Origin of the sequence: Haemophilus sp. CCUG 66565, from assembly GCF_001679495.1 — a bacterium.
GTDB lineage: Bacteria > Pseudomonadota > Gammaproteobacteria > Enterobacterales > Pasteurellaceae > Haemophilus > Haemophilus haemolyticus_K.
Window position 1 is genome coordinate 56,938 of the sequence record NZ_LZOX01000017.1, and the last position, 115,343, is coordinate 172,280.

Genomic DNA, 115,343 nt, shown 5'->3' on the forward strand with positions numbered 1-115,343 from the left:
GATTTACCTTATCCTGAAGGGGTAGCGGCTGCTGAAATCTTAAAAGCGGGTAATCATGAAGATGGCGATAGCGGCGTGAAAGATATTGCTTACGGTGGTGTTTTAGCGGGATTAGTTGCATTTTTAACCAACGGTTTACGCGTGATGGCTGATGGTGCAAGCGCTTGGATTCAAACTGGTAAAGCGGCTTTCCAATTACCAATGGGCTTTTCACTTGCCTTGCTTGGTGCGGGTTATTTAATTGGTATCGTAGGCGGTATTGCGATGTTAATCGGTGTTATTTTGACTTGGGGTGTGGCTGTGCCATATTTCACGATGTCAGGTGATATCGCGGCTGACGCAAGCTTAATTGATGCTGCTATGGTGGTTTGGAAAACGAAAGTACGCTTTATTGGTGTGGGTACAATTGGTATCGCAGCGATTTGGACATTACTGATTTTAATGAAACCAATGATTGAAGGGATGGTACATTCTTTCCGTATGTTGAAAGGTGGACAGGCTGAATCTGAGCATCGCGTAGATATCGACCTTTCTCCAAAAACAATGATTTACATCTTAATCGCGACTGTTGTGTTAATTGTTATTTCATTACACCACTTTATCGCGGCTGCACCGATTTCACCGGAGCTTTCCATTTTATTAGTGGTAGTTTGTACTTTCTTAGCTGTATTTATCGGCTTCTTTGTAGCTGCAGCTTCTGGTTATATGGCAGGTTTAGTGGGTTCATCTTCAAGCCCAATTTCTGGTATCGGGATTATTTCTGTTATCGTGATTTCATTGGTATTGGTGTCAATCGGTAATGCATCTGGCTTATTTGAAACCGTAGATGGTCAGAAATTTTTAACCGCACTTACACTCTTTACTGCGTCAATTGTATTAACCACCGCAACAATTTCTAATGATAACTTGCAAGATTTAAAAACGGGTTTATTGGTGGATGCGACACCTTGGCGTCAACAGGTAGCATTAATTATCGGTTGCTTTGTCGGTGCGCTTGTTATCGCACCAGTATTAGAAATCTTATATCACGCGTATGGTTTCAGCGGTGCGTTGCCACGTCCAGATATGGATCCTTCACAGGCTCTATCTGCACCACAAGCAACATTAATGACCACTATTTCTCAAGGTATTTTTACCAATAAATTGGAATGGACTTATATCTTAACTGGTGTGGTTTTGGGGGCTGTGTTAATTACGATTGATGCATTCTTGAAAAAAGTCAGCAACAAAGTCTTTGGCTTGCCAGTTATTGCCGTGGGGATTGGTATTTACTTACCACCATCAATTAATATGCCTGTGATTGTTGGTGCATTCTTAGCGTGGATCATGACTCGCCATATTGCAAAACTTGGTAACAAAGAAGTGTCAGCTAAAGCAGAACGTTTCGGTACCCTTTTTTCTGCAGGTTTAATCGTAGGTGAAAGCTTAATGGGGGTGATTTTAGCATTCATTATTGCGGCTTCTGTTACTACCGGTGGTTCTGAAGCGCCATTATCCTTAAATCTTGAAAACTGGGATACTATTGGCGAGTGGTTAGGTTTAATCGTATTTATCGTGGGCATTGTGATTTTTGCATCTCGCGTATTACGTGCGAAAAAATCTGATTAATCCTTAAATTTATTTTAGAATAGGCTACCTTTGGGATAGCCTATTTTTTTATTATGAAATCTTATTTAAAAACACTTATTTTTTTTCCTCTAATTTTACAAGTAATCGTCACCGCACTTTTGATTTGGTTCGATGATGATTCAAGTGGCGTTATCGTTCCTTTTTCTAGCTATGCTCTCACAGCATTTCTTCTTGCCACCATTCCCGCATTTTTAACCGCACTTTTAGCTGTAAAATTCCGTTACACACGTTATAACATTGCTTCGATTGTATTAGTTTCCTCTATCATTTCATTTGTTTACTGCAATATGGCATCTTATTTTTATTTACTATTGCTCGGTGAACAAGAAACTTCCTTTTGGGGCTGGTTAACCGAAGGGGGATTATCCCTCGGGCTAATAAGCACATGCGGAATGGTGTTTTATGCTCTATTTGTGATGCCGTGGTTGCTGCCAAAAATAAGAGAATAATTTTATGCTCACGTTAAACGAACATTTACTTAACCAAGTATTGCTGATTGCTTATCAAGCGGGTAAGCATTTGCAACAGTTTTATCAAAAACAGGTTCATGTTGAATTGAAAGAAGACAACACGCCTGTGACGGAAGCGGATCTTTTTGTGAGCCAATTTTTAACAGAAAAATTGACCGCACTTTTTCCTAATGTCTCTGTTCTTTCGGAAGAAAATTGTCATATTTCCTTTGAAGAACGTAAAAATTGGAAAGAATATTGGTTGATCGATCCTCTTGATGGCACACAACAATTTATTAATCGTACCGATCAATTTTCTGTGTTGATAACCTTAGTTCGTAAAAATAAGCCAGTATTAAGCGTTATTCATGCACCAATTTTATCGACGACTTATTATGCAATGCGTGATTTTGGAGCATTTAAAAAACAAGTGGATCAGGTAAAAAAACTCACTAAAACCACGATTAATTTTGACCGCCCTTTACGAATTGCGGTAGGTGCAACCACTTCACAAGAAAAAGTGAGGTCGATTTTACCGAAGGATTTTCCTAGTGAATTTGTTGTGGTGGGTTCAAGTAGCTTAAAAAGCGGTTTAGTGGCTGAAGGTGCAGTAGATTGTTATGTTCGTTTAGGACAAACTGGTGAATGGGATACCGCTGGCGCTGAAGTCCTACTGGGTGAAACTCACGGTGCCATTTTTGACGCTCATTTTGAGCATTTAACCTATAACCAACGAGAAACCTTAATTAATCCGCATTTTGTAATGGTGGGCGATCAATCACTCGATTGGCGTTCTATCTTTCAATTTAATTGATTGGTTCGATTGGTTTTTTTCTCTAGAATACGGCATTATTTTCGACATTACTCGGAATCTTATAAGGAATAATTATGCAAACTGATAATAACTGTATCGTCATTTTTGGCGCGTCTGGTGACTTAACTCACCGTAAACTCATTCCAGCTCTTTATAATCTCTATAAAATTGGGCGTTTGAGTGAAAACTTTTCCGTTCTAGGTGTTGCACGTTCTGACTTGAATGATGAAACTTTCCGCGAAAAAATGCGTGAGGCGTTAATCCATAATGAAGAAACAACACCAGAAACCTTAGATGCTTTCTGCTCTCATCTTTATTACCAAGCTGTGAATACTTCGGATGCTCAAGATTACGGTAAACTTGTTCCACGCTTAGATGACCTTCATGATAAATATAAAACCTGTGGTAACACCCTTTACTATATGTCCACTCCGCCAAGTCTTTATGGCGTGATTCCTGAGTGTTTGGCTGCACATGGTTTAAATACGGAAGAATATGGCTGGAAGCGTATTATTGTTGAAAAACCTTTTGGTTACGATGAAAAAACAGCGCAAGCATTAGACGTACAAATCCACCGTTTCTTTGAAGAACACCAAATTTATCGTATCGACCATTATTTAGGTAAAGAAACAGTACAAAATTTGCTTGTATTACGTTTCTCAAATGGTTGGTTTGAACCGCTTTGGAACCGTAATTTCATTGATTATGTAGAAATTACTGGTGCAGAATCTATAGGCGTGGAAGAGCGCGGTGGCTATTATGATGGTTCTGGCGCAATGCGCGATATGTTCCAAAACCATTTATTGCAAGTATTAGCGATGGTGGCAATGGAGCCGCCAGCGATTATTAATGCGAACTCCATGCGTGATGAAGTAGCAAAAGTGATGCATAGTTTGCGTCCGTTAACTGCAGAAGATATGGAGCATAATCTCGTTTTGGGACAATACACCGCATCGGAAATCAACGGTAAAATGGCAAAAGGTTATTTGGAAGAAAAAGGTGTACCGGCAGATTCTCGCACTGAAACCTACATCGCATTGCGTTGTGAAATTGAAAACTGGCGTTGGGCTGGCGTGCCATTCTATGTTCGTACGGGTAAACGTTTACCTGCTCGTGTGACTGAAATTGTGATTCATTTTAAAACCACGCCACATCCTGTATTCAGCCAAAATGCACCAGAGAATAAATTGATTATTCGTATTCAACCTGATGAAGCGATTTCAATGCGTTTTGGTTTGAAAAAACCAGGTGCAGGTTTTGAAGCGAAAGAAGTATCAATGGATTTCCGTTATGCAGATTTAGCAGGCGCACAAGTATTAACCGCTTATGAACGCTTATTGTTGGATGCGATGAAAGGCGATGCAACCTTGTTTGCTCGTACTGATGCTGTGCATGCTGCATGGAAATTTGTGCAACCGATTTTAGATTATAAAGCCAATGGTGGTCGTATTCACGAATATGAATCTGGCACTTGGGGCCCTGTTGCAGCTGATAAATTAATCGCAAAACAAGGCAAGGTTTGGCGTAAACCGACAGGTTTAATGAAGAAAAAAGTTTAATTAATCTAATGTAGGGGGGCTTTAGCCCACCTCTCTTAATATCGAACATAATAAATTGTGGGCTAAAGCCCACCCTACGGAAAATCAATGAACACTATCATCTTCCCAACTGCGCAACACGCAGTCGATAAAATTGCCCAAGAATTTGTGATTTATAGCCAATTAAATCACCCCGTGCATATTTCTCTTTCTGGCGGTTCAACGCCTAAGCTGTTATTTAAAACTTTAGCCAAATCACCTTATGCTGAACAAATTAACTGGAAAAATCTGCATTTTTGGTGGGGGGATGATCGCATGGTTCCGCCATCTGATCCTGAAAGTAACTATGGCGAAGTACAAAAACTCTTATTCGATCACATTCAAATTCCAGCAGAAAATATCAATCGAATTCGTGGCGAAAATGAACCGCACTTTGAGTTAAAACGCTTCGAAGAAGAATTAAGTGCGGTCATTCCAAACGGTGTTTTTGATTGGATCATTTTAGGTATGGGGGCAGACGGTCATACTGCTTCTCTCTTCCCACATCAAACCAATTTTGATGATGAAAATCTAGTTGTCATTGCTAAGCACCCTGAAAGTGGTCAAATTCGCATTTCTAAAACCGCTAAACTCATTGAACAAGCCAAACGCATTACCTACTTAGTAACGGGCGAAAGCAAAGCGGAAATCCTCAAAGAAATTCAAACTAGACCCGCTGAAAACCTCCCTTATCCCGCTGCAAAAATTAAAGCAAAAAATGGGGTGACAGAATGGTATTTGGATAAAGCGGCCGCTAAATTGCTATAACAAGTTGAGTATCAAATATCACAGGCTTACAAAATGATAGACTACAAAGTGAATGAATCGATTTCAGTTAAACAATTTATTGAATTGCTAAATAAAACAACACTCGGGGTACGCCGTCCGTTAGAGGATGAAAAACGTGTCGCGACAATGTTGCACCATGCGGATTTATTAGTGACTGCTTGGGATGGTAAACAATTAGTGGGCGTAGCACGTTCTGTGACGGATTTTGCCTATTGCTGTTATTTATCTGACTTAGCGGTTGATGAACAATATCAAAAGCAAGGTATTGGATTGCAATTGATTGAACACACTAAGCAAGCCTTACATCCACAAGCCAAAATCGTGCTGTTATCTGCTCCACAAGCAGTGGATTATTATCCGCATATTGGATTTACGCAGCATATGAGTGCGTGGACGAAGAGTTAATTTATTAGCATTGTATGGATTAAAGTAAGATTAAAATATAGATACATCAGATGCGGAGTGACTTAATGTTGAATTTAGATAATAAAAAATTTGTTGCTGTTGAAAACACCGAAAATGGTGAAGTGAGTAGCCAAACAGAATTTCATTACCATCAACAAGGTAAAATGATTTGGGCTGAATATGGTGGCGGTGAAATTTTAAAAGGCTTTTTAATTGGGAAATGGATTGACGATACTCAAATTGAATTTACATATCAACATTTAAATCACTCTCTAGAAAATCGTTTGGGGCGTTGCTGTACAACATTTTCTTTAGAAGAAAGTAAACTCGTCGGCCATGAAAAATGGCAGTGGCTAGACACGTTAGAGCAAGGAAGCTCTTTGATTAGAGAAATTTAAAAGAAGTTTTGCTATAGAATATCTGAAACAAGGTATCATCTTGCAGTTAATTGAATACACTAAGCAAGCCTTACATCCACAAGCCAAAATCGTGCTTTTATCTGCTCCACAAGCAGTGGATTATTATCCATATATTGGATTTACTCAACATATGAGTGCGTGGACGAAGAGGTAAATACTTGGAAAGGTGGCTGCACTTTTGCGTAGAAAGAAGATGGATTACTGATAGCGCACGTTTCATAACGTATGCTTGTAGATAAAGGCACGCGTCAGGAGACACGCGCTATCATAGGGTTTTTAATTTAATAACATTTATTTTTTAGGGTAAAAATATGAAAAAAATATTAGTAACATTATTTGCATCTCTCATATTGACCGCATGTGTGACAGATAATAACAAGACTACTTCTTCACAGCCTGAAATTAATCAGATTAGTGATATTCCTGAAAGTATGAGAACGATCTCTAAAAAACAAGTTCCTGCTAATATAAAAGATGGTGAATTTACAGGAACTGCAAGTAATGGTCGAACTTTTAAAACAGTTGTAAAAAATGGGTATGTAGATAAATATTTTGATGTTTATCACCCTAATGGGAAATTGCACTCTCATACACCATTGGTAAAAGGACTAGCTCAAGGATGGTCTGAAGGTTATACGCAAGAAGGTAAGTTAAGAACAAAAATTTTTTATAAAAATGGACATCTAATTCGATTTCAAGTCTATGATGAAAAAGGTTCTTTGATTAAAGATATTAAAGAATAGAATTTATTTTGTAGAGTGCAACTTATTGCACCAACATATTCAAATCGGTACAACAACTTGTACCCTACAACAGGAGAAAACAATGTCAGTAAAAGGCGACATCGGTGTTATCGGCTTAGCCGTTATGGGGCAGAACCTCATTTTAAATATGAACGACCACGGGTTTAAAGTGGTGGCGTATAACCGAACCACATCCAAAGTGGATGAATTTTTACAAGGTGCGGCAAAAGGCACGAACATTATCGGTGCTTATTCTTTGGAAGATTTGGCCGCTAAATTAGAAAAACCACGCAAAGTGATGTTAATGGTGCGCGCGGGTGATGTGGTGGACCAATTCATTGAGGCATTACTGCCACATTTAGAAGAAGGCGATATCATCATTGATGGGGGTAACTCAAACTATCCTGATACCAACCGTCGTGTAAAAACATTAGCTGAAAAAGGCATTCGCTTTATCGGTTCGGGTGTTTCTGGCGGTGAAGAAGGTGCGCGTCATGGACCATCTATCATGCCAGGTGGTAACCACGAAGCATGGCCATATGTTAAACCAATCTTCCAAGCAATCTCAGCTAAAACAGAACAAGGCGAACCTTGCTGTGACTGGGTTGGCGGTGAAGGTGCAGGCCACTTCGTGAAAATGGTTCACAATGGTATCGAATATGGCGATATGCAATTAATCTGTGAAGCTTACCAATTCTTAAAAGAAGGTTTAGGCTTGAGCTATGGCGAAATGCAAGCTATCTTCGCAGAATGGAAAAAAACTGAACTTGATAGCTATTTAATCGATATCACCACCGATATTCTTGGTTATAAAGAGGCTGATGGTGAACCATTAGTTGAAAAAATCTTAGATACCGCAGGCCAAAAAGGGACAGGTAAATGGACGGGTATCAATGCATTAGATTTTGGTATTCCATTAACCTTAATCACTGAATCTGTCTTTGCTCGTTGTGTATCTTCATTTAAAGATCAACGTGTTGCCGCTAACCAATTATTCGGCAAAACAATTCAACCAGTTGAAGGCGATAAAAAAGTGTGGATTGAAGCGGTACGTAAAGCCTTATTGGCGTCTAAAATCATTTCTTACGCACAAGGCTTTATGCTGATTCGTGAAGCCTCTGAACAATTTAGCTGGAACATCAACTACGGTGCAACAGCATTATTATGGCGTGAAGGTTGTATTATCCGTAGCCGTTTCTTAGGTAACATTCGTGATGCATATGAAGCCAATCCAGATTTAATCTTCTTAGGTTCAGATAGTTACTTCAAAGGCATTTTAGAAAACGCATTAAGCGACTGGCGTAAAGTGGTGGCAAAATCTATCGAAGTGGGTATTCCAATGCCTTGTATGGCGTCTGCAATCACCTTCTTAGATGGTTATACTTCAGCACGTTTACCAGCAAACTTATTGCAAGCTCAACGTGACTATTTCGGTGCACACACTTACGAGCGTACTGATAAACCACGTGGTGAATTCTTCCACACCAACTGGACAGGTCGAGGTGGGAATACAGCCTCTACCACTTATGATGTGTAGTTAAAATATCGATAAAAATTACCGCACTTTGAGATATTAAAGTGCGGTATTTTTTTATCTCTTTTTTGTTTATTTTGAGATATTTAAAAAGGCGATAAAAATATTGAAATTCCATCGCTTTTTATTATTTATTAAGCTTTAACTGGTATATCAGCTAATACATTTACTAATACATTCCAGTAGGTTATGACAGTAGAAATCTGTACTTTCTCATCTGGTGAATGCGCATTACGGATAGTTGGTCCTAGAGAAATCATTTCGATATTAGGATAATGCTCTTTGAGTAATCCACATTCCAAACCCGCATGAATGACTTTAATATCAGGTTGTTTGCCTAACACTGCAGCATAATGTTTTTGGGTAAGATTTAATATGGAGGAATCATTGACTGGTTTCCAACCTGGATATGGTGCTGAAAATTCAGTTTTCGCACCCGCAAGGTTGGCAACAGAGGTTAATAATTCTGTTACATAATCTTTACCGCTTTCAATTAATGAACGTACTAAAATAGTTCCCTTCACACTGTGCTCTTCGGTCTTTAATACCCCAATGCTGAGTGAACTTTCGACAACATTTTTGATTACATCGCTATTACGAATGACGCCGTTAGGTAACGCGTTTAATAAATGAATGACTTTTTCTGTTGATTCTAAGGTAAAGATAGATTGTGGTTTTTCCGATGATTCTAAGAAAAGCTTAAGGTTAGGTTCAGCAATGAATAATTCTTCTTTTAATAAAATGTTTAGTTTTTCTACCTCACTTTCAAAAGCATGAGGTTCGCCATTGAAAACTAGAATCGCAACAGCTTCTCTAGGAATCGCGTTTCGAATTGAACCACCACGAATTTCTGCAAGCTGGAAAGGAGAAGTGTTTTGTGAAAGTTTCGCTAATACGCGAGCCATAACTTTGATTGCATTAGCTCGTCCAGTATGAATATCGCAACCTGAATGTCCACCACGCAAACCTTTCAATGTGAGTTGAATTGATTGCTCAAAAGTGTTGTTTTCCCATTGAATTGGTATTGATAAATTGGCATTAATTCCTCCGGCACAACCGATATAAATTTCTCCGATTTCTTCAGTGTCAGTATTGATAAGAATGTCCGATTGTAGCCAATTACGACGGAGGTGTAATGCACCGTCCATTCCTGTTTCTTCTGTCATGGTAAGAAGGACTTCAAGTGGTGGATGTGCGATATTATCGCTTTCAAGTACGGCTAATGTAGATGCTAAACCAATACCATTATCGGAACCAAGCGTTGTCCCTTTTGCTTTTACCCAATCGCCATCAATATAAGGACGAATCGGATCTTTGGTGAAATCATGCGGATTACCTTCATTAGCCTGAGGTACCATATCCAAGTGGGCTTGCAATACAACAGGTGTGCGATTCTCCATACCTACTGTTGCAGGTTTGCGAATTAATACATTACCCGCCTCGTCACGTTCTGCAAAAAAATGCTTTTCTTTTGCCCAGTTAACAATAAAGTTTGCAAGTGTATCTTCATGATGAGATGGATGTGGTATTGCACAAATTTGATCGAACCATTTCCATAGCAATTCGGGTTGAAGTGTTGTAATTTCAGACATAGTTTCTCCTTTTTATCGAAAAAATTTGAGGAAATAATAGCATAAAATGCTATTTCAGGTTATCCTTACGCAATTTTTATTTATTGACAAAATTTAGGGTATTAAAATGAGTGAAAAATATGTGGTGACTTGGGATATGTTCCAAATGCATGCTCGTAAATTATCAGAGCGTTTACTTCCAGCATCCCAATGGAAAGGTATTATTGCCGTGAGTCGCGGTGGTTTATTCCCTGCTGCAGTATTAGCTCGCGAGTTAAGCATTCGCCACGTAGAAACCGTTTGTATTGCAAGTTATCATGACCACAATAATCAAGGTGAATTGCAGGTTCTTCACGCTGCACAGGTACCAAATGGCGGGGAAGGTTTCATCATAGTTGATGATCTAGTTGATACAGGTAATACGGCACGTGCAATCCGTGAAATGTATCCAAATGCAAAATTTGTGACAGTATTTGCAAAACCAGCAGGGGCAGAACTAGTTGATGATTATGTGATTGATATTCCTCAAAATACTTGGATTGAACAGCCTTGGGATTTAGGATTAATGTTTGTCCCGCCTCTTGCAAGAAAATAAGTTTATTCTTTAGACTTGAATGCGAAATCTCTTTGATTTCGCATTTTTTTATCTCTTAATTTGCCTTTTGAGTTAATCCGTGTCATTTCGGAAACGGGATTATTTATGCTATTCTAAGCGCAATTTTAAAAGGAATCCTTATGTCTGAAATTAAACTTAATTACCATAAAACTCACTTTTTAACGAGTGCGCCGAATATTCGTTCCATTCCTGAAGATACGGGCATTGAAATTGCGTTTGCGGGGCGTTCAAACGCAGGAAAATCGACCGCACTTAATGCATTAACTAATCAAAAAAATTTGGCCCGTACCTCAAAAACGCCGGGTCGCACACAATTAATCAACTTATTTGAAGTGGAACCAAATTGTAAATTGGTGGATTTACCGGGCTATGGTTATGCAGCTGTGCCAGAGCAAATGAAAATCCAATGGCAAAAATCATTAGGTGAATATTTGCAAAAGCGCGAATGTTTGGCGGGATTGGTTGTGTTGATGGATATTCGCCATCCGCTTAAGGATCTTGACCAACAAATGATTGAATGGGCGGTTTCTGCAGATCTACCAGTACTTTTATTGCTTACTAAAGCCGATAAATTGAGCCAAAGCGCACGTAGTAAACAAGTAAAAATGGTGCGCGAAGCGATTCTTCCATTCCAAGGTGATATTCAAGTAGAAGCCTTTTCTGCACAAAATAAAATTGGTATTGATAAACTGGCAGCGAAATTAGATTTTTGGTTTTCGCCACTTTTTTCGGAATAAAATGTAAATTTTGCGATCTAGATCGCAAGAAAAGCACATGATGAATGATTTCATTATGTGCTTTTTTTATAGTGCAAAAACTATCTTTATTTTTACCGCACTTTAAGGATTATCATGTCCCTTGCTATTGTTTACAGTCGTGCCTCTATGGGAGTGCAAGCACCGCTTGTCACTATTGAGGTACATTTAAGCAACGGAAAACCAGGATTTACGCTTGTTGGTTTGCCCGAAAAAACGGTGAAAGAGGCACAAGATCGGGTGCGTAGCGCGTTGATGAATGCACAATTTAAATACCCAGCCAAGCGTATCACTGTGAATCTCGCCCCTGCGGATTTGCCGAAAGAAGGTGGTCGATTTGATTTGCCTATTGCCATCGGAATTTTAGCCGCCTCGGATCAGCTTGATGCGAGCCGCTTAAAGCAATTTGAATTTGTGGCTGAACTTGCGCTGACGGGGCAATTACGTGGTGTACATGGCGTGATCCCCGCTATTCTTGCAGCGCAAAAGTCAAAGCGAGAGTTAATCATCGCGAAGCAAAATGCCAATGAAGCTTCTCTCGTTTCTGATCAAAATACTTATTTTGCGCAAACGCTTTTAGACGTGGTGCAATTTCTCAACAGTCAGGAAAAATTACCCCTTGCCACTGAAATTGTGAAAGAAAGTGCGGTAAATTTTTCGGGTAAAAATACATTAGATTTAACGGATATTATTGGTCAACAGCATGCCAAACGAGCATTGACCATTGCCGCCGCTGGGCAGCATAACTTGCTCTTTCTTGGTCCTCCTGGCACAGGGAAAACCATGTTAGCTAGCCGATTGACAGGGCTTTTACCTGAAATGACTGATTTAGAAGCGATAGAAACGGCATCTGTAACTAGTTTAGTTCAAAATGAGCTAAATTTTCATAATTGGAAACAACGTCCTTTTCGCTCACCGCACCATAGTGCATCAATGCCTGCTTTAGTTGGAGGCGGGACGATCCCAAAACCTGGTGAAATATCCTTAGCAACAAATGGTGTGCTTTTTCTTGATGAGCTTCCAGAATTTGAGCGAAAGGTGTTAGATGCACTACGTCAGCCTTTGGAAAGCGGTGAGATTATTATTTCTCGTGCTAATGCCAAAATCCAATTTCCAGCTCGTTTTCAATTGGTGGCAGCGATGAATCCAAGTCCGACAGGCCATTATACAGGAACACATAACCGCACTTCACCCCAGCAAATTATGCGTTATTTGAATCGACTTTCAGGGCCATTTTTAGATCGTTTCGATTTGTCTATTGAAGTGCCTTTATTGCCACAAGGTAGCTTACAAAATACGGGCGATCGTGGCGAAACCAGCGCACAAGTACGAGAAAAAGTGTTAAAAGTGCGTGAGATTCAAATGGAAAGAGCAGGAAAAATTAACGCTTATTTGAATAGTAAAGAGATTGAGCGTGATTGTAAGTTAAGTGATAAAGATGCCTTTTTCCTTGAAAATGCGCTGAATAAACTGGGGCTTTCTGTACGGGCTTATCATCGTATTTTGAAAGTTTCTCGAACCATTGCTGATCTACAAGGAGAACAACAAATTTCTCAACCACACTTAGCGGAAGCTTTGGGATATCGAGCAATGGATCGTTTATTGCAGAAATTGTCGAATATGTAAAAACGCGTGGTGAGAATACCACGCGTGAAAGGATTAGTAAGTGCTTTGGGTATCTTGTGTACCGCTAATAATTGCAATGCTCGCACTTGCACCAATACGAGTCGCACCCGCTTTAATCATTGCAAGTGCAGTTTCTGTATCACGCACGCCGCCTGATGCTTTAACACCAATATTGCCAACCGTTTGTTTCATCAATGCAACATCTTCTACGGTCGCCCCACCTTTATTGAAGCCTGTTGATGTTTTAACAAAAGCCACACCGATTTCCTTACAAACTTCGCAGGCTTTCATTATTTCATCTTTAGTGAGCAAACAAGTTTCTAAAATCACTTTTAATGGTGTGCCATCACAAGCATTAAATACAGCTTGAATATCTTGTTTTACTGCATCCCATTTTTGCGATTTTATCCAACCTACATTAATCACCATATCAATCTCATTTGCACCCGCTTTTATGGATTCTTGTGTTTCAAATGCTTTGACAGAGGTTAAATTGGCACCTAAAGGGAAGCCAACTACAGTGCAAATTTTTACATTTGATCCTGCAAGTTTTTCTTTAGCGAGTGGAATATAACCAGAATTGATACATACAGAATAAAATCCGTGTTCAATCGCTTCATTACAGAGTGTCAAAATATCTTGTTCATTTTTTTCTGCAGTAAGTGCGGTGTGATCGATATATTGAGCAAGTTGATTCGGTGTCATTATTTTCCTCCTTTATTTATGTTTTACCTATTGTAGCAAAAATCCCTTGTTTTTGACTGTGCTTTTACGCTTGATTACAATCATCTCAATGCGATAAGGAATAAAGAAAATGAAGATTAAAAAACTACTTAAGAATGGCTTATCCCTCTTTTTAACTTTTATTGTGATGAGTAGCATACTGGATTTTGTTCGTCGTCCTGTGGTGCCAGAGGAAATAAATAAAATCACGTTACAAGATCTTCAAGGGAATACGTTCTCTCTTGAAAGTCTTGATCAAAATAAAGCGACGCTGCTTTATTTTTGGGGAACTTGGTGTGGTTATTGTCGCTATACTTCGCCGGCAATTAATTCTTTAGCAAAAGAAGGTTATCAAGTTGTATCGGTGGCGTTACGCTCAGGCAATAAGGCGGACGTAAATGATTATTTAAGTAAGCATGACTACCACTTCACCACGGTTAATGATCCTAAAGGGGAATTTGCGGAACGATGGCAAATTAATGTGACGCCTACAATTGTATTGTTGAGTAAAGGCAAAATGGATCTTGTTACGACGGGCTTAACGAGTTATTGGGGATTAAAAGTGCGGTTGTTTTTCACAGAGTTTTTTGGCTAAGCGGTAGAAAATCTATTACAATACGCAGACTTATTTCAAAGAGGACAGAATTATGATTATCGTAACAGGCGGCGCAGGTTTTATTGGCAGCAATATTGTCAAAGCATTAAATGATTTAGGGCGAAAAGATATTTTAGTGGTAGATAACTTAAAAGACGGCACGAAATTCGCAAATTTAGTTGATTTAGACATTGCAGATTATTGTGATAAAGAAGATTTCATTGCTTCTATTATCGCGGGCGACGAATTTGGTGATATTGATGCAGTATTCCACGAGGGGGCATGTTCTGCGACTACGGAATGGGATGGCAAATACATTATGCACAACAACTACGAATATTCTAAAGAGTTGTTGCATTATTGTCTTGACCGCGAAATTCCTTTCTTCTATGCCTCAAGCGCAGCAACTTATGGTGACACCAAAGTATTCCGTGAAGAACGTGAATTTGAAGGCCCTTTAAATGTGTATGGTTACTCTAAATTCTTGTTCGATCAATATGTGCGTAACATTTTGCCAGAAGCAAAATCGCCAGTATGTGGTTTCCGTTATTTCAATGTTTATGGGCCGCGTGAAAATCATAAAGGTTCTATGGCGAGCGTAGCATTCCACTTGAATAACCAAATCTTAAAAGGTGAAAATCCAAAATTATTTGCAGGCAGCGAACATTTCCGCCGTGATTTCGTTTATGTAGGCGATGTGGCTGCAGTGAATATTTGGTGTTGGCAAAATGGTATTTCAGGTATTTACAACCTTGGTACAGGAAATGCAGAAAGTTTCCGTGCAGTGGCTGATGCGGTAGTGAAATTCCACGGTAAAGGCGAGATTGAAACCATTCCATTCCCAGAGCATTTGAAATCTCGTTATCAAGAATATACTCAAGCAGATTTGACTAAACTTCGCTCAACAGGCTACGATAAACCATTCAAAACAGTCGCCGAAGGCGTGGCTGAATATATGGCATGGTTGAATAGAAAATAAACCGTAGGTTTGCCTACTTCCCATCAACAAAGTGCGGTTAAAAATCTCGGTATTTTTGACCGCACTTTTATCTGAAAGACAGAAAATGAATATTCTAATTATTGGCCCATCTTGGGTTGGCGATATGATGATGTCGCACAGTTTGTACCAGCAACTGAAAATTCAATATCCAAACTGCAATATTGATGTGATGGCACCGAATTGGTGTAAGCCTTTGCTTGCACGTATGCCAGAGGTGCGTAAGGCGATTGAAATGCCATTAGGGCACCGGGCCTTTGAATTGGGAACGCGTTATCGTTTAGGGAAATCTTTGCGTGAACAATATGATATGGCGATTATTTTGCCTAACTCATTGAAATCTGCGTTTGTTCCTTTCTTTGCAAAAATTGCTCATCGTCGGGGTTGGAAAGGTGAAAGCCGTTATATTTTATTGAATGATTTACGTGCTAATAAAAAAGATTATCCGATGATGGTGCAGCGTTATGTTGCATTGGCTTTTGAAAAAGATGCTGTACCAAAAGCCGATGATATTCCTGTCTTGAAACCCTATTTGACGGTTGAGCCAGCGCAACAAACTGAAACCTTAAAAAAATTTGAAAAACAAACCGCACTTTTAGTCGAGCGTCCAATTATTGGTTTTTGTCCTGGTGCAGAATTTGGCCCAGCAAAACGTTGGCCGCATTATCATTATGCAAAATTAGCAGAAATGTTAATTACACAAGGCTATGCAGTGGAGCTATTTGGTTCTGCTAAAGATGAACCTGGGGGCGAAGAAATTCGTCAAGCGCTGCCAGAAGAGTTGCGTGAGTTTTGTGTCAATTTAGCAGGAAAAACAAATTTAAATGAAGCAGTGGATTTAATTGCAAATTGTACGGCAGTCGTGACCAATGACAGTGGTTTGATGCATATTGCGGCAGCAGTAAATCGTCCATTGATTGCACTTTATGGCCCAACGAGTCCGCAATATACGCCGCCGCTTTCGGATAAAGCAACGATTATTCGTTTAATTGAAGGTGGATTGATTAAAGTCCGTAAAGGCGATAAAGAGGGCGGTTATCATCAAAGTTTGATTGATATTACGCCAGAAATGGCATTAGAAAAATTAGAGGCATTATTAGCAAAATGAACCCTCTACGCATACATTTACAATTAATTGGAATGGTGATTTTATGGGGCGCCTCTTGGCCTTGGGGACGAGTGGTTGCCCAAGCTATGCCGACATTTGTTGCTTCAAGCGCGCGCTTTTTTTTCGCCATTATTCCACTCATTATTTGGCTATATGCAGCGAATCGTTTCAAATATGCTAAACAACTGCGACCTAATCAATGGGTGGGGTTATTGTTAACGGCTTTGCTTGGGATCTTTGGTTATTCGACTTTCTTTATTTGGGGGTTGAAATATGTTCCAGCAGGGCAAGGAACAATGGTGGTCGCTTCTAACCCCGTCTTTACGATGTTTTTTGCTATTTTATTATTTAAAGAAAAATGGAATCGCTGGGTTGTATTAGGGATGATTATTGCGATTAGCGGTTCTTTGTTAGCTATGACAAAAGGGAATCCAACTAATCTCTTACAAAATTTTGGATTCGGTCAAATGTTATTGCTTTGTGCTTTAGTTTGCTGGGTTGCTTATACTTTATTGGCTCGTAAAGTATTAATCGGAATTGATTCTCTCACCGCTACCACGATTTCTTCTACTTTTGGTTTTTTCATGCTGACGTTGGCAACATTATGGACGGAAAGTGCGGAAGATTGGGCAACCGTATTTCAATTAAATGGATCGCAATGGTTTAGTTTACTTGGTCTTGCATTTGGCTCAACGGTATTGGCTTATGCATGGTATTTTGATGGTGTGAAACACTTAGGGGCGGGCAATGCCTCGGCCTATATTATTCTTGTGCCGATTTTAGGCATTTTATTTTCAGCCGTTTGGTTGAATGAACAGGTGGATTCCTCCTTAATTATTGGGGGAATTTTAGCCGTATCTGGGCTTGGGATTATGCACTGGGGAAGAAGATTAATTAAATGAAAGTATGCGTGATTAAGACGTCCTCTATGGGGGATGTTATCCACACTTTGCCGGCATTGACTGATGCACAGCGTGCTATCCCTAATCTCTCTATCGATTGGGTGGTGGAAGATAATTTTGCCGAAATTCCACGTTGGCATTCTGCAGTGAATCGCGTGATTCCTATTGCTTTGCGCCGTTGGCGTAAATCGCCTTTTTCCATTCAAACAAGAAATGAGTGGAAAAATTACCGCACTTTGTTGCAGGCTGAAAACTATGATGCTGTAATTGATGCACAAGGGCTCATTAAAAGTGCATTATTTGCAACTCGTTTCGCTCAAGGTGTGAAACATGGCTATGATCGCCAAAGTATCCGAGAGCCGTTAGCGTCTTTTTTCTACGATAAAAAATATGCCATTTCTTATCAACAGCATGCTGTGGAACGAATTCGTCAGCTTTTTGCTCAAAGTTTAGGTTATGAATTACCTCAAGTTCAGGGCGACTATGGTATTGCTCGCCATTTTCTTCATCAAACTTCAGAAAAAAACTATGTGGTATTTATTCATTCTACAACTCGGGCAGATAAGCATTGGGAAGAATCTGAGTGGCAAAAATTGGTTGAAAAAATTACCGCACTTTCTGATTACGAAATTCGCTTGCCTTGGGGAAGTGAACAGGAAAAAGCGCGAGCAGAGCGTTTGGCTCAAGCTCATTCTAATGTGATCGTGTTGCCTAAGTTAACTTTAACGGAGCTTGCAAAACAGCTTGCGAATGCAAAAGCCGTCGTGTCGGTGGATACAGGCTTGGCGCATTTAACTGCCGCCTTGGATAAGCCCAATATTACGCTTTATGGCGCAACGGATCCTAAATTGATTGGCTGTTATGGTAAAAATCAGCATTACTTATCGGCAAGTTCAATGAAAGAGATTTCAGCTGAACAAGTATTCTCACAATTGCTTACTTTTATTTCATAAAAAATGCTCGCACTTGGCGAGCATTTTTATCTTTTATATTTTCTTAGTCTAAGGCTTTACCTTTTAATTCAGGGATTAAGAAAATTGTCGCTAACATATCAATTACGTAGATAATCGCAAGTAGGGCGATGGCAGTTTGGAAGGAGTATGCGAGCACAACTGCGCCCACAACCACAGGTCCAAATCCCCCTACGGCACGACCAATATTGAAAAGTACGTTTTGTGCGGTTGCTCGAGCTTCTGTTGGGTAGGCTTCTGCCATCAATGCACCGTAACCGCCCATCATTCCGTTCACAAACATACCTAAAAATGCCCCAGCAAGAAGCATGATGTCAGGATCGGTAAGTTGTGAGTAAACCACGATACTTATCACCGCGCCTAATTGGAAAAGTAAGAAACTTGGTTTGCGTCCGATTCGGTCAGCAAGTTGTCCGAAAATCCAAATTCCAGCCATCATGCCACAGACGGTAACGGCTGTCCAAAGTCCAGATTTAGTTAAGCTGAATCCAAGTTGTTTTGATAAGAAATTAGGTAACCAAATCATAATACCGTAATAACCGAAGTTTTGTACGGAGGTGAGTACGACGATACCAAGGCTAATTTTGCTCGTGGCTTTGTCTTTAATCAGAAGCTGGAATGAATGTAATTTATCAGTAAAGCTGGATTGCGTTGAAAGTGCGGTTTGTTTTCGAGTGAAAATTTCAGGTTCGTGCAGATGAGAACGTAAGAACCAAGCGACAAATGCAGGGAAGATACCCACCAAGAACATTCCACGCCAGCCAATATGCGGGAGCAATAATGGTGTAAGTAATGCGGCACCTAACACACCAGCTTGCCAACCCAATGCAACATAAGATGCGGCTTTCGCTCGGTGGCGAGCAGGCCATGCTTCTGCTGCTAGAGCCATCCCAATTCCAAATTCACCGCCTAAGCCAATGCCAGCAATTGTGCGATAAATCAGTAAATCCCAATAACCTTGCGCAATCGCACATAAACCAGTAAACACCGCAAAAAGAAGAATGGTCCAAGTAAGTACGCGTACACGACCGTATTTATCACTTAATGCGCCAAATAAAATGCCGCCAAAAACTGCGCCAATAAGTGTCCATGTCACGAGAGAACCACTCTGGGCGGGCGTTAGATTTAAGTCTGCGGAAATTGCACTAAGCATGAAACCTAAAATGAGAAGATCGAAACCGTCCATTGCATAGCCGACGGCAGAGCCAATTAAGGCTTTCCAGCCATAACTGTTTATTTTGTTTGTCATGATGTATCCTTTTGTTACTCGCAGGTAACATTTAAAGTGAAAAGAGAGGTGATTAAAAAATCGGTGGCTAGTTTACTGCATTGATGAAAAAATTCAATGAACAGAATACGAAAAGAAGAATAAAAAATTGATTTTGAATAAGAGGGAAAACAAGGGAATAAAATTAGGATGGCGGTGAGAAAGGGATTCGAACCCTTGATGCAGTTTCCCACATACACGCTTTCCAGGCGTGCTCCTTCAACCACTCGGACATCTCACCGTAAAAGGTGCGCAAACTATAAAGATTTGCTCCAGTTTAGTCAAGTTTTTTGCGCTAGAACATAAAAAACTTTTAAAAGTTTCGCTAGAATAACCGCACTTTATTTATCGTTTGTAGTTTTTTTATGCATATTAAAGCGTTATTTTCTAAAAATGTTTTTTTAGCCGTAAAACCCTTTAGCGCGCTGAAAGATTCTTTCCGTTTAGGCTATTCGAAAAAATCGCTGATTCGCGACATTATTTCAGGGTTGACCGTGGGGGTGATTGCGATTCCGCTTTCCATGGCTTTGGCTATTGCGAGTGGTGTGCCGCCACAACATGGTCTTTATACGGCAATTATTGCGGGTATCGTTATTGCGCTGACAGGTGGTTCTCGCTTTAATATATCTGGGCCTACAGCAGCTTTTGTTGTGATTCTTTACCCTGTTACTCAACAATTTGGGCTAAGTGGTCTTTTGATGGCAACGTTGCTTTCGGGCCTCATTTTAGTGTTGATGGCGTTATTTCGCCTAGGGCGTTTAATTGAATATATTCCCTTGCCCGTCACCTTAGGTTTTACTTGTGGGATCGGCATTACTATTGGTACTTTGCAAATTAAGGATTTTTTGGGGCTTTCCATAGAAAAAATGCCGGCGCATTATCTCGCAAAAATCCAAACAATTTTTACCGCACTTCCTACGATAAATTGGGCGAATGCAGCGGTTGGAGTGGTAACACTATTAGTCCTGACTCAATGGTATAAATTGCGTTTGGCAGTGCCAGGGCACCTACCTGCTGTGATTATTGGTACAATTTTAGCTTTAGTATTACAGCATTTTGGTTTTGAGGTGGCGACGATTGGATCTGCATTCCAATATACTTTGTCTGATGGTTCCATTGGTCATGGGATTCCTAATGTATTGCCAGATTTTTCTCTGCCGTGGAATATTCCTGATGCGCAAGGTGAATTAATTTATTGGGATTTTAATAGCTTACAAGCGTTGTTACCTGCTGCTTTTTCAATGGCGGTATTGGGCGCAATCGAATCACTTCTTTGTGCCGTGATTTTAGATAATATGACAGATACTAAACATCACTCTAATAACGAGTTATTAGCACAAGGCTTGGGAAATATCATTTCTCCGTTTTTTGGCGGGATTACGGCAACAGCTGCGATTGCTCGTTCTGCTGCTAATGTGAAATCAGGGGCGGTATCGCCAATATCAAGTGTTGTGCACGCAATACTTGTTTTATTTGCTTTACTTTTGTTTTCGCAAGCCCTTTCTTATTTGCCTTTGTCATCTATGGCAGCATTGTTGTTAGTGGTGGCGTGGAATATGGCCAGTGTGCACGATATTATTCACCTTGCTCGCCGTTCAGGCAAAAATGAAATGGCGGTGTTGCTGACTTGTCTTATTTTGACCGTATTATTTGATATGGTGATTGCGATTAGTGTAGGAGTGTTGCTTGCAAGTCTCTTGTTTATTCGAACGATTGCTGAGATGACAAAAGCCATTGAACACAATGCGCCTGAAGATTTAGATGATGTTTTGGTTTACCGAATTAGCGGTCCGCTTTTCTTTGCTGCTGCGGATAAATTGTTTGCGGATTTGCATGATAGAACGGTTCATACCGATCACGAAATCAGACATATTGTGCTGCAATGTGATGCAGTGACAGTGCTTGATGCTGGTGGAATTCATGCGCTTACTCGATTTGTTCAACATATGTTGCCGCATCAACAACTTTACTTGTGCAATATGCAATTCCAACCGTTGAGAATGTTAGTTAAATCTAATTCTTCGCCAGATATTCAAAAAATTAATTTTGCGGCAGATTTAAACGAAACTTTCCATAAAATTCGTGACTTTGAAAAAACTACCCAATAATGAAAACTAAAGCGTGCTAGAATAGTGCGCTTTTTTATTACATCGTTCTAAACCATATCAAGGAATAATTATGCGTCCAAATAATCGAGAAAATAATCAACCCCGCCAAATTAAAATCACTCGTAACTATACCAAGCATGCTGAAGGTTCTGTGCTTGTTGAATTTGGTGATACCAAAGTGCTTTGCACTGCAACCGTGGAAGATGCTGTTCCGCGTTTCTTAAAGGGACAAGGGCAAGGCTGGGTCACGGCTGAATATGGAATGTTGCCACGTTCAACACAAAGTCGTATGCAACGTGAAGCGGCTAAAGGTAAACAAGGCGGACGCACAATGGAAATTCAACGCTTAATTGCCCGCTCTTTGCGCGCGATGGTGGATCTCAAAGCACTTGGTGAACGTACGATTACTTTAGATTGTGATGTTATTCAAGCGGATGGCGGCACACGTACTGCATCCATTACTGGTGCAGCAGTCGCATTATGTGATGCGATTAACGGTTTAATTGAGAATGGCACGTTAAAAACTAACCCAATTAAAGGTTTAGTTTCGGCAATTTCCGTAGGGATTGTTGATGGTCAAGCTGTTTGTGATTTGGAATACGTGGAAGATTCTGCAGCGGAAACTGATATGAATGTTGTGATGATGGAAGATGGTCGCATGATTGAGGTGCAAGGCACTGCAGAGGGTGAGCCATTTAGCCATGAAGAATTATTAACATTATTAGATTTAGCGAAACAAGGTTGTAATCAAATTTTCATCGCTCAACGCGAAGCGCTAGGCTTATAAACACAGTTTATAGGGGTTAAAAAATGGAACAATATAAACGCGATTTTATCGAATTTGCTTTAAGCCAAAATGTATTGAAATTCGGAGAGTTTACTTTGAAATCGGGTCGTAAAAGTCCGTATTTCTTCAATGCGGGTTTGTTTAATACGGGGGCAGATTTGGCGCGTTTAGGCGAGTTCTATGCTGCTGCAATTCAGGCAAGTGCGGTAGATTTTGATGTGGTTTTTGGCCCAGCTTACAAAGGTATTCCAATTGGCACTTCAGTTTCGGTGGCGTTATTTAATCGTTATAGTATTGATAAACCCGTGTGTTTTAATCGCAAAGAGGTTAAAGATCACGGAGAGGGCGGCAATTTAATTGGTAGCCCATTACAAGGAAAGATTTTGCTTGTGGATGACGTGATTACTGCGGGTACTGCGATCCGTGAATCTATGGAATTAATCAGTGCAAATAAGGCAGAGCTTGCGGCAGTATTGATCGCTCTAAACCGTAAGGAACGAGGAAAAGGCGAGCTTTCTGCAATTCAAGAAGTAGAACGTGATTATCAATGCCAAGTGCTATCAATTATTGATTTAGATGATTTGATGCAATTTATCGAACAAGATCCTCGATACAGTAGCCATTTGCCAGAAATGCGTGCTTATCGTGCTGAATTTGGCGTATAAAACTTGAGAAATAAATTTTTGTCATCATTATAAATAACATTATAAAAATAACCGCACTTTGACTTAACAGGGGAAAGAATGGGATTTATTGGAAAAATTATAGGCGTATTTTTAGGTTGGAAAGTTGGTGGATTTTTTGGTGCGATTGCTGGGCTCATTTTAGGTTCTATTGCAGATAAAAAATTGTATGAGCTTGGCTCGGTAAGTTCCAGTTTCTTTAAAAAGAAAACAACGCGTCAAGACTTGTTTATGCAAACCACCTTTGCGGTGTTAGGGCATTTAAGCAAATCGAAAGGGCGTGTAACAGAAGAAGATATTCAATTAGCTAATCAATTAATGATTCAGCTAAAACTGGATGATGCTGGGCGTAAATTAGCGCAAGATGCGTTTCGTCGCGGTAAAGAGTCTGATTTCCCAATTCGCCAGGTTATCCGTGAATTTCGCATTGGTTGTGGGCAACGTGCTGATTTATTGCGAATGTTCTTACAAGTGCAAGTTCAAGCGGCTTTTGCCGATTCAGAACTTCACGAAAATGAGAAAGAAGTGCTTTATGTAATCGCTGAGGAACTTGGTCTTTCTCGTATGCAATTTGAACAAATGATTGCAATGGAAATGGCTGCTCGAGCTTTTACTCAAGGTGGTTTTTATCAGCAATATCAACAAGGTGCATATCAAGGTGGCTACCAATATCAGCAACAAAATAGTGGTGGTTACCAACATGCTTCAGGCCCAACTTTAAATGATGCCTATAAAGTATTGGGCGTGACTGAGTCCGACGAGCAAAACACGGTTAAGCGTGCTTATCGTCGTTTAATGAATGAACACCATCCAGATAAACTTGTGGCGAAAGGTTTACCGCCAGAAATGATGGAAATGGCAAAAGAAAAAACTCAACAGATTCAAGCTGCTTACGATTTAATTTGTAAAGCAAAAGGCTGGAAATAGTGCGTGTAATTCTTGCGCCTATGCAAGGGGTTCTAGATCCCTTTGTGCGTCAACTTCTCACCGAAGTGAATGACTACGATTTATGTATAACAGAATTTGTTCGCGTAGTTGATCAACTTCTCCCTGAAAAAGTATTTTATCGTTTATGCCCTGAATTAAAAAATCAGGGCTTTACTTCTTCTGGCACGCCTGTGCGAGTGCAGTTGCTTGGGCACCATCCAGAATGCCTTGCTGAAAATGCTATTCGTGCGATAGAACTTGGTTCTCATGGCATTGATTTAAATTGTGGTTGCCCCTCTAAAACAGTCAATGGCAGCAATGGCGGTGCGGCATTATTGAAACAGCCTGAATTGATTTATCGTGCTACTCAGGCCTTGCGCAGAGCTGTGCCAAGTGAATTCCCCGTTAGTGTAAAAGTGCGGTTAGGCTGGGATGATATTTCACAAGCTTTTGAAATTGCAGATGCGGTAGAGCAAGGCGGCGCAACCGAAATTACAGTTCATGGACGTACAAAAGCTGATGGTTATCGCGCTGATCGAATTAATTGGAAAAAAATTAGCGAAGTCCGAGAGCGTTTATCCATTCCAGTTATTGCTAACGGAGAAATTTGGCATTGGCAAGATGGGCAAGATTGCTTATCTCAAACAGGTTGTCAGGATTTAATGGTGGGGCGAGGCGCATTAAATATTCCGAATTTAAGTCATGTTCTAAAATCAAATGCAGAAAAAATGCCTTGGTGCGAGATTCAAAAAATCTTGCAAAAATATGCTAATGTTGAGAATGAATATGACAGTGGCTTTTATCATGTGGCACGAATTAAACAATGGTTACGTTATTTGAATAAGGAATATGATGAGGCGAACCAAGTGTTTGATAAGATTAAGACTTGCCAAACTGCTGAAGATTTGAAATTACGTTTAAATGATAAATAAAAAACCTGCTAATTAGCAGGTTTTCTTTTTCTAAGTTATTTAAAAACTCACCGCACTTTTTAATTTTTTCAGTGCATTGGTTTCTAATTGACGAATACGTTCCGCAGAGACATTATATTTTGCCGCTAAGTCGTGTAATGTGGCTTTGTTATCATCTAACCAACGAGCTTTGATAATATCCTGACTACGCGCATCTAGACTTTGTAACGCTGCACCTAATTGCTCGGTTGCTTGGCTTTCAAAGTTTTCATTTTCCAGCTCTGCTGCGAAATTAGAACTTTTATCTTCCAAATAAAGGGCTGGAGAATAGATCTCTGTTTCTGCATCATCAGTGGGTAAATCAAAACCTACATCGGCACCGCTCATACGCGATTCCATTTCGATCACATCTTCTTTGGAAACACCTAGTTCGTTTGCTACGATATCAACTTCATTTTCATTAAACCAGCCTAAACGTTGTTTAGTTTTGCGTAGGTTAAAAAATAGTTTACGTTGCGCTTTAGTGGTTGCGACTTTTACGATACGCCAGTTACGAAGAACATATTCGTGGATCTCAGCTTTAATCCAATGCACAGCGAATGATACCAAACGTACACCAACTTCAGGGTTAAAACGTTTGACAGCTTTCATTAAGCCGATATTGCCTTCTTGGATTAAGTCAGCTTGTGGCAAACCATAGCCAGAATAGCCACGCGCAACATGGATCACGAAACGAAGATGCGACAAAATGAGTTTTTTCGCGGCATCTAAATCCTCGTGATAATACAAACGTTCTGCCAATTCCTTTTCTTCCTCTGCGGTCAGCATCGGATATTCATTTGCCGCACGAATATAACCTTCGATACTGCCTTGAGGAACTAACATCATTTGTGTTTCTTTATCCATCGTTTCCCTTCTTTATTTTGGCTTTTGCCAATCAATGTACTTAGTTATAGCACAATAAGCTATCTTATTGAACCAATTTGTTAATAAGACAGGTTTTATCAATCAAAAGTTCAATTATTCTAAATAATTCTGATTAATTAGCAAAGTGGAATGAGGGTTAAATTAAGATTTTCATCAATCACTTTAAATAGTAAATCAATGTTCGGATGCTTGCCTGGGTTCGCTTTTGCATCTTCGACGTGTTCTGCAAACCATTCAACGCCTTGTTGTGCGGAAGTGCGGTTTAATTTCCCGTTAAATTTTTCAGCCAACGCATTATAAAGACGAAGCGACCCTAATTTACCTGGTATGGCTGGAATGTTGTGGATAATAGTCTCACCATCCATCACATTTAAACCGGTTAAATGCTCGATTGTGGGTAAGGTTTCTAAAATTTCTTTAAAGCTCATTTTGCTTTTCCTTAACGGTGTTTTCAATATTATTACGACATATAGAGTCGGGTATAAAGCGTTTCATGCTGGATAGCCCGAATATCATTCGCCAGCGTTGCCGCACCAAGCCATTCTTCGTCGGGTTCAAGGCTTAATTCCACCGCCTGCACAAGAGAGCCTCGCAAGTCAAACAGAATATCTTGCCCATCCATTTGGCTGAGGGGAATTAGCTTTACGCCGTTAGTGATCGAGCCGACTGCTGCGTTGTAGTAGAACGCATAGAGTGTGTCGGCTTTGGTTAACCCCATCGCTTGGGCGACCATTGCAAATACTATCGGAAAATAGCCCTGCACGCGTTTTTCGACAATCGCTTGTTGGTAAGTGGTGAGTAGCGTATGTGTTTCGTAGCGAATAAAAATTTTCAGCAAGCGTACACCGAGTTTGAAACTCCCTTCGCGACTTTCTCGTGCTATTTTGGTGGCAGAAAGTTGCCAATCCAGCTCACACAAGCGGTCGAAATTACCCTCACACATTGCATCGAATGCATGGGAAAGATACGCACCGTCGTTGTAAATCCAGTTCTGCAACAGCTGGGTTTGCACATATTCTTCGAGGGTCGCTTTGTTTTTTACTATACCTTGCTGGACAAAGGTTTCCAAGCCGTTGGAGTGATTAAATCCACCAATCGGCAAGGTAGGATCGACCAAGTGCAACAACGCACCTAAATCCGTTAAAGAGCGGTTTAATGTTTGTGCCAATTTCCATCTCCGTGATGATGATAACCGTGATGATCGTGTGAATGGCTATGTGAATGCCGATGTCCTTGTGCTGAATTGGCTCGCAGGGATTGGCTTAAACGGCGTTCTGCTTTTTTCGGTTCAAATCCCGCCGCTAGTAACCATTCAAACATCGGTTTATCGTAAGGCAACGTGACTTCATCGCCATCTAAAAAAAGCGGCGAATGTTTGTTGCCGATTTCATAACACGCCCGTGCCATTTCAGGCAAGGTTTTCGGCGATAGTACAATTACTTCACTCGGTAAAATTTCAATCGCAATCACTAATTCATCGTTGATAAACACTACATCATCGTGTTTTAAACGTTGTCCCTCTTTGAGCAAACGAAACGCTACTTCACGCCCCGTATTCGTGGTTTTACGCAGAATATTCCGTTCACTTTCATACCACTGCAATGCCACGCGTTCAATGGTTTGATGTGTAATTTTGCCTTCAGCTTGGAGGCTAGTTAAATCGCCTAAAATGGTATCCATAATAGGCAAAATGGGGTTGAGGATTTTCATTTTTGTATTACTTATTTTCTTCGCTAATTAAGGCTACCAAATCTCCCCTTTCCCTCTTTGCTAAAGAGGGGGTTTTCTTTATAAATTTGCTATCACCTGACTAATTTATATTTGCCATATTAAAGTAGAACAATGATATAAAACCTCGCTAATTCCTTCCCCTCTTTGCTAAAGAGGGGATTTTCTTTATAAATTTGCTGTCATCTGACTAATTTATATTTGCCATATCAAAGTAGAACAATGATATAAAATCTCGCCCGTTCTTTCCCCTCTTTAGCAAAGAGGGGGAGGAGAGATTTGGCAGAAGAAAATACGGAGAAATTAGATTATTTAGACCAATTTCGTGATGCCACAAAAATGGTTATAAAGTCGGCATTGTCTCGCTTAAAACCTCATATTTTTCATTCATCTCTGCCGCCCAAGCGGTTAAATTTGGAAATTCTTTTGCAAGATCTAATCCAATTTTTTCTGCTCTAAACAAGAACCAATCAATGACTGCAACCGCCGTTAACGTACCAATGTTTAATTCCGTGCCAAACGGTTTTAAATCTTGCTCAAGTCTTGCAAAACTTTGAAGATTACGTTCGGTTAGTTGTTGATGGCGATCTGTCCACCATTCACTTTCAGGGCGAAGCATTTTTTCAGCCATCATTGGCACGGTGTTTTCCATAATGCCATCGGCTAAATTATGCAACGCTAACGCTGCCCAGCGTGGTTTGCCGCTTTCTGGAATGAGTTTAGGTTCTACCTTGCCTTTTTGATCAAGATATTCACAAATCAGCAAACTGCCATAAAGCCAATTACCACAATTACGTTCTAACGCTGGCACTCTGCCCAGAGGATTTGCCTGATTATGCGGAGAGCTTGCATCAAATGATGAACCAATTTTAATCAGTTCTGTTTTGTTTAAGAGTTGTTGATATTTCAATGTTACCAGCACTTTACGCACATACGGGCTGGTGGTGGAGTACCAAAGTTTCATTGTAAATTCTCCTTAAAATTTGACCGCTCTTTTCTGCTTAGAACATAAAATATCGTTGTCCCAATGGCACCGTATCCACTGGTTCGCAAGTAATGAGTTCGCCATCCACTCGCACTTCATAGCGTTCTGGATCTACCGTAATTTCAGGTGTCGCGTTATTGTGAACGAGATCTTTTTTACCCACGCTACGGCAGCCTTTCACGGCAATGGTTTCTTTGTTTAAACCAAATTTTGCACGAATATCTGCTTTTTCAGCGGCTTGTGAAACAAAGAATACCGCAGTTTGTGCTGTTGCTAAACCTTGTGCACCGTACATCGGACGATAGAATACAGGTTGCGGTGTTGGAATAGAGGCATTTGGATCGCCCATTTTGGCGTAGCTAATAAAACCTTTTTTAATTACCACTTCCGGTTTTACCCCAAAGAACATCGGTTTCCATAATACGATATCTGCAATTTTGCCCACTTCTAATGAACCAATATGATCCGCAATACCGTGTGCAATCGCTGGGTTGATAGTGTATTTTGCAATATAGCGTTTAATACGGAAGTTATCGTTTCCTTCATTGCCTAACTCACCACGTTGCATTTTCATTTTATCTGCAGTTTGCCATGTACGAATAACGACTTCGCCAATACGTCCCATTGCTTGAGAGTCAGAACTCATAATCGAGAAAACGCCTATATCATGCAAAATATCTTCTGCTGCAATAGTTTCAGGACGGATACGGCTATCGGCAAAAGCTACGTCTTCCGGCACGCGTTTATCTAAGTGATGGCAAACCATCAACATATCCAAATGTTCATCAATGGTGTTTTTTGTAAACGGACGAGTCGGGTTGGTTGAAGCGGGTAATACGTTTGGATACATCGCTGCTTTAATAATATCGGGCGCATGTCCGCCGCCCGCACCTTCCGTGTGGAAGGTGTGAATCACACGTCCATCAATCGCTTTCATGGTATCTTCTAAGAAGCCACTTTCATTTAGTGTGTCGGTGTGAATCGCTACTTGAATATCCATTTCATCTGCCACTTTTAATGCAGAATCAATTACTGCAGGCGTTGCGCCCCAGTCTTCGTGGATTTTTAAACCTAATGCACCCGCTTTAATTTGTTCGCGTAGCGGATCTAGGGTTGAACAGTTACCTTTACCAAAAAAGCCTACGTTGACAGGCAAAGCTTCTGCCGCTTGGAACATACGCTCCATATACCAAGCGCCTGGCGTACAAGTGGTCGCGTGTGTGCCATCAGCTGGGCCTGTTCCTCCACCAATTAACGTGGTAACACCGCTTTCAATCGCATGTTGTGCTTGTTGCGGACAAATAAAGTGAATGTGGGTATCAATACCGCCAGCGGTTGCAATTAAATGTGCACCGTTATGCACTTCCGTGCTAGCACCGATAATCATGTTTGGCGTGACGTTATCCATAGTGTCAGGGTTACCAGCTTGTCCAATACCGACAATACGCCCATCGCGAATACCAATATCAGCTTTGATAATGCCTAATTTAGCATCAATGATCATCACATTGGTAATCACAAAATCCAATACATTCGGATTGTCGCGAGTTGCGGTGCCGCTTTGCGCCATGCCATCGCGCACACTTTTACCGCCACCAAATTTACACTCATCGCCTTTGGTCAATAAATCTTGTTCAATAGTTGCCCATAAATTGGTATCGCCTAAACGGACTTTATCGCCAACGGTTGGGCCGTAAGTTGCTACATATTGTGCTCTTGAAATTGTTAATGCCATTTTGCCCTACCTTATAATTTGCCATCAATTTGATTATGGAAGCCGTAAATAGTTTGCGATCCTCCAAAAGCCACTAACTCGACTGATTTCACTTCACCTGGTTCAAAACGTACTGCATTGCCAGATGGAACATTTAAGCGCATTCCACGCGCTAAAGTGCGGTCAAATTTAAGGGCATTATTGGTCTCAAAAAAATGGTAATGCGAGCCAACTTGAATTGGACGGTCGCCTGAATTGGTTACTTCGATTGTGACGGTTTTTCTGCCGACATTGGCAATAATATCGCCTTCAGCTAATTGGTATTCACCTGGGAGCATTTTATTTAAATCCTTCTACTTTTATCTAATCGGATTATGCACGGTAACAAGTTTTGTACCATCTGGGAAAGTCGCTTCAATCTGGACTTCATGAACCATTTCTGCCACACCTTCCATGACATCATCAACGGTTAAAAGTGTTGAGCCATATTGCATCACTTCCGCTACACTCATTCCGTCTCTTGCTGCCTCTTGTAAATGGCTCGCAATATAAGCAATGGTTTCTGGATAATTTAATTTAACGCCTCTCGCTTTACGTTTTGCTGCCAGTTCACCGGCCAAAAAGAGCATTAGCTTTTCTTGTTCTCTTGATGTTAAGTGCATATCTTCATTCCTTCATTTATTTATCGCACAAAGAGCGGCGAATTTTACGTAAAAAATCCAAATAGGAGAAACATTTTGTCAGAATTTTTTTATGAATAGCCCTTGAAAGCGAAAAAATGTTCCTTATATAAAAACCGCACTTACAAATTCTTAAGAAGGAAATTAATCATGAATATTCGTCCTTTACACGATCGTGTAATTATTAAACGTGAAGAAGTCGAAACCCGTTCAGCTGGCGGTATCGTATTAACCGGTTCAGCAGCGACCAAATCAACCCGTGCTAAAGTATTAGCGGTGGGTAAAGGTCGTATTTTAGAAAATGGCACCGTTCAACCATTAGATGTAAAAGTTGGCGATACCGTAATTTTCAACGACGGTTACGGCGTGAAAAGCGAAAAAATCGATGGTGAAGAAGTATTAATCATTTCTGAAAACGACATCTTAGCAATTGTAGAATAATTAGATAAGGGAAAAGAAAATGGCAGCAAAAGACGTAAAATTTGGTAATGACGCACGCGTAAAAATGCTTAAAGGCGTGAATGTATTAGCCGACGCAGTAAAAGTAACCCTTGGCCCGAAAGGTCGTAATGTAATTTTAGATAAATCATTTGGCGCACCAACTATCACTAAAGACGGTGTATCTGTTGCTCGTGAAATCGAATTAGAAGATAAATTCGAAAACATGGGTGCACAAATGGTGAAAGAAGTAGCATCTAAAGCAAATGACGCTGCAGGTGATGGTACAACCACGGCAACTGTACTTGCGCAAGCTATCGTAAATGAAGGCTTGAAAGCAGTAGCGGCAGGCATGAATCCAATGGATTTAAAACGTGGTATCGATAAAGCAGTAAGTGCGGTTGTTTCTGAGCTTAAAAATTTATCTAAACCTTGTGAAACAGCGAAAGAAATTGAACAAGTAGGTACCATTTCTGCAAACTCTGACAGCATTGTGGGTCAATTAATCTCACAAGCGATGGAAAAAGTGGGTAAAGAAGGCGTGATTACCGTTGAAGATGGTACAGGTCTTGAAGATGAATTAGATGTGGTTGAAGGGATGCAATTTGACCGTGGTTACCTTTCTCCATACTTCATCAACAAACCAGAAACTGCAACGGTTGAATTAGATAATCCATATCTTCTTCTTGTTGATAAAAAAATCTCTAATATCCGTGAATTACTTCCAGTGTTAGAAGGTGTTGCGAAAGCAGGTAAACCGTTATTAATCATCGCTGAAGATGTAGAAGGTGAAGCGCTTGCAACCTTAGTGGTGAACACTATGCGCGGTATCGTGAAAGTTGCAGCCGTGAAAGCGCCTGGTTTTGGTGATCGTCGTAAAGCGATGTTACAAGATATTGCGATCTTAACTGCGGGTACTGTGATTTCTGAAGAAATCGGTATGGAGCTTGAAAAAGCGACATTAGAAGATTTAGGTCAAGCAAAACGTGTTGTTATCAATAAAGATAACACAACCATTATTGATGGTATTGGTGATGAATCTCAAATCAAAGGTCGTGTGGCTCAAATTCGCCAACAAATTGAAGAATCAACTTCTGACTACGATAAAGAAAAACTTCAAGAACGCGTGGCTAAATTAGCTGGCGGAGTGGCAGTAATCAAAGTCGGCGCAGCAACTGAAGTTGAAATGAAAGAGAAAAAAGACCGTGTGGATGATGCATTACATGCAACTCGTGCAGCGGTTGAAGAAGGTATCGTTGCAGGTGGTGGTGTTGCATTAGTTCGCGCAGCAGCGAAAGTTGCAGCAAGTCTAAAAGGTGACAACGAAGAACAAAATGTGGGTATCAAACTTGCATTACGTGCGATGGAAGCACCTTTACGTCAAATCGTTACTAACGCAGGTGAAGAAGCATCTGTTGTGGCAAGTGCGGTTAAAAATGGCGAAGGAAACTTTGGTTATAACGCAGGTACAGAACAATACGGCGATATGATCGAAATGGGTATCTTAGATCCAACTAAAGTAACTCGTTCTGCATTGCAATTTGCGGCATCTGTAGCAGGCTTAATGATTACCACTGAATGTATGGTAACTGAGCTTCCAAAAGATGAAAAAGCTGACCTAGGCGCAGGCATGGGCGGTATGGGTGGCATGGGCGGAATGATGTAATTCGCTCATCATCAGATAAAAGTGCGGTCGTTTTTCCACAAGGAAAAGCGATCGCTTTTTTATTTACAAAGGTTTACACTAATTTCAAATTTACTCAGGAAATCTATTATGCTCATTTCTCATTCTGACCTTAACCAACAACTTAAATCTGCTGGAATCGGCTTTAATGCAACAGAACTACACGGTTTTTTAAGCGGTTTACTTTGTGGCGGATTAAAAGATCAAAGTTGGCTACCGCTCTTATATCAATTCAGCAATGATAATCACGCTTACCCAACAGCATTAGTTCAACCCGTTACAGAACTTTATGAACAAATTAGTCAAACCTTATCAGATGTTGAAGGATTTACCTTTGAACTTGGTTTAACCGAAGATGAAAATGTCTTTGCGCAAGCGGATAGCTTATCTGACTGGGCAAACCAATTCTTACTTGGTCTTGGCTTAGCTCAACCTGAATTAGCAAAAGAAAAAGGCGAGATTGGCGAAGCCGTAGATGATTTACAAGATATTTGCCAACTTGGTTATGATGAAGACGATAACGAAGAAGAACTAGTGGAAGCACTAGAAGAAATCATTGAATATGTTCGCACCATTGCTATGTTATTCTATTCTCATTTCAACGAAGGAGAAATTGAGAGCAAACCTGTATTACATTAAGGAGATCTCGAATGGAATTGGCTTATATGGCTGAATTGCCTAAAGAAGAATTTGAGGAACGTCGCACACGAGTATTCACTCAAATGCAACCTAATTCAGCATTATTGCTTTTTTCTGAAATCGAAAAACGCCGTAATAATGATTGTACCTATCCTTTCCGTCAAGATAGCTATTTTTGGTATTTAACGGGCTTTAATGAACCTAATGCAGCGTTGTTATTACTGAAAACAGAACAAGCAGAAAAAGCTATTATTTTTCTTCGTCCACGCGATCCGTTACTTGAAACGTGGAATGGTCGCCGATTAGGTGTTGAGCGAGCACCACAACAACTTAATGTAAATGAAGCCTATTCTATTGAAGAATTCGTTACCGTACTCCCCAAAATACTGAAAAATTTGACCGCACTTTACTATGTGCCAGAAATTCATACTTGGGGTGATAAATTAGTGACAGAAAGTGCGGTGAATTTTAACGAGATTTTAGATTGGCGACCAATGCTCAGCGAAATGCGCCTTATAAAATCGCCTAATGAAATCCGCTTAATGCAACAAGCAGGACAAATTACGGCACTTGGGCATATTAAAGCAATGCAAACGACACGTCCAAATCGCTTTGAATATGAAATTGAAAGCGATATTTTGCATGAATTTAATCGTCATTGCGCCAGATTTCCTTCTTACAATTCCATTGTTGCTGGGGGAAACAACGCCTGTATTTTGCACTACACAGAAAATGATCGCCCATTAAATGATGGGGATTTGGTGCTTATAGACGCCGGCTGTGAGTTTGCCATGTATGCAGGCGATATTACCCGCACTTTTCCTGTAAATGGAAAATTTAGCCAGCCTCAACGTGAAATTTACGAGTTAGTTTTAAAAGCACAAAAACGTGCGATTGAATTACTTGTACCAGGCAATTCCATTAAGCAAGCCAATGATGAAGTCATTCGTATTAAAACCCAAGGATTAGTGGATTTAGGTATCTTAAACGGTGATGTCGATACACTCATTGAACAACAAGCTTATCGCCAATTTTATATGCATGGATTAGGACACTGGCTAGGTTTAGATGTACATGATGTGGGTAGCTATGGTCAGGATAAACAGCGGATACTCGAAATCGGCATGGTGATTACCGTTGAACCTGGTATTTATATTTCAAAAGATGCTGATGTGCCAGAGCAATACAAAGGCATTGGCGTGCGTATTGAGGACAATTTACTCATGACTGAATATGGTAATAAAATCCTAACCGTAGCTGCCCCTAAAGAAATTGCAGACATTGAAAATTTAATGAATTTTGAATAAAAATGTTTAAATTGTGATCTAGTACACAGTTTTTTATTGCTCAAAATGTTAGCATTAGAACCAGTTAAAAAACCGAACCAATCAGTTAAGGAGTCGATTATGTACAAACACGTTTTAGTGGCAGTAGATCTTTCTGAAGAGAGTCCTGTTTTACTTAAAAAAGCGGTTGGGGTTGCAAAACGTCACGAAGCAAAACTTTCTATCATCCACGTTGATGTGAACTTCTCGGATCTTTACACTGGATTGATTGATGTGAATATGTCTTCAATGCAAGACAGAATTTCCACGGAAACACAAAAAGCCTTGTTAGATTTAGCTGAAAGTGCGGATTATCCAATTTCAGAAAAATTGAGTGGCAGTGGTGATTTAGGACAAGTTCTAAGTGATGCCATCGAACAATATGATGTAGATTTATTAGTGACGGGACATCACCAAGACTTTTGGAGTAAGTTAATGTCTTCAACACGTCAAGTGATGAATACGATTAAAATTGATATGTTGGTTGTTCCGCTTAGAGATGAATAATTAACAAGAAATTGTTTTTTGAATAATCTGAAATAACTTAAATTTTAACCGCACTTCTCAAATAGCGTCGTGGAGTGCGGTTTTATTTTTGGGTTTTGGCAAAAAGCCTTTTTATAAATTTCAAAAATATGCAAAAATAGAGCGATTTAGTTTTTATTTTTATTATGGGTAACAAGGATTCTTTTTAATGAAAACAACAGCAGAAATAAGACAATCATTCCTTGATTTTTTCCATAGCAAAGGTCACCAAGTAGTTGAGAGTAGCTCACTTGTGCCGGAAAATGATCCGACTTTGCTTTTCACGAACGCTGGGATGAACCAATTTAAGGATGTATTCCTTGGAATGGATAAACGCCCTTATTCTAGAGCCACCACAGCGCAACGTTGCGTACGTGCTGGTGGTAAACATAACGACTTAGAAAATGTTGGTTATACCGCGCGTCATCATACTTTCTTTGAAATGCTCGGTAACTTCAGTTTTGGTGATTACTTTAAACACGATGCGATTAATTTTGCTTGGGAATATTTAACTTCCCCACAATGGCTTGGTTTACCTAAAGAAAAACTATGGGTAACCGTGTATGAAACGGATGACGAAGCCTACAACATCTGGAATAAAGAGGTCGGTGTACCTGCTGAACGCATTATTCGCATTGGTGACAATAAAGGCGCACCTTACGCATCAGACAACTTCTGGGCAATGGGCGATACAGGTCCTTGTGGTCCTTGTACTGAAATTTTCTACGATCACGGTGATCATATTTGGGGCGGACCTCCAGGCTCACCAGAAGAAGATGGCGACCGTTATATCGAAATCTGGAACGTTGTGTTCATGCAATTCAACCGTTTAGCTGATGGCACAATGGAAAAATTACCACGCCCATCAGTTGACACAGGTATGGGCTTAGAGCGTATTTCTGCTGTATTGCAACATGTGAACTCAAACTACGAGATTGATATTTTCAAAACATTAATCGCAAAGACGGCTGAAGTTGTTGGCACAACAGATTTAAGTAATAAATCATTACGTGTTATTGCTGACCATATTCGTTCTTGTGCATATTTAATCGCAGATGGCGTTATTCCATCAAACGAAGGCCGTGGTTATGTCTTGCGTCGTATTATTCGCCGCGCAGTTCGTCACGGTCACTTATTAGGTGCCAAAGAAGCCTTTTTCTATAAACTCGTACCAACTCTAATTGAAGTAATGGCTGAAGCGGGCAAAGACGTAAAAGCAAAACAAGCAAATGTTGAAAAACTATTACGTTTAGAAGAAGAACAATTTGCTCGCACTCTAGAACGTGGTTTGAGCTTATTAGATGAAGCCCTTGCTCAAGTGAAAGATGGCATTCTTTCAGGTGAAGTTGCATTCAAACTTTATGACACCTATGGTTTCCCATTGGATTTAACGGCTGATGTATGTCGTGAGCGCAATATCACTATTGATGAACAAGCCTTTGACCGTGAAATGGAAGTGCAACGTACTCGTGCTCAAGCCGCAAGTCAGTTTGGTGTGGACTACAACAGCATTATTCGTGTAGATGGTGAAACCAAGTTTGAAGGCTATACTGAAGTCGAATCTCAAGCAAAAATCACCGCACTTTTCTATGATGGTAAATCAGTGGAAAGTATCGAAGCAGGTCAAAGTGCAGTCGTTATTCTAGAAAATACACCGTTTTACGCAGAATCAGGCGGTCAGATTGGCGATAGCGGATATTTAAACGCGCAAGGCGTGACCTTTAATGTTAAAGATACCCAAAAATATGGGCAAGTATTTGGACACATTGGAGAATTAACGCAAGGAAGTTTGAAAGTTGGGCAAACAGTGAATGCTATTGTGGATGCGGAACGTCGCCACAGTACATCACTTAATCACTCAGCAACACACTTATTGCACGCGGCTTTACGTCAAGTTTTAGGTCAACATGTTGTGCAAAAAGGATCACTTGTTTCAGATAAAGCCTTGCGTTTTGACTTTGCACAGCCAGAAGCAATTACAAAAGAACAATTAACTCAAATTGAAACACTAGTAAACCAAAAAATCCGTGCTAACTTCCCTGTTCAAACGGATATTATGGACATTGATTCAGCAAAAGCTAAAGGGGCAATGGCACTCTTTGGCGAGAAATATGGTGATAACGTTCGCGTATTGACCATGGGCGACTTCTCAATTGAGCTTTGTGGTGGTATTCACGCAAAACGCACTGGGGATATCGGTCTATTTAAAATTATTACTGAAAGTGCAGTGGCTGCAGGCGTTCGTCGTATTGAAGCTGTAACTGGTGAAAATGCGATTGAATGGTTACATAATCAACAACGCATTCTGCTCCAAAGCGCAGACTTATTCAAATCAGATGTAAATACCTTAGTAGAAAAAATCCAACAACTTCAAGACAAAGCGAAGAAAGTGGAAAAAGAATTGCAAGGTCTAAAAGAAAAAGCCGCAATGCAGGCGGGTTCTGATTTTGTGAAAAGTGCGGTGAAAATCAACGGTGTTTCTGTTATCGCACAACAATTAGATGGCATAGAAACAAAGTCATTACGTGTGATGGTCGATGATTTAAAAAATCAACTCGGCTCAGGCGTAATCGCATTCGCATCGATCTTAGATGAAAAAGTCAACCTTGTCGTTGGTGTAACAAACGATTTAACTACCAAAGTAAAAGCTGGAGAGCTCGTTAATTTAATGGCTCAACAGGTCGGGGGTAAAGGCGGTGGTCGTCCGGATATGGCAATGGCAGGAGGCTCCCAACCAGAAAATGTAGCACAAGCAGTTAAAGTGGCGCAGGACTGGTTAAACAAAAATCTGTAGTACAAGCCGGTTGGTGGGATGCCAACCTTCCTTGATTGATAGGGATATCTAATAAATGCAAACTAAGGAGATAAAAGATGTTAATCTTGACTCGTAAAGTTGGCGAAAGTGTACTTATTGGAAATGATATTTCTATCACGATTTTGAGTGTACGTGGAAACCAAGTTAAACTCGGTGTAGAAGCGCCTAAAGAAGTATCCGTTCACCGAGAAGAAATTTACCAACGAATTAAACAGATGAAAGATGAACAATTAGACGGTTCATCATAATCGTAAATAATGGATTTAATATTATGAAAGCAATTATTCCTGTAGCAGGGTTAGGGACCCGCATGTTACCTGCAACAAAAGCAATTCCAAAAGAAATGCTTACATTAGTTGATAAACCATTAATTCAGTATGTTGTAAATGAATGTGTTGCAGCTGGCATAAAAGAAATTGTACTTGTCACGCATTCATCAAAAAATGCTATCGAAAACCATTTTGATACCTCTTTTGAACTAGAAACGATGCTAGAAAAACGAGTTAAACGTCAACTTCTAGAAGAAGTGCGTTCTATCTGTCCAAAAGATGTAACGATTATGCACGTTCGCCAAGGTAATGCTAAGGGCTTAGGTCATGCTGTTCTTTGTGGTCGTCCAGTAGTTGGTAATGAGCCTTTTGCTGTAGTATTACCCGATGTATTATTGGCTGATTTTAGCGCAAATCAGAAAAAAGAAAATCTTTCTGCAATGATTAAACGTTTTAAAGAAACAGGAGCTAGTCAGATAATGGTTGCACCGGTACCACAAGAAAATGTGAGTAGCTATGGTGTTGCAGACTGTGGCGGTGTAGCTCTTAATGGTGGTGAAAGTGCAAAAATTAATAACATTGTTGAAAAACCAGCCGTTGAAGAGGCACCATCGAACCTTGCTGTAGTGGGTCGTTATGTATTCTCTGCTGAAATCTGGGATTTATTGGAAAAAACTCCGGTAGGTGTTGGTGATGAAATCCAATTGACCGATGCTATTGATATGCTCATTGAAAAAGAAACTGTCGAAGCATTCCATATGACAGGTGAAACATTCGACTGTGGTGATAAAATTGGCTATATGGAAGCTTTCGTAGAATACGGTATTCGTCATGAAAAATTAGGTAAAGAATTCAAAACCTTTATCAAAAATTTAGCAAAAACGCTATAAATAGCACTAATACAGATAAAATGGACAAAATGAAAGATTTTGTCCATTTTTGTTTTATTATTAATATAGAATGTTGATTTATGCATAAATATGCACAATAATAGAATAATTAATTAAAATAAAAAGGAAAGATTATGGCACTTTGGGGGGGGCGTTTTACGCAGGCAGCGGATAAACGTTTTAAAGATTTTAATGACTCGTTACGTTTTGATTATCGTTTGGTAGAACAGGATATTCAAGGCTCGATTGGTTGGTCCAAAGCCTTGGTGAAAGTCAATGTATTAACTATCGAAGAACAGCATCAACTTGAGCAAGCACTCAATGAATTACTTATTGAAGTGCGGTCAAATCCGCAAGCAATTTTACAAGATGATGCTGAAGATATTCATAGTTGGGTTGAAAGTAAGCTAATCGATAAAGTAGGCAACCTTGGTAAAAAATTACATACTGGCCGTAGCCGCAACGATCAAGTGGCAGTAGATATAAAACTATGGTGCAAACAACGTGTGGTTGAATTACAAGAATCAGTACGTAATTTGCAACGCCACTTAGTTCAAACCGCAGAAAACACACAACAAGCAGTAATGCCTGGCTATACCCATTTACAACGAGCTCAACCAATCACTTTTGCTCATTGGTGTATGGCATATGTGGAAATGTTCGACCGCGACTATTCACGTTTAACAGATGCGTATAATCGTATGAATACCTGTCCACTTGGTAGTGGTGCGCTGGCTGGTACGGCTTATGCCGTAGATCGTGATTCACTTGCGCACGATCTTGGTTTTGTTTTCGCAACTAGAAATAGCTTAGATAGCGTCTCTGATCGCGATCATATTGTAGAGTTGCTTTACATCGCATCCCTCAGTATGGCGCATCTTTCCCGCTTTGCTGAAGATATGATTATCTTTAATAGCGGAGAGGCAAATTTCGTCGAGCTATCTGATCGTGTGACTTCGGGATCATCATTAATGCCACAAAAGAAAAATCCTGATGCATGTGAGTTAATTCGGGGTAAAGTAGGCAGAGTGATTGGCTCATTAACAGGCATGCTAGTCACCTTAAAAGGCTTGCCACTTGCGTATAATAAAGATATGCAAGAAGACAAAGAAGGTATTTTTGATGCCTTAGATACTTGGCAAAACTGTGTGGATATGGCAACGTTCGTATTAGATGAATTGAAAGTAAATGTTGAACGTACTCGAGAAGCTGCGTTAAAAGGCTATTCAAACGCAACTGAATTAGCGGATTATTTAGTTTCTAAGGGTGTACCTTTCCGAGATTCTCATCATATTGTGGGTGAAACGGTTGTTTATGCGATTGATAAAGGGAAGGGATTAGAAGATCTCAGTATTCCTGAATTCCGCCAATTTAGTGAAGTAGTGGGAGATGATGTTTACGAGATTCTTTCGCTCCAATCTTGCTTAGACAAACGTTGTGCAAAAGGTGGGGTATCTCCATTGCGTGTTGCCGAAGCTATTGCAGAAGCGAAAATACGTTTAGCTTAATTATAACGTTAAAGTGCGGTCAGAAATTATTTTATATTTCTGACCGTTTTTGAGTGCCTATAAATATTAATTTTCTAATTTATTTTTTAAGATATTAAGTGCGCGTGCTCTATGTGAGATTCTTTTTTTCTCGATTGTATCCAGTTCACCGAACGTGCAATTTTTTTCTGGGCTGAAAAATAAACTATCGTAACCAAAACCATTTTTACCTTTTTCTTCAAACTCAATGAGACCATGGCATTCACCTTCAGCGATGATTGGTGACGGATCATTTGGGTGTTTTAGATAAACGATACAGCTCACAAATTTTGCTTGTCGATTTTCTTTTGTGACATGAGAGAGTTCGGTTAATAATTTTTTGCGATTCTTTTCATCGTTACTATCCTCTCCAGCGTATCGCGCAGAATATAACCCTGGAGCCCCATTGAGCGCATAAACAACTAAACCAGAATCATCTGCTATAGCGGGTAACCCCGATTTTTCTGACGCATAGCGTGCTTTTAATAGTGCATTTTCTACAAAGGTTAAGCCTGTTTCTTCGGGGCTATTAATGCCTAAATCGCTTTGTGCGATCACTTCAAATCCAAGATTAGCTAATACATCAGACATTTCCTTCACTTTACCTTGGTTACCTGTAGCAAGTACGATTTTTTGTTTCATGGCTTATCCTTTATTCTTGAGGTTGATTATAGGCTTCGATTAAATCTGCCCAATTTTGTTTTGTAAATTGAATCTTCATTCTTTTAATTTCTTTTGTAAAAGAGCGGTGTAATCGATTCAAGTTATCTGTTTTCCAACTATCTCCCGATCTTATAGTGCACTTATCGAAATCTAATAACCAACATTGTTTTCTATTTTTTATTTGTTGAACTAGAATGTTATGTACATTTAAATCTGTATGGCAAACCTGCTGATCATGTAATTGACGAATTAATTTTCCTATTTGAGTCCAGATTTCTTTTGGTAAAGGGGTTGCCTGTAATAGTAGGGATAAATCCTGAGCATTTTCAATTTTTTCTGTCAAAATATCCGCTTGATAGCAGATCCCAAATTTTCCCTTTTGAACTCGTGCAGCAATAGGTTTAGGAACCGGGAGCCCTGATTCATATAAGCGTTGTAGTAAATAAAATTCAGCAAAACTACGGGTCTTCTTGAGAGAGGAGAAATAATAACGATCTTTGTTGAATTTTCCCCATAATCCACCGCGATAATAATGTCTCAGTGCGCAGTTTACGCCTAGATAATCTTCTGTTTGTAGAAAATAAGTTGTGCCTCGGCCTTTTGCAGTCCCAATAATTCTTTTTTGAGTTTGCCAGAATTTAGGTTTAAAGAAGTTACTTTTATCGTTAAAAGTGCGGTCAAAACTGAAGATAAAATATTCATTACCCTGTTGGAATGAGTGCATATTAGTGGAATTGGATGATAGAAAATGTCCTTATTCTACTTTAAAATACATCCAAATTAAATGAGAAAGGATTGCAAATGTCACTTTTCACTCGTGCTCCCAAATCACTTTGTATTCTCCGCCTTTCTGCTGTAGGAGATGTTTGTCATGCCCTTGCTGTCATACAACATATTCAGGCTTATTATCCTCAAACCCAAATTACTTGGGTTGTAGGTAAAACAGAATTCGGTTTATTAGAGGGGATTCCTAATATTACTCTGATTCCTTATGATAAGAAAACCGGTTGGAAAGGTCTTTTCTCATTATGGAAAACGTTAAAGAATCAACACTTTGATGCCTTGTTAAATATGCAAACTGCATTTCGTGCTTCTATTATTTCCTTAGGAATTAAAGCTAAATATAAAATTGGGTTTGGTAAAAAACGATCACGAGAGGGACAATGGCTATTTGTTAATCGTCAAGTAAATGATCCTGATTCACCTCATGTCTTAGACGGTTTTATGGCTTTTGCAGAATATATTGGTGTGCCAAAAGCTAAATTAACCTGGAAACTTGAAATCTCTCCCCAGGAAAGTGAATATGCATATCAATTTATCGATCCTTCACGTAAAAATTTACTGATCTCTCCTTGCTCTAGTAAAGTAGAAAAAGATTGGCTCATTGAACGTTATGCTGAGGTTGCAAATCTTGCAAATAAACGTAATATTCATGTTATTTTTTGTAGTTCCCCCTCAAAGCGTGAATTAGAAATGGTTGAAAAAATCATAGCACTTTGTGACTTTAAACCAACTAATGCCTCAGGTAAAACTAACTTGAAGCAACTTGCTGCCTTAATTTCTCAAGTAGATTTAGTTTTATCGCCTGATTCTGGCCCAGCACATATTGCAACGGCTCAAAATACGCCTGTTATTGGTTTATATGCTTATCACAACCCATTACGTACGGGCCCTTATCATAATTTGTCTAATGTCGTCTCTGTTTATGAAGAGAATGCACAAAAAGAATTTGGAAAACCATCCTATCTATTACCTTGGGTAACAAAACTAAAAGGAAAAGATTTAATGGCTCAGATCCAAGTGGACTCTGTAATTAAAGAAATGAATAAGTTAGGGCTTTAAATTCAAGGATAAAAAAGCCCTTTCAAAAGCTGAAAGGGCAAAAATATTTGGAGTCATACTATGAGTTGTTGAATTAACAAATCAGGTATGTGGTGTATTATAATAATAAAATACAAAAATGCAACATTTTTTTAACAAATAATTTTTTATCATTTAATTATGTGGATTTCTTGTATTGCTATTGACTAAATTACGCATTAATAAGGCGTAGTCTAAGTTGATATCTTGTGGTACGTCTAAGAACACAAAATGCCCATCACCTAGTGCTGCATCAACTGCTTCATTTTTACGATTTAGCATTTTTTCAATTTTGAAATTGATATTCCCCTGAGGGGTCATCATTTCTACATCATCACCAAGTAGGAATTTGTTCTTCACAGCCACTTCAGCCATACCTTGTTCGTTACGTTTACCAGTAAATTCACCGACAAACTGTTGACGATCAGAAATAGAATAACCGTATTCGTAATTTTGGTATTCATCGTGCGTATGACGACGTAAGAAACCTTCGGTATAACCACGATGAGCAAGGGATTCCAAGGTATCCATTAAGCTTTCATCAAATGGTTTTCCTGCTGCCGCATCATCAATGGCTTTGCGGTAAACTTGTGCGGTTCTTGCGCAATAATAGAATGATTTAGTACGACCTTCGATTTTTAAAGAATGCACACCAAGTGCGGTCAATTTTTCCACGTGTTGTACGGCACGCAGATCTTTTGAGTTCATAAAGTAGGTGCCGTGCTCATCTTCAAAAGCGGTCATTTGCTCATCTGGCTTTTGTGATTCGGTGTAAAGGAAGACTTTATCCGTTACTGCACCTTCACCCAAGGTTGGTGCCACATTTTTCACTTCGATTTGTTGAGCAGGATCGATTTTAGGCACGATGTTGCCTACTTCATCCGTCGTGCCTTCTTCCATTTTGTATTCCCAACGGCAAGCATTGGTGCAAGTGCCTTGGTTTGGGTCGCGTTTGTTGATATAGCCAGAAAGCAAGCAGCGGCCAGAATACGCCATACATAACGCACCGTGTACGAAAATTTCGAGTTCGATATCGGGCACGTGTTGGCGAATTTCTGCTATCTCTTCAATGGATAATTCGCGCGATAAAATCACACGGGTTAACCCCATTTGTTTCCAGAATTTTACCGTTGCCCAGTTTACCGCATTCGCTTGTACAGAAAGGTGAATATCAATATCCGGGAAGTTTTCACGCACCAACATGATTAAGCCTGGGTCAGACATAATTAAGGCATCAGGGCCCATGTCGATCACAGGTTGTAAATCTTTGATAAAGGTTTTGAGTTTGGAGTTATGCGGTGCAATGTTCACCACTACATAGAATTTTTTGCCAAGTGCATGGGCTTCATCGATCCCGATTTTTAAATTGGCATGATTAAATTCATTGTTGCGTACACGTAAGCTATAACGTGGTTGGCCTGCATAAACAGCATCTGCCCCATAGGCAAAAGCATAGCGCATATTTTTGAGAGAGCCAGCAGGGGAAAGTAATTCTGGTTTGAATTGGGTTGTCATAATATTCTCTTTTGTCTGATTTCAGGTCAGGAATTTACACGAGGTAAATCATTAAAAGATAAAACTAGGGATTTTAGACATGTTAAGGAATATTCCGCACTTCTCGATATCAAAAAGTGCGGTTAATTTTAGCTTAGAATTTTATTTAACTCTTGGCTAACTTCTTCCACTTTTTGTGTACCATCTAAACGGAAATATTGAGTATTCCCCGCTTTCGCTTCGGCTTGGTAATAATCAATTAATGGGCTGGTTTGTTTATGATATACGGCTAAACGATCTAATACAGTTTCAGGTTTATCATCTGCACGAATAATTAAATCTTCACCTGTTACATCATCTTTACCTTCCACTTTTGGTGGGTTGTAAACGATGTGGTAAGAACGACCAGATGCTTGGTGTACACGGCGACCGCTCATACGTTCAACAATCACTTCGTCTGGTACATCAAATTCTAAAACAAAGTCAATTTTAACGCCTGAATCTTTCAATGCATCCGCTTGAGGAATGGTACGAGGGAAACCATCCAACAAGAAACCATTTGCGCAGTCAGGTTGTGCAATACGATCTTTTACAAGGGCAACGGTTAATTCATCCGGTACTAATTTACCTTCATCCATTAATGCTTTAGCTTGTTTTCCAAGTTCAGTCCCTGCTTTAATTGCAGCACGGAACATATCGCCAGTTGAAATTTGTGGGATACCAAATTTATTCATAATAAATTGTGCTTGAGTGCCTTTACCTGCGCCCGGTGCACCTAAAAGAATAATTTTCATAAAAATCTCCATTAATAAAAAACGTGATTAAGATACTGATAAAGCATAGTGCGGTCAAATTTTTTATAATTTTTACCGCACTTTTATAGTGAATTGGCCGTATTATTTTCTTGATTCCAAGGCGCTACCCAAAATAAACAAAGCATGCCAGGAATCGCTAAAAATAAACAAAACCAAAAATACTGATAATACCCCACGGCTCCCACAACATAACCAGAAAGCATACCTAACACTTTACTTGGCAAAGCTGAAAGGCTCGTAAAAAGTGCAAGCTGTGTTGCGGTATAAAGAGGATTACTCTCACGCGCCATAAAAGCCACAAAAGCTGCGGTGCCAAGTCCAACGCCGATATATTCGGCTGCAATCACAACACCCAGTTTCCATAACTCGGCAGATGTAATAACATCAAAATGTCCGAAAGCAGCCAACCAAATAAACCCACCGATTGTTACCATCTGTACCAACCCAAATAGCCACAATGCACGGTTAATACCCAGTTTTAGCATGATCACACCACCAGCAAGCCCAGATAAAATGCTTGACCAAAGTGCGGTACTTTTTACAACAATGGCTATATCCTCTTTGCTAAATCCCATATCATAAATAAATTTGGTTTGTAACGTTGTGGCAAAAGAATCCCCGAACTTATATAAAAACAAAAACAGTAAAAAACCGATAGCCTGAATAATGCCCTTACGCTGAAAAAATTCTTGTAATGGAATCCAAAATGCTTGATAGAAAGGCTGATTAGTTTGCTGCATGTCTATTTTGGGCTCTTTTGCTAAAAATAACGTCATGAAGATGCCTGCTAACATACAAAGTGCGGTCCATAAAAATACCGTTTCCCAAGGATAAATCGCCGCCAAATAGAGCGATAGTCCACCTGGAATTAATCCCGCAATTCGATAAGCATTAATATGAATAGTGTTTCCCAAACCTAATTCATGATCACTCAAAATTTCACGACGATACGCATCCAACACGATATCTTGTGTGGCTGAAAAAAAAGCGATAAGCAAAGCAATATTTGCCACCGTGCTCAGTTGTGTGAGCGGATCAAAAAGGCTAATTATGTAAAGTAAAATCAATAATACCACTTGTGAAAGCAGCATCCAGCTACGACGACGCCCTAAAAAACTCGGGAAATAACGATCCAATAATGGTGCCCACAAAAATTTCAATCCATAAGGCAACATCACACCGGTTACCGCACCAATAAGCTCAATTGAAAGATGTTTATCTGTCAGCCAAACAGGCAACATTTGCAATAACACAAATAATGGCAAACCAGAATTAAAACCTGTGAATACGCAAATCAACATTTTGCGCGTAAAAATTTGGGAAGAAAGGGAATTTGACATAAAGTGCGGTTAATTTTGGTTGTATTTTAGAAACTTCGCCTTTCAATTAGGATAAGTGTAAAACTTAGGGGGATTTTTAATCGCATCCCCCAATGTTTAGCGTTCTTCTTCCTAAAAAAGAAAAACAAATATTAGAGAATATTAATCTCGATACCCTTTTGGATTATTTTTCTGCCAGTTCCACGTATCTTGCATCATTTTTTCAAGACCACGTTCTGCCACCCAACCAAGTTCTTTTGCAGCTAAACTAGGATCAGAATAGCATGTCGCAATATCACCCGGGCGGCGTTCTACAAGTTTATATGCAATTGTAATGTCGTTGGCTTTTTCAAAGGCTTTTACCATATCTAATACGGAATAACCATGGCCTGTACCAAGGTTATAAATATGTAAACCTGCATCATTTTCATGACGTTGAAGCGCTTTTAAATGCCCTACTGCTAAATCCACTACATGAATATAATCACGCACGCCTGTTCCATCATGAGTGTCGTAATCACTACCAAATACAGAAAGTTGTGCTAATTTACCGATGGCAACTTGGCTAATATAAGGCAACAAATTATTTGGAATACCATTTGGATCTTCACCAATTAAACCACTTTCATGCGCCCCAACTGGATTAAAATAACGCAAGATAGTCATGCTAAATTTTGGTTCTGCTTTTACTGTATCGCGTAAAATCTGTTCAACCATATATTTAGATGTACCATAAGGATTAGTTGTACCGCCGACCTCACAATCTTCTGTAATTGGAATAATTTTTGGATCACCGTAAACCGTTGCAGATGAGCTAAATACGAAGTTCCAAACACCTGCTTTTTTCATTTCTTGAATTAATACAAGGGTGCCAGCGACATTGTTCATATAATATTCTGTCGGCTTTTGAACACTTTCCCCTACGGCTTTTAACCCTGCAAAATGAATAACAGAGTTAATCTCATTTTCTGCAAAGATTTTTTGTAACAAAGCACGATCTAAAATATCACCTTCATAAAACTTTGCTTCTTTGCCTGTAATTTGTTTTACACGCTCAAGGGATTTTGGCGATGAATTGCAAAGATTATCTAATACCACCACCTCTTTGCCAGCATTTAATAATTCTACAACTGTGTGAGAACCGATATAACCGGCGCCACCTGTCACTAAAATGGCCATAATGATTTCCTTATTAATTATTGAGACTAAAAAATTATATCACTATTTTGTGTGATAAGAACGATGTCTTGTATGTCCTTGCTGTGGTACTGCACGTTTTAACCGATATGGTTTCGGCAGTTCAAGCAAGGCTTCTGTTTCATATTGGCTCACTGGGATAGAATGGCCAATATATTCTTCAATAGCGGGTAAATTCATCGCATATTCTTCGCAAGCGAAACTAATAGAAACACCACTGTCCCCTGCTCGTCCAGTACGACCGATTCGGTGAACATAATCCTCTCGATCATCGGGTAAATCATAATTGAAAACATGAGTCACATCAGAAATATGCAAGCCACGAGCGGCCACATCTGTTGCCACTAAAATATCTAAATCACCATCAGTAAATTGTTTTAATAACGATAAACGTTTTTTCTGTGCTACATCGCCAGTCAATAAACCAACACGATGCCCATCAGCCGCCAAATAACCCCAAATTTCTTCACAACGATGTTTCGTATTCGCAAACACAATACAGCGCTCAGGCCATTCATCTTCCATTAAGGTTAAGAGAAGTGCCATTTTATCCTGATTAGATGGATAAAAAAGCTCTTCTTTAATTCGATGTCCTGTTTTTTGTTCTGGTTCAATTTCAATATATTCAGGATCATTCATATCTTCAAATGCTAATTCACGCACTTTATAAGAAAGCGTCGCTGAAAATAACATCGTTAAACGAGCTTGCGGAGCGGGGCATTTACGCAATAAATAACGAATATCACGGATAAATCCAAGATCGAACATTCGATCCGCTTCATCTAGCACAACAACTTGGATTTCATCTAAACAAATCACGCCTTGTTTCACATAATCAATGACTCGTCCCGTCGTGCCAATCAAAATATCTACGCCACGCTCAATCGCCTGTAGTTGTTTATCATAACCATCGCCACCATAGGCAAGTGCGGTCTTTAATCCACTTGCTTTTGCAAGAAATTCTGCGTCATTACTAATCTGCACTGCTAATTCTCGAGTAGGCGCTAAAATCAAAGCTCTTGGGTGAGGATATTCAAGATTAGGATCTTGCTGAGTTAAAAGATGGTGAAAAGTAGCCGTTAAAAAAGCCATTGTCTTGCCTGTACCAGTTTGAGCTTGTCCTGCGACATCTCGTCCATTTAAACTGATAGGCAAAGATAAAGCCTGAATTGGGGTACAAAAATCAAAGCCTTTTTTTGCCAAAGCATCTCGTACAATCGGATGTAGAGGAAGATCGGAGAATCGTTGTTGGCTTAAATAATCTTGTTGCATAAAAATCACATTTTAGAATAATAAAATTAGGTTTAGCATAGCATGCTTAGGGAAAATCCTCAAAAAAGGACCGCACTTATAAAAATTAACCGATAGGGTTTCCTATCGGTTAATCTCTATTTAATGCTCCATTCGTCACTCACATTTGGATCCATAGCAAAATCTGCAGTATCACTTGGAATCGCTTTTTCTTCAGCCGCCCATTCGCCAAGATCGATTAACTGGCAACGTTTGCTACAAAAAGGGCGAAAAGTACTTTCATTTGTCCAAGGCACCAATTTTTGGCAAATCGGACAAGGTACTTCAATAATTTCGTCAGACATTTTTATTTTACGCTTGTTGTAAATAAAACTGGTGCAATTCTAGCACCTTTTGCTGCAAGTGCGGTAAGTTTTGGGCCAGTTCAGCATCATTATTAATCACATCATCTGCCCATTTTAAACGCTCTTGTTGAGAAACTTGAGAATTCATAATTCGTTGAATTTGCTCAAAATTATTGTTATCTCGTTGAGCTGAACGAGCAAGTTGAGTTTGTGGACTCACATCCACCACCAAAATACGATCACAAAGTGCTGTCAATTTATTTTCTATTAATAAAGGGACGACAAATAATGTGTAAGGCGCAGTTTGTTCAGCTAATTGTTGTTTCATTCGTTCACGAATAGCGGGATGTAAAAGATTATTTAACCACAATTTATCTTCATCATGGTTAAACACTCGCTCTCGTAAAGCCGCACGATTAAGCTCGCCTTGTTCCGTTAAAATTTGAGCACCAAAATGCTCAACAATTTTAGACAATAAGGGGGAATCTTTCGCGACGACTTCTCTAGCAACCACATCCGCATCCACTAGAGGTACGCCAAGATCGGCAAATAAATTAGCAATCGTTGTTTTACCACTACCAATTCCACCAGTTAAGCCAACAATATAAGTCATATGATTTCCCATAAAAAATTTCCAATATTATACAAAATAACGCTAGTAAAAATCAGTTCTCCAAGCCAATAGTTAGTGAACCATAACAAATTAGTTTATCTAAATCACCATGCTTTTACATATTGAAAAATAAAAGAAAAATATAACCATGGAAAAACGATAACCCAAAGAAATGCACTAATAACAGCAATAAATTTAAAACTAAAATGCAGCGTTTTATGACGAAAATGTTTCATGGCCAAATGCATTCCCATAAAACCACCTAAAAGGCTTAGAAGAAAAAACGTTTTTTCAGGAATTCTCCACTCGTTACGCATGGCCCGAATTTTATCTCTCCACATAAAAAAATAAGCGGCGATATTGATCGCCGCTAACCATATAATCAACGAAAGAAAATAAATCATTTCGGATAAACTGGAAGACGTTTACAAATTGCTAAGATTTTTTCTTTAGTTTCAGCAATCACTTGTTCTTCATTTTCTTTGCCTAAAGCATCTAAAACATCACACATCCAGCCAGCTAATTCACGAACATCATTTTCATTGAAACCACGGCGAGTCACAGATGGTGTACCTACACGAATACCTGAAGTAACAAATGGTTTTTGCGGATCGTTTGGTACAGCATTTTTATTCACTGTAATATTTGCTTTGCCTAATGCCGCATCAGCTGCTTTACCTGTTAATCCTTGTTTAATGAAACTGACTAAGAATAAATGGTTTTCTGTGCCATTTGAAACCACGTCATAACCACGTTGTTTAAACACTTCTACCATTGCTTTCGCATTTTTAATCACGTTTGCTTGATATTCTTTATAAGCTGGCTCTAATGCTTCTTTGAAACATACCGCTTTCGCCGCAATAATGTGAACCAATGGGCCACCTTGGTTTGCAGGGAAAACAGAAGATTGTAAGCGTTTATAAATTTCTTCATCACCGCAAGAAGAAAGGATTAAACCACCACGCGGACCGCCCAATGTCTTATGGGTTGTTGTTGTCACAACATGTGCATGAGGCAATGGATTTGGATATAAACCCGCTGCAATTAATCCCGCTACATGCGCCATATCCACAAATAAATACGCACCAACTTCATCTGCGATTTCACGCATTTTCGCCCAATCCACAACTTGTGAATAAGCCGAGAAACCCGCAACGATAAGTTTTGGCTTACATTCTAATGCTTTTTGACGAACATCTTCATAATCAATTAAGCCATCCGCAGTGATTCCATAAAGCACAGAGTTATAAATCTTGCCAGAGAAACTTACTTTTGCACCGTGAGTTAAGTGCCCACCGTGAGCCAAATCCATACCTAAAATAGTATCGCCCGCATTAATCAATGCACCATACACAGCTGCGTTTGCTTGTGAGCCAGAGTGCGGTTGAACATTCACGTAATCTGCACCAAATAATTCTTTCGCACGGTCAATTGCTAGCTGTTCCACAATGTCTGCATACTCACAACCACCGTAATAACGTTTACCTGGATAGCCTTCAGCGTATTTATTAGTGAATTGTGAACCTTGAGCTTGCATTACGCGCGGGCTGGCATAGTTTTCAGAAGCGATTAATTCAATATGTTCTTCTTGACGACGATTCTCATCTTGAATGGCTTGCCATAAAACCGGATCGTAATCAGCGATGTTCATGCTCTTTTTAAACATTGTGTTTTCCTCTTTGTTTGAATTATTTGTGTATAGTTTATCTGTTTCCAAGTAAAAACTTAATCAAAAATTTCGATCATATTTTTCATTATTACAATGAAAAACATTCATTTATCTAAATCAGGCTTTTTTCTTTCACTAATGTCTCAATTAGTTTAACTTCTTTTGTTTTCTCGCCAGCACCAAGTTTACGGCATTGGCTGGTTTCTTTCGTATAAGTATTAAAATTGGTCATCCTTGTTGGGCTTTTCATTTTAATCTTCATATCCAAATGATTACCACAGCTATTACAAGGTGAAACAAATTCCTTATCTAATTCTTTAAATTCTGGAGATTGTTCAATAATTTTTGCGACTAGTGGTGAATGGGCGGTTTTAAATAGACGAACGGTAAAATCATAACTTACCATCACTTGCCTGCTATTTGGCTTTGGCTTGCAATAAATAGCGCATCCAACCTTCTTTTGTATCAATCTGAGAGATACCACGCATCAGCACGGTTTGATCCGCTCGATAAGTGACATAATCAAAATGCTCAACTGGCAAAGGCTCCTTGGCGGCTGGTTTCATATGACGCATCCAATCGCCTACCAACGCTTTTTTCTGTTCGGTTTGCTGATGTGCCGTTGCATATCCCGATAGCAATACGGCGACAAGACTACCCAATATTAATTTTCTCATGAGATATTTCTTTTACTGACAGTAGAGATAACATTCATCAATACAAAGTAGGGAAAATTTTTTTAATCCGGAATATGTAAAAGGCGGCAGTTACATAAATCATCACTCTCAAATTCGGATATTTCACCTGCAATCTTATTCGGAATGGGGAATAAACGCACAGTTAGCGGTTTATTTAAGCGAAATGCCATCGTTCCCGTATCACGCATAATAGCTGCGATGCTTTCAGCCTTAGCATTTCCCGCCACAGGAACCGTATCTAAACCGATACCACATACGGCGCTATAAGTTAGTAAAGCGCGAATATCAAAATAGTGTTTTTGTGTCCCTTCGGCTAAACCTAAATCTTCTGTCACCGCCAACATTAATCCAGAAAATCCAACCAATGGTACACGCTGGATTGATTTAAAGACTTTTGTCAGTAAAGCAGAAACCTCTACTGAACCAGCCGCACCAAAATAGGGCAATCCCATTAATTCATACACTTTTGTCATGGATGAACAATTTTTAGATGGTGCCGCCGAACTATCAATGCCTGCAAATTCAAATTCACCTGATAATTTGACCGCACTTAACATCTCTAATACTTGATCTACATGATATTGCAACGCTTGCGACATCGCTTGATAACAATCCGCATAAAATTGATTATGAGGTGATTTGGGTACAGATTTTAATACTTCGACTAATAAATCAGGCGTTTCTAAACCAATGACAAAACTATTTGGTAAATGACTTAGATGATAACCGGCGGGGAAATAAGGAATAAATGGCTTGCAGTTAAAATTCACAGTAAAATTAAAGTTACCTTCGCCACGTGGTGTGATATTTGCAATCCGTTGTACCGCATAAACAGATTGCTCAATAAGTTCATTATCTAACACGCCATTTTCATCTAATGGCACATTAACACAGGCATTACACAAGTCACCATAAGCTGCGATTAACTCTGGCAATAACGCTATTTCCTCTTTATTTCTCGCCGCGCCTATTGCAAATCGAAGACGAATTCCACTTTCATTAAATTTATTCAGTAACTCCGTTAAATACTGCAAATCTGCTTTTGCCGTCTGCAAATTGGTTAAATCCAAATATTCACCAAAGGGATTGGTAATCACTCGAATCGATTGCAAGGTATAACCTGCTTTCTGCACAGCTGGCAATAACAAATCCACATCACGTTTGACTGAATAAAGGGCGTCTTCCCATTGCGTTTTATTTTTATGTAACGTTAGAAAAAAACTTATGGTACGAAAACGACATAATTCTTTATTTTTATAATCCATTCGATCCCTTAACATTAAATGTAGTTATTTTTTCTGCTCACGAGCCACAGCGCGATAGCCGATATCACGGCGATAAAAACGACCGTTCCATTGAATTTGTTCAGCCAGTTTCAGCGCTTTCTGTTGTGCCTCAAATACGCTTTCTCCTAATGCCGTAGCACAAAGCACGCGGCCGCCGTTGGTGACTAACTTGCCCGCTTTCGCTTCTACGCCCGCCAAAAAAACTTTCTCATTTTCGACCGCACTTTGAGGCAAACCGCTGATTTCATCGCCTTTGCGATAATCGCCCGGATAGCCTTCTGCTGCCAATACGATACCTAAAGAAGCTTTCGGATTCCATTGGGATTTCACTTCGTCTAATTTGCCATCACAGGCTTTAAGACAAAGCTCCACCAAATCCGATTCCAAACGTAACATAATCGGTTGGGTTTCCGGATCACCAAAGCGGCAGTTAAATTCGATCACTTTCGGCTGGCCATTCGGCATGATCATCAAACCCGCATACAAGAAACCGGTGTAAATATTGCCCTCTGCCGCCATGCCGTTGACCGTTGGATAGATCACTTCACGCATCACGCGATTATGAATTTCAGGTGTCACCACAGGCGCAGGAGAATAAGCCCCCATGCCTCCGGTATTCAAACCGGTGTCTTTCTCACCCACACGTTTGTGGTCTTGACTGGTCGCCATAGGCTCGACATTTTTGCCGTCCACCATGACGATAAAACTCGCTTCTTCGCCATCTAAAAATTCTTCAATGACCACTCGACTGCCGGCTTCACCAAAGGCATTGCCGGAAAGCATATCACGCACTGCGTTTTCGGCTTCCTGCAACGTCATAGCCACAATCACGCCTTTGCCTGCCGCCAAGCCATCTGCTTTTACGACAATTGGCGCACCTTTTTCACGCAAGTAAGCCAATGCCGGTTCGACTTCAGTGAAGTTTTGATATTCTGCCGTTGGGATTTTATGACGCGCTAAGAAATCTTTGGTAAAAGCTTTTGAACCTTCTAATTGCGCCGCCGCTTGCGTTGGTCCGAAAATTTTTAAACCCGCTGCACGAAACGCATCCACCACGCCAATCACAAGTGGCGCTTCAGGCCCCACGATCGTTAAACCTACGTGGTTATCTTGGGCAAATTTAACCAATGCAGGAATATCCGTTGCGGCGATATTCACGTTTTCGACCTTTTGTTCTAACGCTGTCCCTGAATTGCCTGGTGCAACGAAAATTTTATTCGCTAATGGAGATTGCGCCACTTTCCAAGCGAGGGCATGTTCACGACCGCCGTTTCCGATGATGAGGATGTTCATAATGCTCCTTGTATCTTTTTGAATTTAATCCCCTCTTTAGCAAAGAGGGGTAAGGGAGATTTGGCAGAAGTTATTTCAACCTCATAGTACATTTAGCATCGTTTAAATCTCCCTCTCGCCCCCTCTTTACGAAAGAGGGAGGATAAGTAAGTCGCTCATTGAGCGAAGTTGCTGCATAAATTAATGTCTAAAATGACGCATTCCAGTTAATACCATCACCATATTATGTTCATCTGCCGCATCAATCACTTCCTGATCACGCATTGAGCCGCCCGGATGAATCACACATTGAATGCCTACTTTCGCCGCCGCATCAATGCCATCACGGAATGGGAAGAAAGCATCAGATGCCATTACACAACCTGCCACGGTCAAGCCTTCATCCTGTGCTTTGATACCTGCAATTTTGGCCGAATACACGCGGCTCATTTGGCCTGCGCCAATACCAATAGTTTGGTTATCTTTGGCGTAAACAATGGCATTCGATTTCACAAATTTCGCCACTTTCCAGCAGAACAATAAGTCTTTTAATTCTTGTTCAGTTGGTTGACGTTTGCTGACCACTTTTAAATCATCCAAGCCAACTATGCCTAAATCCGCATCTTGCACCAACAAGCCACCGTTCACACGTTTGAAATCTAAACGTTGGGTACGTGCTTGCCATTCTCCACATTCAAGTAAACGGACATTTTTCTTACGTTTCACCACTTCAACAGCTTCTGCAGACACTTTTGGTGCGATAATCACTTCCACAAATTGACGTTCTACAATTTCATTTGCTGTTTTTTCGTCTAATTCACGGTTAAAAGCAATGATGCCTCCAAAGGCTGAGGTTGGGTCTGTTTGATAGGCGCGGTTATAGGCGTCTAAAATATCTTTACCTAAAGCCACACCACATGGATTAGCATGTTTCACAATCACACAAGCTGGCTCATCAAATTCTTTCACGCATTCAAGCGCTGCATCGGTGTCTGCAATATTATTGTAAGACAAGGCTTTACCTTGGAGTTGGTTAGCCGTAGCCACGCTCGCCTCTTTCACATTCAAATCAACATAGAAGGCAGCATTTTGATGGGCATTTTCACCGTAACGCATGGTTTGTTTACGCACAAAGTTAAGGTTTAAAGTCCGTGGGAATTGACCGCTCTTCGCCTCCGCATCTTCTTCAGAAGCAACATGATAAGGTTTCACCAACTGACCGAAATAGTTGGCGATCATGGAATCGTATTGCGCGGTGTGTTCAAATGCTTTGATGGCAAGATCAAAACGGGTTTCAATCGTTAGGCTGTTTTGGTGTTTATCCATTTCCGCAAGAATAGCGTTGAAATCATGATTATTCACCACGATCGCTACATCTTTATGGTTTTTCGCAGCAGAGCGCACCATGGTTGGGCCACCGATATCAATATTTTCTACTGCATCTTCTAACGTGCAATTTGGCTTAGCTACGGTTGCGGCAAAAGGATATAAATTCACCACTACCATATCAATGCCTTCAATGCCGTGTTGCTGCATGATGGCATCATCTGTACCACGACGACCTAAAATCCCACCATGCACTTTTGGGTGTAAGGTTTTCACACGACCGTCCATCATTTCTGGGAATCCCGTATAATCAGACACTTCAGTCACTGGCAAACCATGCTGCTCCAACAATTTTGCGGTACCGCCTGTGGAAAGTAGTTTTACACCACGCTGTACTAAGCCTTGAGCAAATTCTACGATACCGGTTTTATCAGAAACACTCAGTAAAGCCTGACGAATTGGACGATCTGTCATTACATTTTCCTTCATTAAACAGTTAAAAATAAGCGGAGTGAATTATAGCGCAAACGTTTGCGTAAATATAGAAAGATTTTACTGATCATAAAATGAGAATATGTAATAAAGAAAAATGCCATTTGATTTTTTCAAATGGCATTGTTTTTAGTTAAATAGCCGTCTTTGTTTACGACTTTTTTGTATTTGAGAAATAAATAATATTGTGAGTATTGTAATGTATACAACAAAAATAAATACGAGCCACTGAACCATGGTTAAATTTAAGAATGACCATTGGCTTTCATTACAAGAGCCTGTAGGATTAAAAATAGCAGGGAACCATTGATGAAATGGTAAGGTTTCTGGAAAGTTAGGGATAAACTCACATTGTTTCCAGGGGGCTGGATTCATTTGTAGATCCAAATGGCGCAGTGATACCAAAAGGCCTTTAATACTACTAAATAATCCGAGTATCAATGCGATTAATCTCACAATAAATGACTTTGGTGCGAAAAGACCAATAATGCCCGCAATAAATAATCCAATTATCGCTAAACGTTCATATACGCAAAGCACACAAGGCTGTAACCTCATTCCATATTGGAAATAGAGTGCGGTAGATTCCAAGGCTAAACTTGATAAAGCTAGCAAAAACCATGCGGAGCGTTTTTCAGAAAATTGTTTTAATAATGTGAGCATTCTGTCTCCTTAAATCGGCAAAATTAAACCTAAGCTTGCCAACCAATCTGTAGTTGCAGGTAAAATAAATTCGATAGCAAATAAACCTACAAGCGACATAACAACAGTATAAGGCAAAGCCATATAAACCATTCTTCCGTAAGAAAGGCGAATTAATGGGGCAAGGGATGAAGTCAATAAGAACAAGAATGCAGCTTGTCCATTTGGTGTTGCGACTGATGGTAAGTTTGTTCCAGTATTGATTGCCACAGAAAGCAATTCAAATTGATGAGGTAAAATTACGCCATTCGCTAATGCAGATTTTGCTTCGTTAATATAAACCGTTGCGACAAATACGTTATCAGAGATAGAAGATAGCAATCCATTAAAGATATAGAAGAGAGCAAGCTGAGTATTTTCTTCAGAAGCAAGTACAAAATGAATAATAGGTGCGAATAGTTTTTGATCAATAATTACAGCAACCACAGAAAAGAAGACAACAAGTAGGGCTGTAAAGGGCAAGGATTCTTGGAATGCTTTACCGATAGTGTGTTCATCAGTCACACCAGTGAATGCTGTGGCAAAAATGATGATACTTAAACCAATTAAACCTACCGCCGCGAGATGGAACGCCAATCCAAGAATTAACCAAATTGCGATTAACGCTTGGACGCCTAATTTAATTTTGTCTTGTTTAGACATTTTCTCTGAATTAGTGCGGTCTAAATCTGACAAAATTTTCCATACATCTTCAGGTAATTTTTCACCATAACCGAATAATTTGAATTTTTCGACTAAGAAGCAAGTTAGCAATCCGCAGATAAATACTGGAACAGTAACTGGAGCCATGCGGAAGAAAAATTCGATGAAGTTCCATTTGGCTTGTTCAGCAATGATTAAGTTTTGTGGTTCACCCACCATTGTCATTACGCCACCAAGTGCGGTTCCGACACCAGCATGCATCATCAAACTACGTAAGAACGAACGGAATTTTTCTAAGGTTTCGTGGTGTTGTGTCGCGATTTTTCCATCATCAGCAATATCAACGGCATCAATTAAATTATTGCCTGATGCGACTTTGTGGTAAACGCCATAGAATCCCATTGCTACGCTGATAATTACGGCAACAACCGTTAATGCATCAAGGAAGGCTGATAGGAAGGCAGCGCTAAAACAGAAAGCTAAAGAAAGCGCGATTTTTGAACGAATTTTGACAAGTAATTTCGTGAATACGTAAAGAAGCAGTTGTTTCATGAAGAAAATTCCTGCTACCATGAACATTAATAGCAATACCACTTCAAAGTTTGCCATAATTTCCGTTTTTACGTGTTCTACATTAGTCATCCCTATAATAATAGCTTCAATAGCTAATAAACCACCGGGTTGAAGGGGGTAGCATTTCAATGCCATGCCTAACGTGAAAATAAATTCAGCGACTAATAGCCAGCCCGCTAGGAAAGGGCTGATGAAAAAGAAAATAATCGGATTAATAATGAGAAAAGCAACAATGGCAAGTTTATACCAATCCGGACTTGAACCAAGAAAGTTTTTCATAAAAGCTTGAATGTTTGTCATAGGGGACTCCATTATTTTTTATCATGCTGACATTGTAATATATCCGTCTTTAAAGGATAATAAAAACTAGCTATTTTTTCATAAAATTGCATCTTTTTTTATTTTTATCTGATTTTTAAGTGTAATGCAAAACGATAATGACATTTTAAAAGCGCAAAGTCCTGCGGCTTTGGCTGAAGAGTATATTGTAAAAAGTATTTGGCAGGATATTTTTCCCGCAGGGAGTAATTTGCCTTCAGAACGAGATCTTGCTGATAAAATAGGGGTAACTCGTACAACATTACGTGAAGTGTTGCAACGTTTGGCGAGAGATGGCTGGTTAACAATTCAGCATGGTAAACCGACGAAAGTGAATAATATTTGGGATACGGCCGGACCAAATATTATCGAGACATTGATTAGTTTGGATATGCGTTCAGCACCAATGATTATTGATAATATGCTATCTTTACGTAGTAAAATGTCTGAATTTTATATTTATGAGGCTGTTAAAAATTCTCCTGCGCAATCTGCCGCACTTTTTGCATCACTAGAGCAATTGGAGAATACTGCTAAAGATTACACGGAATTTGACTATACTTTGTTTCGTCAATTTACTGTGGTAGCTAATAAGCCTTTTTATCGATTAGTATTCAATAGTTTAAAGGGCGTTTATCAACGAATTGGTTTACTCTTCTTTAAAGAGGAAAAGCACAGAGAACTTACTAAACAATTCTACTTAGAAATGCAGCAAATTTGTCAGGTAGGTAACGCTGATGCTGTGGTAGATTGTATTCGTAAACATAATATTCGCTCTATCACTTACTGGCATGCTATTTTAGAGCGGTTACCTCAAAATCTATCTGATTAATCTATAGGGAATGAGGGGCTTAAAATAGCCCACGTGTAAATTTATTTATTTTTCATGTGAAAGATATTATTCCCGTCTCCTATTAACATTTTAGAATACTATGCGCATACCTAGAATCTATCACCCTGAATCACTAGAATATCAAACGCAATGTCAACTTTCTGAAGATGCTACCAATCATGTAGGTCGTGTATTGAGAATGGTAGAAGGTGAGCAACTTGAACTTTTTGATGGTTCAAACCATATTTATCCGGCAATAATCACAGAATCCAATAAGAAATCGGTAAAAGTTAATATCTTAGGGAGAGAACTTTCTAATAAAGAATCCAATTTAAAGATCCATTTAGGTCAAGTTATTTCACGAGGTGAACGGATGGAATTCACCATTCAAAAATCTGTGGAATTGGGAGTAAATGTGATTACGCCACTGTGGTCTGAACGTTGTGGCGTGAAGTTAGATGGCGAACGGATGGATAAAAAAATTCAACAGTGGCAAAAAATTATCATTGCGGCTTGTGAACAATGTGGTCGTAATGTGGTGCCAGAAATTCGTCCTTTAATGAAATTACAGGATTGGTGTGCAGAAGATGATGGAGCGCTTAAGTTAAATTTACACCCTAGAGCACAACATAGTATAAAAACGTTACCAATGATTCCAAAAGATGGGGTACGTTTGTTAATTGGTTCAGAAGGCGGGTTGTCAGAACAGGAAATAGTGCAAACACAACAGAAAGGTTTTACTGAAATTTTATTAGGAAAGCGTGTATTACGTACCGAGACTGCTTCACTAGCAGCGATCAGTGCATTACAAATTTATTTTGGAGATTTAGGAGAATGATGGAACTGCAAGGGAAGTTTCTCATCGCAATGCCTCATCTAGACGATTATTTTAACCGAACTGTGGTGTTTATGTGTGAACATAACGAACAAGGTTCTATGGGATTAGTAATCAATCAGCCCACGGATTTAAGTATTGCAGAACTTTATTTAAAGCTTAATTTTATGATGAAAAATGACCGCACTTTTGGTAATGAAATGGTCGTTGCTGGCGGTCCGATACATTCAGAACGTGGTTTTATTTTACATAAAAATACACTTAATCATTTTCAACATACTTATAAGGTTACTGATACACTTTCTATGACAACATCTGCTGATGTTGTAGAAACCCTTGGGTCTACATTCGCTCCAGAAAAATATTTAGTTGCGCTAGGATGTGCAAGTTGGTCTGCAGGACAGTTAGAAAAAGAAATTATTGATAATACCTGGTTAGTTGCACCAGCTAGTGAACAAATTTTGTTTGATACACCTTATGAAGAACGCTATATAGTGGCTAATCAATCTCTTGGTATTCATCCTCATAATTTTGTGATGGCTCAAGTGGGGCATAGTTAATGGGGATTACTGTACTTGCCTTTGATTTTGGTACAAAAAGTATTGGTTGCGCGGTTGGACAAAGTATAACTGGAACGGCTCAAGCACTTCCGGCATTTAAAGCACAGGATGGGATCCCTAATTGGAGCGCTATTGAAAACTGCCTAAAGGAATGGAAGCCTGATGTACTTGTTGTTGGTTTGCCACTTAATATGGATGGAACCATTCAAGACTTAACACTACGAGCGAAAAAATTTGCTAACCGGTTGCATGGGCGTTTTGGTATTACTGTTGAGTTACAAGATGAACGTCTTACAACAATGGAAGCGCGTAGTGAGATATTTGAACGTGGTGGTTTCAGATCACTTAAAAAGGACAAGGTCGATGGTATTTCTGCTTGCTTGATTTTAGAAAGTTGGTTTGAGGGTTATTCGGCTAGGTAAAGGCTATCATTTATCTTAAGAAATGAATAATAGCCTTTGACATTATTCTATATTACCGCAAAATCGATATCCTTCTCCATGCACTGTCATGATGATTTCATCGGTATTTGAATATTCCTCAAAATGTTTCCGAATTCGGCGAATTGTAACATCTACAGTACGATCTTGTGGTTTAAATGCTCTACCTGTCATTTTACGCAGAAGTTCTTCTCGAGTTAGCAACTTACCTGGGTTTTCACAGAAATAAAGCATTGCGCGAAATTCACTGCGTGGCAATTTTAGTTCTTGGTTTTCTGGGGTAATGAGATTATGGCTATTTAAATCTAATACCCAACCATTGAAGCGATAAAATTCTTTTCCCGATGTATTTTCCTTTTCTTGGTGAGGCAGAGTACGGTGTAGTAAGTTACGAGCCCTAATAGTAAGTTCGCGGGGATTAAATGGTTTGGTTAAGTAATCGTCCGCACCTATTTCTAATCCTAAAATTTTATCAACTTCATTATCTCGTCCCGTTAAAAATATAAGTGGTAAATTAATATTTTCACGCAATTCACGGGCAAGTAATAAACCATTTTTTCCAGGTAAGTTAATATCCATTACCACAAGATTAATCGTGTAGTGTGCAAGAATATGATGCATTTCTGCGCCATCTTGAGCCTCAAGAACATCATACCCTTCAGCTTCAAAAATCCCTTTAAGCGTATTACGGGTCACGATTTCATCTTCAACAATGAGAATTTTTGGGGTAGCCATTTTCCATCCTTATACTTATTTTGGCGTATGCTATCGTGGTTATCATTCTAACGATGTAACATTGTTGTAACAACAGAAAAATGCTCTGATTTTTTCATTAGGTTTTGTTTTTGTGATCTACATCATAGTTTTATGCTTTCAAATTTCTTTATGTTAAAATTTTAGGCAAGTTTCTCCTTTTCTAGTTTATTTTATGAAAAAATTTATCCTTTTTTTTATATTTATTTTTACCACATTTGTAGCTAATGCAGGATTGTTTGATAAAAAACAATCATTTTTAAATGTAGATGATGCATTTGCATTTTCTGCTACATTATCTCCAGATAAAACTCAACTCCAGATTCATTGGGATATCGTGAAAGGATATTATCTTTATCAAGATAAAATCAGTGGTAGATTTGTTGATAAATCAAAATTGTTGGTAGCTCGTTTTCTACAACAATCAGAACGACATCAGGATCCTTATTTTGGTGAAGTGAGTGTCTTTACCCAACCCATAGATGGCACTTTTATCGGTGATTTTTCCCATGCTGATGATAAAGTGGAAATATCTTATCAAGGTTGTACAGAAGGTTTTTGTTATCCACCAGAAAGTAAAGTTTTACGGCTTGGTGATCTTGTTATTTCTAATGTTAAAGCTATAGAAAATAATACGGAAGAACCAGTGCTTTTATCAGAGCAAGATCGTTTGGCTGATAGCTTATTTCATAGCAAATGGGCAATTTGGGGCTTCTTTTTATTAGGCGTAGGGCTTGCTTTTACACCTTGTGTGTTGCCTATGTTGCCTTTACTTTCAGCAATTGTTATTGGTCAACAACAAAGAAGTATGTCGCGAGCATTTATTTTAACATTCCTTTATGTACAAGGGATGGCGTTGACTTATACTTTATTAGGTCTTGCTGTTGCAGCAATTGGCTTACCGTTCCAAATTGCCTTACAACATCCTTATGTCATGGTAGGGCTTTCTATTTTGTTTGTTGTACTTGCCCTTTCTATGTTTGGGATGTTTACCCTTCAATTGCCGAATAGTTTACAAAATAAACTTAATACATGGAGTCAGAAACAAACGTCAGGGGCTTTTGGTGGCGCCTTCGCTATGGGGATGATAGCCGGCCTTGTTGCTTCACCTTGTACTTCAGCCCCGCTTTCAGGTGCTTTACTTTATGTGGCGCAAAGTGGTGATTTATTCACAGGTGCGGCAACCCTTTATTTGCTCGCTCTTGGTATGGGCGTGCCGCTAATGTTAATCACATTATTTGGTAATAAAATTTTGCCAAAATCAGGTGAGTGGATGAACACAGTGAAACAAACATTCGGCTTTGTTATGTTAGCATTACCTGTGTTTTTGCTTTCTCGTATTTTGCCTGAAGTATGGGAGCCACGCTTATGGGCTGGATTAGCGACAGCATTCTTTATTTGGTTTGCGTTGCAGATGCCTAAGAGCGGTTTTGGCTATGCCATTAAAATTATTAGTTTTGCGTTGGCTATGGTTTCCGTACAACCTCTGCAAAATTGGATTTGGCAAGCTCAGAACACAACACAAAGTGCGGTAGAAAATAAGCCTGTTTCTCAGGTTAAATTTAAGCAAATTAAAAATATTGAAGAACTTGACCGCACTTTAGCGGAAAATCCCTATTCAATCGCGATGTTGGATTTATACGCGGATTGGTGTGTTGCTTGTAAAGAATTTGAAAAGTTGACTTTTTCAGATCCAAAAGTGCAACAGCAATTTCAAAATATCTTATTGTTACAAGTCAATATGACAAAGAATAGTCCGGAAAATAAAGCATTAATGGAACGCTTTAATGTGATGGGATTACCCACAATTTTATTTTTTGATAAGCAAAATAATGAGATTCAAGGAAGTAGAGTAACGGGCTTTATGGATGCTGATTCTTTTTCTAATTGGATTGAAAAGCTACTTTAGTTATTTTTAACTTTTGGTAAAAAGTATTTTTCAATTTTAATTATTGTTTAACTATCCGTTAAATATTAATATGGCGCCGTTCTAATTTATCTTTAAACAAAAGGAAAGCAAATGAACAATCTTGAAAAATATCGCCCTTATGTATTAGCTCTATTACGTATCACTGCTGCTTACATGTTTATCTTACATGGCACAGCAAAATTTTGGGAGTTTCCAATTTCTATGACGGGTGGAAATGGTCCAGTCGGCGACTCAATGATGATTGTAGGTGGCGTGATTGAAATTGTCGGCTCAATCTTATTAATTTTAGGATTATTTACGCGCCCAGCTGCGTTTGTTTTATCTGGTCAAATGGCTTTTGCGTATTTCTTTATGCATGTGGCTGGAAAAGGGAATTTATTATTCCCAATTGCAAATGGCGGTGAGCTCGCGTTACTTTATTCTGTTATATTTTTGTACTTTGTTTTTTCTGGTGCGGGCGCTTTATCATTAGATAACAGACTTTATAGAAAGTAGTTTAGTTTTATAATTTTAATCCTTATTTTGCCCACATAAAGTGGGCTTTTTTTAATAAAGCACCTAGATATGTATCTAGGTGCTTTGTTGTTAGAGATAATATAAATATGTCAATAGGTATAGATTTCTGAATCAACAAAGAAATAGGCTATTTCACGTTTAGCACTTTCTAGGCTATCAGAACCGTGAACTGAATTTTCGCGTTGACTTAGTGCAAACTCTTTACGAATTGTACCTTCTTCTGCTGTTTCTGGATTCGTATTGCCAATTAAAGTGCGGTAATCTTTAATTGCATTTTCTTTTTCTAATACAGAAACTAAAATTGGTGCTGATATCATATAATTAATAAGTGGTTCAAAAAATACTTTCCCTTGATGTTCAGCATAGAAACCTTCAGCTTGCTCACGCGTTAAATGTATCATCTTTGTGGCAATAATCTTAAAACCAGCCTGTTCGAAACGTGCCAAAATAGCACCCATAAGATGGCGATTAACTGCATCAGGTTTAATAATAGAAAGTGTTCTTTCCGTCATAAATAGATCCTTATTCTTCTGATTTTAACAATAATAAATTTGCAAGTGTTTGTATACCAATACCTGTAGCTCCCACACCCCATAAATCGCTACCTGATTTACGATAAGTTGCTGCACAATCAATGTGTAACCAGTTCTTCTGATAATTTTTTATAAAATAAGAGAGAAACGCTGTTGCTGTGCTTGCACCTGCCCCAACCGGGACACTACCAATATTAGCAATGTCTGCAAATGATGAGCTGATTTGTGAACGATGGAAATCTTCAAACGGTAAACGCCAGAAGGGTTCATTTTCATCTTGAGCAGACTGGAATAGCTCTGCTACTAAGTTTTCATCCATTGAAAGTGCTGCATGATAATCATTACCTAATGCAACTTTTGCCGCTCCAGTTAATGTTGCACAGTCAATAATAAATTTGGGGTGCTGATTATCAGCTTCAATTAACCCATCCGCTAGGACAAGACGGCCTTCAGCATCTGTATTTAATACTTCAGCGGTAATGCCATTTCTATAAGTGATAATATCTCCCAATTTAAAGGCATGACTACTCACTAGGTTTTCTGCACAACATAAGTAAAGTTTTACACGTTGATTTAACCCTCGTGTAATTGCTAATCCTAAAGCACCAGTTAATAATGCTGCTCCCCCCATGTCGGTACGCATAGTACTCATTCCATCACTTGGCTTTAGGCTGTAACCACCACTGTCAAAAGTAATCCCTTTCCCAACTAAACAGGCTAATATTGGCGCATTAGGATCATTTGTTGGGTTAAAATCAAGTTGTAACATAGCTGGTGGATTTGCTGACCCCTTACCAACCGTCCAGATACCATGATATCCTTGTTGTTTAAGTTCTTCTCCTGAAACGATCTGGAAACTTACCGCACTTTTTTTATTATAAATATCTGATTGATTTAAGATAAATTCGGCTGCATGCTCGGCCAATTTTACAGGCGTTAAGTTTTGTGCCGGTTCATTAATGATTTCACGTACAAAATCACTGCATTCAATACGTGCTAATAGTTCATCTTGTGGTTCGTCATCAAGATGAGGAAATTCAATTGAATAATCTTGTTTAGCAGTATAAAAGCCTTGGTAAAATGCCCAGCAAGATTCTAATGCCCAATTATCACCTAAAAGCTCAACTTCTTGAATGCCTATGTTACGTAACTTCCGTGCAGCGCGTTGTATTAAAGTACGGTCTGTTTTTTCATTGTTTTGTAAATGAATAGTCGCTTGTTTATCGTTAAAACTGAGAATTGTTTTTTCCCCCCAAACAGCATTAGCTTGTTGGTATGAAAGTATAATTTCCACTTTGTCCTCCAGATAAAAGAAAATGAGGGGGAACACTATACCAGTTTTATTCTTGATTTCATAAAGTAATAGTCTGATTTTAGGAGTATTTATGGATAAATTTAGGTAAAATGACTTATCTTAGTAATTAGGTTGACGTTGCGATGACTTCATTTTTTCATAAAAAATATATTACTTTTTGTATTAATGTATTTGTTGGGCTATTTTTTACAACGGTTTTGATATTCAAGAAGGGATATAGCTATGTTCCCATAACTTTAGGTGCTGTTAGTGTTATTTATGTTATTATTTATTTTATAAAATCAAAGATACATGATGAATTATCTAAAATAGATAAAATTTTCATATTTTCCTTATTATATTATTTTATTAGTTTTTTACTTTCTGTTTTTATTAATCAGGATAGTTTTAGAGAAATTGACAACCCAAGTCGAGTTTTATTATTCATTCCTTTATTCATTTTATTTCGACATTTCCCATTAAAGATTGATACGATCTTGTATGCTATTCCGACGGGGGCAATTATAACAGGGGGCGTGGCATTATTTCAGAAATTTTATTTGGGATATGATAAACCTTTTCCTGAAATTATGCATATTCAGGTTGGGGATATAGCCATTTCATTAGCGACATTTAGTTTAGTGATCACGATACATTTTTTTATAAAACAATATTATAAATCTGTATTAATAGGATTGGCTGGAGTTATCCTTGCAATGAGTACAAGCGCATTATCTGGTGCTCGTGGTGGCTGGGTAGGATTTCCAATTATACTGATTATTCTTTTATTACTATATCGCCAATTTCTTAGTAAGAAACTGATAATAACTTTTTTTGCTATTATGGGTGGATCTTTTATTCTTCTTGTAATGAACCCTAAATTTAATATGACGCAGCGTTATTACGCTGCTGAGTCTGATATTAAGTTATATCTAGAAAAAAATGATAAAAGTACATCATTAGGGGCTAGATTTGACATGTGGGAGAATGCATTTGTAGCTATTAAAGAATCGCCTATCTTTGGTCATGGGCGCAGAGGCTATGAACTATTCAGAAATAAACAGATAGAATCAGGTAGTATGGCGAAAACGACCTTGCAGTTTAATAGCTTGCATAATCAATTTTTAGAATCTTGGGTTAAACGGGGATTATTAGGTTTTATAGGATTGATAGTTATATTATTTGTACCTTTTATTTATTTTATGAAAAATTGTAAACAACAAAATTTAGAAATAAAATGTGTCGCAATTTTAGGTATTATGCATCTATTATCCCATTTATTCTATTTTATGAGCCAATCATTTCTTGCGCATAATTCGGGATCGTTATTTTATTTCTTCGTTTGTATTATTTTTTATAGTTTAATTAGATCTTCTCGTTCTTCTTCCTATTAAAAAGAGAAAGAGTTAAAAATAGAAAGTCAGTTCCATGATTAAGAACGCTACTTTTTTATTAATTTACTGGAAATTCTTCAATGACAACAGGAAGTTGTAAGATTTTGCCTAATCGTAGAATGGTGACGAGAACTTTTGAATTAGGTTTTGTATTTGCGATAATTTGCATCATTTCTCGGGCTGAAATGCCTTCTTGATTATTTAATTTCAAAATGACATCACCTAATTGAATTCCTGCTTTTGCTGCTGGGCTATTCGGGCTTACTCCAGTGATGACTATGCCTTCTTCACTACTTGAACTGATGTCGCTTTGCACACCAAAATAACCTCGGATAACACGCCCATCTCGAATGATTTTCTGTAAAACATCATTTGCAATATCCATTGGAATGGCAAAATTTAGTCCTTCTGCTATTTCATTAGCGGTTTTCCCAATACTAAGGGTGCTGATTCCAACCAATTCCCCTGCAGAATTAATTAATGCACCACCTGAGTTGCCTCGGTTAATTGAAGCATCGGTTTGGATGAAGTTTTGTCTGCCAACAGAATCACCTACGGCATTACGTCCCACTGCGCTAATAATACCTTGAGACACGCTTTGCCCTAAGTTATAGGGATTACCGATTGCTAATACCACATCACCAACGTGAGCTTGACGAGCTGAATTTTGTGGAATGGTTGAAAGATTATTTGCACGAATTTTTAGAACAGCGAGATCGGTGAGATTATCTGAACCAACAAGACTAGCTTCAAAAATATTTCCGTTTTGCAATGCTACTACAATTTGATCCGCATTTTGGATAACGTGTTTATTCGTCAGAATATAGCCATCTTTACTCATAATTACGCCAGAACCTAAGTTATTTACTTGTAGCTGATCATTATCATTAATGCTGGCGGAAGAAAAAGAGCGGTTATAAACATTCACTACTGCTGGAGAGGCAATACGCACCGCATTTTTGAACGATACAATATCGTCTGAAGTGAAGATATTGCTGTTATTCAGTCTTGGAACAGCAAACAAAATCACGCCCGCAGCAGCCAAGCCCCAAAGTGCGGAATGGAAAAGTTTTTTAAGCATTTAGATTCCTTTCGGTGTGTAAGTTAATTTTATATCGTCACCGATTTGTTCTAATTCATTGAGTTGCCATAATGGTGCATCAGCAAGTTTAGTTAAATTCGGTAATTGGCATAGACCACGAGCATTGTCGCCAAGTAATTTGGGCGCAACGTAAATAATCAATTCATCTACTAATTTCGCATCAATTAAACTACCCGCTAAATTTGCTCCAGCTTCTACCCAAAGGGTATTTATTTGGCGTCTTCCCAGTTCTCGCATTAATTCTTTTAGTAAATTTTCTTTTGGAAGAATAATTTGTTCGCAGAAATCAGGAAAGCCTGCTAAATCTCGCGGTTCATTAGAAACTAACCAAACGGGAGAATGCGTTAAAAAAAGTTTATGAGTCGGCTGAATGCGATGTTGTGAATCTAAAATGACTCGTACAGGCTGGCGAAGATCTTCTTTTTTATATTTTGTTTTAAGATTTTCAGGAAATTCGTCCCAGCGTACATTAAGGCTTGGATCATCTGCAATTACTGTCGCAGAAGTAGATAAAAGTGCGGATGATTTTGCACGCATTTTTTGTACGTCAGAACGAGCATCAGGGCCCGTAATCCATTTACTTTCTCCACTTGCCATTGCTGTTCGTCCATCTAAACTCATTGCAAGTTTGAGTTGAACAAAAGGCATACCTTGACGCATTCGTTTTAAAAAGCCTTTATTTATTTTTTCCGCTTGATCGTTTAATAAATTCACCGCACTTTCGATGCCTGCATCAGATAACATTTTCAAACCTTTCCCTGCGACTTGAGGATTCGGATCTTGCATAGCTGCAATGACTTTCACTACGCCAGCCTCGATTAATCCTAATGCACAAGGCGGAGTGCGACCATAATGAGAGCAGGGCTCTAAGGTGACGTAAGCGGTTGCTCCTTTGGCATTTTCGCCAGCTTGGGCTAAGGCAACGCGTTCAGCATGAGGTTGCCCCGCTTTAAAATGAAAGCCTTCCCCCACAATTTCACCATTTTTTACCAATACGCATCCTACCGATGGGTTCGGTGTAGTGGTATATTGACCTTTGGCGGCTAAATCCAAGGCGCGTTGCATAAATTTGCGATCTTGTGCAGAAAATTCGCTCATGGTTAATCCTTTAAGCTCTCAATTTCTTTGGTGAATTGATTAATATTATCGAAACTCAAATAGACCGATGCAAAACGAATATAAGCCACTTTATCGAGTTTTTTTAACTCATTCATCGCGAGTTTTCCAACCAGTTTACTTGGTACTTCACGTTCACCCGTCGCGCGTAATTGAAAAATTATATGGTTAATTGCTTGTTCAACATCATCCGCACTTACAGGGCGTTTTTCTAAGGCGTGCTGAATACCACTGCGTAATTTATCTTCATTGAACGGTTCTCGAGTGCCGTCAGTTTTAATAATTTTTGGTACGATTAATTCGGCTGTTTCAAAGGTGGTAAAACGCTCATGACAATGACCGCACTCACGACGGCGACGAACCTGATAGCCATCCGATACCAAACGGCTATCAATTACCTTGGTTTCTTCTGTAAAACAAAATGGACAGCGCATAGACAATTCTCCGTAAAAAGGGCAGTTATCTTAGCAAAAAATCGGTTCTTTGACGATTAGCTTTATGCTTTTCTTGTCTTCTTTTATACGAATAATAAGCCAAACCAATCTTTTGTTTGTTTTAATAATTTTTCAATATTTTCAGTGTGTTCAAATCTTGAGGTCTGCGCCAATATGCGTGACCAGTATGGATCTACTTGAGCGCCGTAGCTGTCTTCGCCCAGTTCCTGAAGTTTTGTAGAAATGTTGTCAAAATCTACCGCACTTTCATCGTCCACAATAAAATGATTAATATTTCTTATCGTTGGCACCAATTGGATTTCTATTTGGCTTTGTAAATAATCTTTTACGTAAGTTTCTAATTGAGCGAGAGCGGCTTTGCGCCCAATAGGCGGTAATTCGATAACTTGATCTTGAGTAATTAATTTTGGTGGTACCGCATTTTCTTGTGTGACACATTGAATCAAATAATAAATCCAAGGACGGATACAATAGCGATCTTTGTATTTCGCAAAATGCCATTGAATCACCTGTGAATCATCGCCAAATAAAGGCTCCATATAACCAAATAGACGAATTTCTTGATTTTCATTTTGCCAATCTACGGAGAGATTGAAATCGACGGAAGCATGTTTGGCTTCGCCAAGATCCGCTATTTTCTTTTTAAATTCCAAAACATTGTCTTGAATATTTTCAGCATAAACCTTTCCAAATTCAGCTCGAGGTAACACGCCTTTAACTTCTGCTTGTCTAAAATAATCAGCAAAATTTTGTTCATCAAGATAGATTAAGTCATTATTGAGCGCATAATTATCTAATCCACTTAAGGTGAAGTTTTCACTGTCGGCAATACGATCATCTTCATCACGGAAATAGACACTGAGTTGTTTTTCAAAGAAAAATTTCACTGGATTTTCCACAAAGCTGACTAAACGATCTAGTTCAATTTCTTCGATTTTTTCTGGGTTTTCTGTCATCGTGACGGCAAATTCTGAATTGCTAGCTGTCGCGTCAAATTGCGCTATTGGCAACCATTTTGTCGCAAAAGAGCGGGTGAATTTCTCGTTATATTTGAAATTATCTGGGCTAAATGCCGTCATCGGATGCTCAATCATCGTAAGGGGATTTTCGCTTTGCCCTTGATTAATATAATCCAACAGTTGGCTTACCAATACAGAAGGTTCTTTCGGTTGATTATCGGTAATGGAACGGCCAACATAGCTGATATAGCAATAATCACGTGCTGCCAATAAGGCTTCTAAGAACAAATAGCGATCATCATCACGGCGAACACGGTCGCCTTTTTGATGGTGATATTGCATTAAATCAAAACTGTTTGGTGTTTGTGTTCTTGGGTAATCCGCATCATTCATTCCAATTAAACAAACCACTTTGAATGGCACTGAACGCATTGGTAATAAGGTGCAGAAGTTTACTTTTCCAGCAAGGAATTTGAGGCTATTTGGTGCATCTTCCAATTTCATTGTGATGACATCGGCAATCACGTCTGCTTGTAATTCTTCAGTAAAATGGAGAGATTTTAGATGCTCAGCGAATTCATTAATTTTCTCTTGAATATAGAAAATTGTGTCACTTGTGTCTTCGTTTTGCACGAAGAAATCTGATAAAAGTGAGGTTAAGATTTCCTGCCATTTTTCAATAGAATGCGCTTGTTGCAGCGTTTCATGCAGCGCGGAAAGTGCGGTGAAAAAGTGAGATAAATTTCCAGCAAGTTCACCTTTTAAGCCATAGCTGCTGTTTAATCCCAGACTATCTTGCCAAATACCGTGTTCTTCACGCATTGCATAGCCTAACATCATTCGTTCTAAACCAGCCTGCCAAGAATTGAAATTGATGCCATCTTGATTTTTTTGCAAACCGAAACGAATCCCAGAATCCGCCACCCATTCTCGCACTAATGGCAAATCAGCAAGAGAAATATTAAATCGTTCTCGCATCACAGGAATATCCAACAATGCTAAGACATCCTCTGCACTAAAATTGCTTTCTTTTAAGCGTAATAAAGTTAAGTAACTTGATACCAGCATATCGCTTTCTGAAAGTTTATTATCCGAAAGTGAAAATGGAATTTGTGGTGCATTCCCATTTTTTTGCCCGAAAACTGCCTGAATATAAGGCGTGTATTGGTTTATATCTGCCACCATGACAACCACATCTTTTGGCGTAAGGTTAGGATCTTGATTGAATAAATCTAGTAAATAATCGTGCAATACTTCCACTTCACGCATAGCACTGTGGCAAGAATGTAGGGTTAAAGTGCGGTCATTTTTTGTGATATTTAACGGTTTATTTTCTAAATGCAGAATTTGAGATTGCAATTGTCCAAGCAAACTGTTCGATTCAATTTCTTGATAGGCATTGACGGGATAAGTTGGAATATGTTCTTCATCTCGCACCAATGTATAGAGAAAATCTCGCCCCATTTTTCCCCAAGCCGCCAGTAATGGATTACCTACTTGAAGGTTTTCTTTTTGATAAGTGACATCAAACTGAGCGTTTTCTAGTTGAGAAAGTTGATCCTCGGAAAACAGCGGTTGATTTTCATCTTGTTTATTGAATTGATAACGCTTGCGAGAACGCAAATAATCGAGGCGTAAATTGCTAATATCTCCCCAATACTCTTGGCATGGATTATTAAAAAATAAATGAATATCCACTTCTGATGACATGGCTTGCAAAATATTGAGATAAGCAGTTGGGAGCGCAGGAATACCAAAAATAAATATGCGTGAAGGTAATTTTTTCGGCGCTTTTTTATCGGCAAGCAAGGCTAAGAATTGATTATGCAAAGCCGCTCGATGTGTGGCATCACCTACATCTGATTTAACATCAACGACCAATGCACGCCATAACTCACCTTGCCATTTTGTATTGCCTTGAATTTGCTCAAACAAAGTATCGTTTAGGTTAGGTTGTTGTTTTTGTATTTGAGCAGTGATTTGTTCATCTTCGCCTTTTTCCCAAGCAAAAATCCATTCTGGTCGATAAACTAAATATTGGTCAAATAAATCGGCAATTTTGCTGCTGAGTTGATAAAGTTTGTATTGTTCAGAATGTGGCGAGGACGCTAAATAATTGCGTAAAGGCAAAAAATTTTCTTTCTCGAGAAAAGTCGGGATTAAGCGTATTAAACGCCACATCATTGAATCTTTATCAAAAGGGTTTTCCAATGCCGTTGCGGGTAAATTTTGAGCATAAAGCTGCCAAATAAAACTTGCTGGCATAGGAAATTTTAGGTTCGCTGAAATGCCTGTTTCTTTCGCTAATTCAATTTGCAGCCATTGAGCCATACCCGGGCTTTGCACCAAGATAATATCTTGCTGAAAAGGGTCTTCAGGCGGTAACGATTTGAATAAGGAAGAAAGGATTTCTTTTTGTTTTTCGAGTTGATTGGAATAATAAACAATGAACACAATGGCGACCTTTTGATGATTTAATCTAGAAAAAGACAAGGTTATTCTACTTAGTTTTTATCGAAATTTCACCCATCGGATAGCGTACAATGACGCGTTCGTTTTCACATTGAACGCGAAAAGTTAAGCCATTTTGTTGTATCAATTGTTCACAAGCTAATCCTAAAAATTGGCGTTGAGCTTGATTCTCCGCAATCTGTATTGCCTGAAAATCTTGATAAATTTTTACCGCACTTTTTCGCTGTTCTGCCGTCCATTGATTAAAAACAAGAAATAAAACGCTAAATAAAGCCAAAGAAAATAATAGGGTAGTGAGCGACATGCCTTTATTCATCTGGAACATTAAAATCACTCCAACTTTTTTCTGCCAACTGCCACTGACTATATTGTTGTACTAAGGTTGTTACAACCGGTTTGCCATAGGCTAAAGTTACCCCATCTAAAGTTAAATTCCCATTGGTGAGTACTGCGCCACTGATCCTTCCTTTGCCCGTTAGTTTTAAATCTCCCTCTGCAATTAATACGGCAGACACGGTGCCATTAATTTCAATTTCCGTTTGTGAATCTGAAAACCAATAAAGTTTAGGTGTTTTATTCGCATTTAAAATTCTAGGTGGGGAGGAAAAGTGCGCTCGAAAATCTGTGAGTTTTTCTGTGTGAATAAAATCTTTCAATGCACCTTGATTATCGCCTTTTGTGGGCGATTTTTTAAATAGGCTCATTCTTTCACACCAAAGAAAATACTGAATTGCATCGCTGGCACCATCAAGCGTGATGCTGATTTGCTTTACACTTTCATTATTATTTAACGGTAAATCAAGGCAGGCGGTTTGTCTTTTCTCCTCTGTCATTTTTTGCAGTTGTAATGTTCTTTCCACATAGTGTTTTCGTTGATTTTGTTGCGCACGAAAAAAACTTAAATGACTGTCATCCAACAATAAAATTACGGTTAATAAACCTGAAATAAAAATCAGAATAGTCAGCGTAATAATGCCTTTTTGTATTCTCATTGTTTTTGATTCCAGAGAGCAACGACAAGGGAGGTTTCATAACTGATGTTTCGGATTTGTTTTAAATTTCCTTTTAGCTTGATTTCTAATCCTTTGCCTTCAATTAACCAATTAAATTGTAGGGTAGTGACTTCGTATTCATTGTTGTCTAATAAATCCGTCCAGCCGCCTCCAGAGTTGCAAGCCGATTGTTGAAAAGCTCGTTTACAAGTTTCTGCTGTGCAATTAGTAGGAATAACACTTTGATAAGTCAGTTTGGTTTTTATCATTTTGTTACTCACTTTATAACCGAATAATTCTTCTGTACTGTTTTTAGATGTATTTTTCCCATTTTTCATACAGGTTTTAGGCGAATCTTTGCCAATACAGCCATTTTTATTTAAATCATAAAAGAACAACACGCAGCTATTAGGTAGAGCGTTATCTTCTTGGCTAATGAAAATGGCAGTGCCTTGTTCATCTAATTCAAATAAAGATACATTGCTTTCTGTACCTTTTGTATTTAATGCTCTAAATCCCAATCGCCGAAGATCTTTACCGATTAGCTGTAATGTTCGTTGTAATTCTGCTTGTAGTTTTAAATGCAATAACATGTGTTGGTTTTGCCTTTGTATTTGCACATAAAAATGCGAAATGCTTAGCAATAATAAAGACGATAACGCCAGAGAAATCATCAGTGCTAATAGGGTTTGCCCTTTTAATAATATTTTCATGATTGATTACATGCACTAGCCGCTTGATTGGTTTTCAAACGAATACTGCCAACATTAAAAAATGAAAATAATGTACGTTCATTTTCCGCTTGTAGAATAAAGCAACGAGTAACACTGGTATTACGAGCCCCATAAAACCTCGTGATTTCTTTGGGATAAAGATAATGGCTTTGAATCATCGTTTTTTTAGGAAAATAAGGATAGTAAAAATGAGCATAGGCCTCTTTCGGGCAGTTTGTTGGGTTTAAACAATCACAAGTTTGATCGTTTTTTACTTGTGCCGTTAAGCACCATTGTTGTGTCGCAAGATTACGATTGATAAGTAAAAACCACACTTCCGATGAATTTTCTGCACGAGCCTGAATTTGTCGTAGAAATAAATACAGGCGATGTTGCTCTTTGGCTAAAATCGTTTTAGGTGAATCCGTTTGCCATAATGGCACGGAAAAACTCAGCGCAATGCTGATAATGGCTAACCCAATCAATAATTCCACTAATGTCACACCTTTCTGCATAAAACGCTCCAATTTTCTACCGCACTTTAATGGCAAATAATTAATGGAAAAATCACTTCATGCTATTTTTGCGATCTGTATCGCAAACTTTTCCTGAAAACCTATAAAAACCATTGTTTTATAATTTTCAACTGGTTATTTTGACAAATATCGCTATAATGGCGCGGAATTTTTCTGTTCTTTAAAATCTGGTGGAAATATGAATCCAATGTTAAATATCGCAATTCGTGCGGCACGAAAAGCGGGCAATGTGATTGCTAAAAATTATGAACGCCGTGATGCTATCGAAAGCACACAAAAAGGTATTAATGATTATGTGACAAACGTTGATAAAGCGGCAGAAGCAGAAATCATTGAAATTATTCGTAAATCTTATCCTGACCATACCATCATTAGCGAAGAAACAGGTGCGCTTGAAGGCAAAGATAGCGATGTACAATGGGTGATTGATCCACTAGATGGTACCCGTAATTTTATGACGGGCCTTCCTCATTTTGCCGTGTCTATCGCAATTCGTGTAAAAAATCGCACTGAAGTCGGGGTTGTTTACGATCCAATCCGCAATGAATTATTTACCGCTGTGCGTGGTGAAGGTGCAAAATTAAACGAAGTACGTTTGCGTGTAGATAGTAAACGCGAAATTCAAGGTTCAATTTTAGCGACCGGTTTCCCATTCAAACAACCAAAATTAATGCCTACTCAATTTGCAATGATGAATGCCTTAATTGAAGATGCCGCAGATTTTCGTCGTACTGGTTCTGCAGCATTGGATTTATGCTATGTGGCGTCAAACCGTATTGATGGCTATTTTGAAATGGGCTTAAAAGCATGGGATTGTGCTGCTGGCGATTTAATCGTGCGTGAAGCGGGTGGCTTAGTTTGTGATTTTGATGCTGGTAACGGCTACTTACGTAGCGGTAATATTATTGCAGCACCAGCGAGAGTATTAAAAGAAATGTTGAATAAAATTAGACCGTGTTTAGGTGAGAGTTTTAACGGTTAATTGTTTTATAAATAGCACCTTTAATAATGGCGCTATTTTTACCCTTTAAAGTTTGGAATGTAAAAATTCTGAGATAAAAAAAGCAAGGTGATTCACCTTGCTTTATTAATTTGGTGGGATAATCTCACTTGAACTAGCAATATAAGGCTTTGATTTATAATAACTTTATTTGTTGGGTTTGTGTTCAGTGTTACTATTGGTGTTACTAAAAAATGAAGTGATAGATTATCTATAATAATTAAAGCACTGGTATGCTACCTTGTGAGTTAATGGTAGCACAACAATAGGAAAATATCTAAAAAAGTAAAATAGTATTATTCGACTATTTTTTAGACAGAAATTTTTAAAAATTTTCTTAATGAAAACATTAGTTATATATGAGAATGAATAAGATAAGTTTCCTATGTTGGAAAGCAGAAAATTTGTTCAAAAAATGCTTGCAAGCAATCTGGAGGAAGTATAGGATGGTCTCAAGTTGATTTTAGTTAGACCATACAACAGTAAGGATTTCTTATTAATATATGAAATAGAGGCTATACGCCTTATCAAAAGTGATATTACAGATCATTTTTTTAAACGCAATAATATAAGGGTATTACTAACTAAAGAGTAATACCCTTTTTATATATAGGGGTTTTACCATGGATAGAATAATCAGGGTAAAAGAATTTTTAACGATATTAGGAATATCTAAAAGTACATTCTACACTTGGCAGGATAAAAGTTCTGCTTATTATAAGCCTAATTTTCCCAAAAAAGTTAGCCTAGGAGCTAACTCCGTAGGCTACTTTGAATCTGATGTAAATCGGTACTTAAACAACATTAAAAACCTAAATGAGGTGATCTATGCTTAAAACAGTAGATGATAAGATTTTTTCAATTATTAATAGGAAATTGCCATTAGAGAAACGTTTTAAGAAGTTAACTAGCAATGCTAGAAATGTCTTATACACATTAATCATAAAAAGTAAAAATGAAAATAAAGAAATAACGTTAACTACTTTCAACTCGGAATCTGTTTTTAACTTAAAAAGAGATTTATTCATTAAAGCTATAAATGAATTGATAAAAGTAGATTATTTAAAAAGAACTGAAATAGATAATATCTATATGCTAAAAATTTAAATCCAAGCCACTATTTAGTGGCTTTTTTATGGAGATTATTATGAAGAAAGAAAATGTAAGTTTTCCAGATAAATGGAAGGGATGGAGATTAAAAAATAATGAGATTGATTACAATGTAGATGATAATAACTATCTACTTTCTAGGCGTAACTATTTACTAGATAAAGTAGATGATAGCAGTTACAAACTTAAGAATAGCATAGATAGCTATTCAAATAGGCAAGTCTTAGCTTGGGGTTGCGGCTCAGGGAAAACCACAAATTTAAAGGTTCTTTGTGCTAATACTGATAAGTCTACTTTGATTATTGTAAAAACAAATGAAGAAATTAAAAGGCTTGTATTTGATGTTAAAGCATTAAATCCTAAACAGTCCATTTGTGGAATTTATAAAGGAAGCGATACATTAAAAGAATTAGAATGTAATATTTATGCTTTGTCAAAATATAGAATAGTAGTAACTAATAACTGGAGGGCTTTATATGAATCAAGCAATATATTTATTAACTATGATGATCCCATAAAGAAAGAGATAACAAAGAGAGAATTAGTTATCTTTGATGAATTCCAGACCCCTTATACGGATATAGTAGTAAAACATGAGAAATTATTAGTAGAACTTTATAAGAGAGAGTTGATATACGGAAAAGAGATAAGGCTAAATAAGGAGACAATTAAGAATATAATAAATTTTGACAAAAATATATTTAATGAATTATTTAATGATTTACCTGATATAAAAAATGAAAAACTATATCATGAAAGAGTTAGCTGGCTATTCAATAAACTTATAGTATCTTTAGGAGATCTATCTAATACAGATATATCATCAGATATTATCATACACCAAGATATTAATGACTTTATATATGAAGATACAAAATTAATTATTTTAGATGCCACAGCAGAATTTTTATTTGAAGGTAGTAATAATTGGAATATAGAAAGATATAATCAAAGTAAAGTAGTTATAAATAATAATATTTATTATGATACATTGTTATCAACACGAAGGACAAGAAAAAGTAATGAGAAACATAAAAAAGATATTGTTGAAGACATAAGAAAACTTGAGAAATATATTTCTATGAATAATGGAAATAAACATCTTGTTATTACATGGAATAATACATTTCATATAGAGAATCTACCTAACTTCATTAAAGAAAATATTAGTAAAGATTTGCGAGATAAATATGAGGTTATTCATTATAATTCAGGAAAGTGTAGAGCTACAAATGAGTATATAAAATATGATTCAATAATATTTTTTGGTGAGTGGTTTAATAATTCATTTCATGCAGAGAGACTTTCTGAAGTATTAAATACTAAAATAGAATCTAAAGATCTAGTAAAATCAGAAATAGTTCAAGCAATTTTTAGAACTCAAGCAAGAATAGGAAAGTCAGTATCTATCGCATTTTTTTACAATTATAATGAGAAATTATTGGATGGATACGATTCATTTGAAGAAAGTATTAATAGTATATTGAATATAGAAGATAATGATTTTAAAAGAATGGTTAAAATGAGAAGAATATTAAATATAATGGAAAATGAATTGAATAAGAATACACTAAAAAAAGTAAAAAACTTCATTCGTAAAATGAATATTTTAGATTTAAAAAATGAAATTATGGAAATTAAAACCAGCCTTAAAGAATTAAATGATATTGTTGATCATAAATTTAAATCTAGGAGAGATGTTATACCACTTCAAAATGCTCTCATGGAATACCTTAATATAAATTTAACTTTATAAAATAAAAGCCTAATAGGGAGTTAATCTATTAGGCTTTATTTTTTATTGAATAGTTACATAAAAATCTTTTCCATTATCACTACTTTCAATTTTATAACGTATAGGTGCTTTTATGCCACTGTTATATTGATTTCTATAAACTTCTATTGCTTGTTCATGTTCTCTAACCATTTTATCTAACTGTTCTTTAGTTTCAGATAAATATTTATCCCTTTCTTGTTGATAATAAATTTTTACTCTATTAATATCTTGAGGGTAAGATTCTTCTAAAATCCTAAGATTATCTTCAATATTCTTAACCTTATCATCCCTTTCTTGATTGAATCTATTTTTATGATGATTGTAATTATTAGAAAGTTCCTTTTTGTTACGTTCTAAAGACTCAGACACTTCTTTATCACTTGCTCCTGCTCTTTTATAGTTTTTAGCATCTAATTCGATTTGGCTAGACATTCTTTTATAATGATTTTCATTTTCTAGTAATTTTTGTTCTGAATCAGAAATAGCTTTATTTTTATCTGAAGAAAGACTGTTCTTTTTACTAGAATATTTATTTTCTAATTCAGATAACTGTTCTTTTTCTCTTTTATCCATTTTTAATGAAAATTCATTAAATGCATTTTTTAGCATTATTTCTTTTTTTGGGTCTTCGGAATATATAATGGAATTACTTTCTTAATAGTTTAAAAACAACTGGTGTTTAAATTGGATTTTCTGGTGGGATGTTAGGATAATCAATAGTATTATATAAAAGTATCAATCACATACGAGTGATACTTTGGGAAAAAAATAAAATAGTCCAATTTACTTGACCGTGTACTATGGTACATGGTTTATAATATTCAGGGGGTGAAATAAGATGATTTATCGCATTAGTGAGTTTGCAGATAAATGTGGAGTTAATAAAGAAACGATCAGATATTACGAGCGAAAAAATTTATTACAAGAACCTCACCGAACGGAAGCTGGTTATCGGATATATTCATATGATGACGTTAAGCGTGTTGGGTTTATTAAACGAATACAGGAACTTGGTTTCTCTTTAAGCGAGATTTATAAATTACTTGGTGTTGTAGATAAAGATGAAGTTCGTTGTCAAGATATGTTCGAATTTGTTTCTAAAAAACAAAAGGAAGTGCAAAAACAAATAGAGGATTTAAAACGAATTGAAACTATGTTAGACGACTTAAAACAACGATGTCCAGCTGAAAAGCAATTACATTCGTGTCCAATAATAGAAACATTAACATGAGAGATTAATTAACGAAAGGAGCTTTTTTATGAATAAATTTAAGGTAAACATTTCAGGAATGACCTGTACGGGTTGTGAAAAACACGTAGAATCAGCACTTGAAAAGATAGGTGCTAAAAATATTGAGTCTAGTTATCGTCGTGGTGAAGCAGTATTTGAACTGCCCGATGATATTGAGGTTGAAAGTGCAATAAAGGCGATTGATGAAGCAAATTACCAAGCCGGAGAAATTGAAGAAGTATCATCACTAGAAAACGTGGCGTTAATTAATGAAGACAATTATGACCTTCTTATTATTGGTTCTGGTGCTGCTGCCTTTTCTTCGGCAATTAAAGCTATAGAATACGGTGCAAAAGTTGGAATGATTGAGCGTGGAACGGTTGGGGGAACCTGTGTGAATATTGGCTGTGTTCCGTCAAAAACTCTTCTTAGGGCAGGGGAAATCAATCATTTATCAAAAGACAATCCGTTTATAGGTTTACAAACATCCGCTGGAGAAGTGGATTTAGCTAGTTTAATCACGCAAAAGGATAAATTGGTGAGCGAACTTCGGAATCAAAAATATATGGATTTAATTGATGAATATAATTTTGATTTAATTAAAGGTGAAGCAAAATTCGTTGATGCTAGTACGGTTGAGGTCAATGGGGCAAAGTTATCTGCAAAACGCTTTTTAATTGCAACAGGTGCATCGCCTTCGTTGCCCCAAATTCCAGGACTTGAAAAAATGGACTATTTAACTAGTACAACACTTCTTGAGTTAAAGAAAATACCAAAACGATTAACTGTAATTGGTTCAGGATACATTGGAATGGAGCTTGGACAACTATTTCATCATTTAGGTTCAGAAATAACGCTTATGCAAAGAAGTGAGCGACTTTTAAAGGAGTATGATCCTGAGATTTCAGAGTCAGTTGAAAAAGCGTTAATTGAACAGGGTATAAACCTTGTCAAAGGGGCAACTTTTGAGCGTGTTGAACAAAGTGGAGAGATAAAAAGGGTTTACGTAACAGTAAATGGCAGTAGAGAAGTCATTGAATCAGATCAGTTACTTGTTGCCACTGGAAGAAAACCAAATACGGATTCTTTAAATTTAAGTGCAGCAGGTGTTGAAACTGGAAAAAATAATGAAATCCTGATCAATGATTTTGGTCAAACAAGTAATGAAAAGATTTATGCAGCAGGAGATGTGACTTTAGGACCACAATTTGTATATGTAGCAGCCTATGAAGGTGGAATTATTACTGATAATGCTATTGGTGGATTAAACAAAAAAATAGATTTATCGGTAGTTCCTGCTGTTACGTTTACGAATCCGACGGTTGCAACGGTTGGTTTAACAGAAGAACAAGCAAAAGAGAAAGGGTATGATGTGAAGACATCTGTATTACCTTTAGATGCTGTTCCAAGAGCAATTGTAAACCGTGAAACAACCGGTGTATTTAAACTAGTAGCAGATGCAGAAACACTAAAAGTATTAGGGGTTCATATTGTATCTGAAAATGCAGGAGATGTCATCTATGCAGCATCATTAGCTGTTAAATTTGGCTTAACGATAGAAGATTTAACAGAAACCCTAGCACCATATTTAACAATGGCTGAAGGGCTAAAATTAGTTGCACTTACGTTCGATAAAGATATTTCGAAATTATCTTGTTGTGCAGGCTAAGGGAACTTTTTTACAACTCCCTATTCAAGTGAACCAGCTAATGCTTTAAGGGATTTTCTAAGTGCATTTGTGGTCACAAAAATAATTTAACACTGATGATTTCGACATCAAATCTATAATTGATACCTTAACACCGCAGAGTAATAAAGGATGAATAATATGTCAGACTTATTATCCCTACCAGACATTAAAACAATAGAACCGCCACAATAAAATGAAACCGATATGATGTTTAAAGTTGAAGCAGTCGGACCACCTGAACGTTGTCCTGAATGTGGTTTTGACAAGTTGTACAAACACAGTTCAAGAAATCAACTAATTATGGATTTGCCCATTCGTTTAAAGCGAGTGGGCTTACAATTGAACCGTAGACGATACAAGTGTCGTGAATGCGGATCTACCTTCTGGGAACGCCTAATATCTGTAGATGAAAAGCGTAGTATGACCAAAAGGCTTTTAAAGTCCATTCAAGAGCAATCCATGTCTAAGACCTTTGTAGAAGTCGCAGAAAGCGTTGGTGTTGACGAGAAAACCATTAGGAACGTTTTTAAGGACTATGTGGCACTCAAAGAACGTGAATACCAGTTTGAAACTCCTAAGTGGCTTGGGATAGACGAGATACATATTATCCGTAGACCTCGGCTTGTATTGACTAATATTGAACGCAGGACTATTTATGACATCAAGCCTAACCGTAACAAGGAAACAGTCATCCAACGTCTTTCAGAAATCAGTGACAGGACTTACATTGAGTACGTCACAATGGATATGTGGAAGCCCTACAAAGACGCAGTGAACACTATCCTTCCACACGCTAAAGTTGTCGTAGATAAGTTTCATGTAGTTAGAATGGCTAATCAAGCCTTAGATAACGTCAGAAAGTCTTTGAAAGCCCATATGAGCCAAAAAGAAAGACGTACCCTTATGCGTGAAAGGTTTATCCTTCTAAAGCGTAAACACGATCTAAATGAACGTGAATCATTCCTCTTAGATACTTGGTTAGGTAATCTTCCTGCTTTAAAAGAAGCCTATGAACTCAAAGAAGAGTTTTACTGGATATGGGATACTCCTGATCCAGATGAAGGTCATCTTCGTTATAGTCAATGGAGACACCGTTGTATGTCCAGCAACTCTATATGCAAAAATTGAACGTGGAGAAACTAAGCTCAATCTTCATAAATTGGAGCAAATTGCCAATATCTTTAATATTGATGTTTTAGAACTAATCAAAAATGATGATAAGAATGTACTGTTCTTCATGAATGATCATAACACTAACTACTACGGTTCAAATGAGAATTTGACATCAGAAATCGATCGATTAAAACTAACTATTTCGCATAAAGATGAGCTATTGAAACAAAGAGATCTAGTGATTGAACAAAAAGATAGCGAGATTTCAGCATTGAAAGAGATTATTTCTTTGCTTAAATCGAAATAGACACTATCTATAATATACTTATTTTATCTAAATTATTTAACTATCAGAAAACGCTGTATAACCTATCTAAATCACTGCTAGCAGCATTATTTAGGGATAGATGAATTACCCTACGTGTTTTTTTATCTTTCCTGCCATAAGCGTCTCTCGCATTATATTGACTATATATTCTATATCTAAGTGATTTCCTATTTTTAAGATCCCATATTATTAGAATTCTATTAATTAATAAAAATTATAGATCAAGGGCTGATGATTCTCATCATCAGCCTTAGCTCTCTATATAGATCTATAATGATAATCTTCTTCAAAAATAAACGTAGCTAAGAGATCTTAATATATAGTAAAAGCTACAATTTGTATTTGTAGCTTTTACATAGGTAAGTAATCATATCTATCAAGATAGATACTCATTAAGTGTTTTTAACTAATTTATAAATAAATTTAGTTGTTTTTTTTATTATTAATAGAGGCAGGTCAAAAAAAAACAACTCCGTTTAATGGTAATTTCTCCTAAAAAATTTAAGATTGAGAACATTTCTCAATATAATCTCCCCACATTTGCATAATATCCCTTCTTTTCTCCAAATAATTAGCATGATTATAAGCTAGGCTAACTTGGCTTCCTGTTTTATGTGCTAGACAAGCTTCAGCATGCTCATGTTGAACGCCTTGTTCTGCTAAAAAAGTTCTAGCCAATCCCCTTAATCCGTGTGCAGTCTGTTTATCTTTGTAACCCATCCTTTTTAGTGCCATATTAACAGTAGATGAACTCATTGCTTTCTTTAAATCACTTCTATGAGTAAACAAATATTTATTATGACCCGTCATTGGTCTTAGCTGTTCTATCAAAGCCATTACTTGGGATGATAATGGTACTGTATGTAGAAACCTCACTTTCATTCTTTCAGCAGGAATATTCCATTCTTTTTTATCAAAATCAAATTCGCTCCATGAAGCGTTACTTGCTTCATTAGGTCTAACCATTGTTAATAATTGAAATAAGATTAATAATTGAGTTTTCTTTTCAATCTTAGCACTATGTATTGATTTTATAAGGGTAGGAATTTCTTCAATACTTACTCTAGGGTTATTTCTTTGACGAACAGACTTGAATGTAGAGCTAATTTTTAGGCAAGTATTACTTTCAATTAACCCACTATTAACCGCAAAATTTAAGATTTCATTTAGATGACCGCATAGTCTATGAACCATATCTGGAGATCCATTTTCCTCCACTTTCTTTAACATTTGGACTACTAAAGAAGGCTTAATTTCTTTAATAGAATATCGACCTATCAAAGGAAAAAGATGAAGCTCTAAGTTTCGCCAATATTTATTGATCGTTTTCTCTTCAACTTCTGAACTTTTTTTCTCTTTCCAAAGTTCTGCAACTTTCTCAAAGGAACTTTGAGTATCCATAAGCTGCTTTCTTTCTAGTTCTTCTCTATGTTTTTTAGGATCAATTTGTTGAGCTAATAATTTACGACAGTCATCTCTTAACATTCTAGCTTCAGCTAAGCTAACTATCGGATATGTACCTAGCCCTAAATTAGTCCTTGTACCAAGAATAGGTCGTATATAATTAAATAGCCATAATTTAGAGCCGTTAGGCTTAATTCTTAATAAAAGCCCATAACCATCACATAAGCTATACTCTTTTTCTTTTGGCTTAGCTTTTTTTATCTCCGTATCTGTTAAGGGAGTTGTTCTTCTTGCCATTAGATACCTCCAAAATGAAGTAACACTAAAAACTTTATAAATTTATTTTATAAATCATAAAGTTATAATTAATTTAGTAACACTATATGATCCTATCATAGCATGGTGTTACTATTAGTGTTACTAGAATTTGTGGATTTGGTTGGTTTCTATCGGACTTGTTAGAACAACAAAAAAGCCTTGATATGCTATATATCAAGGCTTTATCGGACTATATCATACTATATAAAATTAGAATTTGGTGGAGATAATCGGGATCGAACCGACGACCTCTTGAATGCCATTCAAGCGCTCTCCCAACTGAGCTATATCCCCATAAAAGACAGCAACATGATAAAATTTGACTATGTGGCTGTCAATACGATTTTATTATGCGTTTGTTATCCGATTAAATATTAAGCGTTTTGTGCATGAATAAAATCAATAGCACGCTGAATACGCGCAAGTACGCGATCTCTACCGATACCGACTAGGGTAACATCCATTGATGGAGATTGACCAGAACCTGTCACAGCGACACGTAATGGCATGCCAACTTTACCCATGCCCACTTCTAGTTCAGCAGCCGTTTGCTCAATCGCTTCGTGAGTAGAATGTAAATCCCAGCTAGAAAGTGCGGTTAATTTTTCTTTTACTTTTGCGAGTGCTTCGGCAGCGTTGCCTTTGAAATGTTTTTTTGCTGCTGCTTCATCAAAGGTTTCAAATTCTTCAAAGAAGTAGCGGCTTGAACTAGCCATTTCTTTTAAGGTTTTGCAACGTTCCGCAAGCATGGTGACTATTTCAGTTAATCCAGGACCATTGGTTGTATCAATGCCTTGGTCTTTGTAATGCCATTCAAGATGTTTAGCCACATATTCTGGCGGTAATTCACGGATATAATGTTGATTCAACCATTGTAATTTTTCGGTATTAAATGCACTAGCTGATTTGCTAACGTGATCTAATTCGAAATACTTGATCATTTCTTCGCGACTGAAAATTTCTTGGTCGCCATGTCCCCAGCCTAAACGTACGAGATAGTTGATTAAAGCTTCTGGTAAGTAACCATCATCACGATATTGCATTACGCTCACTGCGCCATGTCGTTTAGATAATTTTTGACCATCATCTCCATTAATCATGGAAACGTGCGCATAGGTTGGAATTGGTGCACCAATTGCTTTTAAAATATTAATTTGACGTGGTGTGTTGTTGATATGATCTTCGCCACGTACCACATGAGTGATGCCCATGTCCCAGTCATCCACGACTACGCAGAAGTTATAGGTTGGTGAACTGTCTGTGCGACGAATAATAAGATCATCAAGCTCACTGTTGCTGATTTCAATACGGCCACGTACGGCATCATCAAATACTACCGAGCCTTCAGTTGGATTTTTAAAACGTACAACATGAGGTTCATCTGGTGAATGGCTGTGATCGTGTAAGCAATGACGGTCATAACGTGGTTTTTCTTTATTTTGTTCTTGAGTATGACGAAGTTCTTCTAAGCGATCTTTAGTACAGTAACAACGATATGCTAAGCCTTGTTCAATCATTTCATCGATCACTTGGTTGTAACGATCAAAGCGTTTAGTTTGGTAATAAGGGCCATGTTCCCACGGAAGATTTAACCATTCCATTCCTTCAATAATTGCAGCAGTTGCTTCAGGTGTTGAACGCTCTAAATCTGTGTCTTCAATTCGTAATACAAATTCGCCGTTATTATGTTTTGCGTATAACCAAGAATAAAGTGCGGTACGTGCGCCACCTACATGTAAATAACCTGTAGGGCTAGGAGCAAAACGAGTACGCACTTTTACATTTGGGTCTAAATTAAAAGGGGCATCTAGTTTCATTTTTATAACCTATCTTCAATAAAATATTAGTCGTTATTCTACTACGACTTGTTTGACTTCTAAATAAAAAAGCGGATTTTATGCTTATTTTTACGACAATTAAACAAAATTTAATAAAAAGGTATTGACTGAAAATGCATTCTCCCTATAATGCCAACCCACAACATTAAGGGCGATTAGCTCAGTTGGGAGAGCACCTCCCTTACAAGGAGGGGGTCACTGGTTCGAGACCGGTATCGCCCACCACTTCTCTAAAAAGTGTTCTTAATGTTACTAAGTTTGACCTAGCGGGCGATTAGCTCAGTTGGGAGAGCACCTCCCTTACAAGGAGGGGGTCACTGGTTCGAGACCGGTATCGCCCACCACTTTTCTAAAGTGTCCTTTCCGCTCAAACTTTCCCTTTATATTTAAACGCTTTCTAGTGGGCGATTAGCTCAGTTGGGAGAGCACCTCCCTTACAAGGAGGGGGTCACTGGTTCGAGACCGGTATCGCCCACCACTTAAAAGTGTTTAAATAAACCGAAAATTTAGGGTTTTACCTTAATATTATCGGGCGATTAGCTCAGTTGGGAGAGCACCTCCCTTACAAGGAGGGGGTCACTGGTTCGAGACCGGTATCGCCCACCACTTTATTTTCAAATTCTCCAAATAATTTTCTTTTCCCGTTCAATCCATTACGTTTACGTGATAAAGTGCGCAGACATTGTCATGTCTCATTTTAGTCTGTTATGCATCATAGGGAAAATTCATGATCGCTTATATTTTCTTAGCTTTATTCACGATTGCGGCAGTGATTTTTATCGTAAACTCCCATTATCGTTGGACTTATTTCTTTGCTATTACGCTTTTTACTTTTTTATTTGGCGGGATGCTTATGGTTTCTGGCCAATGGCAACGTGCTTTAAATTTTTCATCCGTGCTTTTTGTGGTACTGATGTTATTTCACCGTTTAAAAATTCATTATTACAAACAGCCTTTGTTAATTTCAGATTTCTTTCTTGTAGTGGATTGGCGAAATTGGGAAACCTTAATTCATTATAAAGGGGCATTGTTTGGCGTTATTGGGCTACTTGCGTTATTAGGTTATGCGATTTTTGGTTTTAATGATGTCGAGTCTTTAGGACTATTAGGTTACAACATTGGGGCGTTATTGTTTATCGTTAGCTTTAGCTTGATGTGGCATTATTCTAAAAAGCCAAGTGCGGTGCAAGTTTGGTTAGATTCTTTGCCCGATGATGGTCGCGATGTGTTTTTGAATTTACCTATGTCTTGCCGCGGTATTTTTTTCAAGATGCCAAATTTTGATGGCAATAGCCAAAATTTTATTGAAAAAATGACCGCACTTTCATCCGATACAAACAACCTATCTGAAACAAAACCTGATATTGTTGTGACATTAATGGAATCCACGCTGAACCCTCATCAATTTGCTTTTAGTCAGCAATCTATTCCACCACTTTCCATGTTTGAACCTCAACATGATACAGTATTTGCTTCGCCGTTGCGTGTACATACTTTTGCTGGCGCAACGTGGAAATCAGAATTTGCTTTTTTAGCTGGAGTGCCTTCGACCGATTTTGGCGCGTTAGCAAGTGGCGTTTTTTATTCCGTTGTACCGCACTTGCAATCAGGTTTAGTGAAAAATCTAAAAGCACAAGGATATTTTTGTGTTGCCTTGTCGCCTTTTACAAAAGGTAATTACAATGCTAAATCCGCTTATGATCATTTCGGTTTTGATTTGATGTTACAGCCGCAAGATCTTGGTTATCCTGCGCCTATTAGTAAAAATCTTTGGGATATTAGTAGTGAAGAAATGATGAAGTACACCCGAATGATTTTGGAAAAGCAGCATCCTGCGTTAGAAAATGTGGATCAGCCGATGTTTGTTTATGTATTGACTATGCGTGAACATGGCCCATATGAATTGGACATGGAAAATACATTTAATCTTCAAATGCCTAATTTAGGGGCTAAAAGTATTTCTGCATTGAATGACTATACTCAACGTATTGTCGCATTGAATGATGCTATTGAAGGGATGAATAAGTATTTACATGAACGTAAGAAGCCTTTTGTTTTAGGTTATTTCGGTGATCACCAAGTGGCATTTGATAATGTTATCCCTCCGAAGAAAGGGGATTATGCACAGCCTGATTATGTGACGCAATTTGTTGTAAGAAGTAATTGTGCGAGTCAATTTAAGCAAGAGCAACGTTTTTTAGATCTCGCTTTTGCCGGAGGCGTCTTGATGAATGTAGCTGGATTATCAGCAGAAGATGAATTTATGAAAGCGAATATGGCAATGTGTAAACTAAGTCACGGAAAATTGGAAGATTCCTCTAATCCTGAATTCGTGAACGACTACCGTCATTATCTCTATCAAACCTTAAAGATTGCAAAATAGCTAAATAAAAAAGACCGATTGTGATAAATCGGTCTTTCTATTCTTATTCTTTTAATTCGCCTAATACTTCAGATAATTGTGCCCCGACCAACACAACTAGCCAGCTAATCTGAATCCACAATAGCATAATCGGTAATGTTGCCATTGCGCCATAGATTAGTTGATAAGAAGGGAATGTGGTGATGTACCAAGTAAAGGCTTGTTTACCGAGTGTAAAGAAAATAGCAGCAATGAGTGCTCCACAAGCAGAATATCTGATATCCACTTTCTTATTTGGCACGATGGTATAAATTAATGTGAAAATAAACCATGTGAAAAAGAATGGGAGTAAACTGAGCAATTTCACACCGAGAGAAAGTGTTTCTGATTGTTCAAATACCACTTTTATATAAGAGCTAATCCCTATACTTGTACCTATAACGAGAGGCCCAAAAGTCAGAATCATCCAGTAAATCGCGAAAGAGGTAAAAATAGGACGAATACTTGTATCATGCCAAATGCTGTTGAGGGTTCGGTCGATGTTATTAATTAGCATCAAGGCAACGGCAATTAAACTCACAATTCCCACCGCACTCATTTTCTTTGAGTTTGATACGAATTGATCGATATATTCGCCCACCATATCACTTGCTGATGGCGCAAAATTGGTGAAAATCATTTCTTTCAATTCTCCTGTCACTTCATTGAATACAGGAAAGGCAGAGAATATAGAAAAAATCACCATCACCATTGGCACGATAGCAAGCATCGTGCTGTAAGTTAGTGCGCCAGCAGCTTGGTTGAGTTTATTTTCTGAAAAACGTTTCCAAAAGAGCTGGCTAAATTGTTTCAATGAAATCATAAAAATCCCCCACAGCAATGTTTAAATTTTTTACCGGAACCACATACACAAGGTTGTTTCATTGTAGGCAAGGATACGGTCGGATCAATAAAATACCAATGGTTTTCAATTTTCACAAAAATTGACCGCTCTTGATGGGTTAGTTCTCCCTCTTCGCCTTGAAAAATAGCTTTAAATTCCACCGCACTTTGAGTTTTTGTGAGGTTTTCTGTTTTTAGGATCTCTAACCCTAGCCATGTCGTGTTGTCAGCCCATTCTTGCAATAGATGAGTATCTAATAAACTTTGTTGGTTTGGCACAGTTGTTGCAACAATATAAGGTATATTTTTTAAAACATAAGCCGTATAACGTGAACGCATGAGTTGTTCTGCCGTTTCTGGGACAGCAGTGTGTAAATGAAAAGGCGCACAGCAATGTTTGTACTCTTTGCCAGAACGGCAAAAACACAATGAAGGTGCGGTAAAATTTTCTGACATTTTAGTGTTCTGAAGTGGTATAAAATAGATTTAATTTGAATTATAACTGAAAAATGTTTAACTTTTTGACCGCACTTCTTTTTTTACTTATTATTCGTTACAACAAAAAACAAAAGGATATTCATTTATGCAATACGATCTCTCTCGCACAGAACAAGGTAAAATCCTAGGCATCACGGCCAAAATGGCTAACCGCCATGGCCTTATTGCTGGCGCAACAGGTACGGGTAAAACTGTCACATTACGTAAAATGGCAGAAGCCTTCAGTGATGATGGGGTTCCGGTATTTTTAGTAGACGTAAAAGGCGATCTTTCTGGCTTAATAAAGAGCGGTCAATTTCAGGGCAAAATTGCGGAACGAATTGAGCAGTTCGGGTTAGGCAATGAAAGTTATCTTAATGGCTATCCTGTTTCTTTTTGGGATGTTTTTGGACAAACGGGCATTCCTCTTAGAACAACCATTTCTGAAATGGGCCCGTTGTTGCTTTCTCGTTTATTGAATCTAAATGCTACGCAAGAAGGATTATTAAACCTGGTATTTCGTGTGGCAGATGATAAAGGTTTATTGCTCATTGATTTAAAAGATCTTCGTGCAATGCTGAAATATGTTGCAGAGAATGCGAAAACCTTCCAAGTTGAGTATGGCAATGTTTCGACCGCAAGTATCGGTGCAATCCAACGAGCATTACTTACACTTGAAAATGAAGGTGCTACAAATTTATTTGGTGAGCCAGCATTGAATCTAGATGATTGGATGCAAACTCGCGATGGGCGAGGGGTTATTAATGTACTCAATTCTGAAAAATTGATTAATTCCCCAAGAATGTATAGCGCATTTTTATTATGGTTGATGGCAGAACTCTTTGAACAACTGCCAGAAGTGGGGGATCCTGAAAAACCTAAATTTGTTATGTTTTTTGATGAAGCACACTTATTATTTGATGGTGCGCCGAGCGTATTAGTGGAAAAAGTAGAACAAGTTGTGCGTTTGATTCGTTCTAAAGGTGTGGGTATCTATTTTGTCACGCAAAACCCACTAGATTTGCCAGATACCGTATTAGGCCAGTTAGGTAACCGTGTTCAACACGCTCTTCGTGCATTTACTCCACGCGATCAAAAAGCTGTAAAATCAGCCGCAGAAACTTTCCGAGCAAATCCTTCAGTGAATGTCGTCGAGACTATTTCAACCCTTGGAGTGGGGCAAGCATTGGTATCATTTTTAGATGAAAAAGGCATGCCAACGCCAGTTGAAATTGCCTATATCTATCCGCCAAAAAGTCAGCTTTCGCCATTAACGACAGATGAACGTAATGCTTGGGTGAAAGATGATGATCTTTATGCGTATTATAAAGAATATGTAGATAATGAATCTGCCTTTGAAGTATTAACTGCTCAAGCGGATTTAGCTGCGGTACAACAAAAACAAGCAGAGCAAGCCCAAGCGGAAGAAGAAAACGGCTTCTTAGGTAGCTTGAGCCGAATGATTTTTGGTACGCAAAAGCGCGGTGAAAAATTATCGCCAACTGAGCAAATTGTAAATAGTGTTGCGCAGTCTGTAGGGCGAAATATTCGAAATCAAATTACCAAGCAAATTATGAGAGGAATAATGGGGGCATTGAAAAAATAGGTTGATGATAAATGAAACGTGAGGGTTTCCGTTTAGAAGATGCGTATCTAAATTACTTTAAATAAAAGATAATTGATTAAGTATTTGAAATCCTCACTTTCTCTCGGTTCTATATTTTATTAGATTTTTTATTACCATCATCTTTATGATTCAATGTGATAAATATTAAATTTTTCACTGATTTTACAAGCGTCATACATTAATTTCTTTGTTTCCAAGGATTAATTTTTTCGCTAGAATGCAGTCAATTTTTGACTTAATAAAGGATAACATTATGTTTGGAAAAGGCGGTTTAGGCGGCTTAATGAAACAAGCCCAACAAATGCAAGAAAAAATGCAAAAAATGCAGGAAGAAATCGCGCAACTAGAAGTAACGGGTGAATCTGGTGCAGGTTTAGTGAAAATCACAATTAATGGTGCACATAACTGCCGTCGCATTGACATTGATCCGTCTTTAATGGAAGACGATAAAGAAATGTTAGAAGATTTAATCGCGGCCGCTTTTAACGATGCGGTACGTCGTGCAGAAGAATTACAAAAAGAAAAAATGGCATCGGTTACCGCGGGAATGCCATTACCTCCAGGAATGAAGTTTCCGTTTTAATTATTAGGCGCGTGAATATAAAATTCACGCGTCATCTCTCATTTACCTCTCATTAAATCACTATGCAAAGCAGCCCACTTTTGGAACACCTTATTGAGAACTTACGTTGTCTTCCTGGCGTAGGACCTAAATCTGCGCAACGTATGGCTTATCATCTTTTACAACGTAATCGTAGCGGTGGAATGAATTTAGCTCGAGCACTCACAGAAGCCATGTCTAAAATTGGCCATTGTTCACAATGTCGAGACTTTACAGAAGAAGACACTTGCAACATTTGCAATAATCCACGCCGTCAAAATTCAGGTTTGCTTTGTGTCGTTGAAATGCCCGCGGATATTCAAGCTATTGAGCAAACGGGACAATTTTCAGGACGTTATTTTGTCTTAATGGGACACTTATCACCACTTGATGGTATTGGTCCTCGTGAAATTGGCTTAGATTTACTACAAAAACGTTTAGTAGAAGAATCTTTCCACGAGGTGATTCTTGCAACAAACCCAACAGTGGAAGGCGATGCAACAGCAAATTATATCGCTGAAATGTGCCACCAACATAATATCAAAGTGAGTCGTATCGCTCATGGCATTCCTGTCGGTGGCGAACTGGAAACTGTGGACGGCACAACGCTTACTCACTCTTTTCTAGGTCGTCGTCAAATCGACTAATCTTCTCATACCATTATGCGTTTATTTATCGCCGAAAAACCAAGCTTAGCTCGCGCTATTGCTGATGTGCTCCCCAAACCCCATCAACGTGGGGATGGTTTTATAAAGTGTGGCGATAATGATGTGGTAACTTGGTGTGTAGGGCATCTACTCGAGCAAGCAGAACCCGATGCCTATGATCCTAAATTCAAACAATGGCGTTTAGAACATCTCCCTATCATTCCTGAAAAATGGCAACTTTTACCGCGAAAAGAAGTAAAAAAACAACTTTCTGTGGTGGAGAAACTAATCCATCAAGCCGATACACTTGTTAATGCGGGAGACCCTGATAGAGAAGGACAATTACTTGTCGATGAAGTGTTCAGTTATGCTAATTTATCTGCCGAAAAACGCGATAAAATTTTACGCTGCTTGATTAGCGACCTAAATCCAAGTGCGGTAGAAAAAGCGGTTAAAAAATTACAACCAAACCGTAACTTTATTCCTCTTGCCACATCTGCACTCGCACGAGCCCGCGCCGATTGGCTTTATGGCATTAATATGACAAGAGCCTATACCATTCGTGGCCGACAAACTGGCTATGATGGCGTGCTTTCGGTTGGTCGAGTGCAAACCCCTGTGCTGGGTTTAATTGTACGTCGAGATTTGGAAATTGAACATTTCCAACCCAAAGACTTTTTTGAAGTGCTAGCTTGGATTAATCCAAATAGTAAAGAAGAAAAAACTCAGGAGAAATCAACCGCACTTTTTAGTGCCTTATGGCAACCTAGCAAAGCTTGTGAAGATTACCAGGATGATGATGGCAGGGTGCTCTCTAAAGGATTAGCAGAAAACGTTGTAAAACGTATTACAAATCAACCAGCAGAAGTAACCGAATACAAAGACGTTCGTGAAAAAGAAACGGCGCCCTTGCCTTATTCCCTTTCTGCGTTACAAATTGATGCAGCAAAGCGATTTGGTATGTCCGCTCAAGCCGTATTAGATACGTGCCAACGCCTATATGAAACTCATCGTTTAATTACTTATCCTCGTTCTGATTGTCGCTATTTGCCCGAAGAACATTTTGCAGAACGCCATAACGTATTCAATGCAATTTCAACCCATTGTGAAGCTTATCAACCCTTACCAAATGTCATTTCAACTGAACAGCGAAATCGCTGTTGGAATGATAAAAAAGTAGAAGCTCACCATGCAATCATTCCAACGGCCAAAAATCGTCCAGTAAATCTAACACAAGAAGAACGTAATATTTACAGCCTTATCGCTCGCCAATATTTAATGCAATTTTGTCCTGACGCAGAATATCGTAAAAGCAAAATCACGTTGAATATTGCCGGTGGTACTTTTATAGCCCAAGCGCGAAATTTACAAACGGCTGGGTGGAAAGAATTGTTAGGCAAAGAAGACGACACAGAAAATCAAGAACCCTTATTACCAATAGTAAAGAAAGGACAAATTTTGCATTGTGAACGCGGAGAAGTGATGAGTAAAAAAACTCAGCCGCCAAAGCCTTTCACGGATGCGACCTTGCTTTCAGCAATGACGGGCATTGCGCGATTTGTACAGGATAAAGATCTCAAAAAAATCCTACGAGAAACAGATGGATTGGGTACAGAGGCTACTCGCGCTGGCATCATTGAGTTACTTTTTAAACGTGGTTTTTTAACTAAAAAAGGGCGAAATATTCATAGCACGGAAACTGGAAGAATTTTAATTCAGGCATTACCAGATATTGCCACCCAACCAGATATGACGGCCCATTGGGAATCGCAACTCACAGACATTAGTCAAAAACAAGCAACCTATCAGCAATTTATGCATAACTTGAATCAAATGTTGCCTGATTTAGTCCACTTTGTAGATCTTAATGCATTAAGACAATTAAGCCGCATTAAAATGATTAAATCCGATAGAACAAAACCTAAAAGTGCGGTAAAAAAATCGAGTAAATCAAACGGTCAAACTGATTAAAGTTAAACCAATTAATATTTTTTTTATGTAAAGCACTTGCGAGAAAATTGAATTTTCTATAACATTCACGACCAGTTTTCTTGCAAAATTGCAAATTAGAGAGAAAAAATGTATCAAGTTCTTTTATTTATTTATGTTGTTGTCGCGATTGCCTTGATCGGGTTTATTCTCGTTCAACAAGGTAAAGGAGCGAATGCTGGCGCATCTTTTGGTGGTGGCGCATCAGGTACAATGTTTGGCTCTGCTGGTGCAGGTAACTTTTTAACACGTACTAGTGCGATTTTAGCAACCGCATTTTTTGTTATTGCTCTTGTTTTAGGTAACATGAATTCACATAAAGGCAATATTCAAAAAGGTACTTTTGACGATTTATCACAAGCTGCAGAGCAAGTTCAGCAACAACAAACAGCTCCAGCGAAAGAAAATAAAAATAGCGACATCCCACAATAAAATAGGATTAGCATAAAAAATTAACGCTCTGGTGGTGGAATTGGTAGACACGCTATCTTGAGGGGGTAGTGACCACAGGTCGTGCGAGTTCAAGTCTCGCCCAGAGCACCATTTGACTAAACAAAGCCCCGCGAAACTAATCGCGGGGTTTTGTTTTATCCAGGTTTCACAAGGGTTTATAGCACTTTCCCCCCTCATATCTAATCGTCTCTAATTGTCTTTAATCGCAAATTTTAGTAACCAAAATAGTAACCAAAACTTATAATGGTTACTAAAACCTTATCCGTGCAATTACAAGATGGCTAGAATAGTAAAACCTTTATCTCCGACTGAAATCAAAACGCTAAACCAAAAGAGAAAGAATATACCCTATCTGATAGTGAGGGCTTATTGCTGCTAATCTTACCTAGTGGCTCTAAAAGCTGGCGATTCAACTACGCCAGACCATTCACTGGGAAAAGAACAAAAATGGCTTTAGGCGGTTATCTAGAATTATCGTTATCAGATGCTCGTGCTAAACGTGAAGAATATCGTGCGTTACTTGCGAAAGGTATGGATTCACAAGAAGAAAAATACGCATCCAACAAGAATATGAAAGCCGTTTAAAAGATACTTTCCATTCTATTGCAGAAAGTTACTTTAATGGTATCTACAAAGAAAAAGCTAAAAATCCAGAAACACGAGAAAAGAATTGGGAACGATTGAAAAATCATATCTTCCCTTATATTGGCGATAAGCATGTATCAGAAATAAAAGTTAGTTAGCATTTATGAAAAAATAGCAGATAGAAGTAACAAGCTCAAAAAATACACCAGTTTGTCGGTGCAATTATGGATCATGCACTAAAGAGACATTATATAGGGCATCATTTGACTAAACAAAACCAGCGATAACTAATCGTGTTTTTTCCGTTTTTTACAAAGCTTTATCACAGTTTTTACAAGTGTAATTCAACTGCTTCAAGTATTTATAACCATATATTTTATAACTATTTTTTAACCAAGCCTTATAATCTCATCATTGTTTAAATTTCGTGGTTACAAAAAACGCCTAAAATTCCTAAATCTATAAGTCTCACGGTGAGTAAAAATATTGAGTTAAGAGTATAGCATATAACTAAAAAATATGGTTGTAAACGTAGAAGTTAACAGGGGAACGCAAGAGTAGAAAAGATAAAAACTTGGTAAGGTGAGTATTTATAAGGTCTTATTGAATGAAGATGAAAGAATAAATAAGACAAGAAAATTTGAGTTGGTCCCCCCTGCCGGACTTGAACCAGCGACCAAGCGATTATGAGTCGCCTGCTCTAACCGACTGAGCTAAGGGGGGAAAGTGCGGTGATTATAGAGAAATAATCACTTGAAGTCTATAAAAGAAGGGATGATTGATGAAAAATCAATCATCCCTTTTTATCATTATTGAAGCACTGAAATATCAGCTACTTGTAAGAACAAGTCTTGCAACGTGTTTAAAATCGCTAAGCGGTTTTGGCGTAATGCTGGATCTTCAGCATTTACCATTACGTTATCAAAGAAACTGTCTACCGGTGAGCGTAAGTTCGCTAATTTATCCAATACTGCGGTGTAATCGCCTTGTGCGATAAGTGGTTGTACTTCAGTGCGTAATGCAAGTACCGCTTCAGCAAGGGCTTTTTCTGCTGGCTCTACGCAAGCAGTCAAATTGATCTCGCCAATTGCAGCATCCACTTTCGCTAAGATGTTGCTTACACGTTTATTTGCTGCTGCTAACGCTTCCGCTGAATCTAAAGTACGGAAGTGTGAAACCGCACGCACGCGCGCATCAAAATCAGCAGGGCGAGTTGGACGACGCGCCAATACGGCTTGAATCACATCCACCGCAATGCCTTCATCTTGATACCATGCACGGAAACGACCGAGCATAAAGTCCACCACATCAGCAACCACATTTTGATTGGTGAGTTTATCACCGAAAAGCGCGGCTGATTTTTTCACTAAATCTTCTAAATCAAGTGGTAAGTTTTTCTCTACGATAATACGTAATGCACCTAATGCCGCACGACGAAGTGCAAATGGGTCTGCACTACCTTTTGGTGCTTGGCCGATGCCGAAAATCCCCGTTAAGGTGTCAAATTTATCCGCTAAAGCGACCGCACTTGCAACGAGTGATTTTGGTAATTCATCACCCGCAAAGCGTGGCATATACTGTTCGTTTAACGCCACGGCCACTTCTTCGTCTTCACCATCATGACGAGCATAGTGCATCCCCATTACACCTTGCGTATCGGTGAATTCAAATACCATGTTGGTCATCAAGTCACATTTTGACAGTAAACCCGCACGTTTTGCTTTCACTTCATCAGCACCGATTTGTTTTGCAATTTCGCCTGCAAGTTGTTCGATACGGTCAGTTTTGTCTTTCAATGTACCCAATTGTTGTTGGAACAACACGGTTTCTAAACGCGGTAAACGATCAACCAGTTTTTGTTTTAAGTCGGTTTTAAAGAAGAATTCCGCATCGGTTAAACGTGGACGAACCACTTTTTCGTTACCTTCGATAATCGCGGTTGGATCTTCTGGGTTGATGTTCGATACGAAAATAAAGTGGGGTAATAATTTGCCGTCTTTGTCATAAATTGGGAAATATTTTTGGTCGCCTTTCATAGTGTAAACCAAGGCTTCCGCCGGCACGGATAAGAAACGCTCTTCAAATTTTGCCGCTAATACATTCGGGTATTCCACCAAGGAAGTCACTTCTTCAAGCAAGCTTTCTTCAATATCAGCCACACCGCCAAGTGCGGTTGCTTTTGCTTGAGATTTTGCAAGAATTTCTGCTTTACGCTCGTTGAAATCAGCTACGACAGAACCTTTTTCACGTAATAATTGTGGATATTGGTCTGCGTGTTGAATTTCAAATTCTTTCTCGCCTAAGAAACGGTGACCGCGAATGGTGCGAGCACTTGCCACACCTAAAATTTCGCCTTCAATTAATTCATCACCTAACAACATAGTCACAGTATGAACCGGACGAATAAATTGCACGGTTTTATCTGCCCAACGCATTGGTTTTGGAATTGGCAATTTCGTCAACGCATTAGCTACAATGTCGTTAAGTAAGTTTTTGGTCGGTTGACCTTCAATTTTTGCACGGTGAACAAGCCATTCACCTTTATCAGTCGCAATGCGTTCTGCTTGTTCCACAGTAATGCCACAACCTCGCGCCCAGCCTTCTGCCGCTTTGGTCGGTTTGCCTTCTGCATCAAAGGCGGCTGACACTGCTGGACCACGTTTTTCGATTTCTTTGCTCGGTTGTTGTGTGGCTAAGTTCAACACTTTCACCGCCAAACGACGCGGCGCCGCAAACCATTCGATTTTGTCGAAGGTTAAGCCCGCTTGGTTTAATTCCGCTTCAACGTTATCCGCAAAAGAGGTCGCTAATGTTTTGAGAGCTTTTGGTGGCAGCTCTTCTGTGCCGATTTCTACTAGGAAGTTTTGGGTTGTCATTTTGTTTTCTCTGGTAAGGTGCGCGTTGGCACCATTTTATTTTAATTTAATCTTTTTCAATCAGTGCTTCACATTTCACCGGAAAATTAAGTGAATTTGCGATAAAACACGCCTGATGCGCATTTTCATGTAATGCCAATGCCTTAACGGCATCCGACTCGCTTGAAATTCTCACACGAGGTTTTAATGTTGCCGAAATAAAGCGTCCTGCATGCTCAGAACTGCCTTCATCCATAATCGCTATTGCTTCATCACGGTATTCTTGCACAATAATGTTATTAACGGCACAAAAATGTAAATACCATAATTTATGACAGGCAGAAATGGAGGCTAATAACATATCTTCTGGGTTCCAACGTGTTTTATCACCACGAAAAGCTGGATCAGCAGAACCTAAAATATTGGGTTTATTCAATGCTGAAGCAATAAAATCCCGCTCATACGCAGTATAAGAAGAAGTGCCCCGCCCTAAATTTCCAACCCACTCTACGGTAGTTTGATAAGTGTGTTGCTTCATTACATTTTCTTCGTTATCACTTCTGCCAAATCTCCCCTACCCCTCTTTGCTAAAGAGGGGATTGGATCTTTGCAGAGTTAAATATCTATGTTTTACTTTAACGTTTTTTGAAAGCAGATAATTTAATCTCTATTGAAATTAAAATGTGAATGATCCAGTTACTATCAATTTACTCAAGAATTCCCCTCTTTAGCAAAGAGGGGTAGGGGAGATTTACTCGCTTCGCTCGCACTTCGTGCCGTTGCTAAAGCAACGTTCAAACGCAAGCGTTTGTGGCAGAAATTAATCCAACCTCATACTCAATCCGCCCTTACATTCTCTAAAAACAAATAAATCTGCTCTACTACCGCTTCAATTTCACGCATGACTTCATCATTGCTAAACCGCATCACCGTAAAACCAAGAGAATTTAATTCTGCATCTCGCAATGCGTCTTTTTCCTGATAATCAGGCTCATAATGCTGACTACCGTCTAATTCGATAATCAGCTTTGCTTTCGCACAATAAAAATCAACGATATAACTTAAAAGTGGCTTTTGTCGATTAAATCGAAATCCTAATAATTGATCTCGATTGATGCGTTGCCATAGCTTTCTTTCCGCATCCGTCTGATCCGCTCGCAATTTCTGCGAATTCTCTTTTAAGTATTTTTCGTAGGGTTGCATGAACGCTATTTCTTACCGTTTTCAATACCCTCACTCAACACCTGTTGAAAACGCTCGTAATCACAAAAACCATGTTCATCTTTTTTACAGCCTTTGAGGGTTAATGCCGTTTGGTTTGGTGGTGTCTCTAAACTTAATGGCGTGATGTTAATCAGCTGTTCTGTACTTTGATACACATAATCTAGCTTGAATTTCAATTTGCCACTTGGTTTGTGCTTCCACACTTCAAATAGCAACTTGCCGCCGATTGGGATATTTTCCAATGAATCATCTAATTCATAAGGTTCAACACCTAGTGCTGCAAGCAGAGCGACAATATTAGAATCGTGTCCAACCAATAAGTTAATTTTGTTTTCACTATTTAGCTGTTTCTGAATAAATGCCAATAATGGATATGATGCATTTTGTGCCAATGCTTCATTATTTTTAAATAATGTTCGGTAATATTCGTTTTTAATTTCGTTAATTGCACGCCATTTTTCTTGGCTATCCACGCGGCCGTTTGCGATTTCTGAATCAGGCTTACCTACATAATGAGCGAGCAATAATGCACTGACAATTTTCTTTCCTTTGCTGATAGAGCCAGTAATTTTGACTGACTTGCCGTCTTTAATACTGTATTCACCGACTTTTCCACCTAAATCACACTCGCCTTTTTGTAAGCAGTTTGGTGAATTTTTATAATCGATGATTTCACTCAATAGCGCATAATTTGGCGCTAATTTTTGCTGTAAAGCGGTTAAATCAACGTTATTTTTTGCAGATTCAATCAAGGCTTTGCTTGGATTATGCGCTTGCGTTTTAAAAATCGGATCTTTTTCTGAACCAATTTTACCATGATGTTGCAGTTGAACATTACAGCCCGCAAATGCACCAGAAACAATCGCTTGCCCTGTTGCAATGGTGCGTTGCACACCATTTGCATAAGCAAAAATGCCTTCGCCCGATGCACAACGTTCTGTTGTTAGTAACCCTTTATCTGCAAGCCATTGACCTAAATACTGTCCGAAATAGGTTTCTAGCACCGTCCCTTTTGCAGTGAGATAGCCAGATGGTACATTCCATTTTGCCCATTCATAAGGGGAATATTTCGCCATTTCTTGCGGATCTTTTTCCACTGGTGAACGCAATCCGTGTCGGCTGAAAATCAATACTTTCTCTAATTCATAATCAGAACTTGAGGAAGTTTGACCATTTTCTGTTGCAAACGCACTACTTGCTAAAGCTGAGCCAAGCAAAAGTGCGGTGAATTTTAGGGTTATTTTTTTCATATTCGATACCTAATCATTTAATGTTGAAATTGAGCTATAAAAATTCAAGGCATATTTGGTGCCGTAAACTAACACCATAAATACTGCAACAATATTGACTACCGCAAAAAAGATTAGTTGTTTACTGTTGCTCTCCACCCAGAGCATTTTAAATAATGCGAGCGTACCAATATTTTCATCAAGTTCGCTCTCTCCGCTTAGTGTTCTTAAGGTTTTCAGCATCTCGCGTACAAAAGCGACAGTATTTATTGCCATGACGCTGAGTGCAATAAATCCAGAAGCGAGGCATAAAAACAGCACTGGTACATCACTCCACCCCCAATGTATCCAATCCAGCTCAGAATACATAAATAACGCGAGTGATAAAAACAACACAGCGGGTGTTAAATTTCGCAAAAACATTAAATAGTCATCACCAATTCTAAATAAAAATTGCAAAAAACTGACTTTCTTCATTACTTACTAATTTTCCAACTTTTCTTGGTTTTCATTAAACGCACTTTACCATCTTTGGAGACATATCCGCCTTTGACCACCTCTAAAATAGTATTTTCAGGCAAATCAGAAGCAAACACTTCAACCTGTTGCTTATCTTCCGAAAGAATGCCATAAACCGCTTGGGTTTTATTCGCAGGATCGTCTAGCTTAATATCCGCCACATCAAACACTTGTACACAGGCTTTTTTTAAATAAGAATAAGACTGTCCCGCACTTGGTAAGCAACCGTGGCATCTGTTTCACCGCCCACAGTTGGCATTTCAGCTTGTGGTTGCGCATTGCTACAAGCGGTCAAAATTATCGCTGAAGTTGCAAGAGCTAACGTTTTTTTTATCACTTTAGAAAATCTCTTTTAATTTGGATTCATCTAAAACAACATCGCCATTTAGTAATAACAACGCAGGAATACCTAAATAGCCATTTGCTTTCGAGTTATCAAATTCTGCATTACTATCGCGTAAACGAATAAATTGTTTGAGATTAGGTAATGAAGTCATAATTTCTACTTCATCGTAATCCACGCCTAAGCGATCCAACTCCGCGACAAATGGTGCGGTATCTGGGCATGTTTCTGCATAAAAAAGAATGGGTTTGCTCATTTTGCTCTCCTGAAGTGCGGTCAAATTTCACCGCACTTTTGTGAATTTGTTTAAGCCTTATTTTTTACAACCAGGGAAACCTAAGGCTTCACGGCTTGCATAATAGGCTTCCGCCACACCTTTGGTTAAGGCACGAATGCGTAAAATATAGCGTTGGCGTTCTGTTACCGAAATTGCTTTACGTGCATCTAACAAGTTAAAGCTGTGTGCTGCTTTCAAAATGCGCTCATAAGCTGGCAATGGTAACGGTTTTTCTAAGGCTAATAACTCTTGTGCCTCTTTTTCGTATTGATCGAAGCAGTAGAATAAGAAATCTGTGTTTGCGTGTTCAAAGTTATAAGTTGATTGCTCAACTTCATTTTGATGGAAAACATCGCCATAAGTGGTTTTGCCCAATGGGCCGTCAGACCAAACTAGGTCATACACAGAATCTACGCCTTGAATGTACATGGCTAAACGCTCTAAACCGTAAGTTACCTCGCCCGTTACAGGTTTACATTCTAAGCCGCCCACTTGTTGGAAATAGGTAAATTGAGTCACTTCCATGCCGTTTAGCCACACTTCCCAGCCCAAGCCCCATGCGCCTAAGGTTGGGTTTTCCCAGTTATCTTCTACGAAACGAATGTCGTTTTTGGTCGGATCGAAACCAAGCATTTCAAGCGAGCCTAAATAAAGCTCTTGAATGTTATCTGGAGAAGGTTTGATCACTACTTGGAATTGGTAGTAGTGTTGTAAACGGTTTGGGTTTTCACCGTAGCGACCGTCTGTCGGGCGGCGTGAAGGTTGCACATAAGCAAATGCCATCGGCTCTGGACCTAATGCGCGTAATGCGGTCATTGGGTGAGAGGTACCTGCGCCCACTTCCATATCAAAAGGTTGCACAATGGTGCAGCCCTGGTTTGCCCAATATTCTTGCAGGGCTAAAATCATACCCTGGAATGTTTTTACGTTAAATTTTGTGCTCATAATCGTTGATCTAATGTGATTAAAAATGCCCGCATTATACTTGAAAGCGCAAGGCTGATAAAGGTGAAAAAGTGCGGTCAAAAAACGAATTTTTTTACAAAATGAACAGAATTTTTAAAGTAAATGAAAATTCTCAACTAGGAAATAAATGTCTATTGTGCCAAAATAGCGCACTTTTTAAAAAGAGGAACCAACTTAATGAAAATTAACTTAATTACTACCGCACTTTTATTGAGTGCATCGGTTTTTGTACAAGCTGAAACCAAAACCGAGCTTGAACCGATCAATGTGTATTCGGCTTACGCAACACCTGTAAACCAAGATCAAACTGCATCATCAGTCACAGTATTAACAGAAAAAGATTTTGCACAGCGTAATGCGACTTATGTAAGTGATGTGTTGAAGACTGTGCCGGGTGTGGCGATGGGTGCTAATGGAGGGCGTGGTGCTGTAACTAGTTTATTCTTACGTGGTGCAAATTCAAAACATACTGCGGTCATTATTGACGGCATTCGCGTTAATCCGGCTGATACTAACTTTGATTTTGGCGGTTTAGCATTAAGTAATATTGAACAAATTGAAGTATTGCGTGGCGAACAATCTGCACTTTGGGGCAGTGATGCTATGGGCGGCGTAGTTTATATCACCACCAAAAGCGGGTTATATAAAGACAAGGAATTTAACGTCGATTTTGATTTAGGCGCAGGTTCTCATCGCACCCGTGATGGTTCTGTCACCCTTTCTGGTCAACATCACGGTCTTTACTATGCCCTTCATGGTGATAGCCATCGTACGCAAGGGATTTCTGCGCGTAGTGAACGCGTATTTAATTATACGAGCGTATCCGGTGCGAAAAGTACAAATGTACCGGCAACTGAAAAGGATGGCTTCCACCGTGATAACGTGTCTATGCGTTTAGGTTTTGATGATAGTAAAAAAGGAGTGGATTTCCTTGCTTCTCACTCTTCTCAAACCTTGCATTTGGATAATAGTGCAGCAGATGAATTAAAATTTGATGATAATACCCGTACACGCGAAACTCGCTATAAATTAAGCGGTTATTTTGGTAATGCAGAAGATTTATTCGTGCATAAAGCGGCGGTAAGTCACGTTAAAATGGATGCTGATACTGCACAATATCAAAGTAAAACAGAATACGACAGCAAAAAGTTGAATACGAACTATCAACTTGATATTAACTTCGACCGTGAAGGTGAAGTCAAACAAGCCGTCAGCGTATTAGCAGATTACCAAAATACGAAATATATTGCTTCCGCTTACAATTTTGCTGAGAAAAAATTAACCGAGAAAAGTGTTGCCACAGAGTACCGTTTATTTACTGAATCTGACCATAGTCTCTCTGTAAGCGGTCGTTATACAGATAACAGCTTATTTGAAAATGCATTCACGGCTCGCCTTGCTGGAGCTTATCGTTTATCACAAAATTTAAAAGCGCACGCAAGTATTGGTAAAGCAATCCACAATCCAACATTTATTGATGTTTATGGATGGGGTAATTCTACCAGTTGGGCTGCAAACCCAAATTTAAAACCAGAAAAAAGCTTAGGTGGTGAATTAGGTTTATTAGTTGAAAGCAATGACAAACGTCATAGCTTAGATACCACACTCTTTGCCCGTAATGTAGATAATTTCCTTTCTGCAGTCCCAGTTAGAGGTTCTACAGCTTATCGCACAATCAATCGTGACGGTAAAACCAAAATCAAAGGCGTAGAAGTGGCGTATAACGGTAAATTTACCGAGCAGTTGTCAGGTTACGCGAACTATACTTACACTTATATTAAATCTGAAAATGATCAATACGGTTCAAACTATGTTCGTCGTCCGAAACACACAGGAAACCTTGGTTTAGCTTATCAAATCACGGAAAAATTAGGTTCTGACGTGAATGTTTCTTATGTGGGTAAACGTCTTGATTCCGGCGATTTCAAAATGCCATCTTACACTTTGGCAAACTTTGGCGTGAACTATAAAGTAGCGGATAGCTTGACGATTTATGCAAACCTTAACAACGTATTCAATAAAAAATACGAAAACATTGTAGGCTATGGCCAAGACGGACGTAATGTTTACGTTGGGTTGAAAGGATCGTTCTAATTATTACCCACTAATAAGGGCGTGCTTAGCACGCCTTTTTACATTCTTGATGGCGTAGCGTATCATTATCTATATGCAAAAAACTCGTTTAATTTTAATCGCACTTTTCTTGCCCTTGACTTTGCATGCGTCGGAGCAATTTGTCTCGCTCACACTTTGTAGCGATCGTCTTTTGTCGGAAATTGCACGCCCTGAGCAAATTGCTGCGCAGTCACCTTATTCTAAAAATCCCTTGATGATGTTGGATAAACTCAATGTGGATAAGCCGACACTTGAGCCACAACTCACCGTATTATTGCCCTATCTCGATAAAACGTTTCTTATCAATGAAACCTTTTATCCACAACTTGTGGCAGATTTGAAAAAACTCGGGGCAAAAATTGAGCCAATTAATGACACGCCACAAACGGCAGAAGAATTATTTGGTCTAATATTGCACTTGGGTAAACTCACGGGTAACGAAACGCATGCGGAATCTTTAATCGATAAACTTAAATTACAAGATTCTCGCCTCAATCTATCACTCACTGACACATTAATACTTTCAGATACAGGCATTGTAGAAACTTATACGCCACAGTATCCTACTTTACTTAACCTGCTAGGTTTAACCCCGCTAAAAACACCGATTACGGCACAAAATTTTTCTCTTGAAAAAGTGTTACGAGCAGAACCCAACGTGTTGATTGAAATCAGCGACCAGCAAAGTTATAACGAGCAAGCGGAATTGCTTAAACATCCGCTTTTGCAAAATCTTTTTAAAAATCGACCGCACTTTCGTATTCCAATGAAATATACTTATTGCTTTGATCACGGCGTGTGGCAAGGGGCGGAGAAGATTTATCAACAATTAAAATGATATTTGGATTACATAGGAAATTGATCATTGACCAAAACACTAAAATTAAATACCGCACTTTTCTTAGCGTTGCTGTTGATTAGCGGATTTGCAATTTATCATCAGCTCAGCGATTTTGCTCATCTCAAAAATGCAGATGGTGTACTCACGGATATGCGCTCACTCGTATTGCTTGATATTCGCCTGCCGCGTCTCGGACTAGCCATTTTAACTGGTGCAAGCCTTGCTTTAGCAGGCAATGCAATGCAGGGAATATTTCAAAATCCACTGGCAAGCCCTGGGTTATTGGGAAGTAGTGCCGGTGCAACCACCACCAGTGTCTTTTTGCTTTACTATTTTTCCGTACCCTTAAGTCTGTTGCTTATTGGCGGTGTAGCTGGAGCGTTATCTAGTTTTTTATTGGTTTATTTGATCGCTAAAAATCATGGCACAACGGCGATGATTTTAAGTGGTTTAGCCGTCAATATGTTGCTCTCTGCTGCCGTCGCATTGCTACTTTCGAATGCAGAAAGCCCGTGGGCGTTAGCTGAACTCTACCGCTGGCTACAAGGCTCTCTTGTGTGGGCAAAACTTGACACGCTACTCATTTCATTTCCAATCGTATTATTGGGATTATTCTGTTTATATCGTGAACGCAGCTATATTGACTTACTCACCTTCGGTGAAGAAACCGCGAGCACAATGGGCGTGAATCCTAAACGTAGCTTTTTCATCACGACCTTTGGCGTGGCATTATTAGTGGGTGCAACAATTCCACAAACAGGCACTATCGGTTTTGTTGGCTTAATCGCACCGCACTTTGCTCGCCTCTTACTAAAAAGACGCCCTTCGCAACTTTACATCACCAGCGCACTACTTGGCGCATTATTGCTACTTATTGCAGATCTTTGTGTCCAATTCATTCCAATCTTCTCACATATTTATATTGGCACGCTCATCGCAATCATTGGCGCACCTTGCTTAATTTGGATTTTAATTACGGAGCAACGCAAGTTGGTAAAATAATGATTAGAATCGAAAACCTTTCTCAGCCTTATGGCTTAAACAACATCAGCTGCACGCTTCCTAAAGGAAAACTGATCGGCATTATGGGCGCAAACGGTGCGGGCAAATCAACTTTGCTCAAAACAATTGCAGGAATTTTACCTATTGCAAAAGGTGAAATTTATTTTAGAAACAATCCGTTAAGCAAAATGAGTACAACTGAAAAAAGCCAGCAACTCGCTTATCTTGCGCAAGATACCAATATCCATTGGGACTTATCGGTTTATGATGTCATTGCTCTCGGCTTCAATTCACCATTATCATCGGTAAAAGAGCGGTCAAACATCACGGAGATTTCACAAAAATTTTCGATTGCACATTTGCTTAATAAATCCTTTCAGAAACTGTCAGGCGGAGAAAAAGTACGAGTGCAACTCGCTCGTTGTTGTATCAAAAATGCGCCGCTATTGCTTGCTGATGAACCTATCGCACCACTCGATCCCTATTATCAAATAGACATGATGGAACAATTAAAATCACTCACGCCACAGCATACTTGCGTTGTAGCGATCCATCATTTATCACTTGCCTATAAATACTGTGATGAAGTGATTTTGCTCGACAAGGGCAAAATCATTGCGACAGGCAAAACACAAGCGGTGCTAAATTCAGAGAATCTTGCAAAAGCCTTTGATATAAGCGTGAAATTTGATGTAGAAAGAAAAGAAATTTATGGGATAGAGAAATTGGAAAAGTAATTCCAATTTCTCATTTTGCTGAAAGTAAAAATTATTCTCGAGAAAAATCAACCGCCCTTACAAATCAACCAAGGAACTTGCTTGCCTTGTTGATTCTTGTAGTAAATTGAACTTTGAGATCGCGCGATTAAATCCACATAACTTCCTTGAATCGGATCATACGAACGATAAACCACTTCAAATTTTGTACCGCGTGCATTCAGTGTCAGCGTGTATGAATGATCAAAAGGCACCGCCTTGCCATTATCTAACTGGAAATAAAACCCGAAGTTATCTTTCATGCGGCTTTCACGCGAAAGAGGGAAATAAGTCGTTAAATGAGAAATCCCTTCAGTTTCTTTATTATTACAACGATAATGATATGGCTTGTAATTAACAGAATTATTTAACTCAGCTTGGCTAATATTATTCTTTAAAAATCGAGATTTAACCGCCTTCTTCGGCTGATGTGTTGTAGTACAAGCAAATAAACTCACAAGGACACCCACAAACAACGCCATCTTTAATTTATTCATAAATACAAAATTCCGAGAAATAAGAAAGCGCGTATGATAGCGGAAATTGGGGATTGTGCAAGGGATTGGAATGAGACTAAAAAAACTGTAATAAAAACTGGAAATGTAATTCCAAATACATCAGGAAAAAATAATATGGAAATTAACTTCCAATCTTTGTATACTTTTAAAAAATATGAAATTAACTTCCAATGAGTGAGAATATGATCTCTCGTGAAAATTATTTACAACAACTGATTCAATTTAAAGATACCGATTTTATTAAAGTCATCTCTGGTGTTCGTCGTTCTGGTAAATCGGTGTTACTCATGCAATACCGTGATTACTTGCAACAGCAAGGCATTGCTTCCGAAAATATTCTTTATCTCAATTTTGAATCTTTTGAATATCAATGGGTGAAAGACGCTCAAGACTTCCAACAGCTTATTCAAGAAAAAATACCGTCCTCTCAAGAGAAAATCTACTTGTTGATTGATGAAATTCAGTTTGTGGAAGGTTGGCAAAAAATCGTCAATGCGCTTCGCGTGAGTTTTAACACTGACATTGTGATTACGGGTTCCAATGCCAACTTGCTTTCCGGTGAACTTGCGACGCTGTTAAGCGGTCGGTATGTAGAAATCAAAATTTATCCGCTTTCTTTTAAAGAATTTTTACGTTCCAAAAATGTGGATAGCCAATCAAGATTGGTAGATAAACTCTATTCGGAATACGAAAAATACGGTGGTTTCCCCAGTGTTGCTATTGCTGATGAACCTTTAAAAGAAACGATTTTATCAGGTATTTTTGATTCCATCGTGCTGAATGACATTGCGCATCGAGCCGGCGTGAAAGATACCTATATTCTTAAAAGCGTGATTCTCTTTTTAGCGGATAATGTCGGTCAGTTGGTGAATCCGAGCAAAATTAGCAACACGCTCACGTCCGAACGTGTTCCAACCTCAAACCACACGATCAGCAAATATCTTGATCTGTTAGAAAATGCGTTTCTTTTTTATAAAGCAAAACAATACGATATTCGTGGAAAAGGCTATTTAAAAACCAATGCAAAATATTTTATTGTGGATAACGGTTTAAGACGGCACGCTATTGGCAAAAAAGGCGCGAATTATGCGAATCGACTAGAAAATATCGTCTTTATTGAATTGCTAAGACGAGGTTATACCATAGATGTCGGTAAACTCGACAGTAAAGAAATTGATTTTATCGCCCGAAAAGCCGGTGAAATTTTATATGTGCAAGTCGCCTTTGAAATCCCTGAAAATACCCACGAAACAGATAACCTTTTGCATATTAAAGATAACTATAAAAAGATTTTAATTACGGGAAAATATTACGAAAAAACGGAGATTGATGGGATTGAGGTGATGTATGTAGTGGATTGGTTGTTACAGTAAACATAAAAGCGCTGAAAATTTTCACCGCACTTTTAGTGATTAATGTTTATGCTGGCGCGCGTTTCCTAACGCATGCCCTAAAAGTAAATAAAGTGCGGTGAGTTTTTGAAGTGTTTTTTTGGTGAAATAGGGCACACGCTGGGAAGCGTGCGCCATCTTTTTAAATTATGAGTATTTTTTCTGATAAAGATAATCAGATATTTTTAATTCAATACTTAAGTGGGTATCCAATTTATTTTTTATATCTTGATTGTATAGAATTATTTGCATATGAGGAATTAAGCAACCATTTTTTCTCTGACAACACATTAGATATGATAGTCCAGAACCACAAGGACAAAGACTGTCAGGAGATTCAGTAATGAATTTCTTTGGAATAAATTCTTTTGTGTAATTTATATCCCAATATTGAAATGGTGTATTTAATGTATTTAGTATCATATTTAGCCCTGAAAAATTCTTATTTTTTCCTTCAGGATCTATGACATTGCTTTTCATGACCGGATTTTTAACAATAGCGATGCCAATAAGCTCAATCTCTTCAACAGTACAGTAGCATATTTCTCCGGAGTATAATTCTCCAATAATATGTTTGCAATTTCCTCTTGGAGAAATTATTTCATTGCAAATACTACATCTAACTTTTTTATATATAAATTCCGGGCTTGTAAAGAGTTTATACGGATATATAGCCTGCCATCTTTTTACCTGAAATTTTAAAAAATGGAAATAATAGTTATTCTTTATCTTTTCACTAGCATGTCGGTCTAACTCATTAATCTTTAGTTCGCATTTTTCTAAAGTACACCAAGCATAATAGTATTGTTTTTTATATAATGATTCTATAAATATTAAATAGAAGTTTTGAGCTAGAAAGATAGTCTTTATTTCCCACATTTCATTTGCTAGATGTTCATTGTTTTTATTTGCTTTTATTTTATTGTTAATGTCATTAATTAGATTTATCTCTATTTTTTTGTTATATTTTCTATTTTTAAATTTGGTTAGTTGCTTTATGATCTCCATCATTTTTCACATCTTCTTTTTTTAAGTTAAACTGATCTTTTAATTTAATGAAATTATCAATATTTCCTTTGTAATCTAGTTGATAGTTGCCATTTTCTTTTTCAACTATTATAGATATAGAAACTTCATCATCTACAGAAGTCTTCAGATTATCTGAAAAATAGTTAATTACGAGTCCAACTAGAACTGGTAATACAAACTCTTTAACTAAAATAGTACCTAATCTAAACTCTCTAGAGTTTAATGAAACCCGCTTATAATCGTCATTATTTATACAAATATCTACAGATGCTTTATTTTGTTTTTTTACATATTTAAAAAAATCTTCAGCAGTTGTAAAAAAAATATAATTTATATCTCTATATTTTTTAATAGGTAAGAATAGAATATCACTATTCTTGACCCCTTCAACTAAGGATGACTCTAGAGAAACTTCTTTTATCCAAGATTCTCTACTCTCATTTGTATGGGTAAACATTTATTTCTCCTATCTCATTTATGCATAAAAAATTATGCAATTAGATTGTTGTAATAAGAATCTTATACGTGTTACTTCATCGCCACACCCAACCACTTCATCATCTCTCTCTCATCCCAACCTTTGCGTTTGGCATAATCTTGAGCTTGGTCTTCATCAATGCGGCCAAGGGTGAAATAGTTGCTTGCTGGGTGGGTGAAATACCAACCGCAGACGGAAGCCGCCGGCCACATGGCGTAGCTTTCGGTGAGTTTCATGCCGATACGTTGTTCTACTTCTAATAAATCCCAAATCAAGGCTTTTTCCGTATGTTCTGGGCAGCTTGGATAGCCCGGTGCAGGACGGATGCCCACATAGTTTTCATTGATTAACCCTTGATTGTCGAATTCTTCTTGCGTATAGCCCCAAATGCGGGTGCGAAGCTCAAAGTGCAGGTATTCTGCCATGGCTTCGGCGAGGCGATCGCCCACGGCTTGTAGCAATATGGCGTTGTAGTCGTCGCCGGCAGCTTTATAGCCTTCCACCAAATCCATTTCTTCAATACCTGCGCATACGGCGAACATGCCGAACCAGTCTTTTTTGCCACTTTCGCGATCCGCAATAAAGTCACTTAAGCAGAAGTTAAATGGACTTTTGCTGTTTTTGCCCCGTTCCGTTTGTTGGCGTAAGCCATAAGCGGTACCAATGGTTTCCGTGCGTTCTTCATCAGCAAAAAGCACCACATCATCGCCTACTCGCTCCGCAGGGAAAATACCTAAAATACCGCTTGGGTTGAGTTTGTGGTTTTGCTCTAATTCATCTAAAACCACTTGTGCATCGTTCCACACTCTGCGTGCTTCTTCGCCGCCTTCTGGATAATCAAAGGCATCCGGGTAGCCGCCCATTAACCCCCAAATACGGAAGAATGGCGACCAATCGATAAATTTACGCAGTTCGGCAATTGGTACGTTTTTAAATTCCACAATGCCGGTTTGTTTTGGTGTTGCTGGCACATAATCTGCCCATTCACCACTAAAGCCATCAAAGCGGTTTGCTCGTGCTTCTTCAATGCTAAGTTGTTTACGCAGTGGTTTACGGTTAGAGAAAGATTGCTGAATTTTCTCGTAATCTTTCTTGAATTGTTCCCACAATGCTGCACGGCCTTCCGAGTTCATTAAAGTTGCACAAACCGTTACCGCTCTTGATGCATTTGAGGTATAGAACACACCATGTTGTTTGTATTTTGGATACAGTTTAATAGCTGTATGTTCTTTGGAGGTGGTTGCACCGCCAATTAAAACAGGCAAGTTCAGACCTAAACGCGTCATTTCACCGAGGAAGTATTCCATTTCATCAAGGGATGGCGTAATCAAACCGCTCAAGCCAATAATGTC

116 protein-coding genes, 8 tRNA genes and 2 pseudogenes (2 of these 126 only partly in view) are annotated in these 115,343 nt (G+C 38.4%); 66 read left to right on the top strand and 60 right to left on the bottom strand.

The genetic code is table 11. The features are described from left to right. The 10 genes and pseudogenes from A9501_RS08060 to gnd form a co-directional block, all read left to right on the top strand. Positions 1-1,608: the 3' portion of an OPT family oligopeptide transporter gene (locus tag A9501_RS08060; RefSeq protein WP_065265531.1), read on the top strand. Its footprint begins 381 nt before the window's first position; 1,608 of the gene's 1,989 nt are visible here — the last part of the coding sequence; the start codon falls outside the window, past its left edge; the stop codon is at positions 1,606-1,608. Between the two features lie 53 nt (positions 1,609-1,661). Then, the gene (locus A9501_RS08065) at positions 1,662-2,078 is read left to right on the top strand and encodes a hypothetical protein (RefSeq protein ID WP_065265532.1); all 417 of its coding nucleotides are present in this window, start codon (positions 1,662-1,664) and stop codon (positions 2,076-2,078) included. Positions 2,079-2,082: 4 nt separating this feature from the next. Further along, a complete protein-coding gene (gene cysQ, locus A9501_RS08070; protein ID WP_065265533.1) occupies positions 2,083-2,892 on the top strand; it encodes a 3'(2'),5'-bisphosphate nucleotidase CysQ in 810 nt (269 codons plus the stop codon). A gap of 74 nt (positions 2,893-2,966) precedes the next feature. After that, complete coding sequence (gene zwf / locus A9501_RS08075) at positions 2,967-4,451, top strand: glucose-6-phosphate dehydrogenase (protein WP_065265534.1); 1,485 nt, start codon at positions 2,967-2,969, stop codon at positions 4,449-4,451. An 87-nt stretch (positions 4,452-4,538) separates the two neighbouring features. Then, positions 4,539-5,237 carry a 6-phosphogluconolactonase gene (gene pgl, locus A9501_RS08080; protein WP_065265535.1) on the top strand — a complete coding sequence of 233 codons (699 nt, stop codon included), beginning with the start codon at positions 4,539-4,541 and terminating at the stop codon, positions 5,235-5,237. A gap of 33 nt (positions 5,238-5,270) precedes the next feature. Beyond that, positions 5,271-5,663 (top strand): GNAT family N-acetyltransferase, encoded by a 393-nt coding sequence (locus tag A9501_RS08085; protein WP_065265536.1) that lies wholly within the window; start codon positions 5,271-5,273, stop codon positions 5,661-5,663. A 65-nt stretch (positions 5,664-5,728) separates the two neighbouring features. Beyond that, complete coding sequence (locus A9501_RS08090) at positions 5,729-6,061, top strand: n-acetylglutamate synthase (RefSeq protein WP_065265537.1); 333 nt, start codon at positions 5,729-5,731, stop codon at positions 6,059-6,061. Between the two features lie 16 nt (positions 6,062-6,077). After that, positions 6,078-6,236: pseudogene (locus A9501_RS09565) on the top strand (GNAT family N-acetyltransferase); the annotation flags it as partial. A gap of 157 nt (positions 6,237-6,393) precedes the next feature. Further along, complete coding sequence (locus tag A9501_RS08095; RefSeq protein ID WP_111407771.1) at positions 6,394-6,825, top strand: toxin-antitoxin system YwqK family antitoxin; 432 nt, start codon at positions 6,394-6,396, stop codon at positions 6,823-6,825. A gap of 82 nt (positions 6,826-6,907) precedes the next feature. After that, entirely contained in the window at positions 6,908-8,362 is a 1,455-nt protein-coding gene (gene gnd / locus A9501_RS08100; RefSeq protein ID WP_048953406.1) for a decarboxylating NADP(+)-dependent phosphogluconate dehydrogenase, read from the top strand. 131 nt (positions 8,363-8,493) lie between these two features. Here the strand turns inward: gnd and pepD are convergent, their stop codons facing one another. Beyond that, positions 8,494-9,951 carry a beta-Ala-His dipeptidase gene (gene pepD / locus A9501_RS08105; protein ID WP_065265538.1) on the bottom strand — a complete coding sequence of 486 codons (1,458 nt, stop codon included), beginning with the start codon at positions 9,949-9,951 and terminating at the stop codon, positions 8,494-8,496. Positions 9,952-10,057: 106 nt separating this feature from the next. Here pepD and gpt point away from each other — a divergent pair, with 106 nt between their 5' ends. The 3 genes from gpt to A9501_RS08120 all read left to right on the top strand — a co-directional run bounded on the left by gpt (position 10,058) and on the right by A9501_RS08120 (position 12,927). After that, positions 10,058-10,525, top strand: coding sequence for a xanthine phosphoribosyltransferase (gpt, locus tag A9501_RS08110; protein ID WP_048953410.1), 468 nt, complete (start codon positions 10,058-10,060; stop codon positions 10,523-10,525). Between the two features lie 140 nt (positions 10,526-10,665). Continuing rightward, complete coding sequence (yihA, locus tag A9501_RS08115) at positions 10,666-11,283, top strand: ribosome biogenesis GTP-binding protein YihA/YsxC (protein WP_065265539.1); 618 nt, start codon at positions 10,666-10,668, stop codon at positions 11,281-11,283. A gap of 114 nt (positions 11,284-11,397) precedes the next feature. Continuing rightward, positions 11,398-12,927 carry a YifB family Mg chelatase-like AAA ATPase gene (locus A9501_RS08120; RefSeq protein WP_065265540.1) on the top strand — a complete coding sequence of 510 codons (1,530 nt, stop codon included), beginning with the start codon at positions 11,398-11,400 and terminating at the stop codon, positions 12,925-12,927. Positions 12,928-12,960: 33 nt separating this feature from the next. Here the strand turns inward: A9501_RS08120 and deoC are convergent, their stop codons facing one another. Further along, on the bottom strand, positions 12,961-13,632 hold the full coding sequence (gene deoC / locus A9501_RS08125; RefSeq protein WP_065265541.1) for a deoxyribose-phosphate aldolase: 672 nt from the start codon (positions 13,630-13,632) through the stop codon (positions 12,961-12,963). Between the two features lie 109 nt (positions 13,633-13,741). Here deoC and A9501_RS08130 point away from each other — a divergent pair, with 109 nt between their 5' ends. From A9501_RS08130 to rfaC, 5 genes are all read left to right on the top strand, one after another. Further along, positions 13,742-14,245, top strand: a complete 504-nt coding sequence (locus A9501_RS08130; RefSeq protein WP_065265542.1) for a protein disulfide oxidoreductase — start codon at positions 13,742-13,744, stop codon at positions 14,243-14,245. A gap of 52 nt (positions 14,246-14,297) precedes the next feature. Continuing rightward, complete coding sequence (rfaD, locus tag A9501_RS08135) at positions 14,298-15,224, top strand: ADP-glyceromanno-heptose 6-epimerase (RefSeq protein WP_005636304.1); 927 nt, start codon at positions 14,298-14,300, stop codon at positions 15,222-15,224. An 85-nt stretch (positions 15,225-15,309) separates the two neighbouring features. Next, positions 15,310-16,350, top strand: a complete 1,041-nt coding sequence (waaF, locus tag A9501_RS08140) for a lipopolysaccharide heptosyltransferase II (protein ID WP_049363979.1) — start codon at positions 15,310-15,312, stop codon at positions 16,348-16,350. Next, entirely contained in the window at positions 16,347-17,252 is a 906-nt protein-coding gene (locus A9501_RS08145; RefSeq protein ID WP_065265543.1) for a DMT family transporter, read from the top strand. Before waaF ends, A9501_RS08145 begins: the two co-directional genes overlap by 4 nt. Further along, complete coding sequence (gene rfaC / locus A9501_RS08150) at positions 17,249-18,205, top strand: lipopolysaccharide heptosyltransferase RfaC (protein WP_065265544.1); 957 nt, start codon at positions 17,249-17,251, stop codon at positions 18,203-18,205. Before A9501_RS08145 ends, rfaC begins: the two co-directional genes overlap by 4 nt. Positions 18,206-18,248: 43 nt before the next feature. Here the strand turns inward: rfaC and A9501_RS08155 are convergent, their stop codons facing one another. After that, complete coding sequence (locus A9501_RS08155) at positions 18,249-19,472, bottom strand: MFS transporter (protein WP_065265545.1); 1,224 nt, start codon at positions 19,470-19,472, stop codon at positions 18,249-18,251. A gap of 169 nt (positions 19,473-19,641) precedes the next feature. Continuing rightward, positions 19,642-19,731: transfer RNA gene (locus A9501_RS08160), tRNA-Ser, on the bottom strand. Between the two features lie 124 nt (positions 19,732-19,855). Here A9501_RS08160 and dauA point away from each other — a divergent pair. The 5 genes from dauA (at position 19,856) to dusC (ending at position 24,927) form a co-directional block, all read left to right on the top strand. Next, complete coding sequence (dauA, locus tag A9501_RS08165) at positions 19,856-21,598, top strand: C4-dicarboxylic acid transporter DauA (RefSeq protein WP_065265546.1); 1,743 nt, start codon at positions 19,856-19,858, stop codon at positions 21,596-21,598. A 70-nt stretch (positions 21,599-21,668) separates the two neighbouring features. Next, complete coding sequence (rph, locus tag A9501_RS08170; RefSeq protein ID WP_065265547.1) at positions 21,669-22,385, top strand: ribonuclease PH; 717 nt, start codon at positions 21,669-21,671, stop codon at positions 22,383-22,385. A 23-nt stretch (positions 22,386-22,408) separates the two neighbouring features. Beyond that, positions 22,409-23,050: an orotate phosphoribosyltransferase gene (gene pyrE / locus A9501_RS08175; RefSeq protein WP_065265548.1), complete on the top strand. Its 642-nt coding sequence runs from the start codon at positions 22,409-22,411 to the stop codon at positions 23,048-23,050. 78 nt (positions 23,051-23,128) lie between these two features. Continuing rightward, positions 23,129-23,995 carry a co-chaperone DjlA gene (gene djlA, locus A9501_RS08180; protein WP_005636320.1) on the top strand — a complete coding sequence of 289 codons (867 nt, stop codon included), beginning with the start codon at positions 23,129-23,131 and terminating at the stop codon, positions 23,993-23,995. Continuing rightward, a complete protein-coding gene (gene dusC / locus A9501_RS08185) occupies positions 23,995-24,927 on the top strand; it encodes a tRNA dihydrouridine(16) synthase DusC (protein ID WP_065265549.1) in 933 nt (310 codons plus the stop codon). The genes djlA and dusC overlap by 1 nt, the downstream gene beginning before the upstream one ends. Before the next feature lie 39 nt (positions 24,928-24,966). On the opposite strand, the gene rpoH is transcribed toward dusC, so the two are convergent. From rpoH to ureA, 8 genes are all read right to left on the bottom strand, one after another. Next, positions 24,967-25,812 (bottom strand): RNA polymerase sigma factor RpoH, encoded by an 846-nt coding sequence (rpoH, locus tag A9501_RS08190; protein ID WP_065265550.1) that lies wholly within the window; start codon positions 25,810-25,812, stop codon positions 24,967-24,969. Positions 25,813-25,949: 137 nt separating this feature from the next. After that, entirely contained in the window at positions 25,950-26,261 is a 312-nt protein-coding gene (locus A9501_RS08195) for a DUF2322 family protein (RefSeq protein WP_065265551.1), read from the bottom strand. Positions 26,262-26,293: 32 nt separating this feature from the next. Continuing rightward, the gene (locus tag A9501_RS08200; RefSeq protein WP_065265552.1) at positions 26,294-27,001 is read right to left on the bottom strand and encodes an urease accessory protein UreF; all 708 of its coding nucleotides are present in this window, start codon (positions 26,999-27,001) and stop codon (positions 26,294-26,296) included. Further along, positions 26,986-27,543, bottom strand: coding sequence for an urease accessory protein UreE (gene ureE, locus A9501_RS08205; protein ID WP_065265553.1), 558 nt, complete (start codon positions 27,541-27,543; stop codon positions 26,986-26,988). The genes A9501_RS08200 and ureE overlap by 16 nt, the downstream gene beginning before the upstream one ends. 361 nt (positions 27,544-27,904) lie before the next feature. Beyond that, positions 27,905-28,525, bottom strand: coding sequence for a glutathione S-transferase (locus A9501_RS08210; RefSeq protein WP_065265554.1), 621 nt, complete (start codon positions 28,523-28,525; stop codon positions 27,905-27,907). Positions 28,526-28,562: 37 nt separating this feature from the next. Beyond that, positions 28,563-30,281: an urease subunit alpha gene (ureC, locus tag A9501_RS08215; RefSeq protein ID WP_048953439.1), complete on the bottom strand. Its 1,719-nt coding sequence runs from the start codon at positions 30,279-30,281 to the stop codon at positions 28,563-28,565. Between the two features lie 11 nt (positions 30,282-30,292). Then, the gene (gene ureB / locus A9501_RS08220; RefSeq protein WP_048953441.1) at positions 30,293-30,598 is read right to left on the bottom strand and encodes an urease subunit beta; all 306 of its coding nucleotides are present in this window, start codon (positions 30,596-30,598) and stop codon (positions 30,293-30,295) included. Positions 30,599-30,619: 21 nt separating this feature from the next. Beyond that, positions 30,620-30,922 (bottom strand): urease subunit gamma, encoded by a 303-nt coding sequence (gene ureA / locus A9501_RS08225; RefSeq protein WP_005688619.1) that lies wholly within the window; start codon positions 30,920-30,922, stop codon positions 30,620-30,622. 168 nt (positions 30,923-31,090) lie between these two features. Here ureA and A9501_RS08230 point away from each other — a divergent pair, with 168 nt between their 5' ends. The 9 genes from A9501_RS08230 (at position 31,091) to argH (ending at position 41,033) form a co-directional block, all read left to right on the top strand. Then, on the top strand, positions 31,091-31,381 hold the full coding sequence (locus A9501_RS08230) for a co-chaperone GroES (protein WP_005629492.1): 291 nt from the start codon (positions 31,091-31,093) through the stop codon (positions 31,379-31,381). A 19-nt stretch (positions 31,382-31,400) separates the two neighbouring features. Then, positions 31,401-33,044, top strand: a complete 1,644-nt coding sequence (gene groL, locus A9501_RS08235; RefSeq protein ID WP_005635749.1) for a chaperonin GroEL — start codon at positions 31,401-31,403, stop codon at positions 33,042-33,044. Positions 33,045-33,152: 108 nt separating this feature from the next. Further along, positions 33,153-33,701 (top strand): YecA/YgfB family protein, encoded by a 549-nt coding sequence (locus A9501_RS08240; protein WP_048953442.1) that lies wholly within the window; start codon positions 33,153-33,155, stop codon positions 33,699-33,701. Between the two features lie 11 nt (positions 33,702-33,712). Beyond that, the gene (pepP, locus tag A9501_RS08245; protein WP_048953444.1) at positions 33,713-35,008 is read left to right on the top strand and encodes a Xaa-Pro aminopeptidase; all 1,296 of its coding nucleotides are present in this window, start codon (positions 33,713-33,715) and stop codon (positions 35,006-35,008) included. A 99-nt stretch (positions 35,009-35,107) separates the two neighbouring features. Then, complete coding sequence (uspA, locus tag A9501_RS08250; protein WP_005629483.1) at positions 35,108-35,533, top strand: universal stress protein UspA; 426 nt, start codon at positions 35,108-35,110, stop codon at positions 35,531-35,533. A gap of 187 nt (positions 35,534-35,720) precedes the next feature. After that, positions 35,721-38,345, top strand: coding sequence for an alanine--tRNA ligase (alaS, locus tag A9501_RS08255; protein ID WP_048953446.1), 2,625 nt, complete (start codon positions 35,721-35,723; stop codon positions 38,343-38,345). Between the two features lie 77 nt (positions 38,346-38,422). Then, complete coding sequence (csrA, locus tag A9501_RS08260) at positions 38,423-38,614, top strand: carbon storage regulator CsrA (RefSeq protein WP_048953448.1); 192 nt, start codon at positions 38,423-38,425, stop codon at positions 38,612-38,614. Positions 38,615-38,637: 23 nt separating this feature from the next. After that, positions 38,638-39,525 (top strand): UTP--glucose-1-phosphate uridylyltransferase GalU, encoded by an 888-nt coding sequence (gene galU, locus A9501_RS08265; protein ID WP_048953452.1) that lies wholly within the window; start codon positions 38,638-38,640, stop codon positions 39,523-39,525. Between the two features lie 134 nt (positions 39,526-39,659). Beyond that, positions 39,660-41,033, top strand: coding sequence for an argininosuccinate lyase (gene argH, locus A9501_RS08270; RefSeq protein WP_048953453.1), 1,374 nt, complete (start codon positions 39,660-39,662; stop codon positions 41,031-41,033). A gap of 66 nt (positions 41,034-41,099) precedes the next feature. Here the strand turns inward: argH and rdgB are convergent, their stop codons facing one another. After that, complete coding sequence (gene rdgB, locus A9501_RS08275; RefSeq protein ID WP_048953456.1) at positions 41,100-41,693, bottom strand: RdgB/HAM1 family non-canonical purine NTP pyrophosphatase; 594 nt, start codon at positions 41,691-41,693, stop codon at positions 41,100-41,102. Between the two features lie 10 nt (positions 41,694-41,703). Next, positions 41,704-42,438: a 3-deoxy-D-manno-octulosonic acid kinase gene (locus tag A9501_RS08280; protein WP_048953458.1), complete on the bottom strand. Its 735-nt coding sequence runs from the start codon at positions 42,436-42,438 to the stop codon at positions 41,704-41,706. A 77-nt stretch (positions 42,439-42,515) separates the two neighbouring features. Between A9501_RS08280 and A9501_RS08285 the strand changes: the two genes are divergently transcribed. After that, positions 42,516-43,556, top strand: coding sequence for a glycosyltransferase family 9 protein (locus A9501_RS08285; RefSeq protein ID WP_048953459.1), 1,041 nt, complete (start codon positions 42,516-42,518; stop codon positions 43,554-43,556). A 153-nt stretch (positions 43,557-43,709) separates the two neighbouring features. On the opposite strand, the gene trhP is transcribed toward A9501_RS08285, so the two are convergent. The 16 genes from trhP to nhaB form a co-directional block, all read right to left on the bottom strand. Continuing rightward, positions 43,710-45,089, bottom strand: coding sequence for a prephenate-dependent tRNA uridine(34) hydroxylase TrhP (gene trhP, locus A9501_RS08290; RefSeq protein WP_048953461.1), 1,380 nt, complete (start codon positions 45,087-45,089; stop codon positions 43,710-43,712). A gap of 128 nt (positions 45,090-45,217) precedes the next feature. Further along, the gene (gene adk / locus A9501_RS08295) at positions 45,218-45,862 is read right to left on the bottom strand and encodes an adenylate kinase (protein WP_048953463.1); all 645 of its coding nucleotides are present in this window, start codon (positions 45,860-45,862) and stop codon (positions 45,218-45,220) included. Positions 45,863-45,945: 83 nt separating this feature from the next. Next, on the bottom strand, positions 45,946-47,223 hold the full coding sequence (locus A9501_RS08300; RefSeq protein ID WP_080351556.1) for an MFS transporter: 1,278 nt from the start codon (positions 47,221-47,223) through the stop codon (positions 45,946-45,948). A 141-nt stretch (positions 47,224-47,364) separates the two neighbouring features. Next, entirely contained in the window at positions 47,365-48,381 is a 1,017-nt protein-coding gene (gene galE, locus A9501_RS08305) for a UDP-glucose 4-epimerase GalE (RefSeq protein WP_048953467.1), read from the bottom strand. A 42-nt stretch (positions 48,382-48,423) separates the two neighbouring features. After that, positions 48,424-49,671, bottom strand: coding sequence for an ATP-dependent RNA helicase RhlB (rhlB, locus tag A9501_RS08310; RefSeq protein ID WP_048953468.1), 1,248 nt, complete (start codon positions 49,669-49,671; stop codon positions 48,424-48,426). 116 nt (positions 49,672-49,787) lie between these two features. After that, entirely contained in the window at positions 49,788-49,994 is a 207-nt protein-coding gene (gene yacG / locus A9501_RS08315; protein ID WP_048953469.1) for a DNA gyrase inhibitor YacG, read from the bottom strand. 7 nt (positions 49,995-50,001) lie between these two features. Further along, entirely contained in the window at positions 50,002-50,607 is a 606-nt protein-coding gene (coaE, locus tag A9501_RS08320) for a dephospho-CoA kinase (RefSeq protein WP_048953527.1), read from the bottom strand. Positions 50,608-50,711: 104 nt separating this feature from the next. Further along, a complete protein-coding gene (locus A9501_RS08325) occupies positions 50,712-51,011 on the bottom strand; it encodes a DUF1294 domain-containing protein (RefSeq protein WP_048953471.1) in 300 nt (99 codons plus the stop codon). Continuing rightward, the gene (gene glyA / locus A9501_RS08330) at positions 51,008-52,273 is read right to left on the bottom strand and encodes a serine hydroxymethyltransferase (protein ID WP_065265555.1); all 1,266 of its coding nucleotides are present in this window, start codon (positions 52,271-52,273) and stop codon (positions 51,008-51,010) included. Before glyA ends, A9501_RS08325 begins: the two co-directional genes overlap by 4 nt. A gap of 115 nt (positions 52,274-52,388) precedes the next feature. After that, positions 52,389-52,682 carry a hypothetical protein gene (locus A9501_RS09840; RefSeq protein WP_226385920.1) on the bottom strand — a complete coding sequence of 98 codons (294 nt, stop codon included), beginning with the start codon at positions 52,680-52,682 and terminating at the stop codon, positions 52,389-52,391. Between the two features lie 10 nt (positions 52,683-52,692). Then, on the bottom strand, positions 52,693-52,953 hold the full coding sequence (locus A9501_RS09845; protein WP_226385919.1) for a hypothetical protein: 261 nt from the start codon (positions 52,951-52,953) through the stop codon (positions 52,693-52,695). A 62-nt stretch (positions 52,954-53,015) separates the two neighbouring features. After that, entirely contained in the window at positions 53,016-54,239 is a 1,224-nt protein-coding gene (locus A9501_RS08340) for a DUF711 family protein (RefSeq protein WP_048953475.1), read from the bottom strand. Between the two features lie 24 nt (positions 54,240-54,263). Further along, a complete protein-coding gene (purD, locus tag A9501_RS08345) occupies positions 54,264-55,553 on the bottom strand; it encodes a phosphoribosylamine--glycine ligase (RefSeq protein ID WP_048953476.1) in 1,290 nt (429 codons plus the stop codon). A 180-nt stretch (positions 55,554-55,733) separates the two neighbouring features. Continuing rightward, complete coding sequence (purH, locus tag A9501_RS08350; RefSeq protein ID WP_048953479.1) at positions 55,734-57,332, bottom strand: bifunctional phosphoribosylaminoimidazolecarboxamide formyltransferase/IMP cyclohydrolase; 1,599 nt, start codon at positions 57,330-57,332, stop codon at positions 55,734-55,736. Positions 57,333-57,479: 147 nt separating this feature from the next. Further along, positions 57,480-58,013 carry a disulfide bond formation protein DsbB gene (gene dsbB / locus A9501_RS08355; protein ID WP_048953481.1) on the bottom strand — a complete coding sequence of 178 codons (534 nt, stop codon included), beginning with the start codon at positions 58,011-58,013 and terminating at the stop codon, positions 57,480-57,482. A 9-nt stretch (positions 58,014-58,022) separates the two neighbouring features. After that, a complete protein-coding gene (gene nhaB / locus A9501_RS08360; protein WP_048953483.1) occupies positions 58,023-59,567 on the bottom strand; it encodes a Na(+)/H(+) antiporter NhaB in 1,545 nt (514 codons plus the stop codon). A 124-nt stretch (positions 59,568-59,691) separates the two neighbouring features. Here nhaB and fadR point away from each other — a divergent pair, with 124 nt between their 5' ends. From fadR to ruvX, 4 genes are all read left to right on the top strand, one after another. Beyond that, entirely contained in the window at positions 59,692-60,417 is a 726-nt protein-coding gene (gene fadR, locus A9501_RS08365; RefSeq protein WP_048953484.1) for a fatty acid metabolism transcriptional regulator FadR, read from the top strand. 100 nt (positions 60,418-60,517) lie between these two features. Next, positions 60,518-61,255, top strand: coding sequence for a 16S rRNA (uracil(1498)-N(3))-methyltransferase (rsmE, locus tag A9501_RS08370; protein ID WP_048953487.1), 738 nt, complete (start codon positions 60,518-60,520; stop codon positions 61,253-61,255). Beyond that, positions 61,252-61,812, top strand: a complete 561-nt coding sequence (locus A9501_RS08375; RefSeq protein ID WP_048953489.1) for a YqgE/AlgH family protein — start codon at positions 61,252-61,254, stop codon at positions 61,810-61,812. Before rsmE ends, A9501_RS08375 begins: the two co-directional genes overlap by 4 nt. Next, complete coding sequence (gene ruvX / locus A9501_RS08380; RefSeq protein WP_048953491.1) at positions 61,812-62,234, top strand: Holliday junction resolvase RuvX; 423 nt, start codon at positions 61,812-61,814, stop codon at positions 62,232-62,234. The genes A9501_RS08375 and ruvX overlap by 1 nt, the downstream gene beginning before the upstream one ends. Before the next feature lie 42 nt (positions 62,235-62,276). Here ruvX and arcA read toward each other — a convergent pair whose 3' ends face one another. Next, positions 62,277-62,987 carry a two-component system response regulator ArcA gene (gene arcA, locus A9501_RS08385; RefSeq protein WP_048953492.1) on the bottom strand — a complete coding sequence of 237 codons (711 nt, stop codon included), beginning with the start codon at positions 62,985-62,987 and terminating at the stop codon, positions 62,277-62,279. A gap of 193 nt (positions 62,988-63,180) precedes the next feature. On the opposite strand from arcA, the gene A9501_RS08390 reads away from it, so the two are divergent. Both A9501_RS08390 and A9501_RS08395 read left to right on the top strand, forming a co-directional pair. Further along, positions 63,181-64,914 (top strand): protein-disulfide reductase DsbD, encoded by a 1,734-nt coding sequence (locus A9501_RS08390; protein WP_065265556.1) that lies wholly within the window; start codon positions 63,181-63,183, stop codon positions 64,912-64,914. Between the two features lie 111 nt (positions 64,915-65,025). Further along, positions 65,026-65,430, top strand: coding sequence for a DoxX family protein (locus A9501_RS08395; protein ID WP_065265557.1), 405 nt, complete (start codon positions 65,026-65,028; stop codon positions 65,428-65,430). Positions 65,431-65,540: 110 nt separating this feature from the next. On the opposite strand, the gene ndk is transcribed toward A9501_RS08395, so the two are convergent. Together ndk and pepB are read right to left on the bottom strand one after the other, a co-directional pair. Continuing rightward, a complete protein-coding gene (ndk, locus tag A9501_RS08400) occupies positions 65,541-65,963 on the bottom strand; it encodes a nucleoside-diphosphate kinase (RefSeq protein ID WP_065265558.1) in 423 nt (140 codons plus the stop codon). A 10-nt stretch (positions 65,964-65,973) separates the two neighbouring features. After that, positions 65,974-67,278 carry an aminopeptidase PepB gene (gene pepB / locus A9501_RS08405; protein WP_065265559.1) on the bottom strand — a complete coding sequence of 435 codons (1,305 nt, stop codon included), beginning with the start codon at positions 67,276-67,278 and terminating at the stop codon, positions 65,974-65,976. Between the two features lie 143 nt (positions 67,279-67,421). Here pepB and A9501_RS08410 point away from each other — a divergent pair, with 143 nt between their 5' ends. After that, positions 67,422-68,672: an O-antigen ligase family protein gene (locus A9501_RS08410; protein ID WP_065265560.1), complete on the top strand. Its 1,251-nt coding sequence runs from the start codon at positions 67,422-67,424 to the stop codon at positions 68,670-68,672. Positions 68,673-68,730: 58 nt separating this feature from the next. On the opposite strand, the gene degS is transcribed toward A9501_RS08410, so the two are convergent. From degS to A9501_RS08450, 8 genes are all read right to left on the bottom strand, one after another. After that, entirely contained in the window at positions 68,731-69,753 is a 1,023-nt protein-coding gene (gene degS / locus A9501_RS08415; RefSeq protein ID WP_065265561.1) for an outer membrane-stress sensor serine endopeptidase DegS, read from the bottom strand. Continuing rightward, positions 69,754-70,872, bottom strand: coding sequence for a bifunctional diaminohydroxyphosphoribosylaminopyrimidine deaminase/5-amino-6-(5-phosphoribosylamino)uracil reductase RibD (gene ribD / locus A9501_RS08420; protein WP_065265562.1), 1,119 nt, complete (start codon positions 70,870-70,872; stop codon positions 69,754-69,756). A 2-nt stretch (positions 70,873-70,874) separates the two neighbouring features. Continuing rightward, entirely contained in the window at positions 70,875-71,324 is a 450-nt protein-coding gene (nrdR, locus tag A9501_RS08425) for a transcriptional regulator NrdR (protein WP_005627362.1), read from the bottom strand. A gap of 83 nt (positions 71,325-71,407) precedes the next feature. Further along, entirely contained in the window at positions 71,408-74,758 is a 3,351-nt protein-coding gene (recC, locus tag A9501_RS08430; RefSeq protein WP_065265563.1) for an exodeoxyribonuclease V subunit gamma, read from the bottom strand. A gap of 46 nt (positions 74,759-74,804) precedes the next feature. Beyond that, complete coding sequence (locus tag A9501_RS08435) at positions 74,805-75,092, bottom strand: DUF5374 domain-containing protein (protein ID WP_046941994.1); 288 nt, start codon at positions 75,090-75,092, stop codon at positions 74,805-74,807. Continuing rightward, complete coding sequence (locus A9501_RS08440) at positions 75,085-75,768, bottom strand: DUF2572 family protein (RefSeq protein ID WP_046941983.1); 684 nt, start codon at positions 75,766-75,768, stop codon at positions 75,085-75,087. The genes A9501_RS08435 and A9501_RS08440 overlap by 8 nt, the downstream gene beginning before the upstream one ends. Beyond that, positions 75,765-76,484: a PulJ/GspJ family protein gene (locus A9501_RS08445; RefSeq protein ID WP_046941984.1), complete on the bottom strand. Its 720-nt coding sequence runs from the start codon at positions 76,482-76,484 to the stop codon at positions 75,765-75,767. The genes A9501_RS08440 and A9501_RS08445 overlap by 4 nt, the downstream gene beginning before the upstream one ends. Beyond that, positions 76,478-76,996, bottom strand: a complete 519-nt coding sequence (locus A9501_RS08450; protein ID WP_046941985.1) for a type II secretion system protein — start codon at positions 76,994-76,996, stop codon at positions 76,478-76,480. Before A9501_RS08450 ends, A9501_RS08445 begins: the two co-directional genes overlap by 7 nt. A 199-nt stretch (positions 76,997-77,195) precedes the next feature. Here A9501_RS08450 and suhB point away from each other — a divergent pair, with 199 nt between their 5' ends. The 4 genes from suhB to A9501_RS08470 all read left to right on the top strand — a co-directional run bounded on the left by suhB (position 77,196) and on the right by A9501_RS08470 (position 80,883). Next, positions 77,196-77,999 (top strand): inositol-1-monophosphatase, encoded by an 804-nt coding sequence (gene suhB, locus A9501_RS08455; protein WP_065265564.1) that lies wholly within the window; start codon positions 77,196-77,198, stop codon positions 77,997-77,999. A gap of 641 nt (positions 78,000-78,640) precedes the next feature. Beyond that, a complete protein-coding gene (locus A9501_RS08460; protein ID WP_010129411.1) occupies positions 78,641-78,853 on the top strand; it encodes a helix-turn-helix transcriptional regulator in 213 nt (70 codons plus the stop codon). Next, entirely contained in the window at positions 78,846-79,124 is a 279-nt protein-coding gene (locus A9501_RS08465; RefSeq protein WP_010129410.1) for a hypothetical protein, read from the top strand. Before A9501_RS08460 ends, A9501_RS08465 begins: the two co-directional genes overlap by 8 nt. 40 nt (positions 79,125-79,164) lie before the next feature. After that, positions 79,165-80,883: a hypothetical protein gene (locus A9501_RS08470; RefSeq protein WP_065265565.1), complete on the top strand. Its 1,719-nt coding sequence runs from the start codon at positions 79,165-79,167 to the stop codon at positions 80,881-80,883. 42 nt (positions 80,884-80,925) lie between these two features. Here A9501_RS08470 and A9501_RS08475 read toward each other — a convergent pair whose 3' ends face one another. Continuing rightward, positions 80,926-81,513, bottom strand: coding sequence for a hypothetical protein (locus A9501_RS08475; protein WP_005644465.1), 588 nt, complete (start codon positions 81,511-81,513; stop codon positions 80,926-80,928). Between the two features lie 229 nt (positions 81,514-81,742). On the opposite strand from A9501_RS08475, the gene merR reads away from it, so the two are divergent. The 4 genes from merR (at position 81,743) to A9501_RS08495 (ending at position 85,245) form a co-directional block, all read left to right on the top strand. After that, positions 81,743-82,135 carry an Hg(II)-responsive transcriptional regulator gene (gene merR / locus A9501_RS08480; protein WP_007526597.1) on the top strand — a complete coding sequence of 131 codons (393 nt, stop codon included), beginning with the start codon at positions 81,743-81,745 and terminating at the stop codon, positions 82,133-82,135. A 28-nt stretch (positions 82,136-82,163) separates the two neighbouring features. Beyond that, positions 82,164-83,804 carry a mercury(II) reductase gene (gene merA / locus A9501_RS08485; RefSeq protein WP_064083205.1) on the top strand — a complete coding sequence of 547 codons (1,641 nt, stop codon included), beginning with the start codon at positions 82,164-82,166 and terminating at the stop codon, positions 83,802-83,804. Positions 83,805-84,029: 225 nt separating this feature from the next. Beyond that, complete coding sequence (locus tag A9501_RS08490; protein WP_005644441.1) at positions 84,030-84,953, top strand: ISL3 family transposase; 924 nt, start codon at positions 84,030-84,032, stop codon at positions 84,951-84,953. 31 nt (positions 84,954-84,984) lie between these two features. Continuing rightward, positions 84,985-85,245: a hypothetical protein gene (locus A9501_RS08495; protein ID WP_005644566.1), complete on the top strand. Its 261-nt coding sequence runs from the start codon at positions 84,985-84,987 to the stop codon at positions 85,243-85,245. A gap of 522 nt (positions 85,246-85,767) precedes the next feature. Here A9501_RS08495 and A9501_RS08500 read toward each other — a convergent pair. From A9501_RS08500 to gltX, 3 genes are all read right to left on the bottom strand, one after another. Then, positions 85,768-86,967 carry a tyrosine-type recombinase/integrase gene (locus A9501_RS08500; protein ID WP_007526596.1) on the bottom strand — a complete coding sequence of 400 codons (1,200 nt, stop codon included), beginning with the start codon at positions 86,965-86,967 and terminating at the stop codon, positions 85,768-85,770. Positions 86,968-87,206: 239 nt separating this feature from the next. Further along, positions 87,207-87,282, bottom strand: a tRNA-Ala gene (locus tag A9501_RS08505). 80 nt (positions 87,283-87,362) lie between these two features. Further along, complete coding sequence (gene gltX, locus A9501_RS08510) at positions 87,363-88,805, bottom strand: glutamate--tRNA ligase (protein ID WP_065265566.1); 1,443 nt, start codon at positions 88,803-88,805, stop codon at positions 87,363-87,365. 170 nt (positions 88,806-88,975) lie between these two features. On the opposite strand from gltX, the gene A9501_RS08515 reads away from it, so the two are divergent. The 5 genes from A9501_RS08515 to lpt6 all read left to right on the top strand — a co-directional run bounded on the left by A9501_RS08515 (position 88,976) and on the right by lpt6 (position 91,209). After that, a tRNA-Val gene (locus A9501_RS08515) sits at positions 88,976-89,051 on the top strand. A gap of 43 nt (positions 89,052-89,094) precedes the next feature. Further along, positions 89,095-89,170: transfer RNA gene (locus tag A9501_RS08520), tRNA-Val, on the top strand. Between the two features lie 58 nt (positions 89,171-89,228). Continuing rightward, a tRNA-Val gene (locus A9501_RS08525) sits at positions 89,229-89,304 on the top strand. A 52-nt stretch (positions 89,305-89,356) separates the two neighbouring features. Then, positions 89,357-89,432: transfer RNA gene (locus A9501_RS08530), tRNA-Val, on the top strand. Between the two features lie 121 nt (positions 89,433-89,553). Further along, a complete protein-coding gene (gene lpt6 / locus A9501_RS08535) occupies positions 89,554-91,209 on the top strand; it encodes a phosphoethanolamine transferase Lpt6 (RefSeq protein WP_065265567.1) in 1,656 nt (551 codons plus the stop codon). A gap of 43 nt (positions 91,210-91,252) precedes the next feature. On the opposite strand, the gene A9501_RS08540 is transcribed toward lpt6, so the two are convergent. Further along, entirely contained in the window at positions 91,253-92,050 is a 798-nt protein-coding gene (locus tag A9501_RS08540; RefSeq protein ID WP_005644271.1) for a virulence factor BrkB family protein, read from the bottom strand. Then, positions 92,047-92,526, bottom strand: a complete 480-nt coding sequence (locus A9501_RS08545; protein WP_065265568.1) for a YchJ family protein — start codon at positions 92,524-92,526, stop codon at positions 92,047-92,049. Before A9501_RS08545 ends, A9501_RS08540 begins: the two co-directional genes overlap by 4 nt. 127 nt (positions 92,527-92,653) lie before the next feature. Here A9501_RS08545 and A9501_RS08550 point away from each other — a divergent pair, with 127 nt between their 5' ends. The 8 genes from A9501_RS08550 to A9501_RS09850 all read left to right on the top strand — a co-directional run bounded on the left by A9501_RS08550 (position 92,654) and on the right by A9501_RS09850 (position 98,607). Then, positions 92,654-94,153 (top strand): helicase HerA-like C-terminal domain-containing protein, encoded by a 1,500-nt coding sequence (locus tag A9501_RS08550; protein WP_065265569.1) that lies wholly within the window; start codon positions 92,654-92,656, stop codon positions 94,151-94,153. A gap of 274 nt (positions 94,154-94,427) precedes the next feature. Further along, positions 94,428-94,757, top strand: coding sequence for a YbaB/EbfC family nucleoid-associated protein (locus A9501_RS08555; protein ID WP_005629464.1), 330 nt, complete (start codon positions 94,428-94,430; stop codon positions 94,755-94,757). 62 nt (positions 94,758-94,819) lie between these two features. Then, a complete protein-coding gene (gene recR, locus A9501_RS08560) occupies positions 94,820-95,422 on the top strand; it encodes a recombination mediator RecR (RefSeq protein WP_065265570.1) in 603 nt (200 codons plus the stop codon). A gap of 15 nt (positions 95,423-95,437) precedes the next feature. Continuing rightward, a complete protein-coding gene (locus A9501_RS08565) occupies positions 95,438-97,393 on the top strand; it encodes a DNA topoisomerase III (RefSeq protein ID WP_065265571.1) in 1,956 nt (651 codons plus the stop codon). Positions 97,394-97,501: 108 nt separating this feature from the next. After that, entirely contained in the window at positions 97,502-97,843 is a 342-nt protein-coding gene (gene secG / locus A9501_RS08570; RefSeq protein ID WP_065265572.1) for a preprotein translocase subunit SecG, read from the top strand. A 25-nt stretch (positions 97,844-97,868) separates the two neighbouring features. Further along, positions 97,869-97,954 (top strand) — tRNA-Leu (locus A9501_RS08575). A gap of 279 nt (positions 97,955-98,233) precedes the next feature. Then, on the top strand, positions 98,234-98,449 hold the full coding sequence (locus A9501_RS09765) for an Arm DNA-binding domain-containing protein (protein WP_257006493.1): 216 nt from the start codon (positions 98,234-98,236) through the stop codon (positions 98,447-98,449). Between the two features lie 41 nt (positions 98,450-98,490). Beyond that, entirely contained in the window at positions 98,491-98,607 is a 117-nt protein-coding gene (locus A9501_RS09850; RefSeq protein ID WP_257006496.1) for a hypothetical protein, read from the top strand. 488 nt (positions 98,608-99,095) lie between these two features. Here the strand turns inward: A9501_RS09850 and A9501_RS08585 are convergent. From A9501_RS08585 to glyQ, 9 genes and pseudogenes are all read right to left on the bottom strand, one after another. Continuing rightward, positions 99,096-99,172 (bottom strand) — tRNA-Ile (locus A9501_RS08585). 86 nt (positions 99,173-99,258) lie between these two features. Further along, positions 99,259-101,325: a glycine--tRNA ligase subunit beta gene (gene glyS, locus A9501_RS08590; protein ID WP_065265573.1), complete on the bottom strand. Its 2,067-nt coding sequence runs from the start codon at positions 101,323-101,325 to the stop codon at positions 99,259-99,261. 46 nt (positions 101,326-101,371) lie between these two features. Further along, positions 101,372-101,842 (bottom strand): OsmC family protein, encoded by a 471-nt coding sequence (locus A9501_RS08595; protein WP_065265574.1) that lies wholly within the window; start codon positions 101,840-101,842, stop codon positions 101,372-101,374. 299 nt (positions 101,843-102,141) lie between these two features. Then, entirely contained in the window at positions 102,142-102,507 is a 366-nt protein-coding gene (locus A9501_RS08600; RefSeq protein ID WP_015701945.1) for an endonuclease domain-containing protein, read from the bottom strand. A 5-nt stretch (positions 102,508-102,512) separates the two neighbouring features. After that, positions 102,513-103,778: a histidine-type phosphatase gene (locus A9501_RS08605; protein WP_065265575.1), complete on the bottom strand. Its 1,266-nt coding sequence runs from the start codon at positions 103,776-103,778 to the stop codon at positions 102,513-102,515. Positions 103,779-103,787: 9 nt separating this feature from the next. Continuing rightward, positions 103,788-104,234 (bottom strand): hypothetical protein, encoded by a 447-nt coding sequence (locus A9501_RS08610; protein ID WP_065265576.1) that lies wholly within the window; start codon positions 104,232-104,234, stop codon positions 103,788-103,790. After that, positions 104,234-104,613 (bottom strand): annotated as a pseudogene (locus A9501_RS08615) (hypothetical protein). Before A9501_RS08615 ends, A9501_RS08610 begins: the two are co-directional and overlap by 1 nt. Before the next feature lies 1 nt (position 104,614). Beyond that, a complete protein-coding gene (locus A9501_RS08620) occupies positions 104,615-104,875 on the bottom strand; it encodes a hypothetical protein (RefSeq protein ID WP_009500831.1) in 261 nt (86 codons plus the stop codon). Between the two features lie 57 nt (positions 104,876-104,932). Continuing rightward, entirely contained in the window at positions 104,933-105,841 is a 909-nt protein-coding gene (glyQ, locus tag A9501_RS08625; RefSeq protein ID WP_005628151.1) for a glycine--tRNA ligase subunit alpha, read from the bottom strand. 198 nt (positions 105,842-106,039) lie between these two features. Here glyQ and A9501_RS08630 point away from each other — a divergent pair, with 198 nt between their 5' ends. The 4 genes from A9501_RS08630 to A9501_RS08645 all read left to right on the top strand — a co-directional run bounded on the left by A9501_RS08630 (position 106,040) and on the right by A9501_RS08645 (position 110,557). Continuing rightward, positions 106,040-107,956: a TonB-dependent receptor plug domain-containing protein gene (locus A9501_RS08630; RefSeq protein ID WP_065265577.1), complete on the top strand. Its 1,917-nt coding sequence runs from the start codon at positions 106,040-106,042 to the stop codon at positions 107,954-107,956. Positions 107,957-108,029: 73 nt separating this feature from the next. Beyond that, a complete protein-coding gene (locus tag A9501_RS08635) occupies positions 108,030-108,815 on the top strand; it encodes a helical backbone metal receptor (RefSeq protein WP_065265578.1) in 786 nt (261 codons plus the stop codon). 27 nt (positions 108,816-108,842) lie between these two features. Continuing rightward, positions 108,843-109,820 carry a FecCD family ABC transporter permease gene (locus A9501_RS08640; protein WP_065265579.1) on the top strand — a complete coding sequence of 326 codons (978 nt, stop codon included), beginning with the start codon at positions 108,843-108,845 and terminating at the stop codon, positions 109,818-109,820. After that, on the top strand, positions 109,820-110,557 hold the full coding sequence (locus A9501_RS08645) for an ABC transporter ATP-binding protein (RefSeq protein ID WP_065265580.1): 738 nt from the start codon (positions 109,820-109,822) through the stop codon (positions 110,555-110,557). Before A9501_RS08640 ends, A9501_RS08645 begins: the two co-directional genes overlap by 1 nt. A gap of 47 nt (positions 110,558-110,604) precedes the next feature. Here A9501_RS08645 and A9501_RS08650 read toward each other — a convergent pair whose 3' ends face one another. Further along, positions 110,605-111,072 carry a hypothetical protein gene (locus tag A9501_RS08650; RefSeq protein WP_065265581.1) on the bottom strand — a complete coding sequence of 156 codons (468 nt, stop codon included), beginning with the start codon at positions 111,070-111,072 and terminating at the stop codon, positions 110,605-110,607. 191 nt (positions 111,073-111,263) lie between these two features. Between A9501_RS08650 and A9501_RS08655 the strand changes: the two genes are divergently transcribed. After that, positions 111,264-112,466 (top strand): ATP-binding protein, encoded by a 1,203-nt coding sequence (locus tag A9501_RS08655; protein ID WP_065265582.1) that lies wholly within the window; start codon positions 111,264-111,266, stop codon positions 112,464-112,466. Between the two features lie 165 nt (positions 112,467-112,631). Here the strand turns inward: A9501_RS08655 and A9501_RS08660 are convergent, their stop codons facing one another. The 3 genes from A9501_RS08660 to metH all read right to left on the bottom strand — a co-directional run. Then, complete coding sequence (locus A9501_RS08660; RefSeq protein WP_065265583.1) at positions 112,632-113,495, bottom strand: hypothetical protein; 864 nt, start codon at positions 113,493-113,495, stop codon at positions 112,632-112,634. Next, positions 113,461-113,970: a hypothetical protein gene (locus A9501_RS08665; protein WP_065265584.1), complete on the bottom strand. Its 510-nt coding sequence runs from the start codon at positions 113,968-113,970 to the stop codon at positions 113,461-113,463. The genes A9501_RS08660 and A9501_RS08665 overlap by 35 nt, the downstream gene beginning before the upstream one ends. A 71-nt stretch (positions 113,971-114,041) precedes the next feature. Then, positions 114,042-115,343, bottom strand: partial view of a methionine synthase gene (metH, locus tag A9501_RS08670; protein ID WP_065265585.1) — the 3' portion only. The gene runs 2,388 nt beyond the window's last position; only the last 1,302 of its 3,690 coding nucleotides appear in the window; its start codon lies off the right edge, out of view; its stop codon occupies positions 114,042-114,044.

What these genes read in the sequence shown, in the direction of transcription:
- purD (WP_048953476.1), bottom strand. Translation starts at nt 55,553, where the DNA reads ATGAACATCCTCATCATCGGAAACGGCGGTCGTGAACATGCCCTCGCT.
- A9501_RS08565 (WP_065265571.1), top strand. Translation starts at nt 95,438, where the DNA reads ATGCGTTTATTTATCGCCGAAAAACCAAGCTTAGCTCGCGCTATTGCT.
- A9501_RS08635 (WP_065265578.1), top strand. Translation starts at nt 108,030, where the DNA reads ATGCAAAAAACTCGTTTAATTTTAATCGCACTTTTCTTGCCCTTGACT.
- argH (WP_048953453.1), top strand. Translation starts at nt 39,660, where the DNA reads ATGGCACTTTGGGGGGGGCGTTTTACGCAGGCAGCGGATAAACGTTTT.
- A9501_RS08375 (WP_048953489.1), top strand. Translation starts at nt 61,252, where the DNA reads ATGATGGAACTGCAAGGGAAGTTTCTCATCGCAATGCCTCATCTAGAC.
- A9501_RS08120 (WP_065265540.1), top strand. Translation starts at nt 11,398, where the DNA reads ATGTCCCTTGCTATTGTTTACAGTCGTGCCTCTATGGGAGTGCAAGCA.
- A9501_RS08065 (WP_065265532.1), top strand. Translation starts at nt 1,662, where the DNA reads ATGAAATCTTATTTAAAAACACTTATTTTTTTTCCTCTAATTTTACAA.
- A9501_RS08300 (WP_080351556.1), bottom strand. Translation starts at nt 47,223, where the DNA reads ATGTCAAATTCCCTTTCTTCCCAAATTTTTACGCGCAAAATGTTGATT.
- A9501_RS08285 (WP_048953459.1), top strand. Translation starts at nt 42,516, where the DNA reads ATGTCACTTTTCACTCGTGCTCCCAAATCACTTTGTATTCTCCGCCTT.
- uspA (WP_005629483.1), top strand. Translation starts at nt 35,108, where the DNA reads ATGTACAAACACGTTTTAGTGGCAGTAGATCTTTCTGAAGAGAGTCCT.
- yacG (WP_048953469.1), bottom strand. Translation starts at nt 49,994, where the DNA reads ATGTCTGACGAAATTATTGAAGTACCTTGTCCGATTTGCCAAAAATTG.
- dauA (WP_065265546.1), top strand. Translation starts at nt 19,856, where the DNA reads ATGCATATTAAAGCGTTATTTTCTAAAAATGTTTTTTTAGCCGTAAAA.
- gpt (WP_048953410.1), top strand. Translation starts at nt 10,058, where the DNA reads ATGAGTGAAAAATATGTGGTGACTTGGGATATGTTCCAAATGCATGCT.
- A9501_RS09845 (WP_226385919.1), bottom strand. Translation starts at nt 52,953, where the DNA reads ATGAGAAAATTAATATTGGGTAGTCTTGTCGCCGTATTGCTATCGGGA.
- A9501_RS08390 (WP_065265556.1), top strand. Translation starts at nt 63,181, where the DNA reads ATGAAAAAATTTATCCTTTTTTTTATATTTATTTTTACCACATTTGTA.
- A9501_RS08660 (WP_065265583.1), bottom strand. Translation starts at nt 113,495, where the DNA reads ATGATGGAGATCATAAAGCAACTAACCAAATTTAAAAATAGAAAATAT.
- ruvX (WP_048953491.1), top strand. Translation starts at nt 61,812, where the DNA reads ATGGGGATTACTGTACTTGCCTTTGATTTTGGTACAAAAAGTATTGGT.
- merA (WP_064083205.1), top strand. Translation starts at nt 82,164, where the DNA reads ATGAATAAATTTAAGGTAAACATTTCAGGAATGACCTGTACGGGTTGT.
- nhaB (WP_048953483.1), bottom strand. Translation starts at nt 59,567, where the DNA reads ATGACAAACATTCAAGCTTTTATGAAAAACTTTCTTGGTTCAAGTCCG.
- A9501_RS08195 (WP_065265551.1), bottom strand. Translation starts at nt 26,261, where the DNA reads ATGAGCTTTAAAGAAATTTTAGAAACCTTACCCACAATCGAGCATTTA.
- A9501_RS08280 (WP_048953458.1), bottom strand. Translation starts at nt 42,438, where the DNA reads ATGCACTCATTCCAACAGGGTAATGAATATTTTATCTTCAGTTTTGAC.
- A9501_RS08475 (WP_005644465.1), bottom strand. Translation starts at nt 81,513, where the DNA reads ATGCTAAAAAATGCATTTAATGAATTTTCATTAAAAATGGATAAAAGA.
- A9501_RS08340 (WP_048953475.1), bottom strand. Translation starts at nt 54,239, where the DNA reads ATGGATTATAAAAATAAAGAATTATGTCGTTTTCGTACCATAAGTTTT.
- A9501_RS08435 (WP_046941994.1), bottom strand. Translation starts at nt 75,092, where the DNA reads ATGAATAAAGGCATGTCGCTCACTACCCTATTATTTTCTTTGGCTTTA.
- groL (WP_005635749.1), top strand. Translation starts at nt 31,401, where the DNA reads ATGGCAGCAAAAGACGTAAAATTTGGTAATGACGCACGCGTAAAAATG.
- galE (WP_048953467.1), bottom strand. Translation starts at nt 48,381, where the DNA reads ATGGCCATTTTAGTGACAGGTGGCGCCGGTTATATCGGTTCTCACACA.
- trhP (WP_048953461.1), bottom strand. Translation starts at nt 45,089, where the DNA reads ATGACAACCCAATTCAAACCAGAATTACTTTCCCCTGCTGGCTCTCTC.
- A9501_RS08465 (WP_010129410.1), top strand. Translation starts at nt 78,846, where the DNA reads ATGCTTAAAACAGTAGATGATAAGATTTTTTCAATTATTAATAGGAAA.
- djlA (WP_005636320.1), top strand. Translation starts at nt 23,129, where the DNA reads ATGGGATTTATTGGAAAAATTATAGGCGTATTTTTAGGTTGGAAAGTT.
- glyA (WP_065265555.1), bottom strand. Translation starts at nt 52,273, where the DNA reads ATGTTTAAAAAGAGCATGAACATCGCTGATTACGATCCGGTTTTATGG.
- suhB (WP_065265564.1), top strand. Translation starts at nt 77,196, where the DNA reads ATGAATCCAATGTTAAATATCGCAATTCGTGCGGCACGAAAAGCGGGC.
- A9501_RS09840 (WP_226385920.1), bottom strand. Translation starts at nt 52,682, where the DNA reads ATGGTAAGTTATGATTTTACCGTTCGTCTATTTAAAACCGCCCATTCA.
- zwf (WP_065265534.1), top strand. Translation starts at nt 2,967, where the DNA reads ATGCAAACTGATAATAACTGTATCGTCATTTTTGGCGCGTCTGGTGAC.
- A9501_RS08230 (WP_005629492.1), top strand. Translation starts at nt 31,091, where the DNA reads ATGAATATTCGTCCTTTACACGATCGTGTAATTATTAAACGTGAAGAA.
- glyQ (WP_005628151.1), bottom strand. Translation starts at nt 105,841, where the DNA reads ATGAGCACAAAATTTAACGTAAAAACATTCCAGGGTATGATTTTAGCC.
- fadR (WP_048953484.1), top strand. Translation starts at nt 59,692, where the DNA reads ATGCAAAACGATAATGACATTTTAAAAGCGCAAAGTCCTGCGGCTTTG.
- A9501_RS08630 (WP_065265577.1), top strand. Translation starts at nt 106,040, where the DNA reads ATGAAAATTAACTTAATTACTACCGCACTTTTATTGAGTGCATCGGTT.
- recR (WP_065265570.1), top strand. Translation starts at nt 94,820, where the DNA reads ATGCAAAGCAGCCCACTTTTGGAACACCTTATTGAGAACTTACGTTGT.
- A9501_RS08090 (WP_065265537.1), top strand. Translation starts at nt 5,729, where the DNA reads ATGTTGAATTTAGATAATAAAAAATTTGTTGCTGTTGAAAACACCGAA.
- degS (WP_065265561.1), bottom strand. Translation starts at nt 69,753, where the DNA reads ATGCTTAAAAAACTTTTCCATTCCGCACTTTGGGGCTTGGCTGCTGCG.
- arcA (WP_048953492.1), bottom strand. Translation starts at nt 62,987, where the DNA reads ATGGCTACCCCAAAAATTCTCATTGTTGAAGATGAAATCGTGACCCGT.
- nrdR (WP_005627362.1), bottom strand. Translation starts at nt 71,324, where the DNA reads ATGCGCTGTCCATTTTGTTTTACAGAAGAAACCAAGGTAATTGATAGC.
- glyS (WP_065265573.1), bottom strand. Translation starts at nt 101,325, where the DNA reads ATGACAACCCAAAACTTCCTAGTAGAAATCGGCACAGAAGAGCTGCCA.
- adk (WP_048953463.1), bottom strand. Translation starts at nt 45,862, where the DNA reads ATGAAAATTATTCTTTTAGGTGCACCGGGCGCAGGTAAAGGCACTCAA.
- A9501_RS08490 (WP_005644441.1), top strand. Translation starts at nt 84,030, where the DNA reads ATGATGTTTAAAGTTGAAGCAGTCGGACCACCTGAACGTTGTCCTGAA.
- A9501_RS08130 (WP_065265542.1), top strand. Translation starts at nt 13,742, where the DNA reads ATGAAGATTAAAAAACTACTTAAGAATGGCTTATCCCTCTTTTTAACT.
- pepD (WP_065265538.1), bottom strand. Translation starts at nt 9,951, where the DNA reads ATGTCTGAAATTACAACACTTCAACCCGAATTGCTATGGAAATGGTTC.
- A9501_RS08545 (WP_065265568.1), bottom strand. Translation starts at nt 92,526, where the DNA reads ATGTCAGAAAATTTTACCGCACCTTCATTGTGTTTTTGCCGTTCTGGC.
- rph (WP_065265547.1), top strand. Translation starts at nt 21,669, where the DNA reads ATGCGTCCAAATAATCGAGAAAATAATCAACCCCGCCAAATTAAAATC.
- A9501_RS08210 (WP_065265554.1), bottom strand. Translation starts at nt 28,525, where the DNA reads ATGAAACTTTGGTACTCCACCACCAGCCCGTATGTGCGTAAAGTGCTG.
- A9501_RS08610 (WP_065265576.1), bottom strand. Translation starts at nt 104,234, where the DNA reads ATGAAGAAAGTCAGTTTTTTGCAATTTTTATTTAGAATTGGTGATGAC.
- A9501_RS08555 (WP_005629464.1), top strand. Translation starts at nt 94,428, where the DNA reads ATGTTTGGAAAAGGCGGTTTAGGCGGCTTAATGAAACAAGCCCAACAA.
- merR (WP_007526597.1), top strand. Translation starts at nt 81,743, where the DNA reads ATGATTTATCGCATTAGTGAGTTTGCAGATAAATGTGGAGTTAATAAA.
- ureC (WP_048953439.1), bottom strand. Translation starts at nt 30,281, where the DNA reads ATGGCATTAACAATTTCAAGAGCACAATATGTAGCAACTTACGGCCCA.
- ureB (WP_048953441.1), bottom strand. Translation starts at nt 30,598, where the DNA reads ATGCTCCCAGGTGAATACCAATTAGCTGAAGGCGATATTATTGCCAAT.
- A9501_RS08605 (WP_065265575.1), bottom strand. Translation starts at nt 103,778, where the DNA reads ATGAAAAAAATAACCCTAAAATTCACCGCACTTTTGCTTGGCTCAGCT.
- waaF (WP_049363979.1), top strand. Translation starts at nt 15,310, where the DNA reads ATGAATATTCTAATTATTGGCCCATCTTGGGTTGGCGATATGATGATG.
- pgl (WP_065265535.1), top strand. Translation starts at nt 4,539, where the DNA reads ATGAACACTATCATCTTCCCAACTGCGCAACACGCAGTCGATAAAATT.
- A9501_RS08665 (WP_065265584.1), bottom strand. Translation starts at nt 113,970, where the DNA reads ATGTTTACCCATACAAATGAGAGTAGAGAATCTTGGATAAAAGAAGTT.
- A9501_RS08645 (WP_065265580.1), top strand. Translation starts at nt 109,820, where the DNA reads ATGATTAGAATCGAAAACCTTTCTCAGCCTTATGGCTTAAACAACATC.
- A9501_RS08550 (WP_065265569.1), top strand. Translation starts at nt 92,654, where the DNA reads ATGCAATACGATCTCTCTCGCACAGAACAAGGTAAAATCCTAGGCATC.
- pepP (WP_048953444.1), top strand. Translation starts at nt 33,713, where the DNA reads ATGGAATTGGCTTATATGGCTGAATTGCCTAAAGAAGAATTTGAGGAA.
- A9501_RS08325 (WP_048953471.1), bottom strand. Translation starts at nt 51,011, where the DNA reads ATGATTTATTTTCTTTCGTTGATTATATGGTTAGCGGCGATCAATATC.
- A9501_RS08655 (WP_065265582.1), top strand. Translation starts at nt 111,264, where the DNA reads ATGAGTGAGAATATGATCTCTCGTGAAAATTATTTACAACAACTGATT.
- ndk (WP_065265558.1), bottom strand. Translation starts at nt 65,963, where the DNA reads ATGACGGAAAGAACACTTTCTATTATTAAACCTGATGCAGTTAATCGC.
- lpt6 (WP_065265567.1), top strand. Translation starts at nt 89,554, where the DNA reads ATGATCGCTTATATTTTCTTAGCTTTATTCACGATTGCGGCAGTGATT.
- csrA (WP_048953448.1), top strand. Translation starts at nt 38,423, where the DNA reads ATGTTAATCTTGACTCGTAAAGTTGGCGAAAGTGTACTTATTGGAAAT.
- rhlB (WP_048953468.1), bottom strand. Translation starts at nt 49,671, where the DNA reads ATGCAACAAGATTATTTAAGCCAACAACGATTCTCCGATCTTCCTCTA.
- A9501_RS08540 (WP_005644271.1), bottom strand. Translation starts at nt 92,050, where the DNA reads ATGATTTCATTGAAACAATTTAGCCAGCTCTTTTGGAAACGTTTTTCA.
- rpoH (WP_065265550.1), bottom strand. Translation starts at nt 25,812, where the DNA reads ATGGATAAAGAAACACAAATGATGTTAGTTCCTCAAGGCAGTATCGAA.
- A9501_RS08460 (WP_010129411.1), top strand. Translation starts at nt 78,641, where the DNA reads ATGGATAGAATAATCAGGGTAAAAGAATTTTTAACGATATTAGGAATA.
- purH (WP_048953479.1), bottom strand. Translation starts at nt 57,332, where the DNA reads ATGACAGATCGTCCAATTCGTCAGGCTTTACTGAGTGTTTCTGATAAA.
- secG (WP_065265572.1), top strand. Translation starts at nt 97,502, where the DNA reads ATGTATCAAGTTCTTTTATTTATTTATGTTGTTGTCGCGATTGCCTTG.
- A9501_RS08440 (WP_046941983.1), bottom strand. Translation starts at nt 75,768, where the DNA reads ATGAGAATACAAAAAGGCATTATTACGCTGACTATTCTGATTTTTATT.
- A9501_RS08395 (WP_065265557.1), top strand. Translation starts at nt 65,026, where the DNA reads ATGAACAATCTTGAAAAATATCGCCCTTATGTATTAGCTCTATTACGT.
- rsmE (WP_048953487.1), top strand. Translation starts at nt 60,518, where the DNA reads ATGCGCATACCTAGAATCTATCACCCTGAATCACTAGAATATCAAACG.
- A9501_RS08650 (WP_065265581.1), bottom strand. Translation starts at nt 111,072, where the DNA reads ATGAATAAATTAAAGATGGCGTTGTTTGTGGGTGTCCTTGTGAGTTTA.
- alaS (WP_048953446.1), top strand. Translation starts at nt 35,721, where the DNA reads ATGAAAACAACAGCAGAAATAAGACAATCATTCCTTGATTTTTTCCAT.
- gnd (WP_048953406.1), top strand. Translation starts at nt 6,908, where the DNA reads ATGTCAGTAAAAGGCGACATCGGTGTTATCGGCTTAGCCGTTATGGGG.
- A9501_RS08620 (WP_009500831.1), bottom strand. Translation starts at nt 104,875, where the DNA reads ATGAGCAAACCCATTCTTTTTTATGCAGAAACATGCCCAGATACCGCA.
- rfaC (WP_065265544.1), top strand. Translation starts at nt 17,249, where the DNA reads ATGAAAGTATGCGTGATTAAGACGTCCTCTATGGGGGATGTTATCCAC.
- A9501_RS08240 (WP_048953442.1), top strand. Translation starts at nt 33,153, where the DNA reads ATGCTCATTTCTCATTCTGACCTTAACCAACAACTTAAATCTGCTGGA.
- rdgB (WP_048953456.1), bottom strand. Translation starts at nt 41,693, where the DNA reads ATGAAACAAAAAATCGTACTTGCTACAGGTAACCAAGGTAAAGTGAAG.
- deoC (WP_065265541.1), bottom strand. Translation starts at nt 13,632, where the DNA reads ATGACACCGAATCAACTTGCTCAATATATCGATCACACCGCACTTACT.
- dsbB (WP_048953481.1), bottom strand. Translation starts at nt 58,013, where the DNA reads ATGCTCACATTATTAAAACAATTTTCTGAAAAACGCTCCGCATGGTTT.
- A9501_RS08470 (WP_065265565.1), top strand. Translation starts at nt 79,165, where the DNA reads ATGAAGAAAGAAAATGTAAGTTTTCCAGATAAATGGAAGGGATGGAGA.
- A9501_RS08410 (WP_065265560.1), top strand. Translation starts at nt 67,422, where the DNA reads ATGACTTCATTTTTTCATAAAAAATATATTACTTTTTGTATTAATGTA.
- A9501_RS08095 (WP_111407771.1), top strand. Translation starts at nt 6,394, where the DNA reads ATGAAAAAAATATTAGTAACATTATTTGCATCTCTCATATTGACCGCA.
- yihA (WP_065265539.1), top strand. Translation starts at nt 10,666, where the DNA reads ATGTCTGAAATTAAACTTAATTACCATAAAACTCACTTTTTAACGAGT.
- A9501_RS08450 (WP_046941985.1), bottom strand. Translation starts at nt 76,996, where the DNA reads ATGCAGAAAGGTGTGACATTAGTGGAATTATTGATTGGGTTAGCCATT.
- A9501_RS08500 (WP_007526596.1), bottom strand. Translation starts at nt 86,967, where the DNA reads ATGGCAAGAAGAACAACTCCCTTAACAGATACGGAGATAAAAAAAGCT.
- A9501_RS08145 (WP_065265543.1), top strand. Translation starts at nt 16,347, where the DNA reads ATGAACCCTCTACGCATACATTTACAATTAATTGGAATGGTGATTTTA.
- ribD (WP_065265562.1), bottom strand. Translation starts at nt 70,872, where the DNA reads ATGAGCGAATTTTCTGCACAAGATCGCAAATTTATGCAACGCGCCTTG.
- A9501_RS08600 (WP_015701945.1), bottom strand. Translation starts at nt 102,507, where the DNA reads ATGCAACCCTACGAAAAATACTTAAAAGAGAATTCGCAGAAATTGCGA.
- coaE (WP_048953527.1), bottom strand. Translation starts at nt 50,607, where the DNA reads ATGACTTATATTGTTGGCTTAACTGGTGGAATTGGTAGTGGTAAAACA.
- ureE (WP_065265553.1), bottom strand. Translation starts at nt 27,543, where the DNA reads ATGAAAATCCTCAACCCCATTTTGCCTATTATGGATACCATTTTAGGC.
- galU (WP_048953452.1), top strand. Translation starts at nt 38,638, where the DNA reads ATGAAAGCAATTATTCCTGTAGCAGGGTTAGGGACCCGCATGTTACCT.
- A9501_RS08155 (WP_065265545.1), bottom strand. Translation starts at nt 19,472, where the DNA reads ATGACAAACAAAATAAACAGTTATGGCTGGAAAGCCTTAATTGGCTCT.
- gltX (WP_065265566.1), bottom strand. Translation starts at nt 88,805, where the DNA reads ATGAAACTAGATGCCCCTTTTAATTTAGACCCAAATGTAAAAGTGCGT.
- A9501_RS08085 (WP_065265536.1), top strand. Translation starts at nt 5,271, where the DNA reads ATGATAGACTACAAAGTGAATGAATCGATTTCAGTTAAACAATTTATT.
- ureA (WP_005688619.1), bottom strand. Translation starts at nt 30,922, where the DNA reads ATGCACTTAACATCAAGAGAACAAGAAAAGCTAATGCTCTTTTTGGCC.
- cysQ (WP_065265533.1), top strand. Translation starts at nt 2,083, where the DNA reads ATGCTCACGTTAAACGAACATTTACTTAACCAAGTATTGCTGATTGCT.
- pyrE (WP_065265548.1), top strand. Translation starts at nt 22,409, where the DNA reads ATGGAACAATATAAACGCGATTTTATCGAATTTGCTTTAAGCCAAAAT.
- A9501_RS08595 (WP_065265574.1), bottom strand. Translation starts at nt 101,842, where the DNA reads ATGAAGCAACACACTTATCAAACTACCGTAGAGTGGGTTGGAAATTTA.
- rfaD (WP_005636304.1), top strand. Translation starts at nt 14,298, where the DNA reads ATGATTATCGTAACAGGCGGCGCAGGTTTTATTGGCAGCAATATTGTC.